Here is a 115,343-nt window from a genome sequence, read left to right as displayed (position 1 = left end):
GCCGTTTGGCTACCGAGAACTTATCGGTTGATTTCACCGCTGCTACGAAGTCGCGAAAGACATCACAACGATAGCCATTTTCGCCATTCACTACTGTTTCAGTAAACACACCGAAATTAGTTGTAATAACCGGTGTGCCACATAACAGCGCCTCGGCATGCACCCCGCCAAATGGTTCAATGTAGGTTGTCGGTACGAACACTGCCTTGGCATGACTCATCAATTCGCCGCGCCTTTCGACGCCAACCACGCCAATATGCTCACCGTAACCCGAAAATTCACCCTGACCTGCCAAAATGAGTCTCTTGCCAAGCTTTTCACAGACCTCCTGAGCAATTCGCCAGCCTTTTCGATCAATGAGCCGACCCATAAACAAGTAGTAATCATCGGTATTCTCCGCGAATGGAAACTCTTCGGCATCATAATAATTTGGTACAACGGTATCATAAAAATTGCCATTATCGTCATTCTGGAGACCGTGAACGTAATGCATGTGAGCGTACGATTCGAATACTCGGTACTTTGAAAAGGGGCCCGTATATCCGATACCGTATTCGACCGCAAAATTATTTGGGAAAGCATCAGCAATAATTTTCTGGCACCAGCCGCCAATGATACAGATAAAATCTCGTGGTTGGATACGCTCGGCCATGGCTTTTATCGTATTGGCATTCATATGCACCCACGCTGGATCATACATATCCCAGGTGATATTGAAAAAGTTTTTGGTGTGGTCGTTATTGCCAAATAGTTCTTGTTGTTTTTCCTTGGTTATGACCGTAACGAGTTCTGAAACGCGGGCCTCGTTTTCCTCGCTAGCATACAAAATAACTTTGTGACCGAGATCAGTCATCATATTACAGAATTTACGAACTTTTTGCGTATAGGCACAATGCGTAAACTCGGCCGTCGTCTGCGTATGGGGCAGACTGACTACATGAAACGTAAATTTTTGCATATGACCCATTATATCAAAAAAGCCCGCCGGAGAAGCGTGACGGGATTTTTATTTTTGCTGTTGCGCGCCCACCCTCGGGGCCCTTGTATTTGTTTTGCATTTGCGAACGGGTCATCTGCCTGGACAGGTGCCCCGTGCGCACCAGCATGACGACATTATAGCGCAAGCTTTTTCTGATTGTCAACAAAAATATGTTGTAATTTTAGCATAAGCGTTACAATTTTTCGCTTGCGCTTTCGCACCCGATCTGCTACAATGCTACGCAACAGAGATGATTTCGAAGCGCGGTAATCCCGTCATCAGAGATGGTCGACTCTCTGGTAACGAAGGAAACGTATTGAATGAAAAAACTATTTGTAGGCAGCCTAGCTTGGGCGACAACAGATGACAGCTTGCGCGAGTTCTTTAGCCAATTCGGCGAAGTAACCAAAGCTGAAGTTGTCAAAGAGCGCGACAATCCAAACCGTTCACGCGGTTTTGCATTTGTTGAGTTCGAAGACGATGCAGCTGCCGACGCAGCGGTCGCCAAAGGCAATGAAGCCGAACTTGACGGTCGCAAAATCACTGTCAGCGAAGCTCGCAGCCGTGATGATAACGGCGGCGGTGCTCCACGTCGCGACAACAACCGCGGCGGCGGCTCGTTCCGTCAGCGTAGCTGGTAATAACAGCTCGCTAAACTAAACGCTCCGGATTTCTGGGGCGTTTTTTATTGCTTTTTCGCGAATCGATCTTTGTCACGACCCAGCATTTTGTCTATGGCATGTTCCATGGCTTCATCGAGATCAACATTGTGCGAATTAGCGAGACAAATTACCCCATATAGAACATCCGCTAACTCATCTGGCAATTCTTGTTTAGCTTCGCCTGGTTTTTTCGGTTTATCGCCGTACATGTGGTTTAGTAATCGACCGACTTCGCCGGTTTCCTCCGCCAGCCGTGCAAATTGACTGAGTGGATGCCAATACGGCTTTTCGTAGGTTTGCAAGATGTCATCAATCCTCTGCTGATATTGTTTTAAACTCACCTCTCCTCCTTTTCAAACCTTAATACTTCTTGCCCATCTATTGTCACTTTTTCAACAAACATATCGTACGGCCGAGCGAATAGCTCATATTTTGCATCATAAAGCGGTCGATATATCACCAGCTGCTCATTCGTCTCGGTATGAAGTGCGACGCCAATCACTTCGTACATCTTGCCGGATTTTGTATGGCGGTATGTACCTTTTGGTATCGTCTTTGGCTCTGGGTCATTCATAACTCGTCCTCCGTTACTTCTGGATATTTATCCGGATCTTGGCGACAATATTGCGCCCACTTATCTTCCTCGTTCGGGATAGTGACTGTTTCGATATACGCTCCCGTCCTAAATCCACCTTTTCTGTCCGCCTTGGCTAATCGCGCCGTTTCAACCTCACTCGGCAGAATGCCTTCTTCGGCGCAAAGATCATGCAAAATCTGCTCAACGTCGGCAATTTCCTCTGTTAATTCCTGTTTCGATAGAGCGGCATCGACTTCGTCGGCCTCTTCGTGTAGCTTCTCGCACAAAGCCGCTCGCAAATCTCGGCCAGTCAACGTCCGACCCTTGACCGTGTGTCCATTTTCGCGGTGCCAGCCAGGTATATTATCTCTCACTAGTTTCTTGTATTGAAATGTTGGCATGATTACTCCTCTAGTTACTGATTAAGTATTTCTATAAATTTTGGTTCGTTAATCACCACCGTGCCGTAGCTTTCGGCTTTTTTCAGTTTACTGGCGCCGACCTTGCCGCCAGCGACTAGGTAGGTCGTATCTCGCGCGACAGCCGACTGGAAGGTGCCACCTAGGGCGCGTATCTTTTCGGCAGCTTCGTCGCGGCTCATGCTATCGAGCGTTCCGGTAACAGCAAAACTTTTGCCAGCGAGTTTGCCGGACTTTTGCTCATAACGCGGCTCGACACCTAGACTAGCGAATTTATCGACTAGTGCCAGATTATCCTCGTCGGCAAACCAGGCGACAATACTCTCGGCAACGACTTTGCCAATACCATCAACCTCTTCAAGTTGTTCTATAGTTGCGTTTTTGAATATCTCAAACGACTGAAACTTATCCGCGAGATCAATCGCCGTCTGGGCGCCGACGTGACGAATCCCGAGACCTAGAATAAATTTTTCGAGCGGTGGATTCTTTTTGGCCGCGATCGCACTAACTAATTTTTCAGCAGAGATCTTGCCAAATCGCTCTAACCCTACCAGATCATCGACTGTCAACGTGTAGATATCAGCAATATCGCCTACTAGCCCAGCATCAACCAAGGCTACGACATTTTTTTCTCCCAGCGTGTCGATATTGAGCGCTGGCCGCGATGCGTAATATTCGACTGATCGTTTCAAGATCAGATCGCTACTAGCACCTTTTAGACGGTACACGACATCATCACCTGGACGTTCAAACTCTAGCTCCGGGTATTGTTCGGCTAGAGCTTTGGTGTAATCGAAAACTGCGGTATTGTCAGGTCTCAGTTCCAACACTACCGATTGCACCTGCGGAATGATATCACCAGCCTTGAAAATGATAACGGTGTCGCCAATCCGAATGTCTTTTCTAGCGATCTCATCAGCATTATGCAGACTCGCATGTTGCACCGTTGTACCGGCAATCTGCACCGGGTCAAAGACCGCCACTGGCGTCGCCGCACCAGTCCGACCAATCGAAATCACGATGTCTTTGACGACCGTCGTCGCCTCCTCGGCCGCAAATTTGTAGGCAACTGCAGCGCGTGGCGTTTTGCCAACGATACCGAGGCTCGCAAACTTGAATCGATCATTCAATTTAATCACTGCACCGTCGGTATTAAAACGAAAGCCGGACCGCGCCGTATCGAGGTGGTTGATGTAATCCATGATTTCGGATAGACCGTGCACAACTCTAGTTTGGTGACTCGTTGTCATGCCTAGTTCGGCCATCGCCTTGTAGCCAAAAGCAATCGTCGGGATGTCATCGGCGTCATTACGCAATATGTCGTATCCTACGAAATGCAGTGGTCGCTCGGCCACGAGTTGCGGATTGAGCTGGCGAATTGTGCCAGCCGCGAGATTACGCGGATTCTTGAACAATGGTTCACCGGCTTTTTCGCGAGAGGCATTGAGCGCCGCAAAGTCGTCCTTGTACATAACAATTTCGCCGCGAATCTCGGTTCGACCGCGCGAAAAGCGAGCAAATTCCTGGTTATCACGTAGTTTCAGCGGAACATTTTCGATGGTGCGCACATTCATCGTCACATCCTCGCCTACCAATCCGTCGCCGCGTGTCACCGCCTGAACTAGCACGCCGTCCTGATAGATTAACGAACAGGCCAGACCATCCATTTTGATATCGCATAAAAACTCTTCCTTTATAGACGAATCAACCTTGCGCATACGTTCGATCCAAGCCGCTACCTCTTCGCTGTTAAATACATCGGCTAGGCTAATCATGCGAGTTTGGTGGGTAACTTTGGTGAATTTATCGAGCGCCGCACCAGCCACGCGCTGGGTCGGGCTGTCTGGAGTGATGAGTTCGGGATATTGCTCCTCTAGTTGCGCCAGTTCATGTTTCAAGCTATCGGCAGCCGCTTCGCTCATGAGCGACTCGTCGAGCACATGATAATGATAACGATAATCGTCTATCACCGTGCGCAATCTCTCGATACGCTCCTCGGCTTGGCTTTTTGTCGGTATACTCATTACCTACTATTATACCACTGATAGGCTGTCTAATATCGACCTTGGCTAGATCGTCAAATACGCCATCGTGTCGCCATGTTTTGACTCGTGCAACGAACGTAATGTCTCTAGATCTTCAGATTTGAGCTCGATCGTCATAGCTGCCTTGATTTGTTTCCAATGTTCGGTACTACTAGCCTTGATCGTAAAGTGTATGTCGTCATAACTATTGATATAGGCTAGAGCCAACTGATATGCCGTCACATCATACCGAGGCGCGATAGATTCGAGCATTTCCATGACCTCTTTGTTATATTTTAGCCTGGCGAAAACGCGATATGCCTGGATCGGAATATTATGTCTTACACAAAAATCATAAGTGCCTGTTCGTAGAATGTCGCTGTCTACCATCGAAAAACTCACCTGATTGAGACTAATTGGCATATCCGAAGTATCCAGTGCAACCTGTAATGACTTTGGACCAAAATTGCTAACTCCAACATGACGGATCAGACCGTCCTTGTGCAATTGATTAGCCGCTAGGAAAAAATCACGAGTATCAAAGTCTGCATTAGGCGCATGACACACAAAATAATCTATGTAATCGACTCCTAATCGTAGCAAGCTAGCCCGAGCGCCATTTAGTACGTTATTGTAGCTCAATTTACTAGCTTTTTGTTTCGTCAAAATCTGATAACTATCCCGTGGCCGGTCCCTAATAGCACGCCCAACCAACTCCTCACACCGACCATCTGCATACATTTGTGCCGTGTCAATGAGCGATACGCCGTTATCGAGCGCTAACTTTATGGCCGAAATATCTCCGTCTTCGTCATTGTTCGGGCTTCTATTGTCGCCCATCATCCATGTGCCGAGGGCTAACTTTGGTAAAGTATCGTCGTTAATCATTCTCAATTGCTTTTCCTAATCATTGATATAAAAGATATCCTAACATTCTAGCATTTTAATTGTCAAAATACGTATTTCTAGTTCCCCATATTTTTATGTTAAAATCTACCTATGAGTAAACTGGTAATTCTAATCGGTGGTGCGCCAACTGTCGGAAAATCTACTATTGCTACACTACTCGCTGATCATTTACATCTACCATGGCTATCGACTGATCAGACTCGCGATATAATGCTAGCGATAACGAGTAAAAAAGATTATCCTGACCTACATTCAGACGATGATTACGATGCTGTTTCGTTTCTCAATACCTTTGACACGCAGGAGATTGTTGATAGAGAATGGAAACAAGGTATCGAGGCCTGGCCTGGTAACAAAAAACTGATCGAGGATGACTATACCTAGCAACAAGGATTCATTTTTGAAGGTGTGGGTATATTGCCAGAACTTTTACCGACACTCCATACGAATGTCGATATTCGGCCTATTTTTCTAATAGATAATGATGAAAGTCGTATTCGAGACGTAGTATTTAGGCGCGGACTCTGGGATATTGCCGATTCGTATCCGCATGATGTAAAAGAAAAAGAAGTCGCATGGGCCAAATTATTTGGTGAAAAACTCGAGAAAAGTGCGGTCGAATACGGCTATCCGGTTGTGCACGTCAAAAAAAATAGTGTCAAGGATCTAGATTTAGTGTTAAACGCGTTGAACTTACACTAATGTTACAAAAAACAGTTATTGTTTGCTCGATTTTGGCTTTTTGACTGATTTAGCCGCATTCTGTGGTTTTACCGACTTTTTTAGTTTGGTTGGTTTCTTTAATATTCGCGCCGAAACTGGTGGTGTTGGATCGTCAACAATCTGACGATACAGCATATAAATATAGGTTGCTATCCACATCATTGTCAAAATACCGAGCAAGAACACTACTAGTGGCACGAGTGGGAACCACGTCAGTTTGAGCCAACTATCCACAAAGATAGCCGGCATCAGAATCAATAACCATAGTAGGGCCACTGGCAGCATCATGAATAGCAATCTCAACGTCAGTTTGAGCCGCCGTCCAACCATCAAATCGCCAGCGGCGCGAATCGCCACGAACGGATACGTTCCTGGCAAAGTTACGATAATGAGCGCAATCAGGGAGCTAGATATCCAATAGATAGTCAAAATCGCCGCAACCGCTAGCGCACACCACGCGGCCATATTCTCGATCGCAACGCCAGTGTTTATCCAGCCAACTGCTGTAATTGAGGTATAGGCGATAGTCACTAAACCGAGTGGCAACAGCTGCAAAACGACAACAACCGCTACGGCTAGAGTAGAGAGGATTGGCGAGCCAGATGAATACAATCCGTCTCGCAGTTTGATCTTTTCGTCATCACCTCGCATGATCGCCCGTAGCAACCATATGATAGTTAGCCAGCCATACAAGAAGAGAATAGCTGACAGAATCTGCTGCGAAGCATCGAGAGTCGAACTGCCGCCACTAGCGATTGCGTTAGAAAATAGCGATACCCATTTCGTTATACCCTCGTAGCCGTCGGAATTGTTAATCGCATCGCGAAAAGCCACAAAGTTTTCCTGGCTAGCTAGTCCAACTATACAAAACGCTACTATGCCATAAAAAATAAAGTATTTGATGAATAAACCACGATTTTTTATCATCATGCGCCAGACGCGCATAGTAAATCCACCGTAGCTGTCGATTTTTAAACCTCTACGCGCATCTTGGCGCGCAGTCAGATAAAAACTACGATGCGGACGGCGGGCTAATAAACCTCGGACACGCCCACTGATTTTGCGTCCGATACCTCTAAGGAAACGACCAACCGCAAATAATGGGCGGAAGAGCGGATAACTAGTCTTTTGAGCCGATTTAGCCTTGGCGGCTGGTTTGGTTCTGTGATCAGTTTTCTTGTCTGTCATTACATTTTTGTCGCATTCTGTCGTAGTCTAGCAATACGATCATCGAGTGGTGGATGGGTGCTAAACAGCTTTGATAAAAAGCCCGGCTTTAGAGGATTTGCAAAGAATAAATGAGCGGTCGAGCTATTTTGGTTACGCATCGGTTTGCTACTATCCTTCAGCTTCTCTAGCGCCATGGCGAGACCCTCTGGGTCGCGCGTCGTCAACGCTCCACTGGCATCAGCCAAATATTCACGCTGCCTGGAAACTGCTAGTTGCACCATGAGAGCCACGATCGGCGCTAAAATCGCAGCAATGATGCCAAAGATCATCAGCCTCGCGTCACGGTCTTTACTATCACCCCAAAAGCAACTCTCATAATCATATCGCAGATCATGCCGATAGCGCTGACTAATCCAAATACAATCATGTTAACTAGGATATCGTAATTCTTGACATGTCCCATCTCGTGCGCCAACACCGCGGCTAATTCACGCTTGTCCATAATCTGCAGCAAGCCCGTCGTAACAGCCACCGAGGCGTTATCAGGGTTGCGACCAGTCGCAAAGGCATTAGGTGCCGGATCATCCATGATGTAAACTTTTGGCATAGGTAAACCATCAGTGATCGCAAGATTCTCGACAATCCGGTATAATTCCGGGGCATCGCGCTTTTCAATCTGGTGAGCGCCATTAACTGCTAGAGCCAGCCTGCTGGCTGCAAAATACTGGATCAAAGCATAAACACTAGCGACAGCGATCACAATCCAAGTTATCCCAACGTTATTATAAGCAGCGCCAGCCAGCCAGCCAAGTCCCGCGATAATCACTAGAAACACTGCCATGATAATGACAGTGTTTCGTTTGTTGGCGCTAATAGCACTATACATTGCTGGTCCCTGCTATAAACTAGATTAGAAACTGACTTTTGGAGCTTCTTCGACAGCAGCGCGATCTTCGACCTCAAAGAACTCGCGCTCTTTGAAACCAAACATGCCAGCGAGAACGTTGGTTGGGAACGTCTGGATCTTGGTGTTTAGATCACGAACACCACCGTTGTAAAAGCGCCGTGAAGCCTGGACCTTGTCCTCAGTATCGGTGATCTCAGCCTGCAACTGCAAAAAGTTCTCATTAGCACGTAGCTGTGGATACGCTTCGGCAACAGCAAATAGAGATTTTAGGGCGCCTTCGAACTGATTCTCAGCGGCGGCGGCAGCTTTTGGACCCTGCTGAGCGGCGCTCATAATAGCCGAGCGAGCTTCGGTGACTCTTTCGAAAACTTCTTTTTCATGAGTAGCATAGCCTTTGACTGATTCAACCAGATTTGGAATCAAATCAGCACGACGTTTCAATTGAACAGTAATATCACTCCACGCCTCATCAACACGAACGCGCAAACGAACCAGGGCGTTATATATGCCAATAACTGCGATCACTAGGACCACAACTACAGCCAAAACTATCCATAACCAAATCATATTCAATCCTCCTTATATTACCCTATCTATGTTACAGGGCTAAAGCTTGTTTATCAATATTGACATTCACCAGTTTTATCATAAAAGAGGCTTGTGCAAGTACGTGTCACTATTGACTATAGCAGTATCGTAATGTTATAGTACACGTTATGAGTGCAACATTACGTCAACACAACTACTGGCATCACGCGTGTGCGGGAGATGTTTGTTGGCGATAGCGTGCTAATGACGCCGAGAAACCATAAATCTCCCGCAAATACGGGAGTTTTTATTATGCAAGAACAATTAATAAAGGAGAAAAGTTATGGAAACCACAATGAATAAAAAGAAGTTGATTATTGATACCGATCCAGGCCACGATGATGCGCTGGCTATACTACTAATGTGTGCCGCGCCGAATATAGAGATCTCTGCGGTAACGACAGTGGCTGGTAATTCGACAATTCAGAATGTAACGAATAATGCCAAACATATTTTGACACTAGCTGGTCAACCGACTATCCCACTATTTTCTGGTGCCGATAAACCATTGTTACGCGAACAGGTGCTCGCAAATGTGCATGGGGCTAGCGGCCTAGACGGCGCAACAATTACCGAACAGGTCCCGTTAGACGGTCAGGCGGTCGATAAAATACTGCGTATTGTCGATGAAAATCCTGGTGAAATTACCCTGCTAATTTTGGGTCCACAGACCAACATTGCCCAGGCGATTCAGCGCGACGCCAAAACCATGCAACAGATAAAGGAACTCGTGATAATGGGTGGTGCTTTCGATGTGCCAGGCAACAAAAATCGGGTAGCTGAATTCAACATTTGCGTCGATCCTGATGCCGCAGCAATTGTTGCCGAATTTCCGGTAAAAAAGACGTATATACCGCTCGATGTATGCAACGATATCCAAGTCCCGATCGAGGAGTTTGCGCGAATCAAAAATGATGCCGTACGTTCGGAGCTGCAGTCCGCACTCGCCCCCTACATCCAAAACATCCAGCGCAGCGAATTATCAACCCGCGGTGCATTAATGTACGATGCATTGGCCGCCTATTTCGTTATGAAACCAAAGGCGTGCGAAGTCCGAGATGAGGCCGTCGTCGTAGAGACAAAAGGTGAATTCACCTACGGTATGACCCTCATCGATAAACGCCCGTTTAGTAAAAAAGAGTCTGCCAATGCGCAAATTGTGACGTTCATCTCCGAACAGCAGTTCATAGATGACTACTTCGAAACGCTGAATACTCAATAAATCTAGAACTATTTATTCTTTGATATTCTCTTGTTTATTTTCGAGAGTAGCTTTAGATTGCTCTTTGGGTAAGATCAATCTATATAGAAATCCAATACATGCGCCCAATACACCGCCGCCAAAGATCGCTACCATCAGCCACTCGACAATCCCTCCCAAAACGTCACCCGTGAACACCATGCTGACATTAGTCCAATAATATGGTTCGCTGATGTGCCCTATATACAATTCGGGACGGCTAACTGTCCCGAAAAATACCAGCACACAAAACATGTAAACATAGTAGGACACTATGGCCGTACTCCAGGTCAGAATGCTAGCTAGGATCGTCCCAGTGATCCTGCGCGAAGCCCATGACTCATATAACGCTACGGGTAGGAGCGGTATGATCCAGACCCCAAAAATAGCTATAATCGAAACAGGCTGGTTTTGTTGTAATAACGCTTGCAGATAATAATCTACAATACCAAAAATAACACCGATGGTCACATAAATATACCAGCGTTTTTTACGCAGCCATCGCAGTTTGTCGTGATTCATTTTCATAATAATACCAAAATTTTGGTGCGATTTTACACCGAAATCCGAACCCATTTCCGAGAAAATCTGTAAAGCTCAGCCCCGACGGCAAAACCGCCGCGCTCCGCGCCCTCAACCTGAAACTCTAGCACCATGTCTTGTTGACCTATCTAAATCAAAAGTACGAGGAATACGCTATATGCGGCGTACCCGCGCCATATATAGCGTAACCTTTCTCTATTCTGTTTGGTTTTCCTCCGGCTGCGTGATCTTGCCGAGCATTGGCAGAATCTGGCGAATAGCGAGTATAGCGATGACGAGCGAGCCTATGACAATACCGAGATATAGCGGTGTCAATGTTGGTTTCATACTACTAGATAGCGCAGAGGTAAAAGCCCACCCCACCCATATGCCAAGGCCACAAGCCAGCAGCGACACGCTGATAAGTGGAATGAGCGACTCTATCATAACCGTGCGTTTCATTTGCGTCACGGTCATGCCGCCAAGGCGGAGTGTGACGAACGAGCGCCTACGTTCCAGCAAGCCGCCAGTCGTTGCAATAATTAAGCTGGCGATTGCCACGAACAGCGTGAGGCCCATACCTGCATAGGCAAGATTTGCCAGTTCAGAGACGATAGGGCTGACGATTGGCATTTGTGCATATGTGCCACTGAATACCCACGTCGCCGAATCGACACCCGATTTACTTGCGACGAAACTACGGAGTTGGTCTAGATGGCTGTTGTCGTCAAGGCGAACTAAAAATGATGGGTTCGATTTCGCAGCAGAAGCAGGGTTGGCATCTTCTTTCTTAATCAATTGTTGACGAATACCATCAGGTGACATGTCAAACCACTTGCTACCTTCAGCAGGACTTTTATCAAAATTAACGCCAACATAGGTAACATCTGCCGGACATGTAATGGTCGTGTAGATATGAGCGGTTTTGCAGGGCAGAATAAAGACTGCACCTGCTACGTTGCCCTGTATTTCATTAGTATCTTTGACATACGGTAGCTCTTTTAGCTGCGATGCAAACTGAGATGACAGAACGTCACTTGATATAAGCACCGTTCCGTCTTTAAGTTGAGAGTAGCCATTGTTTGCAACCGCGTTTGCGCTCAGTTCAGCTATGCCACTTATGCCAGTCAGGTAAACGCTACCTGCGAATAGTGCCAATACCACGCCACTGACGCTACGGAAAATTCGGCCAGATTGCATAGCAATACGCTTTGAGGCAAGTAGTGTAACAGCGCTGTTTGTGCGGCGCGCGACAAGTCTCGAGATACTGCTCGTCAGCCATGGGCCAGCTAGTAGTATCCCGAACATAACACTCATACCCCCCGCGATCAGTAATAGCATCGGCGTAGGACTATCTGTATTGTCACGCACCCAGTGTGCACCGCTTGGTAGTAATAGCCAAATAAACACCACCAAACCTGGGACAAGTAGTATAAGACGCCATACACGTGGGCGCTTACTTACCTTACCTGAACGCATCACACCAAGTGGCGAAACCTGTACGTGACGCATGCCCCGCCAATTAGCAAAGAGGCAGAATAGTAATGTAACAATGACGGCTAGGAGATAGTATTGTGGTAGCACAGTGAGGTCGCTTTGCCAAAATCGCATACCACCAAACGTGGACTGGCTCAAGAGCGGTAGTATCGCAACGTATGCCAGTGAACCAGTGATGACGCCAGCCAGTGCAGCGCTGAGTGATTCGACAGCAATAATACGCGTCACTTGCTCGCGGGTTGCGCCGACCAATCGGAGTGCAGCATATCGCTTTTCGCGTTGCGCTGAGCCAAGTTGGGCTGCAATAGAGATAAATGTAACGATGGGAATAAGCAACATACTTGCGCCAAAAAGTAGCACAGTCCCCACTAAGCCATTATATCGAGATGCAGCCTCTACATCATTTGAAAGTTTGTAGACGCTCACAGCGCGCTCGTTACGCGCTTCCTGCTCGCTCATGCCGCGGATAACATCAAGTGCATTTGGCGAGACCGAAAAGGACTCTGGTATGATGCCGATTTGCTTCGTTCCGAATCGCTCGCCAATAGCATCTTCTGGGTGGTCGTGGATGATTTTATATAGGCCTTTTGAGACGTAATATTCACCATATTTTGGTGTGGGCAACTCATTAAACTGGGGAGAGGTTGCATCGCTTGCGTGTAACGATATGGTTGTAATATTTTCGTTCTGCCATTTTGTCAAGTTACCGTCACCAATCCCTACTATTGCTTTCAGTGGAGCAATGCCCTCAATCGGTTTTTGGTTGTTTTTGCTCGCGAATAAAGCAAGCCGCCATGAGCTATGTTGCGGTTGTGCTTGTATGGCATTGATGCCGGCCATAAACACCAAAATCATCAGCATACCAAGCGCCACGGCCGCAGCAGTCAGGCCAAGACGATTTCGGTTACTTTTGCCTGAGCGCGTAAGAAATAGCCAAGCCAGCCGCATACTATTTCGCTCCTACAATCTGGCCGTCGCGCACCACGATTTCGCGGTCAGCATAGGCAGCAATACTTGGCTCGTGTGTCACCATGATAACAGTTGTGCCGTGGTCTTTGGCGGTCTTGATAAACAGTTCCATGACATGCTCGGAATTGAGGCTATCATTGGTTCGTCCGCAAACAAGATTTTTGGCTGGACAACCATAGCACGAGCAATAGCGACGCGCTGGGCTTGGCCGCCAGAGATTTCACCGGGCGTGCTTTCGTATTTATCAGTTAGCCCGACTCCACCTAGCCACTTTTTGGCCTCTTTATATGCTTCGTTACGATTTACCCCATTAAGTAGGAGCGGCAGCGCGACATTATCTATAACAGTAAGTTCTGGCACGAGCTGGCTAAATTGGAACACAAAACCAAATACCGTGCGGCGCAAGATACTGCGCTTATTGTCGCTAAGCTTTCCGATATTGCGGCCGTCAAGGATAATTTCACCGCTATCGACTGAAATAATTGCAGCGAGGCTATGCAGCAAGGTTGATTTGCCCGAGCCGCTCGGCCCCATGATTGCCAGCACTTCACCTTGTTTTACATCGAGTGACACACCGTGCAAGATTTCCGTTTTGCCGTATGACTTTTTGATATTCTTGGCACTAATAATAGTACTTACAGGCATAATTCCTCCTTTAGTTTTGTGAGTCGCGAGCTTGTCAGGTCAATCCAGCGCAGATCGGCTTCAATGTGAAATATCGCGTGGTCAATCAGTAGCTTGGTCGCCAGCGGTGCTTTGCGGCGCTGGGTAGTCAGCTCGCGCATACGCTCGATGTGCGCGTGGCGCTGGTTGTCGAGGAATGGCGCAGCATCACCGTTTTCCATAATGGCAAGCACGGTTTTCATGTAGAGCGTGGCTTGTAGTTGTGACGACGGTGCTTCGGGCGTTTCAAGCCATAGGCGCAAGGCCTTTTCTCCTTGCGAGGTGATGGCGTATTTTACGCGCTCCGGCCCGCCGCTTGCTTCGGTATCAGCAACTTCTTCTACCTTTTCATCTCGCTTGAGACGCGAGAGGGTCGAGTAAATCTGGCCAGGCAAAATTGCTTTGTCGCTGCCAAAAAGTTTGTCATAAATCTTCTTGAGTTCATACCCATAGTTTGGGCTTTTGTTCAAGATACCAAGTAGTGCGTATTGTGCATTCATGCTTTTACTATACACCGAGTGTATAGTTTTTGTAAAGAGTCCTGTAAGCGCCAAATGTCGCTAAAGTGACACGCCACCACCAGAGAACACCCCTTTCAGTTTCAAAAAAGAAATTCGGCGGGGGAAATAAAAAAATAGGCAAAGGGTTTTTCTGGTGGGGCGAGCAGGCGTTAAACGCCCGCAGGCGTCGGGGCTGAGCTTTAGCCATTTTCTCGGAAATCGGTTCGGATTTCGGTGTAAAATCGCACCAAAACAGTATTTTCTGAGAGATTTTCGCCCGCATGGGCGATTTTTTCTCTGGCGGCGCATAGCGCCTGCCAGCAGTTCGGAGGGGGGAGAGCGGAAATGGGGCGCGGGCGGAGCCGCGCTTTTTTGTTACCACCGCAAGCGGTGGTGTTCATGGTAAAATCTCCTGAGATTTTACTTCCTCACTCGGAAAACAAGAAGTAAACTTCTGTTTTCTCTCGTTTCGTCGTAAAATAGAAGAGCAACCAACCAGTGAAGAACTATTTTTATTTGTCGTGGACTTTAATGGCCGTCTTGGACAATCTAGTTCTTCTAGGTTGGTTGCACCAGGACGGTCATTTAAGTTGAGGGGGCAAGTATGCAAGAGCTAATCGTAAATATGCAACTGGTGTACTACATTTATGTACGCAAAAGCACCGATGTAGAAGATAAGCAGATACTGTCTGTCGAGGCGCAGATAGTTGAGCTGCGTAAATACGCAGCCGACAATAATATGCAGATCGCGGGCGTTATTATTGAAAAGCAATCCGCCAAGACCCCAGGGCGCAAAAAGTTTAATGCTATGATGAAAGATATAAAGGCGGGCAAAGCCAACGGGATTATATCGTGGCACCCCGACCGCCTCGCTCGTAATTCGGTAGATGGCGGACACATCATATACTTGCTCGACCAGTCGCGTCTTGTGGCGCTAAAGTTCCCGACCTTTTGGTTCGAGAATACCAGCCAAGGCAAGTTTATGCTATCTATGGCATTTAGCCAGTCAAAATACTATGTAGACAACTTGAGTGAAAACACCAAGCGAGGTTTACGCCAAAAAGTGCGGCGCGGCGAGTTCCCCAGCAAAGCACCTGTTGGGTATATAAACGATGTGCGGACTAAAAGTATTGCTATAGATAAACGGCGTGCGCCGTTTATCATCGAGGCATTTGAGATGTACGCGCGTGGCGGTAGCCGATTAGTAGATATTGCCGATTTTTTAGCCAGTAAGGGCATAAAAACTGGCGGCAACAAGCCACTATCGAAAGACCAAGTAAAACATATGCTGAAAAATCCGTTTTACTATGGGCATTTCTACTATGGAGGCGAAGTCCATGAGGGCAAGCACAAAGCTATCATAGACAAAAAGCTGTTTGATCGCGTCCAAGTGGTGCTTGCGCGGCGCGGCTATACTCCGCACAAGACGAGGAATGAGCCGCAAGCCTTGTGTGGTTTGCTGGCATGCGGTGTATGTAATATGTCTATAACTGCTGAAAAGAAAGTAAAGCATCAGAAAAACGGTAATATACATGAATATGTGTACTATCGGTGTACGCGTAAAAGTAAGACTATTGCATGCAAAGAGTCGCCAATTACCGAGCCTGTATTGCTGGTGCAACTGACAGACATATTACAGGGCTACGCCCTGCCGAAGTCGTGGGCTGACGCCCTCATGACAATGCTAGAGGAAGATGAAAAGCAGGCCGAGCAAAGCTCTGGCGTGCTTATCGCTGACGCGCAGAGCAAGGTTGGTAACTTGCAGGGCAAGTTACAGCGACTGCTTGACGGCTATCTTGACCAAGATATTGACCAGCCGACATATAAAGCCAAGCAAGCCGAGCTGATGAGCGATAAGAAGTCGCTAGAGGAACAAATTGGCAAGCTAACGCTTGCCGCCAATGCGTGGGTTGAACCTATGCGCCAATGGCTAAAACAAGCCCATGACTTCAATAGAATTGCAAAAAGTGCCGAGCCAAGCGCCATTAAACAGGCGTTTGCTGAAATCGACGGATTGAACCTGTTTTTAGAAAACAAAAAAGCGCGGCTCCGCCCGCGCCCCATTTCCGCTCTCCCCCCTCCGAACTGCTGGCAGGCGCTATGCGCCGCCAGAGAAAAAATCGCCCATGCGGGCGAAAATCTCTCAGAAAATACTGTTTTGGTGGGCGAGGAGGGACTTGAACCCTCAAGGTTGTTTAGACCAGCGGATTTTAAGTCCGCCGCGTATACCAATTCCGCCACTCGCCCGTACAATATTTGGAGGCACCTGCGGGAGTTGCACCCGCCTACGCGGTTTTGCAGACCGCTGCGTAACTGCTCCGCCAAGGCGCCATGAGCATATTCTAGGAACAAAAATCCTCGCTATTAGCAGCGAGGTATTATTCTATATGGTGCGGGTTAAGAGACTCTAACTCTCGACCTCTTCCTTGGCAAGGAAGCGCTCTAAACAACTGAGCTAAACCCGCATAAAAATTAACATGCCTGTCATATTCCGGTTGTTTAGAGCGCCATGCGAACTATTTTCGGCTCGCTTCGCTCGACAACAACTGAGCTAAACCCGCATATTACTATCCTATTGTACCCTGCTAGGCTACTTTTCGCAAACTGTTTGGTACTCTCTCGGTGCGGCTGGTGGCTCCTCCCAGACTTGAACTGGGGACACAAGGCTCTTCAGGCCTCTGCTCTACCAACTGAGCTAAAGAGCCGCGAGTCGCACCGCGAGCGATACTATTGTAACAAATCAGAGAAATTTCGCAAAATCAATCTGTCTATTAGATTAGAGAGCCAATCGTACTAGCTCCGACACCAGCTCGCCGTACGATAGTCCAGCCTGTTGCCATAGTTTTGGATACATGCTGATATTGGTAAACCCCGGCATGGTATTGATCTCGTTTATATAAATCACATCGCTCGCATCCAGAAAGAAATCGACGCGCGACAAACCAGCTCCACCGATGGCGTCAAAGGCTCGTTTGGCGTAATCCTGAATTGTTTTGGTTTGTTCCGATGACAAATTCTGGGCTGGAATATCTAGTTTTGAGGCAGTTGTACTAACATATTTGGAATTGTAATCGTAAAAGCCATCTGTCGTCGTGATCTCTCCGACCTCAGTCACGCGCGTATCAGGACTATTGCCGAGCACGGCACATTCTAGCTCGCGACCTGAGATGGCTTTTTCAACAAGGATTTTGTCATCATAGCGAAAAGCCTGTTCGCAAGCTGCTAAAAACTCTTGCTCGTTCGTTGCTCGGCTCACGCCTATCGAGGAGCCTTCGCGAGCTGGCTTGACAAAAAGAATCTCTGATTCCAGCTTTTTGCTAGCAGAATCATATGACAACGCATCACCCTCACGAAGAGTTATCCACGGCACTACCGGTAGGCCATGTTCACTCAGTACCTGCTTGCAGCGGTCCTTGTCCCAAGCAATCATCGAAGCTTCTGGGCCACACCCAACTACCGGAATGCCCCCGGTCTTTCCCATAGCGGCAATCATGCCGTCTTCTCCACCTTTGCCGTGAATCAATGGAAAGATCACATCGATATTGAGCTGATGCAATGAGATCGTTTTGCCAGTTGGGTTATCTCTATTATCAACCTCTTTGGCCGCGAGCCAGCTACCCGTCCTATCAATGTAGGCAAGCGTTATATCGTAGTTGGCCTCTCGCAGCGCCTCAGCCACATTGCGAGCCGACATCACTGATACATCATGCTCACTGCCTTCACCGCCAAATACTAATAGGACATGAGTCATTATTGACCCCGAGTCTTGCCGCGCAGTGCATCGAGAACTTCGACTGGAAATAATACCATTGTTTTCTGTGACGGTTCCGCACTAATACGCTCCAGGGTGTTCAGGGTTCGTAGATTAATTGCGCCCGGTGAATTGCTGAGCGTTTCAGCCGCCTCAGCCAGTGTCTGCGCAGCGGTTTTTTCACCATCAGCATTAATGATAGTAGCGCGACGCTGTCGATCGGCCTCGGCTTCTTTGGCCATAGCACGTTTCATGTCAGACGGTAGTTCGATATTTTGAACCTTGACGTTTTCGACGTCGATACCCCATGGCTCAGTTTGTTTATCGACAATCGCTTTGATCTGATTAGAGATTTCATCACGCTTGCTCAGCAGATCATCGAGGCTCACGTTGCCCGTCACGTCACGCAGTGCCGCCTGAGCAAACTGTGAGGTTGCATAGATATAGTTAGTAGTCTCGAGTACGGCTTTTTCAGGTACTACTGCACGGAAATAGACAACGGCATCAACGCCAACGGTCACATTATCCTTGGTGATGACTTCTTGTTTTGGCACGTCGATTGGCGTCGAGCGAACATCGACACGCGTCATCTGCTGGAACCATGGCCACACTACTCGCCAACCAGGCTGGCGTGTCCCAGTGAATCGACCGAGGGTTAATACAATACCTCGCTCGTACTGTTTGATAACCTTTAGACTACCCAAGAAATATAGTACGAGTAACGTTACTGCTATTACCACGAATTCCATAGATCCTCCTTGCTTTATACAGATATTGTACAATAGATGTATGGAAGAGAGCAAACGAGTACCGCTAGCCGAGCGCATGCGACCAAAGACGTTAGATGAGGTGATTGGTCAGGAAAAGCTGGTCGGCACGAACGGTACGCTGCGCAAGATCGTTGAGGCCCGAGAACCGGTCAGTTTGATATTGTGGGGTCCACCAGGAACCGGTAAAACCACCTTGGCACGGATCATCGCGAGCGAAATGACGGCAGATTTTATCGAGATCTCAGCCGTCAGCGCCAAAAAAGCCGATGTTGAAACCGTGATCGAGCGCGCCAGACAAAACTGGAATCTCAAAATTCGCACGATTTTGTTCGTTGATGAAATCCATCGCTTCAACAAAGCCCAGCAGGACGCCTTTTTACCCCATGTCGAGAGCGGACTGATCAGCCTGATCGGTGCTACGACGGAAAATCCTAGTTTCGAGGTGATCGCGCCGCTGATTTCGCGCTCGCGAGTTATCGTCCTAGAGCAACTAGATCACGCCGCTATCGCCAAAATTATTGAACGGGCAATCAAGCTAGAAAAACTGGAAAAGAAAATCACCGAGGATGCTATCGAGACGTTAACGAGACTCGCGAATGGTGACGCTCGAACCGCACTCGGCGCCCTAGAGGTGGCTGCGGGACTGATCAAAAACCGTCAAAAGATCACCTCTGATACAGTCGAACAAGCCGCTGGGCGTAAACTACCGCGTTACGACAAAAAAGGCGATGGGCACTACGATACGATCTCAGCATTTATTAAATCAATGCGTGCCGGCGACGACCAGGCAGCTCTCTATTATTTAGCACGTATGGTAGCTGCCGGTGAAGATCCGAAATTTATTGCTCGCCGGATGGTGATTTTTGCCAGTGAAGATGTCGGTCTCGCCGGCAATGGAGCTTTGAACCTAGCGACGAGTGCTTTTATAGCGATCGAACGCGTTGGCATGCCAGAGGGCGGAATTATTCTGAGCCATGTTGTCGTCGCACTATCCCGAGCCAAGAAATCGCGCGAAAGTTATGACCTGTGGGGTCGAGCCCAGCAGCTGGCTGAACAATTCCCTGACGCACCAATACCCCTCCATGTACGGAATGCGCCAACGAAACTGATGCAAGACCTCGGATACGGCAAGGATTACAAATGGCAAGCTGGTTTCGAACATGAGAAGGGCTATTTACCCGACGAAGTGCCGCGTGATTAACTAATATCGGATTGTTCAGAATCAGTTGGATCGGCCACAAAAGCTTGCTCTACGGTTTTAGCTTTTGAGGCTTTTTGCCTGCGACGGATCTGTCGATACGACGAATATAACCCAGCGGCTGCCACCGATAGCATACCGTAGTGAGCCGCCGTTTCCCAGTCAATTTCAGTAGCGAGTGGTTGAACGTTAGTATATGCCGCCACGTAGAGACCGGCAACGACCCAACGGGCTGCTTCGACGGTTTTATCGATTTTATCGGTGTAAACAGTGAGACCTTCGCGCTCCGCCTGCCAAACATTGACGCCATTAATAGCTTTTGGCCCATAAATTCCGAGCATCGAACCACCAGGAATAATACCGCCGACCACTGCCCCTATTCCAATAGCGGCTGCGGCGGCACCGTCAGCTAGCACATCGTTACGAGCACCAGAAACCGGGTCATCCGTGCCAGTCAATCGGGCCGGTTTGCCTTCGGCATCAGTCAGAGCGGCTGCAGCCAGCGTCGCCACGCCAGCCTCATGTTGGCCAGTCGCGAGCAAGGTGATGCCAGCCGCTGCCAGTGGCGGTCGCAGGGCGCTCATGCCGTTAGCAATCGTCGCCCAACCGAGTTTTTTCTGGATTTTCTGCAACCTAGATAATGGCAAATTAGCGTCTTCGTCGCGTAGGTAACCAGGTCGCAGATCTAACGGATCAGTTCGCACCACGTGACCAAAACGATTCAAGCGAACATCGTTCGGCAATTGTTGCAACTCACTCTCGGTCCTCTTCATGAGAGCTGATTATACCCTATAACTTGACAAAATGAAAGCATTAGTTCATTAATGTAGCTATCCTTGCAAAATTATCTGTTTACTTGTACGATATCTACTGTTCCGAGTGCGCGGAAAGCACCTAATCTAATCCGCTCGCTCTTCTATTTCTATCAGCGCTTCGGCGCGGAAAGGGGCAGAAATGTCCATGATGTATCCTCTGCCAGCGCCGGCGCGTCGACCCGAAGAGGGTTGGTTGTATCAGTGGTTTTACGACCACGGCATCCGGCCCAACCATATCAGCCTGGCGCGACTCGGCCCAGTTCCGATCGTGATCCTGCTGATCAGCCTGTCGACAGATGTCTGGTTCGCCATCCTCGCAGCCGTCGTCTTTCTGATCGCCGCGCTGACCGATCGCTGGGACGGCGAACTGGCGCGACGCTCTGGCCAGATCAGTGAGTCCGGGAAGTTCCTGGACACCCTGATCGACAAGAGTTTGATCATCGGAACTCTGGCCGCCATCGCCTATTTTCACTATCCTGGTGATTTCAGGTGGTGGCTGGCTGTCGGTCTGGTTGCCGTGCCCGAGATCATCTCGGTGTTGCTGCGGTCCTGGATCAAGTGGCATCGCCCTACTGTCGACCTCGCCGCTCAGTGGTGGGGCAAGGTCAAGATGGTGGCTCAGATCGTCTTGGTCGCCAGCTTGATCGTGATCAACCCTAGCGATATCGGCGTATTCATTCTGTGGACCACAGTTGTAACCACTGTAGTGGCCGACGTTGCAACCATCAGTAGGCTCATCCAGGAGTACAGGAAGGGCTAGAGCGGATCAAAAAGCCCGGACGAGCAACCACACTCGTCCGGGTAGATCTCGAAATTATTGATTTAGAACGGTTTGGCAAGCTTCATATCTGGTTCAGCCTCAGCAATGCGCAGGAGTTCGTTGTATTTTGCAATACGATCAGTACGACTGAGCGAACCGGTTTTGATTTGACCACAGTTGAGGCCGACTGCTAGATGCGCAATCGTCGTATCCTCGGTCTCGCCTGAACGATGGCTCATAACTGTGCGGAAGCCATTGTCTTGGGCCAATTTGACCGCCGCGATCGTCTCGGTCAAACTACCGATCTGGTTTGGTTTGATTAAAATCGCGTTGGCGGCTTTTTCATCTATAGCTTTTTGGAGTAGTTTCGTGTTAGTGACGAGTAGATCATCACCGACAAGTTGAATCTTGTCGCCGAGTGTCTCGGTCAACTTTGTCCAACCTGCCCAATCTGACTCAGACAAAGCATCTTCAACTGATACGAACGGATATTTGTCGACCATCTCGCGCCAAAAATCGATCATCTGGTCAGTCGAGAGGGTTTCATTGTTGGCTTTCAGTTGATATTCGCCGTCCTGATAAAACTCGCTACTAGCTGGATCCGAGGCAAAGGCGATATCCTCGCCCAAACGATAGCCGGCCGCTTCGACAGCGCGCGAAATCAGCTGGAGTGGCTCTTCGTTACCGTGCTGAACGCGCGGTGCGTAACCGCCCTCATCACCTACCGTTGTCGGATATTTTTCCTCTTTCAGAATTTTAGCTAGCGCATGAAAGACTTCGGTACCATAACGAATGGCTTCGGCAAAAGTCGGCGCGCCGACTGGCATGATCATGTATTCCTGGATATCCGTTGCCCAGCCCGCATGCGCGCCACCATTCATGACGTTCATCATCGGCATAGGTAACGACATCTCGGTCGTACCAGTCATTTCAGCAATGTAGCGATAAAACGGCAGATCCTGAGATACGGCCTCGGCTTTGGCGACCGCCAAACTGACTGCCAAAATTGCGTTAGCGCCGAGATTTGATTTATTGTCGGTACCGTCAAGGTCAAACATCACCTGATCAATATGATTCTGATTACCGGCATCTTGACCGACCAGCGCCGAGGCGATCTGGTTATTTACATTGGCGACAGCTTTGGTGACACCTTTGCCACCCCACTCCGAACCGCCGTCGCGCAGCTCCAAGACTTCACCTGAGCCGGTCGATGCACCAGACGGAACGGCCGCTCGGCCATACGAGCCGTCCTCTAATTGGACCACAGCTTCCACCGTTGGATTGCCGCGGCTGTCTAAAATTTGTCGTGCTTTGATTGATGTAATTTTACTCATAACGTGATCTATTCTAGCAGAGCCTTGCTATTTACGAAAGTGACCCGGTTATGGTAAAATCATGTCAAATAATATTACTAGTAGAAAGGGTGGAAAGTGGCACAAACGGCAATCAAAATATCGGTGATCGGCGCTGGGTTTGTCGGGTCAACCGTAGCCTACACATTAGTTATGAAGGGTGTAGCGAGTGAAATCGTCCTCGTCGACGTCAACCTAGAACGAGCCGAGGGCGAAGCTATGGACATCAGTCACGGCGCACCTTTTGCCAAATCATCGGTTATTCGCACTGGCAGCTACGAAGACACCAAAGGTTCCGACGTCGTCATCATCACGGCCGGCACTAACCAAAAGCCGGGCGAGACGCGTATCGACCTGATTACCCGTAACGCTGCTATTATGCGCGACGTCGCTGGCAGAGTCGGCGAGCAATCACCAAACGCCGTCATTTTAGTCATCAGCAATCCAGTTGACGTGATGACCTACGTCGCTCGCCAGGTAACTGGCTTTCCGAAAAATCGCGTCATCGGATCGGGTACAGTGCTCGACAGTTCACGTTTTCGCTATCTGCTGGCTAACCGTTTCGATATCGATCCGCGCAATGTCCACGGTTACATCATGGGCGAACATGGCGATAGTGAATTTCCAGCCTGGAGTCTCGTCAATATTGCCGGCATGAGTCTCGACGAAGCCTCTGATCTGTTTAACAAGGAGATCAACGACGAAGTTCGTCAGTCAATTGCTGATTCGACTCGTAACGCCGCCTATGAAATTATCAATCGTAAAGGTGCGACCTATTACGGTATCGGTATGAGCGCCACTCGTATCGTCGAAGCCATTGTGCGCGATGAACGCTCGATCATGACTGTGTCGTCGCTATTGCACGGCGAATATGACATTGATGATCTCTACCTGTCAGTTCCGGCTATTTTGGGCGAACATGGTATCGAAAAAGTCCTCACGCCACGTCTCAGCGACCTAGAGCTCGCTAATCTCCACCATTCAGCCGAGGTTTTACGCGACGCCCGAAATCAGATACAATAGGTCTATATTAATGAAAGGAATTAACATGAGTTCAGGTAAATTAGTTTTGGCGCGCCACGGCGAGAGTGAATGGAATTTGGCTGGCAAATGGACTGGTTGGACCGATGTTTCGATCACCGACAAAGGTGCCGCCGATGCTAGAAAAATGGGTGAACTACTGACCGATTTCAAATTTGACGAGGTGTTCGTCAGCAAACTAAAACGAACGATCGAAACTGCCGAAAATATCCTGTCAACCCAAGGTCAACCCGACCTAGAGCTCCAGGCTGTAGAGCCTCTCAACGAACGTGATTACGGTGACTACACCGGTCTCAATAAATGGGATGTCAAGGAAAAGGTCGGCGAAGACACATTTAATGCCATCCGCCGCAATTACGATGAGCCGATCCCAAATGGCGAGACACTACACGACGTTTACGACCGTGTAGTGCCATGGTATCAGGCGGAAATTTTACCAAAATTACTCGCGGGTGAAAATATTTTGTTTGTGGCTCACGGCAATTCGATCCGCGCGCTCGTCAAATATATAGAGAGCATTAGCGACAAAGATATTGCCAAATTTGAAATGGTTTTTGGTACAATTTTGATTTACCAAGTCAATAGCGACGGCAAAGAGAGCGACAAACAGGAACTCCACACCACCATCGAACAAACGCACGCCTAGAAAGATTTTAAAACTCACACCTCGGGTGACGTGAGGCGGGGCAGCTCCCAAAATTGTTTTCGGTGGTGATTGACCGAAAAAATTTTAGGGGCGGACCGAGCGGCAGGACCCGAGGGAGTTTTGAAATCTTTTGTGCGGGAGATTAAATAGCAGGACCTGGGGGGGGGGGGGAGATATTAATTTTTCGCGGCGCGTTTACGCTGGTTGGCGTCGAGGTAGCGTTTGCGGAGACGTAGGCTCTTTGGCGTCACTTCGAGTAGCTCATCATCCTCGATAAAGTCGATACATTGCTCTAGGCTCAGATCGGTAAACGGCGTCAGCTGCACCACTCCGTCACTACTACTAGAACGCATGTTGGTTAACTGCTTGGCTTTGCAAACGTTGATTTCCATATCCTCGCCGCGGCGATTGAGACCGATGATCATACCGGCATACACAGCGGTACCGGCACCAACATATAACTCACCGCGGGCTTCGGCTGCTTGCAGAGCATACGGCGTTGTCGTGCCAGCCTCAAAGGCAATCAGGGCGCCATTGCGAGTGCGCGGCATCTTACCAGCTAGCGGTTGATAGCCGTGCGGCAAGCTGTTCATAATCACCGTACCTTTGGTGGCGGTTAATAGTAGGTTACGTAGCCCGATCAATGCACGAGTTGGTAAAATATAATCCATCCGCGCTGTGCCGCTACCAGTCTGCTCCTGACCGCGCATCTCGGCACGACGCGCACCGAGCTCTTGGCTAACAGCGCCGATAAATTCTGGCGCAACCTCAACATAGAGTTCCTCGACCGGCTCTTTTTCAACACCGTCTTCGGTAATAGTAACCACTTGCGGACGACCAACCTCAAATTCATAGCCTTCGCGGCGCATCGCCTCGATTAACACACTGAGGTGCAATTCACCACGACCTGAAATCGTAAAACCGATACCATTGTCCTCAACGCGCAAGCTGACGTTGGTTTCGAGTTCCTTTTTCAATCGATCGCCGATCTGGCGACTAGTAGTAAACTCGCCTTCTTTGCCCTTCATCGGGCTGGTGTTCGGGCCGAGATACATACTGATCGTCGGAGCTTCGATTTCGATAGTCGGCAGTGCCTCTGGGGTGTCCTTGTCGGCAATCGTCTCACCGATATGAGCATCGCCGACGCCGACGAGAGCGACAATATCGCCAGTCTGACCGACTTCGATCTCCTCACGAGTGAGACCACGGTAGCCAAAGACTTTCTCGATTTTAGTAGCCATCACAGTGCCGTCACGTTTGATGAGCACGACTGGTCCACGCTTGGCTTGACCTCTCGTGACACGACCGATGGCATATTTACCGAGGAATGAATCGTATTGCAAGCTCGTCACAAGCAGCTGCAACGGGCCATCGCTATTGACAGTTGGCGCTGGAATATCGTTGATAATCGCATCGAAAATCGGCGTCAAGTCGGCATGCTCGCTCGGATTGTTTGGCACCGCAGTCCAGGCTTTGCCCTCGCGACCAATCGCGTAATAGACTGGGTAATGCAATTGACTATCATCAGTCGCTAGTTCTAGGAATAGGTCAGCCAACTCGTCCTCGACTTCGTCAATCCGACGGGCGGGCTTATCAATCTTGTTGATAATGACTACTGGTTTGAGACCGAGTTCGAGTGCTTTGCCGAGGACAAATTTCGTCTGCGGCATCGGGCCTTCTTGGGCGTCGACGATCAATAACACGCCGTCGGCCATATTGAGTGTGCGCTCGACTTCGCCCGAAAAATCAGCGTGACCTGGCGTGTCGATAATGTTAATTTTGTAATCGCCGTGATAAATGCTAGTCTGTTTGGCCGTAATCGTGATGCCGCGCTCGTGTTCCTGGTCGCCACTATCCATGATCAATTCTTGATTCATTTCGGCTTGGTTGTCGCGAAAGGTATTTGATTGTTTCAATAGACCGTCCACCATCGTCGTTTTACCGTGGTCGACGTGGGCGATAATCGCAATGTTTCGGATGTAATCAGATTTCATTTCAATAAAAATAGCCCTTTATCGAGCCTTCCTTTGTTTAGTATCATAGCACAAATAGGGAAAAAGCGCTAGTAGTCGATACCTTTGGTCGCCAGAAAGCCATCGTCATAATGATGCTTTATTTTTCTCATCTCTGTCGCGATGTCGACAATACCTAGTAGCTCCTCGGGGAAATTACGACCGGTTAAGCAGAGGCTAGTGCTGGGCGCACGTCGCTCGATCAGCCTCTTTAGATCGTCAATCGTCAGCAGCCCGTCATGAACAGCATTGTTGATCTCGTCGCAAATCACCAGATCATAATCACCCGAGCTCGCCGCGCCGAGAGCTAAATTGTAGGTGTCGCGCGCGGCAGCTAGGTGCTCATCATCGGTCACATTTTCGGCCGATTGATCACCAGCGTGGAAAAACCCACGGCCGCCTTTATGAAACGTAAAAGTGTCTTTATATACCGGCATGATGGCGTCAAAAAAATGATGTTCACTCACTGTCCAGGCTTTGATGAATTGGACGAAAGCTACCTTTTTACCGGCGCCGAGGGCACGACCGAGCAGTCCTACCGAGGCGCTCGTTTTGCCTTTACCTTCGCCAGTATAAACTAGCACCATTGATTCTTTATCGGCCATAGTATCTCGTTCTCTGAGTAGATTTAGGCTGTGGCCTTCAGAGCAGCGTCGATCTTGGCACGGTCAAAACCTAGCACGATAGTACCGGCGATGTCGATGACCGGTACGCCGCGGAAATTACCGCCGATTTTGTCCATCAACTCTTTGTGAGCTTCGGGATCTTCCTCGATATTTTTCTCGTCAACGACGACGTTTTTGCCGCCTAGATACTGTTTTGCCATTTTACAATAGGCACACCAGTTGGTGCTATACACGATAACTTTCTTGTCATCATTAGAATCTGTGCTGTCGCTCATTTTATTTCCCCCTTTGGATGATTAATGTTACTCTATTGTACCTCACCGAAAGTGCTCATGTCAATAGGTTTAGCGTTGCGGTTTTTACTACGAGCGCTAGATATGGTGTTTTGTTCGTATTGTATGTGGTTTTAGTAAAAATGGCGCTATGTCCATGAATAGTGTAAAATAGATGTACTAAATAGGAGGTAGACATGTACAAATTACCAGATCTCGACTACGATTACGATGCGCTCGGCACATATATTAGCGGCGATATTATGCATCTACATCATGATAATCACCATCAAACCTACGTCAATAAGCTAAATGAAGCCCTAGAACAAGTCCCGGAGCTACAAACACGCGAATTAACCAATCTACTAGCCAATCTAGAATCGGTGCCCGAATCCGTCCGTAACGCTATTCGCAATCATGGTGGCGGTCACTATAACCATTCGCGATTTTGGAAATGGCTAACGCCTAACGGCAACGGCGAACCGACTGGTCAATTAAAAGAAGCTCTGGTCGAAAAATATGGCTCTTTTCAAGCTTTTGTCGATGAATTTTCAGCCAAGAGTCTGGCCGTTTTTGGTAGCGGTTGGTGCTGGCTGCTCCCTGACCTATCGATCGTAACGACACCAAATCAAGATGTCCCGCTAGAAATCGGCGAGCCGATCCTGGGGCTAGATGTTTGGGAGCATGCTTATTATCTAGACTATAAATATAATCGCGGTGATTATGTGAAATCGTGGTGGAACGTGGTCAATTGGCCCGAGGTTCAAAATCGCTATTTGAGTAGTGTCCGCTGATATGCTACAATAATCCAGTCGGGTCTGTAGCTCAGTTGGCTAGAGCGCACGATTCACATTCGTGAGGTCGCAGGTTCGAGACCTGCTAGACCCACCAGTACCAAATAATCAGGGTTGTTAGCTCAGTTGGCTAGAGCATCTCGTTTACACCGAGAGGGTCGGGGGTTCGAATCCCTCACAACCCACCATATTTGTTTTTTAATTTTATGGGGTATTAGCTCATTTGGTAGAGCGCTTCGCTGGCAGCGAAGAGGTGGCCGGTTCAAATCCGGCATACTCCACCATGGTTATGCGCGCGTGCTGGAATTGGTAGACAGGCTAGCTTGAGGTGCTAGTGTCAGCAATGACGTGGAGGTTCAAGTCCTCTCGCGCGCACCAGACATTTTTATGAGTTTATTGCCCCCAGAAAACTGGGGCGATTTTTTTATTTATGCAAATAAGCTTGAAATTATACTATGGGGTGTTTTTGACTTGTCCGAACTTGACGGTCCAGGACGAGACATCGGATAACCTAGATGTAGGATCGACCATTTGGAGATTGTCATTGATCGAACGAGAATCGGTAGTTTTTAGATAATAAAAGTTCGGTTGATAGAGCGCGATGGCTGGTGCGTCGGCTATCCATCGTTTCGCAAAATCGATATAGCGAGCGTCGCGCTTGGTTTGATCCATCTGGGAACGCGCATTGGTCATAGCAAGGTCGCTAATGGTAGATTTGTAATCGGCAAGATTCAATCCATAGGCGTTCGCCTGCGACGATCCCCAATAGGCATAGACATCTGGATCGGCGCCCAGATGTATCTGGTAGACCAAAACATCGTAACTACGCGTCACAAAGAAATTCTGCTGCGCACTGCTCGGATCGGCCGATGTCAGATTAACCTCGATACCTAGTTTCCGCCATGCGTCGGCTATGCTCTTGGCGGCTGGTTCATAATCAGCACCTTTGATCGTGACAATTTCGAGCGACATCACCGTGCCATCTTTTTCGCGTTTCTTATCTGCATTTAATTTCCATCCGGCCGCATCCAGTTTTTCCGCGGCAGCTTTGATGTCATAGCCTGGCTGCTTCAAGGCATCGAGCCCCTTGACCGATTGGCTAATCATCGGAGTTTCCAGGGCGTTAGGTGTAGCCAGTTTTTCCGTAGTATCGTCGTCCGATAAGACTACGAGTTTACGTAACGCATCGCGATCAATCGCTAGTCTCAGGGCCTCGCGTACCGTTTGATCACCAGTGATAGGTCGACTGTTATTAAACAAAGCAAACACACCGTCAGCCAATGGACTCTGGACGAGCTGATTGTTTTTGGTCGCTAGCGACTTTGCCGCCGACGAAATGCTGAGACCAGCGACCGCATTGACCTCTTTGGTCTCGAAGCCCTCTAATAATTTGTCTGAATTTTCAAAGGTTTGGATATTCAAAACTGCTAAACGCGGTTTTCCTCGAAAATAATTCTCGTTGGCACTAAAATGAATCACTCTGTATCCGTTGGCTAATGCCTCGCTAGAACTGTATGTAAACGGCCCGGTACCGACGATCTTATCGATATCCTCTACCGAAAAACTGCGCACTGTGGCTGGGGCGACTTCTTTCATGATATGGTTTGGCAACACCCCAAAGGTCAACGCAAACGGAAATGATGCTAGTGGACTCTTTAGCGTAAAGGCGACAGTCTGATCGTTAACCTTTTTGGCCTCGACGCTCTTCCAGCTACTATTTAACACCGAATCAACAATGGCATTCTTCATCAAGTTGACGGTGGCTAGGACATCATCAGCCCCAAAAGCCGTGCCGTCCGACCAGCGAACATTGGGACGTAGTTTAACGGTATAAACTTTGCCGTCATCCGAAATCGAGTATGAGCTAGCTAGTTCCGGACGTAAATTGCCGAGTTGATCATACTCGAACAGCCCAGAATAAACTAGTTTGGAAACGGCTTTTTCCCGGTCGGTCGCTGCATAGAGAGGACTAATGGTGTCGATTTTGCCCACCACACCCTCGGCATAGGTGCCGCCACCAATTGGCGCTGATGTCGAGTTGTTGCGACTATACACCGCGATCTGTATAAAGGCAAAGATGATCAGGCAAGCCATCACGATCAACCAACCAGCAATTTGCTCGCGGACTACACGCAAATTATCCCAGCGGCTGATAATAAATTTATCCGCATGGCGCAGGAGCTTCTTTTCACTACGATCTAGGTTACGACGCGTTGGTTTCCATTTGGATAGACGTTTTTTGAGAGACAGCTTTTTCTTGACAACAGCAGTGTCATCGCTATCAGTTTGAGGTACGTCGTCTTTTTTGGACACGGTTAGCCTACTATCAAACCAACTACGATACTCAGCACAAAGACGACTGATGTAACGATAGTTGTTTCATATAGATTCTTTTCAAAACCGCGTCTGGTGGTAAACAACTCGCCACTCGAGCCGAAACCTGCACCTAGCGTAGCACCGCGAGATTGTAATAATACTAGTATCACCGTTAGCGCCGCGCTAACGATCGTTATAGCTGAAAGGGTTGAATCCAGTTCCACTAGGCCTCCTTGTTGGTAAACTCGTTAATTTCACTCACCAAATAGTTTACCAAACTCAGGACGATTCCGCTAATTATCGCTGCACCGAATCCCATGTGCAAGTTCGGAGCTATCGCGATTGTCACCCACACCATGAATCCGTTGACGATCAACATAAATAGCCCTAGGGTAACGATTACAAACGGCAGCGACAAGATGGTAATAATCGGCCGCAAAATAGAGTTGACAAACGAAAAGATTAGTCCAGCGAACAAAAAGGTAGCAATCGAAACCCCTACTGATTGATTAACTTCCTCGCCAAATAAGCGTATCGATATCCAGAGCCCCAGCGAACAGAGGGCCCACCTGATAAAAAACAATCCGTACCTTCTCATTACAACAATTTTACCATAATCAATTGCTTTTTGGTAATAATCTATAGCTCACTTGATAAATGGCTGGCTAAATTATCATATCCAGACTCTGTTACCAAGACATTATCTTCTAGTCGAACACCGATATTTTCCTCTGGTATATAGATGCCCGGTTCTACGGCCAATACCATGCCAGATAGGAAAACCTCTGGCTGTCCCAGTGGGTCATGTGCTTCGATGCCGAGACCATGCGAAATAGCGTGCGGAAAATAGCGCCTAAAATCATCTTCGTTATGATAGAGGTCTAACGATTTCAGGGCTTCGCCCATAATTTCGTCTGAGCTCTCGAGATATTCCCGCACCGATGCACCCGGTTTGATTAAATCAATAATCCTATCTTTTGCCTGTTTAACGGCCAAATGTACCGCACGTTGACGTTTGGTCGGTTCGCCGAAAGCATACGTCCTCGTAATGTCGGCGCTATATCCGCCGTAACGAGCGCCGACATCCATCAATACTAGCTCTCCTTGTTTTAGCCCTGCTCGATTTGAAACATAGTGCATCGTTATGGCGTTAGCGCCACCGGCGATCACAGGATCATAGGCATGGACTGCCCCAGCTCGTTCGAACTCGAAACTAAATCTAGCTTGTGCCTGATATTCGAATGCATAGTTTGGCAATTCATTTTTTACCGTTTCAAATGCCGCACGAGTCAGGTTAATAGCACGTCGCATCATCATGATTTCCGATTTTTGTTTGATAGCCCGCATTTTATGAAGCATCGGTCGCGCGTCCTGCACCTTTTTGAAAAGCTTTCTCAATTTACTAGCCAGCACTGCTTGCGCTGGATTCAAGCAAAATTCGTGGTCGATTTGATTTTTCGGTAAAACCGTATAAATCTGGCTGTGTTTCTCGGCTAAATCAGCTAAATACTTGACTCCTTCATCATGAGATATTATTTTATCGACACCACTGATAGCTTGCGCCATCTCCATTGAAATATGTTCATTAAAGATTTGCGAGACCATTGATATGTCTGGTGCTATCAAGATAGATTGATCCCCATCGATCATTAATTGCCAATCGGCTTCTTCGATACCGCATAGATACCAGAAATTTGCCTCTTGCTCGAAACGCCACGATTCGTCACTGCATCGCTGCATTTCGGTATAGGCCGTAAAAATTGCTGGTGCTCCCTGTAATTGTTCACCTAGTCGTTCCCGATTGTTTTTGAAAAAATTTGATTCCATGACTCTAATTATATCAAAATCTCCTCGGGTCCTGTCGCTCGGTCCGCCCCAAAAATTTTTTACCGAAGCACAGGTAAAAACACTTCTGGGTGCTGCCCCGCCTCACGCCACCCGAGGTGTGGATTTTGAGCATCAAAATAGCGCACGTTTGACCAACCGAGCTTTGGCGGCGCCGATGAGTGTGGCGATTTCTGTCTCATCCGCAGCTTTCACGCCAGCAACCGAACCAAATTTGCGCAGTAATTTTTTACGGGTCGCGGGACCGATGCCCGGGATTTCCTCGATTGCATTTTTGGTTTGACCTTTGCCTCGCACTGTTTGATGATAACTGATGGCGAATCGATGAGCTTCGTCGTCAAGTCGCGCCACCAATTTCGCGATGTGATCGTCACTGGCGAGCGGTTTTGTCTCGTACGAATCGCCACGCGGGATTACCAAGGTTACGCTCGCATTACGCGTGTGATCACCGCTCTTGTTACGGCCAATAAACGGAATGTTTGCCCCGCCGAGTGGATCTTTGACCGCTCCGAGTTGCCCAGCGCCACCATCAAGGACGATCAAGTCTGGCCTTCCCCACCCTTTCAAGTGTTTGAGGCGACGCTCGATGGTTTCGCGCATATGAGCCACGTCGTCGTTACCCGGGCTACGCAGTTTGAACTTGCGATATTCGCGTTTGTCAGCTAGCCCATTGGTCGCCACCACCATCGAAGCCACGTTGTCATGACCGCTGATATGACTGACATCGTAGGCTTCGATGCGACGCGGAACTTTTTCGAGACCCAGCAGCTCCGCGAGTCCGAGCAGCGCCTTGTCTTTGCTGATATCGAGGAATTCCTCGCGACTAAACACAATTTGGCGTTGCAATTCAGCCAAATGATAAAGTTGATTACGTAATCGCGCCGCTCGTTCAAAATCGAGTTGCTCAGCCGCGGTTTTCATGGCTTTTTCCATATCTTTTTGCACGGCTTTGCGATTGCCTTTGATATAACTAATCAACTGACGCAGGGTTTTTTTGTATTCGGTTGGTGTCATCACACCAACCTCGATGCCAGGCGACAGACCTAATTGAAAATCCAAACCAGATTTAATTGGAATGGTGGGTTTCGTATAGTGAGGAAAAACTTTTCGCAATAATCGCAACGCATTTTTGATCGATGAGCCGTTATAAAACGGACCATAATAATCGGCGCCATCATCAACCGGCTGACGCGTGAAACTGACAAACGGTATTTCGTCCTGCATATTGATGCGCACAAACGTCTGCGATTTGTCGTCACGCAGCAAAATATTATAGCGTGGCATATAGCGTTTAACCATTTCTGATTCTAAAAATAGCGCATCGATTTCGCTCTCGGTTTCGATCCACTCGGTATCGGCGATTTCGTTGACGAGCGCCAGCGTCTTGGCTTCCATATCCTTTTTACTCTGGAAATATTGTCTGACCCGGTTTTTTAATACCGCCGCTTTGCCAACATAAATAATCTCGCCATCGCCAGATTTATGAAAATAGACACCAGCACTGAGTGGTAAGGTTTTGAGCTTGTCTCGTAATTGCTGATTCATACTAGCCTAATAAATTATGTTTTATTCTCGCGTTTTCGTTCGAGTTCGGCTAGACGTTTTGTCACCATTTTCTTTGAGACTAACCTCGCAAACGGCTCGCAGTGTTTCAATATACATACCGCAACCTTCCAGCGAAAAGTTGGCACGATGTGAGACTTACCTCTAGACGAGGCGGACAAAGCACTTTTCACCACGGTTTTTGCTGATACCCATAGCCAACGAGGAACATCGGGGCGATCGACTCCGGCGCTCCTATGGAAATTCGTTTTCACCCAGCTCGGACAAACCACAGTTGCAGCCACGCCGGTGCCACGTAGCTCCAAAGCTAGGCTCTCGGTATAGACCACCACCCAACGTTTCAAAGCCGAATAATTGCCAGCAAATAACCAAGCAGATGTCGAGGCAACATTGATGATTCGACCCTCTCCTCGCGCTATCATCGTGCGAGCGGCCGCGCCGGATAATTTCAAGATCGCTTCGGCCATCACCGCAAAAGCCGCCATTTGCCGAGAAGTATCTTCAGTTAATAGCGAATCATGGACAGCAAATCCAGCGTCATTGACGAGCATCTCAACCGGACGATTCTCATCACAAATCCTAGCGATGAGGCGTTCAACGTCCTTGGCGTTAGCGAGATCAACACTAATGGTTTCAACCTCTACCTGATATTCTTGACGTAGTTGCCTGGCCGCGACCGCTAGTTTATCTTCGTCACGCGAGGCTAAAATTACATTGTAGTGATCAGCCGCTAGTTGACGCGAAAACTCCAGGCCAATTCCCGATGATCCGCCCGTGACAAGTGCCCAGCTATTAACCTTATTCATGTTTACATTCTACCACAGAGTAGGTATACTAGACTACAGAGGAAAAATATGGTGAATAAAAAGAACACGATCGCCCGACGAACGCTGCATTATTACTGGCAGGAAACCAAGCGCCAATGGCGCTATCTTTTACCGATTCTCATCATTATGCCAGCAGCGGTTTTTTTGAATACCTACGCGACGGCGTGGATCATGTCAGATGTCATCAATCGACTGACCGAAAATCCGCCGGCGGCCGATCAAGTGTTCGCTGTATTTGGTCCGCACTTGTTACTCTATGCCGGAGCAATGGTGCTCGGCGAGCTGGTTTGTTGGCGACTCGTGCTGTTTCTGTGTTGGAAAGGTGAAGTTTTCGCTATGTTTAATTTGCGCAAACAATGTTTCGATCATCTGTCGGAACAATCGATGCATTTTCATAATAATAAATTCGGCGGTAGTTTAGTCACCCAGGTCAAACGCTTTGACGGTGCTTTTGAGCGCCTGGCTGATACCACGATCTGGCAAATCATTCCTTTTGTTTCATCATTAACCTTTGCACTATTGATACTAGGATTCAAATTGCCATTATTTGCCCTCGTTCTCGGCGGACTATCAGCGGTCTTTATGACAGTAGCCTGGGTCAGTTTCAAAAAGATCCGAGTCTTGAACGAGCGCGAAGCGGCAGCTGGCAGCAAATTAACCGGGCAATTAGCCGATTCGATCACCAACATTTCAACTGTCAAAAGCTTTGCGCAAGAAAAGCACGAAAATATGCTGCTCGCTAGGCGTAGCCAGTCACTACAAACTGCTTCACTCGATTTGATGCGATCGATCTTGCTCCGCGATTTCGGTTTTGGAACTATCCTGGTTATCCTAGCTGTCGCCATGTTTGTGTTTTTGATCGGTGGTAACGCCTGGCTCGGTGTACCGATTGGTACTCTCTTCCTGGCCGTTAGTTACACGTCAAATATCTGGGGGCAACTATGGCAATTCAATCGGATTTTGCGCGACGTGAATCGTGCCTTTGGCGATGCGCATGAAATGACTGAGATTCTCGACGAGGCCGTCATCGTCAAAGATAAATCTAATGCGCATAACCTATCAGTCAAAGATGGTACTGTCGAGTTCCGCAACGTGACCTTTTGGCATCGTGACGCCAAAGAATCAGACAAGACATTCGAAAATCTAAACCTCACTATCCCGAGTAGTCAACGTGTCGGTCTAGTCGGTCATTCTGGGTCGGGCAAGACCACCTTGACCAGATTATTGCTCCGATTCGCCGACGTCCAACGCGGTGAGATTCTGATTGATGATCAGAATATTTCCGATATAACGCAGTCTAGTTTACGCCGTTCGATTGCTTACGTTCCGCAGGAGCCGATGCTGTTTCACCGTTCGATTCGCGAGAATATTGCCTATGGGCAACCAAACGCCACCGAAGACGAGATCCGTGAAGCCGCCGCCAAAGCTAACGCATTAGAGTTTATTGAGTCTTTGCCCGAAGGCTTTGATACGCTAACCGGCGAGCGCGGCGTGAAACTGTCGGGTGGCCAACGTCAACGCATCGCCATCGCCCGCGCTATTTTAAAAGACGCACCGATTCTCGTGCTCGACGAAGCAACCTCGGCGCTCGATACCGAGAGCGAACGGTTGATCCAGGAGGCTTTGAAACACCTCATGGCTGATCGCACGACTATCGTTATCGCTCACAGATTATCAACGGTGGCTGGACTCGATCGCATCATCGTACTAGAAAACGGCGAGATCGTCGAAGACGATACTCACGCTAATTTGATCAAACGTGACGGCAAATACGCTCGGCTTTGGAATAGACAAACTAATCTGTTAGAAGAATAAAAAACCGGCCTCATCAATAGGCCGGTTTCGTTATTGTCGCAAAACTATTTAGTTTCTTCGGCGGTCTCAGCTTGGTCACTCGGAACGTTCTCGGCGGCATTGTCGCCTTCGGCGCGCTCTTCGTCAGCAGCAGCATCAGCGGCAGCGTTCTTGGCCTCGAGGGCGGCTGGCTCGTAGACGCTAGCTACCACGATATCGAGATCGTCCTCAGTCAGCTCAACGCCGCTCGGTAATTCGATATTTGCGAGTGTCAACTTGTCACCATGCTCGGCTAATCCAGCTGCATTGACTGCTAATTTTTCTGGCAGGTCAGCAGTTTTAGCACGAACTTCAACGTCTTCGATTGTCGGTAGGATAATCAGTCCAGCTCTCGATGCTACAGACTCGTCAGCGCCAACCAATACCAAAGGAACCTCGGTTGTCACCACTTCGTCAGCTCGCACCGCCTGGAAACTGACGTGCGTAATGTCGCTACGAGCTGGTATGTAATCGACTGATTTGATGAGCGCCATAGTCTTTTTAGCACCAATCTTTAGTTCTACCGGTGTATGTCGACCAGCGCGCGCCACGACACCACGAGCCTCTTGCTGTGATAGTTGGATATTAGTCGCATCAAATTTATTGCCGTATACCACACCTGGCACGAGGCCTTCACGACGCAATTTGGCGGCCTGTTTGCCAGTCGCCTCACGTTTTTCTACATTCAAAGTAATCTTGTCTCCCATGTCTCTCCTTCTTGTTCGCGACCTATTTTAACAGTTACGGCACAGTTTCGCAAATCTAGAATCTTTCTGCTATAATGGGTACTATGCTACCCGGAATTAGTTTGAGTGAATTTTTGCACCAAATCGGACCAGCGGTCTATTTTTTGTTACCACTAATAATATTTGCTGAGACTGGTTTGATGATTGGTTTCTTTTTACCGGGCGATTCACTACTATTTACAGCTGGCGCTCTAGCAGGTCTAGGCGTTATCGATGTCAATATATTTTTGCTAGTTGCCTTATTGTTTGTAGCTGCCGTCGCTGGTAACTCGACTGGCTATCTCATTGGCAAAAAGGCTGGTCGTCGGTTATTTAGAAAACCAGATAGCAAAGTATTTAAAAAGGAATATCTCGAGCAAGCCGAGCGATTCTATGAAAAGCATGGTGGAACAGCTGTCATTCTGGCACAGTTTATCCCGATCATTCGCACGTTCAACCCAATTGTGACGGGCATATCAAAAATGCACTATATAAAATTTATTACTTTTAACATGATCGGCGCATTCCTATGGACAGTCGGTATCACACTGCTCGGATTTTTCTCATTCAAGGCGTTTGGTCAGATGATTGATCCAGAAAAGATTGATATGTACTTGCTGCCGATCATTGTGCTCATCGTGCTAATTTCGATTGCACCAGCAATTATTCACGTGTTACGCGATCCGAAAAAACGTGCTGCTGTTTCTAGCAAAATCAAATCCCTATTCACGCCCAAAGACACGTCTAGCGAAAAATAAGACTTTTTATAAAACGGTCTTCAAATAGCGGCCCGTGTGTGATTTTGGCTCCCTAGCAATTTCCTCGGGCGTGCCACTCGCAATGACATAGCCGCCATTCAATCCGCCGTCAGGACCGAGGTCAATAACATGATCGGCAGATTTGATCACATCCAAATTATGTTCGATGATAATCATACTATTGCCAGTGCTAACTAGTTTCTGCAAAACGCCAAGCAAACGATTGACGTCGTCCGAATGGAGACCAGTTGTTGGCTCATCCAAAATATAAAGTGTTTTGCCAGTAGCACGTCGCGATAATTCAGTTGCCAGCTTGATACGCTGCGCTTCGCCGCCCGAAAAAGTCGTCGCGGGTTGACCTAGTTTGATATAACCCAAACCAACCTCAACTAGTGTGTCCATTTTGCGAGCAATCGCTGGCACATTTTTAAAGAATTCAGCTGCTTCGCTAACTGTCATTTCCAGTACATCGCTGACACTCTGGCCTTTATATTTAATCTCGAGCGCCTCACGATTGTAACGTTTGCCATGACATTCCTCGCATGGCACATAAACATCTGGTAAAAAGTGCATTTCAATTTTGATCACGCCGTCGCCCTGGCAGTTTTCGCAGCGACCACCACGCACGTTGAAACTAAATCGACCAGCTTTGTAGCCACGAATATTTGCCTCCGGTGTCGCCGCGAAGAGCTCACGAATTGGCGTAAATACCCCTGTATAGGTCGCTGGATTTGAACGTGGCGTCCGACCAATTGGCGACTGATCAATCACGATAACTTTATCGAGATGATTGATGCCTTCGATAGTTTTGTGCGCACCAGCCACCTCGTGAGCACGGTGCAATCGAGCCGATAGTTCCTTTGCTAAAATGTCGTTAACTAGCGTCGATTTACCAGAGCCGCTAACGCCGCTCACTACATTTAAAATGCCGAGTGGAAATACGACATCAATATTCTTGAGGTTATGTTCACGCGCGCCTTTGACGATAAGCTGGCGTTTCGGATCGAGAGGACGACGTTTTTTCGGTACGGCAATCTTTTTCTCACCAGACAAATACTGCCCGGTGATGCTGTCAGAATTTTTTGCTACTTCGTCTGGTTTGCCGATAGCCACAATTTGACCGCCATGTTCACCGGCACCTGGGCCAACATCGATCAAATAATCACTCTCGCGAATCGTATCTTCGTCGTGTTCAACAACTAAAACCGTATTCCCCAAATCACGCAAATGTTTCAATGTTGCAATCAAACGATCGTTGTCGCGTTGATGCAAACCGATCGATGGCTCATCTAGGACATACAGCACGCCTTGCAAGCCCGAACCAATTTGCGTGGCGAGACGGATACGCTGCGCTTCACCGCCGGATAAGGTATTAGCAGCACGTCCCAGCTCTAGATAATCGAGTCCGACGTCGCTCATAAACCCAAGTCGCGCGATGATTTCCTTGAAAATCTGTTTAGCAATAACTTGTTCCTGATCAGTTAATTCTATCTTGTTACGAAATAGATCGAGGGCGTCATCAACGCCTAGGTTACAAATATCGACAATGCTGAGACCTTTGAATGTCACCGCCTGGACCACTGGTTTCAACCTAGCACCATGACACGTCATACACTCGCGCTCGCGCATAAAACGCTCAATATCACGGCGCATAAAATCACTATCGGTTTCTTTCCAGCGACGCTCCAGGTTTGGAATAACACCCTCATATGTCGTATCAAAATAGCGTCCGTTGCCTAGTTGAACGGTATATTTTTGCGAACCTGTGCCATACAAAATCTGCTGTGTCACATCTTCGGATAAGTCGCGAACTGGTGTACGCAGGTCAAAACCTTGCTTTTCGGCGACGGCTTCGAGCTTTTTCATCCACCAGGCATCACTGTTAACGCGGTTAAACGGGCGAATTGCCCCCTCGGCAATCGTTAAATTGTCGTTGAGTACTAAATCAGGATCAACCTCAAGACGCGAGCCGAGCCCTGTACAGGTCGGGCAAGCACCAAATGGAGCATTAAAACTAAATAGTCGTGGTTCTAACTCTGGAATTGGTTCCTCTGGATGGTCAACACAGGCATAGCGCTCGGAAAAAACATGGACTTCGTCATTATCGACGTCAAAGATTTCAACTGTGCCGCCACCGATTTCTAATGCCTGCTCGGCGCTCTGTGTAATACGACTGACGGCATCTGCTGCAATCACCAAACGATCGACGATCAGCTCGATGTCGTGCTTGTATTGCTTGTCCAGCTCTGGCCACTCGTCGAGAGAATAGACCACTCCATCAACGCGCGCTCTCGCAAAGCCTTTGGTCCGATATTGTTCCGGTATATGGGCAAATTCACCTTTTTTTTGCTTGGCTAGGGGCGCTCCGATATAGACTCGTTTGCCATCAAGTCGCATAATTTCATCAATGATAGCCTGGGCGGTGCGGCGATGGACTTCTTTGCCACACACTGGACAGTGCGGAATGCCAACTCGTGCAAATAATAGACGCAAATAATCATAAATTTCCGTCACTGTGGCTACGGTGGAACGTGGGTTACGACTAGCAGATTTTTGATCAATCGAGATAGCTGGACTGAGACCATCGATTTGATCAACGTCAGGCTTTTCCATTAGTCCCAAAAATTGCCGTGCATAAGAGCTGAGTGATTCAACATAGCGGCGCTGGCCCTCGGCATAAATCGTATCAAATGCTAGTGAAGACTTGCCCGATCCCGATAAACCAGTAATGACTACTAATTTATCACGTGGAATTTCAACGCTGATATCTTTTAGATTATGTTCGCGGGCACCAGTTACCCTAATCACATTGTCGCTCATAGCCGAGCTATTATACGCTGTTTAGGCCAAAAAGTCCAGCTATGTTATCCGCCGTGCATCACTAGCCATCAGTGTTGACTCGGTTGCCCTCGTTGAGTTATTTATATTCATAAGTATTATAACTTTTTTTGGAAGAAAGGGAAAAGCTAACTATCATGACGCGTCTACCAACACCAGGCTCCGATGCAGGCGAATGGGGTACTATCCTCAATGACTACCTATCTCAAGCTCATAACACTGATGGCACCCTAAAACCCGCTATTATCACCTCGTCTAACCTTGCTCCGGGTGCTGTGACCTCAACCAACCTCTCCCAAGACATCCAAGACCAGTTAGCGGTTATAGCTGGCCAACAAGGTGCCACGGGTCCGACTGGTCCTCAAGGCCCCACTGGCGCAACAGGACCTAGTGGCGCAACCGGTCCTAGTGGTCCCGCAGGTCAAGTCGGAGCTACCGGTGTTCAAGGTAATCCTGGAGCAACAGGCTCGACTGGTGCTAGTGGAACAAATGGCGCTACCGGAGCAACAGGCTCGACTGGACCTGCGGGACCACTCCTTGCCACCACACCTCAAACGGTTATCGTATCAAACGGTTCTAAACCGCGCCCGGGTACGAGTGACGTCGTCATCTGGGTGAGTCCTGATGGATTTTGGCCTGATAACGCCATTGCTACCGACATCGTCTACCTTCCCGACGGCGTCACGCCGCCTGATATAGCAGCGCCATCCACGCCAACCGGCCTGAGCGCCACACCGTCAAATGACCAGTTCAGCGTGAGCTGGACTGCCTCGACGGACAACGTCGCCGTGACCGGATACCGCGTTCGCCTCGACGGTGGCACAGCAGTAACCGCGACGGGCACGTCCCATTCGTTCTCAGGCCTCACCGCAGAAACCAGCTACCTATTTGAGGTCCAAGCCTTTGATGCCGCCAATAATGCTTCCGCATGGGCAAGCCTCAACGTTACTACTACGGCAACACCTACAAGTATTTGGGAAGATCAGTTTAATCGTGCCGACGGTGCGGTTGGCAACAACTGGACGTTCCTGGCCGGCCTCTCTGGAGCAAACATTATCAGTGGCCAGGCAGTGCCTTATGGCGGGGGTAACTTCCGCATGATGGTTAATAACGGTGGAGGAGTTATCCCCGATAACTGCCGTGTCCGTGTGGGATTAACAGCCGCTCGCCGCACAAATAATTATTTTGGTATCATTGCCCGCGCGGACGCAGATGGAAGCCAGGGAGTCAAGGCATTCTGGGGCGGATCAGCCTCCTATGTCAATGAAGTCTACTCTGGTGATTCAAATACTTACATGGCAAGCAATGACATTGGTAGTCATACGGCCGGTCCCGATGAAGCCGCTGCTCAAGCCTTGTGGGCAGGGGGCGACACTATCGAATTACGTGCCGATTTTGATAGTTCTACTATTAGACTTTACATCAACAACCTTCATTTTCGCACTATCCCCACTGCTATTCGCACCAGCGGCGGCACCGGCCGTTACGTCGGATTCAGCGGTGAACTCGAAGAAGCCGCCTGGGACTACATCATCGTGGAGGCATTGTGACCAAACCGTGGTTTGGCAATGGCACCCAGCCCTCAATATGGTATGGTGACAGTCGACTGATCTACGACCCGACACCACCAGATGCCGGGCTCGTGGTATTTACCACTTCTGGTGGCACATTTGCACCGACGATTCAACTCGCCAGCGGCTCAACCGCCACGGTCGAATGGCTCGACGCTACCGGTAATCTCCTCGCTAGCGGGCTCACGCCCTCTATCACTGGGGAAACAGTGATCCATATGCGATGTAGCAATTACGACGATATAGCAACAGTCAATCTCGGCTTCAACAGCAATGACGACGCCGGGAGGTACAACATCGGAGCCAGCTACAACAAAGCCGCCACTGATGTCACAGGAGTGTCCGGCCTGTCATATCTCCCAAACCTCGTACGATTTATGGCGGCCAGCACACAGCTGACTGGGCATGTTGATTTTAGCGGTCTGGCGCACCTAGAATATATCGAGTGCTTCGTGTCACGCGTGCAAAGTGTCGATTTGACAGGCTGCACAAGTTTGATTCGCCTATGCCTAGAGCAAACCTGGTGTAGCAGCCTCGACCTAAACCCCGTGCGTCACACGCTGCGCGATCTGCGCGCCGCTAACCAGACACATAATGGTGGCAGCCTAACGTTTGTGCCGCTTGATGGTCCAATGGATGTGCTATACCACTACTGTATCCGCGATCAAACTACCGTCGGGCAATATTCACTCGGGCAATTACCCCTCATAGAAGAATATTGGGCATGGGGTAACGGTCAAAGCGCCATGGCGACAGGCGCTGTGAGTCCCGTCATTCGCTCAGTGCCACTGCATGGCAATGCGTACGACCAAGCATCGGTCGATCGGATTATTTCTTCGATTCGCAGTGTCGCCACAAGTGGCGGCCAACTTGATCTAAGCGGCAGCGCGACGCCGAGTAGCGCCGTCATCAGCGATATCGCCTGGCTACGCGCCCATGGCTGGACAGTCACACTGAGTAGCGAACCGGTTACGCCAACTTTGCCCGAGCCGGTCGCGGCCTATGCGTTCGATGAAGGCGTAGGTTCGACAGCGCTTGATTCATCTGGAAACGGGCACACACTGGCTGTCGCAAGTACTGCTTGGACAGCTGGCGGCATGACGGGAAATTTTGTCACATCTACCAATGCAATTTATAGCTCACAGCCCGTGGCCGGGACGATTATGTGTACCGCTCGATTCGCGTCACCTCCGATAGATGAAGCGCTGATTGGCACTGCGAGCGCAAACTATACTGACGGAGCGTTTCAAGGTGCAGATTGGCAGGCCTCGGGCGGAAAGATTTCTTGGAACATATACGATGGTGGCAGTTCAGGTAACTTTGTCGGTGGAGAGACGTCCGTTAACTCGACTGATACAACCGATCATCACTACGCATTTACCTGGTCAACAAACGGTGTGGTTGTTTACTGCGATGGAATAGTGGTTGATTCTCGCCCTTCCCTAACGAGTCTGTGGCCTATGACAACGGTGATGCTTGGCGGAATGCCACATCCCTACGCTGGCGGAGGACCAATGCGTGTTCTAAATGGAATTGTGGACAATGTTCGGTTTTTCGATGTTGCGCTCACTTCAGATCAGGTTGCCGAATACATGAACACACCGGTCGAGGGCGCAAGCGCACAGCCGGTACTGCTCGGATCATGGCCGCTCACCGATTCACTCGTAGACGTCTCGGGTAATGAGCACGATGCAGTCGCGCTGATGCCAGACGATCAGCCGTGGACGCCGACCTATGTCGATGGTCCGCTCGCCGGATCGCGCGCCGTCGCGTTTCCTGCAAGCGGCTATAGTATCCAATATGGGCGCACCGGCCTCGAACCAACAACCCAAGGCTTTACGTCGATGGTGTGGGCGCGCTCCGACGTGGCGGGCTCACCGTTTGGCGCTTTCACAAAATCACGCGCCGGCAATAGTACGCGTAGCGGCATCTCCTGCGGAGGGGGCACGAACAATGGGGCTTCAAATATATTTCGCGTTGCCCGCTGGAAAGATCATCTGAATTATAACGATGAGCCCGGGGTGCTGCCCGTTGGCGTCTGGACGCATTTTGCCCTGTATGACGGTGATGATGGCTGGGCATTTTATGTCAACGGCGAACTGTATTCATCAGAGGTGAACGATCGTTCTTCGGGTGGGGTCGCGTGGGAAGACTACCCATGGGCATCAGGCAGAATCCCGGATCTTAATGGTGGTGCTGCTGCTACCTACGTATCAATGCCAAAATTATTTCACGGCAAGCTTACCGGGAGCCAGATCAAAAACGAAATGAACCGCGTTGACAACACGGCAACGCTACTGGATACGCCCGAGAATTCCATCATGGTCCTACAAGAATCCGACGCGTACACACTAGGAACGGAATTTAATGTAGTAGATAACTGTGAGTTACTCGCGATTCGCTGGTGGCAAGGCACCGGCACGCCGGACCTATCGACGCGCACCGCCAATGTCTGGAAACAAGATGGCGGTAACTGGACGCCACAGCTTGTTGCGCCAGTCGAGATACCAGGCAGTAGCACCGCCAATACTTGGCTGTACGGCAATCTGTCGGCGCCCATCCTACTAACACCGGGCGTCTACCGCGTGGGTATCTTCCATCCGCAGGGACATTTCTCGGCAACGGGTAGCTATTTTGCCGGCAATGCACTCGTTACGCGCGGACCACTGACGCTGCCATATCAAGATATCGCCACCAACAACCAACAAGGCAACTACTCTGCCGAAGCTACTATCCACGCCCCCGATCAGCCGCCGTACCAAAGCCGCAACTATTGGTCTGACGTTGTGGTGCGACCATTGTAGTTACAGGTCAACAGGCATAATTGATTCGACCCATAATTGCAGTTCTTCGAGTACGAACTGTTTGTTCGAATCGGTTGTATCGGCAGCTATTTTCGCTAATCGTGCCATGTAATCAGGCAATTCGCGTTGGAATTTTTCAGCTTTGAACTGTTCCCAGGCCATGCGTTCGTCTGCTGATAAACTGCTCGGGAATTGCCTGGCTTTGTATCGAAACAACAGTTCAGATAGTCTATCATCTACAAAATTTGGATGAAAATCTGCCAGCGTCTCGGCTGTCGCATTACGAATTGCGTTTATTTTTGGTTTATCGACATCTGGAGTAAAACTATCATAGAGTTGACCCTCGACATCAGCATTTTTTGGAAAATCTGGTCGATTTTGCCAGGCGGCCGCAATCTTATCGACCAGATCACGATGCCCTAGTAATTGATCACGATGTTTAGTAATTGTCTCAACATCAAGGTCGAGGCGTTGCTGCGAACTCTGGTCGAGAGCGCTGATTTTCGCGACAGCTGGACAGCGATTATACATCAGCTCTTTGACCGGAATTGGCACAAAATCGTCCGCTCGCCGCTCCTCGTAACTAGCACTGAGGCGTTTTATAATGTCTTCAGCACTGAGATCTACGTAATCATTCGGCGAAAACCGTAAATTATAGACGAGGACCGAACCGGGTTTTTTACCCGGGGCAATCGGAAATGCTACGGTTGTTTTTTCATATTTTCCATCATAACGACCACTAGCATAGATAAAAGGTTCGGGGTTTTCCAAATTAACCAGTTCAGCAACCGCCTTTTTATCGCGCATCGCGAGTAAGTAATCAAACATTTTCGGTTGGTTGGATTTCAACAATTTGGCGACACCGATCAGAGCTTCGACATCAGACAGAGCATCGTGTGCGTGTGTATGCTCCAAATTATTAACCTTTGATAACAGCTCTAGTCGATTCACCGATCGACCTTCACTATCAACTGGCCATTCAATACCACTGGGGCGCAAGGCTCGAAATAGTCGGACAACATCGAGCAAATCCCAACGCGATCGCCCCTCTGCCCACGACCATTCATATGGATCATAAAAATTACGCCACAAGGTATGGCGCATAAATTCATCGTCAAACCGTACGCTGTTGTAGCCAACCATGATAGTGTTTGGTATAGCGATTTCATCGGTAAACATCCGAGCAAACTCCGCCTCACTATAGCCGTCAGCGAGCGTCTGCTGCGGAGTAATACCTGTCACGAGCAATGCTTCGGGTGATGGTAAACTATCATCAGATAGCCGCACCATAACATTAACCGGATCACCGATTGACTGGAGATCCATACTAGTCCTCTGCCCAGCAAATTGCATAATCCGATCATCGCGGGCTGATAATCCGCTCGTTTCGAGATCGTAAAAGAAAAAGGTGCCAGCCATCTATTGCTCCAACAGGGTCAGTTCTTTGCCATCAATCTTGACTCGGCTACTAGATGCAGCGCCTTGACGCTGCAATTCGTGCATTATACCCATTTTGCGCATAATATCACGCAAACGATTAACGCCGTGAATGTTGCCAAAATCAGTCCGGGCGGCAAACTTTTCAATCTTTGCACCGGTGACCAGGAAATAGTCATCTATCTTTTCAACTGCCCAGGCTTCGTCGATCTGCGATTGGCTGAGGCTAATCGTCGGGATAGAATCATTATCCTCGTCTAGCTCCAGCTCGGCCAGTCGCGCCGCTTTTTCAGACTGAACGACTTGTACCAATCGTCGTAAAACCTCTGTGAGATTGCGGTGAGCACTAGAGCTAATTGCCATGACTGGACTATCGGTTACCTCGGATAGTGTCTCGGTTTGCATAGCAATAATTTCATCATCGACCGCATCAGTTTTAGTGAGCGCCACGATTTCCGGTTTCGCCGCCAGAGTAGCGCTATAGTTTTCGAGTTCTCGTCGGATCTTTTTGTAGGCGTCCGCTACGTCGTCAGTTAATACGTCAATTAAGTGTAAAATCACCGAGGTGCGTTCGACGTGACGTAAAAAGGCATCTCCCAGGCCCTTACCTTCGCTCGCGCCTTCGATCAGTCCAGGAATGTCAGCAATGAGAATTGTCTGATCATCGACATCAGCCACTCCGAGATTTGGCGTCAACGTCGTAAAGGCGTAATCAGCGATTTCCGGCTTCGCATTGCTCACCACGCTGAGGAATGTCGATTTGCCAGCATTTGGAAAACCAACGAGCCCAACATCGGCGAGAATCTTTAGTTCTAATGTTGCCTCGAACTTTTCGCCTTTTTCACCAATTTCAGCTATGCGCGGCGCCTGTCGGGTTGATGATTTGAAATGTGCATTGCCGAATCCGCCACTACCACCACGGGCAATCACCACTTCGTTGCCAGGCTCGACTAGGTCAGCCAAGATCTCATCGTCACGTTTCACCACAGTGCCGAGTGGAACTTTGACAATCAGATCATCGCCGCTGCGACCGTGTTTATCACGTTTAGAACCATCGCTGCCACCAGCAGCCTTGAGCTCAGGTTTATAGCGGAAATCGACTAGCGTATTTAAGTTAGGGTCAGCCACAAATACGACATTGCCGCCCTGCCCGCCATCACCGCCATCAGGGCCGCCCTTGTCGATGTACTTTTCGTGGCGAAAGCTAACAGCACCCCGACCACCGTCACCGGCTGAGACAAATACTTTGGCCATATCTACGAACATACCCTCTATCATAACAGAAAAGCGCCGCAAGAGCGACGCCATACATCATGATGCTACATTTTAGTGAATATATTTGTAGTTGCCTGGATTGGTAATCGTACGAGTGCTGATCTTGCCCCAACCGGTACCTGGCCCACCGTGATAGTTCATTTCTGATACCAAAATGCTGCCGTCTGGATTCACGCGCTCGACGACACCAACGTGTCCAGCATAGCCAGAATCAGTTTGGAATACCGCTCCAGCAGCCGGTGTACGGTTAACTAGATAACCAGCCGCAGCGGCTCGATCATCCCAGGTATTAGCATTGCCGAGGTTACTAGGGATCGGTCGTCCGATTTGGACGCGACGATTATAAGCATACCAGGTGCAGTAGCCATAGGCATAGCGGTTGCCGGCCGAATACGGTACGTACGTTGTACTAGGTCGTGCTACGCCACTAGATCTAGAAACTGTTGACTTATAGCCGGGTCGCTCATTTTCGGGCAAAACGCCGCCTGGAATCAAAATTCTAGTTCCGGCTGTTATACTTGACCCGTCGAGCCCATTAGCGGCCATAATACTATCGACACTAGATCCATATTTGCTAGCTAGATCACTGAGCGCTATGTCTGTACTGGCAGTATAGATAGCACCATCTGTCGCTGGAATCACTACCGTTGCACCAGCCACAACTGTATCATTAGTTAAATTATTCGCCCAACGAATAGTCTGGCTAGAAACACCAAACTTGGCGGCAATACTAGGAACGGTATCGCCTTCGACCGCTAAATACGATGTAATAGCATCGACTTTGGCGGTCGGATCGGTAATCTGAGGCTTGTTGATGGCGACCGTTTCATGCTGTTCCAATTCCGCACTAGTACTCACAGAGATTGATTGCTCCGAAACACTGTCTGACACTGATAAATCAGCCGATGAAGCCACACTCGCGGCCAAATTGGCGGCCTGCACAGCGTCAACAGTTGCCGTTGTCACATTGCTAGCCGCAGAGACGGCAGTTGAACTAGTCAAACTACTCGTTTGACTCTTGTCAGCCTTGACACTAGGCGATTTATAACCAGAATATGCTAAAAATAATAATACCAATAGCGCACCCGCATAAACAGCTATACTCGTTTTGCTCTTCGACGAAGTGCGTTTAGCCTTTTTCGAATTCGCAAATTGTGGAAGTTTATTAATAACTTTCTCCTCGCTCTGGCGTTACCGCCGAGCCGCCGCCAACTGATTCTGATGCCATTTGCATCTGTGTTGAATCGACCTTCTCGCTTGTTATCTTATCATAACGAATCAACTGGTGGGCCACCAGCACAATCAGACCATCTGTTGACTGCACCTTCGGCTCTATAATTATAGCAAATGATTAGATTATGGTCAAGCTAACTACTGTTAATTACAGCTCTCTGTGCAATAATTGCGAGTATTAGCATTGTGCTCTTCGAGCGTCTTCGCAAAGAAAGTTTTTCCAGCATATGCACCGTCGCCAGCCACGAAATAATAGTAATCGGTTTCAGCCGGGTTTGCCGCCGCCTGCAAGGCCGATAGAGTTGGATTAGCGATCGGTCCAGGTGGCAAACCCGAGTAGAGCCGTGTATTATATGTGGAGTCGCAAAGCGGGCCATTGACGTTACAGAGCCCCTGCTTGTAGGCATAATGGAATGTCACATCCGAGCCTAGACTAATGCCACTCGCGAGCCGATTATAGAACACTCCGGCCACGAATTTTTGATCCTCCGAACCAGTAACCTCTTTGGTGACAATAGATGCTAACGTAACTCCCTGGTAAAAAGTTAGGTTATGTGCAGCAAAGCTAGCCTGCAAATCATTTTGAGCTGCTACTAGCTCGAACTGATCAATGGCCTTTTGAATGATGGTTTCTAGCGTCGCATTGGAATAAACTCGGTACGTTTCGGGATAAATGTAGCCCTCTAGGCTCGCACCCTCTGGTCGCGTAGCCAGAATATTGCCGGTGTAGGTGGCGGCATAGGCCTTATCGATATCGGCGTCCGTATAGCCGTACTTTTTCCAGGTTGATCGAAGCCCCTTGAGCGTTAATCCAGGTGGCACCTGAATATCGATCTCGCTAATGTCGGCTGTTTTTAATTTCTCAGCGATTTCAGACATCGAATAACTAGAGCTCAGGCTATGTGAGCCAGCCTGGATCGTGACATTGTTGAGACGGACGTAGATTCGATAGGCCAGCGCATTTCTGATGAACTTGGCTTTTTGGAGTGCGTTCGCTACCTCTTCGGTCGAAGCGCCTTTATCAACGACAAAGGTGCGCACACTGGTGTCTTTGCTATCGACTGGCGACAACGAGGTAATCCACCAAGCACCTGCCGCGATCACGCAGAGTCCGATCAAAGCCATACCTGAAACAATAGCCCGGCGCAAGCGATGTTTCTCGCGAGTGGCGCGACGTTCCTGTTTACGCTCTTTTTTCTGGGCTTTTTTCGCCTCTTTTGGCGTCAGCTCTGGGCCTAACAACACGGCAAAGTTCATTTCGATAAAGTTCCTGGCTATATCAAACGAAGGGCGACGCTTGATTTTCCGCACCGGTTTTTTCGGGGCTGGTTTTTTTACGACCGGTTTCTCTATGACTAGCTTGTTTGGAGCTGGCTTTTTAATAGGTCCCATGGCTCGCCTCTTCCAAATAATCCGTTAATATCAGTGTAGCCGCCTCGCTATCGAGCGTCCCATCGCGTAGCATGCTTTCGCGGAAATCTTTACGTCCACGCAAGCGCCGTTCCGCCTCAACTGAGGTCACACTCTCGTCCTGCAATACGACCTCAGCCGCAACAGTGCGTTTCAACTGATCGGCAAATTGACGCGAGATTTCAGACTGGGCAGTTTCCTCACCGCGAGAATTGCGCGGCAGGCCGACCACAATAGTTTGGGTATTTTCCTGACTAATTATCTTTTTTAGCTGCTCAAACGTCTCGTCATCGTTGCCGATAGCAGCTAGTGGCGTCGCGATACCAACCGCCAGATCACCACGGGCCACCCCAATACGACGTGTGCCGATATCTAAACCGATCACCACCCCTTGCGCCCTATTCATCTACGGTGAATTCAACCTTTAATTTGCTCTGGTCAGAAACACTACCAACCCAGAATGGTGAGAATTTCACCTGAACATTACTCACGCCCGAGATCGACTCAATATCCGACACAATCTCACCCGATCGCTTGCCGACGGCCCGTTCCTTGATCTCTGCTACATCGATAACCGGACCAATTTTAGCATTTGAATTCACAATCACCGTATAGGCAGAATCTGTCGCAGCAAAACCCGTGAATTTCAAATTCTTTAGACCATTATCGTAGACTTTTTGACTCGATTCATCCTCGACGAGAGCACCCGCTTGGCTGTCGGCTAGGGCTTCTAGATCGCTAGTCGTGATGCCAATCATGGTGTAGGTAATCTCCATAGTCGCTGTCGCACTGCCGGACGAGGCCGGTTCACCTACCGCTGGTTTGCTCGTAGCATCAGCATAACTAGCCGTAAAGCTATCGTCTATCACCGTTACGTTGCTACCCATTTGGCTCTCTAGATCAGATTTAACACTCTCGGAATCAGCCTGATCCCTTAGAGTATCAACGACCGCGTCGAGATCAGATTGCTGGACGACTTTGACCGTTTCTTTGGTGCCGCCGGTGAAATCACCTTTGGCCTCAGCTTTGACTTTTGAATTTTGTCCCGAGACAGAGAATTTCGTACCAGATTCAACATTGTAGTTCTCGCCAATATTTGAGGCTACCGCCGTCACGGGATTACTCGTACCTGTCTGCGGATTGTACAAAGTGCCCGTTACAGAAGGTACAACCACAGACGACGACAATGTGTACTGCAAGCCACTGCTGGTTGCTATGACAGTACCTGCCGGCAAGGTGAAACTAGATAGCGAATAGTCATTATGAATAACCACTTTTCCAGTGGCTTTATCACCTATGTCTTTTGTGCCAGTCGCCGTAAAACTAACTGTCTCAGTCTTTTTGGTCTGTTTGACGACCGGCTGGATGATTGCCTTATCGACAGTGGTGGAGCTATTTGGATCTAGGTTAACAGAGACTTTGTAGGCCTTTGAACTGGTTTTCGCGCTAATGGTGATCGTACCGCCAGGCGCAAACCAAATTGCCCAGACGAGGAAAATGATAAAAGCCAGTCCCAGACCACCAAAAATCATCAGTTTTTTACGGAAAGTATCGAAATTAGGGATAACGCGAGATTTTTTCTCCTTTGATTTTGGCTGCGGTTTGCTATCTGGCTCGCCATCGGCATCCAAATCATCGTTGATTTTGTCATCAGTCTCAATCGCCTTGACTGCGGCGGAAATCTCTTTGTCTTCGCCAGTGTTAGCGCGGCTCGTTTTGCCCATTTTCGCGAGATCACCGACAGCAATGTCTTTGCCGTCAATGAAATTGTCCTCTTCGATCTCGGGTTCCTCGACCTCTAATAATTTCGGTTGACTAGTCAAATTGCGCGCGATCGGGATACTGAGCGCCGACGCCATCGACGACAGGACATTGTCAGTCGTTATCAGAGCGACCTTTTTGCGATTGTTTTTGGCAGCCTGTTGCAATAATTTCAGATTAACGACGCTCTGCAGGGCGCCAGTGCGCTTGGGCGGGACTAGAGCGATAACTGTATTTTCAGATGATTTGATCTTGCCGATAATTGAGGTCACGTCATCATCAATGTCAATATAAATCGTGTCGCGACCCTGTAATTGATCGGTTGCGGCGATCTTGGACGCACTAACGCTAGGCGCGCTAGGTTTAGGCGGATTGCCTTTTGGCGACGGCTTGGAAACGACCTTCACATTTACCTTGGTTGATTTATCTAATTTACTACTCATATTCGTAGGACCTTGTTAAATTTATCTCTTAATCCTTCCTTGGCATCGCTACTGCTATCGACATTTATTGTATCATATCCAACGCGCAAGAGACCCATGGCGGTAATCATGGTGTGATCGGTCACATCACCAGTGGTATCGATCACGCCGACGACATCAGTTGGCTTAATATGTTGAACGATTGGTTTCCTCGTGAAAGGCAATTCTTTGTACCAGCTAGATTGTTGCAATAGTTTCGGCAGACTCTCGAGCGAAGAGCCACCACCACAGAGCAGTATTTTATTTGGCAGATGATCGATAGCATCAAATTCCCCGAGCGCTAGCTGGACGCCGCTCAACCAAACCTCGAGTGTCTTGTCGACGGCCTCGTCGATAACCTCGCGCACCGTTGGTTTAATCTTTGGATCATCAATATTCAGTTTTAATTTCTCTGCTGCCTCATAACCAACGCCGAGGTCATTGGCGATGGTTTTTGTGAACGATCGACCAGCCACGCCAAACATCCTAGTGCCTTCGACACCACCGTCGTTGATAACGGCAATATCTGTCGAGCCACCGCCGATGTCGCAGAGGATGGCCGTAAATGTCGAATTAGCATCATTACCAAGTACGGCCCGAGCCACTGCAAACGGCTCGGCGGCAACCGCCACTAACTCTAGATCGAGCTCGCTCGCTGTACGTTCCAGAGCGCCAATATGAACCATTGGTGCAAAAGCAGTATAGATTTGGATTGAGACGTCTTTACCTTGAAAACCAATTGGGTTTGAAACCTTGTAGCCATCGATATGAATGCTGACGATAGCGCTGTTGACCAATTTCACCTCAACCTCTGGATTGCCAGTCTCAAAAGCAATCTGTTTCTGGGCCTTGACAGCAGCGCGCTCCTGGACTTTATTAATAATGAGTTCCATCTCGGCTGTGTCGAGCTCGCGCTCTGGCTGAGGCCGTTTGTAGTGGATCGTCGAGGTCAGACCTTTGACAAATTCACCGGCGATACCGATGATAACTTTTCGCGCCTGGACACCAGCCTGCTCCTCAGCTTGGACTAGCGCGGCCTCACAGTTTTTGACTACTCCGGTAATATCAGCGATAGCGCCGCCAAACATATTGCCGACCTCTTGTCTAGCGCGGCCAACACCGATAATCTCTAGGTCATCGCCGTTCAGCTTGGCAATGAGGGCTTTGGAATATTCTGTACCAATATCTAACGATACTATGTATTGGTTGTCATCACTTGGTTTTTGAAACAATTTCATACGTTAGCATTATACCAGTTTATACTCAAAGTGAAAACGTTGTTCTATCCTAAAAATATGGTGTGGTACTATTATTCTAAACTGAGACGAGAGCAGCTTTGATGCGACGGATGCCAGCGCTACTAGATTCTTCTTTGGTGATTTTGAAGCGTTTGCCACCTTCAGCTAATTGGCCAGTGTGATTAACATGCGGGCCGCCACAGATTTCGAGGCTGGCGATATGATCACCCTCGCCCATTTGGTAGACTTTGACTTCGTCACCGTAACGCTCGCCGAAGGGGCCGATGGCACCCATGTCGAGCGCAACACGCGTCGGGTACATTTTGTAACTAACCGGTAGATCCTCGGCAATCCAGCCGTTCACTAATTCCTCGGCCCTAGCGATATCCTCGGCCGACATTTTACCGTCGTGGTTAAAGTCAAAACGCAGACGATCGGCAGTGATATTGCTACCATGCTGACGCAGCTCTGGGCCATATAGTTCGCGTAATGCCGACTGTAATAGATGAGTCGCGGTATGATATTTCAGGTGGATATCATCGTGTCCCTCGAGGCCGCCTTTGAACGTGCCTTTGGCAGCGGTTTGGCTGCGCGTGCGTTGCTCGACCATTTTGGCATCAAATTGCTCGCGCCAGTCATCTGGCACACGAATCTCTTGTTTGAACGCTTCTTCTATAGATAATTCAACCGGAAAACCGTACGTATCGTACAGAGTAAATAGAGCTTGACCAGTGATTTGCTTGTCTCTGTTCTGTACGCCCAACATTACACCAGGCGCCGAGGTCGGCGTAACTCGTCCGCGAGTACCATCGACCGTTTCGGCTAGTCGTGGTAACATCTGGATACCCTTGCGCAGTGTCTGACGAAAAGCCTTTTCTTCCTTCACTAGCACAGCAATAATGGTCTCGCGCTGTTCCTTGACTTCTGGGAAATCATTAATGTAGAGATCGGCGATGACTGGCACGACTCCCTCGAGAAAATTCTGTTCGATACCGAGGTCGAAGCTATAGCGAATGGCACGGCGTAGCAAACGGCGCATGACGTAGCCTTGCTCTTTGTTACTCGGTACGCAGCCGTCAACCGCCAAAAAAGTTGCGGCACGCAGGTGGTCGGCAATAACACGCATGCTTTCGGTATGAGATTCGTATTTCTTACCGCTGAGGGTTTCGAGCTTCTCGATAATTGGCCAGATCAAGCTAATTTTGAACACGTCAGGACTGTCGATAGCCGCCGCCGCAATACGTTCGAGACCGGAGCCGTGATCAACGTTCTTTTGTTCCAGCTCCTCGAACTTACCCTCCGCAACTTTTTTATAGGCCATAAAAACGTTGTTGCCGATTTCCATGAAACGGCCGCAGTCGCAGTTCGGATGGCAATGTTCGCCAAATTCTGGGTTGTGTATAGTACCGAAATCGTAAAACATTTCGCTGTCTGGCCCGCACGGATCACCGATAGGTGTGGTTTCCGGCGAACCGTTGCGACTCCACCAGTTTTTGCTACCGTCGTAATAAAAGATCCGCTCACCGTCCTTCATGCCACGTGCATAGCCGGCTTCTTCTGAGCCGATATCCGCCTGACCAGCCGATAACTCTTTGCTTTCGTATAGTTTCGCCCAAACCTCAGCGGCTTCGGTGTCTCTGGGTATACCGTAACGTTCGTCACCGATATAGCACGTCACATAGACACGACTCATATCGAGTCCGACAACGTCGGATAAAAACTCAAACATCCAGGCAATCTGCTCGGCCTTGAAATAATCACCGAAGCTCCAGTTGCCCAGCATCTCAAAAAACGTCGTATGGCGATTATCGCCGACATCCTCGATATCTTGCGCACGCAAACAAGTCTGCGAATCAACAATTCGCTTGCCTTTCGGGTGCGGTTCGCCGAGCAAATACGGAATAATCGGCTGCATACCGCTACCGGTAAATAATGTCGTCGGATCACCCTGTAACACCAATGGCGCGCGCGAAATGACAGCGTGCTGTTTGTCAGCGAAAAATTTGATGTAGGAATTACGAATATCTTGAGCATTCATATCTGGTAATTATACCAGAATAACCTGGAAAGAGAAACTAACCGCGCACAATACCACCACCCAGCACCATGTCGCCGTCATAAAAAACGATCGACTGTCCGGCCGCGATGGCTCGTTCTGGTTTGGCAATTTTTACCGTATTAGCGTCGATCAATTCAGCATCGACCAGTGGTGCGCGATGTCGCACTCGAATCTGATAGGTTTTGCCAATGTCTGGCTGGTGATTGATCCAGTGGATGTCGGTTAGGGCGATTTCATGAATCCAAAAATGGCTGTCGTTAAGGTTGGTGCTGACGTAGACTTCGTTTTTATCCATATCTTTGCCGACAACATAGTACGGTAAGCCTCCACCGATATTGAGGCCGTGGCGCTGACCGAAAGTGTAGAAAATCGCCCCATCGTGTTGACCGAGAACCTTGCCAGTTTCTCGCTCGATAATCGAACCGGGCTCTGTCTCAACAAATTGAGATAAGAACTCGCGGATACCGACTGACCCCACAAAACAAATGCCCTGGCTATCGCGTTTGGCGGCCGTCGTCAATTGAAGCTTTTCTGCAGCAGCCCGAACTTCAGCTTTGCTAGCAAAATCCCCGATCGGAAATAACGTTTTTTGCAGTGCCGATTCACTAACTCTGTACAAAAAATACGTCTGATCTTTATTTTTATCTTTTGCCTGCAGGAGACGAGTGCTCCGCACGAGCTTTAGGGGGTGGGGCGAAAGTTCTGAATTCATTTCAGAACCGAGCGGATGGGTGAGCCCCTCCTGAACATGAGCCCTAGCATAGTGTCCAGTCGCGATCATATCTGCACCGTCAGCCAACGCCGCATCGAGGAATAGCTTGAACTTGACCTCTTGATTACACATAATATCCGGATTAGGCGTGCGACCGAGCGAATACTCGCGGATCATATAATCGACCACCAGATGTTTATATTCGTCCTGGAAATCGAAAACTTTGAATGGGATATTGAGTCGAACCGCCACGCGTTTGGCATCAGCTAGGTCTTCTGCCCAGGGACATTGCATTCCAGGTAGATCTCTCGTCCAGTTTTTCATATAAACGCCCGTAACATCGTAACCTTGCTCTACCAAAAGCGCCGCCGCCAGCGACGAGTCAACGCCGCCACTCATACCGACGTAAACTTTCATACCACACCCCGTACCACGAGAACACTAATGCCGATTAGCTCGCTAAACGCGCGCCACCAACCAGTCGGTTTTAGGTACCACAAGTCCCACGTATGGTCCTCAGCTGGTTTCGTTCGAAAATCTATATGTGGAGCCGCTCGCTTGAACTCCCAGAGAGCTCGACGCTCATGGTAAGGACTGGTTGTAATAATCGCAGTTTTGATATTGTATTTAGCTAATAAAATTCTCGTCTTTTCGGCATTTTCTTTGGTCGTATTAGATTCTCCTTCGATCAAAATTGCCGACTCTGGAACATGATCCTTTATTGCTATTTGTTTCATCACCGCAGCATTAGACGGCGAATTCGGATCAGCCGCAGCTCCGCTAAAGATTATCAGTTTAGCCCAACCTTTTTTGTATAAATCGATAGCCGATTTCGCGCGAGCTGCCGTATCGCCGCCGCTCACGGCTATGATAGCATCTGCCGCCGCGCAACGATCAACGCCGCTAGGTACAGAATCACACTGCGCCAGGTCATTAGGACTCAGGAAACTCGAAATCGCCATAATAAATAGAACGAAAACTAACACTCCACCGATAACCCATTTAAGCATGTATCGCTCCGAATTTTAATTGAGCGCGGATAGTTTCGGCTAGGATCGGTTTTAGTTCGGCTATTTCAGACTCGGTCGTCAGTCGCCCCATGCTAATTCGCAAACTGCCGTCGGCCACCTCGGGCGCTAAACTAATCGCCGTCAGCACATGACTGCGCGTACCTTTGTTGGCAGCACAAGCCGATCCGGTCGCGACCATCACACCAGCCTGATCCAGTGCAAAAACTGCTCGCTCGCCATCGAGCTCTGGAATCGAAAAATTTAATATATTAGGCAATCGATGTTTTTTATGACCGTTAATAACCGCGTCCTCGAACTCATTCATAATAAAGTTTTCTAGATCATCGCGCAGCTCCAATAATCTGATTGTCTCAGCTTTTCGCTTTTTCTCGGCTAGTTCCAGGGCGCGTGCAAAACCAATCGCTCCGGCCACATTTTCCGTACCAGACCGTAATCCCATCTCCTGACCTCCGCCATAAACAAGTGGTTTGAGCTGGATACCAGCCTTCACGTATAGCAGCCCAACTTGTTTCGGACCATAGCATTTGCCAGCGTTCAGAGTCATCAGATCAACGCCGAGACGTGCGGTATTGATATCCAAATAGCCTGCCGCTTGACTAGCATCAGTATGTAACAATAATGATCTATTATTGCCAGTAGACTTGCGACGTTCCCGAATACGAGCGACTATACTCGCAATTTCTTTGATTGATTGGACTGTGCCAATCTCACTATTAGCGTAGCCGATCGAGATCAGTTCAATCTCGTCAGTAATAGATGATTCCAGTAAGCTGAGATTGATCCGACCTTTGGCATCGACCGGAATAATTACGCCGTTTCTAGCCTTTGCCAGCGACAATACAGCCGCATGCTCAATTTCAGTTGTCAAAATTTTGCCACTCACTCCATTCAAGGCCAAATTGATCGACTCTGTTGCGCCCGCCGTTATAACTACCTCAGCAGGTCTAGCGCCAATAATCTGCGCTAGGCTATGACGTGCCGCCTCGTAATCGGCTCTGACCTGCTGTGCAGCAAGGTAACTGGCGCTAGGATTGAAGAACTGGTCCGTAAAATACGGCTCCTGAGCCTTCAGAACACGTGGATCCAGCGGCGTTGCCGCAGCATAGTCGAGATATATCACCTGTCTATTATATACCAAATAGCCTTTCCGCTGCGGCAGTAGTTTTCGAGGCGACTTCGTCAAATTCAGATTTATGCAAATCGGCTAAAAACTCAGCGATTTCCTTTACGAAGGATGGCTGATTCGGCTGACCGCGATGTGGAGCGGGAGATAGAAATGGAGCATCGGTTTCTAAAACCATTCGATCGAGCGGAATAGACTGATACATTTTGTGCTGACCTGGATCTTTGTTAAACGTCGCGATACCATTCACCCCGATCATAAAATCCCGGTTCAAGGCTTGCTCTAGATTCTGAATACTGTCAGTAAAACTATGGACCACCCCGCGCGCCCGCCCAGCGAAATTATCAATTATCGGCCAAAAATCGTCAAACGCTTCGCGGACGTGAAAGCTAATCGGCAAATCATATTTCAACGCCAGTTCAAGCTGTTGATTAAGCATTTCGATTTGTGTCTCGCGCGGACTGTGGTTATAAAAGTAATCGAGACCGATCTCGCCAACCCCAACGACCTTTGGTTTGATTAGGAGACTCTCTAGTCCGTCGATACCAAATTTAGCTTCGTGCGGATGAACACCTAGTATCGACCAAACATTGTCATGCGTCGCTGCAAACTCAACCGCCGCCAGTGAGCTTTTCATGTCGGTGCCAACTACCAAAATTTTATCAACACCACTAGCTCGCGCTACATCGAGGACAGCCTCTCGGTCGAGCGGATAGTTGTCTTCATGAATATGACAATGCGTATCAATCAGCATTATTTTCGACTCGGCTCTTCGGAATGTAAATACTTTTTAGGAAACAGAATTGGAATATTGTCGGGTATAGTATCACCACCAAAAATTTCATTAATTTTGGTGGAAGTCTCAGGTAGAAACGGCAATAGTTCTCTGGCGATCGCTCGGATATCAGACACTAGTTTCGACATAACAACAGCTAGTTGTTCAGTTTCGCCCATTTTAGCCAATTGCCACGGCTTTTGGTCATCAACAAACTTGTTGGCTTGTTGGATCTGTAGCCAAACATTATCGATCGCGGCAGCCAGTTGCAAATTGTCTAGATTCTCAGAAGTAGTATGTGTCGAGTCAGCATTTGTAATACCCGAAAGGTCGCCATTCATATATTTTTTTGCCATATTAGCTACACGGCTAACCAGGTTGCCGAGGTCGTTCGCTAGTTCGCCGTTATAGGCTGACTCGAATTTTTCCCAGGTGAAATCGCCGTCTTCGAATGTCGGAATGTGACGTGCAAAATAATAGCGAAAAGCATCTACGCCATACTCGTCGATAATCTCTAGCGGGCTCACAACGTTACCGATACTTTTGCTCATCTTTGCGCCGCCAACGTTGACGAAGCCATGAATCATCAATTTGCTCGGTAGTTCTAATCCTAAACCGAGTAGCATCGCTGGCCAAATAATGGCATGAAACCGCGCGATATCTTTGCCGACAATCTCAATATCAGCTGGCCAAAAATCCTGATATTCATCGTTTTCAGGATAGCCGATAACCGTTAGGTAATTCGACAAAGCATCAATCCAAACATACATGACTTGAGATTCATCACCCGGCACCGGAATACCCCACTCTAGCTTGTCAACTGGGCGACTAATTGAAACGTCCTTGGCGCCATCTTTGACCAGATCGAGCAGCTCACGACCACGAAATTCTGGCACAACTGCCGTTTTGATAAAGTCCCGAATCTGACCGGTATATTTTGACACCGCCAAATAATAGTTATCTTCGCTCAGTTTTTCGAGCGGTTTCTGATGATCATCGCAGATGAAATTCATAGCGCGAGCTTCGTTGTCTGGGATAAATCTCTCGCAGCCAACGCAGTACCAGCCCTCGTAAGTATTTTTATAAATCAATCCCGCCGCGTCTAGCCGTCGCCAAATATCCTGAACCCTCCTGACATGCTGTTCGTCAGTCGTCCTAACATTTCGAATATGCGAAAAATCAAGATTTAGTTTCTGGCGCATCGTTTCAAAATGTGGCTGTAACTCGTCAACAAATTCCTGCGGAGTTTGTCCATTATCCGCAGCTTTTTTGGCAACCTTTGTGCCATGTTCGTCAGTCCCAACTGATAATAACGCATCGTTACCCTGCATAGTTTGGTGACGTAATAAAATATCACCGTAGAGATAATCCATAGCAGTACCAATGTGCGGTTTGGCATTGGCATAGGGGATGGCGGTCGTTATATAAAACTTTTTCACTCTGATATTATACTGTTTTTCGCTAAATTCTGCCAGTCGGCGAGCGACAAATCCTGAGCGCGGAGATTTGGGTCGATATTGGATTTCGCTAACAACTCCTCGGCGGCAGGTTTCGACACGCCTAAGCCACCGGCAATGCTGGAGCGTAATTTCTTGCGGCGAGCCGAAAAACCTGCCTTTACCGCTCGAAAGAACGCTCGCTCGTCAAATTCCGCAAACCTAGGTTTTGATAAAGTTTTCAGAATCACAACTTGTGAATCCACTTTGGGCGGCGGCGTAAAGAACGCAGCGGGTACAGCATCGCCCAAACTAACCTCGGCGTAGACTTGCGCGCTCACGGCTAAGATCGACATGTCGCCAGGTTCAGCCGCCAAACGCTCGGCAACTTCTTTTTGTACGAGCAACACCGCGACAGCCGGCTTGTTGCCGGCAGTCAATAATTTCTGGACGATTTTAGCGGTAATGTAATAGGGGATGTTGGCCACGACTTTGTAGCCCATCGGCAACTGGTTTAGATCGAACTGCAAAAAATCTTCGTTCAAGACCGTGAGGTTTGAAATTTGTTTTTTAGTCAGATCCTGAGCCAGATGACGATCAAACTCGACTGCAATCACCGATTTCGCCTGTTCACATAAAACATTTGTCAGGGTACCCAGTCCTGGACCAATCTCTAGCACAACGTCCTGATTCGATATGTGCGCCGGCTCGGCGATCCGAGATAAAATCGTCGGATCGGTTAGCCAATGTTGACCGAGAGATTTGTTGGTAATGTCGAGTCTAGATGCCATTTCGGTTGCTCCAATCTGTTGCGATATCATATTGTTCCGGGCTGTTGACAGCAAAACCGCCAGTGTCATACACTTTGCCACGACCGACGCTGGTATCGACCTCGCTACACCGCGGATATCGACTCAGATTAGCCGCAACAATCACGTAGCCATCACGGTCGACCTTGACACCATCCGATCGAACTTCGTAATAACCTTTTTGACCGCAAGCTTGCATCGCGCCGCTCATCGGCAAGTCATAATACGTTTCCTTGCGCGTGATCGATCCAACTTGGTAAATCTGCGCGCCGCGACTAGCGCTCAGTGCTGGGACGTTTAGGTCAGATTTCATGCCGACGATTTCAACTTGCTCGATCGGAGCGACGTTAACGATCTGGCTAATGATTGATCGGCTAATTTCCTGACCGTCTTTGATTTCAATCTGATAAATGACCGTTCTCTGTCCGTTCTGGCCAGTAGTTTGGGTTTCGCGGTAGCCGTATTTTAGCGCTTGATCCTTGATAACTTTGGTTGTGTAGTTGATTTGCTCGGTAGTGGTGATCGTTTGGATACCATCGCGCCAGATGCGAATCGTCATTTGATCAGTAATTGGATCATCCTGATCAACATTAATACTATCACCATCAGCCATCACGATAGCTTTTTCCTTTAGAAATTCACCGACTGTTTGAGCCAGTGTCCGAATCGTCATCGTTTGACCATAAAGTTCGAGGTTGACCGTCCTAGCCCGCGCGATCTGCATAGTCAAGCTAGCACCACCAGCTGACAGTATGTCGTCACCGGGAGCGATCGAAGCGGTGTCTTCGGCATATATGGTCACACCGGCGGCTTTGGCGATGTCAGTCACCGACTGTGTCGCCGTAACAATTTTGACCTCACGCTGTCCATCGACCACTATGATGGGGCGAGCGCGATGTATCACTACGATCTGTGAGGCATTTTCGATTTTGTTATCTACAGATGGAGCAATCGAATCGTAATCACCGACAGATATCTCGGCATCCTTTAACGCGTCTGAGATGGTTGATGATCTGGTTATAACGGTTTTTTCCACACCGTCATCATAAATAGTTACGACACGCTCCGATCCAGTAGCCTGATCTCCATTAATGAAACTAGAAATCATCGCGCTGACGCCAGCAATCGTTACGATCAATGCGCTGACGATCATTAGCCAGTGAGTAAAATTTGATGGGGTATGTCTTGACTTATCCACGATTTGTTATTCTATTATAACAAATTTATGGGTTAATTACCACCAGTGCTTCTGGATCCAGAAATCATAGGCTTTGGCCCAAGATCCGTAGCGTCCGACGGCATACCCATTACACCATTTGAGCTGCGTGATCGGGTTTGTCGCCCAGTCGCTACCAGCTGAAGCCATTTTGCTACCGGGCAAAGCTTGACATAACCCGTAGGCACCAGAACCAGAGTAGTTTGATTTTGTGACGCCCCAGCCTGATTCATGCGATATGATGTATTCCACGTAGCCATAATCTGACTCGGCGATTCCAGCTGCCGCCATCCAGTCAGTGTGTGATCCAGGTGGTAGCTCAACTTTGGTACCAATCACCTCGACCTGCTGTACGACGCCAACATTTATAACTTCGCTAATTTTGGTTCGATTCACCTCTTGATTGTCGCGCATTTCAACCTGGTAAATAACTGTTTTTTCGCCGTCTTGGCCCTGAGTTTGCACCTGGCGATAGCCAAGTTTCATAGTTGGATCACGCACAGTTTTCGTATCAAAAGGAATTGTCTCAGTCGTGGTAATCGTCTGGATGCCATTGCGCCAAATCTGCAGCTCCATTTGATTCGTAATCGGCGTCGTGTCGGCTACATTCATGCCGTCATCTTTGCCTAGTCTGATATTCTTTTCCTCTAGAAAGTCAGCGACGGTTTTGCTCTGGGTACGAATCTGCATATCCTGACCATAGAGACGCAAATTGATCACTTTGGCGCGCGTAATCTTTAGGATCAGGCCAGCACCACCCGATGCCAATATGTCATCGACTGGCTCTAGACTAGTTTGATCCTCAGCATACATTTTGAGACCAGCGGCAGCGGTAATTTCTGCGCTAGTTTGGGCAGCGGTAATAACGCGAATATCCCTCGTCCCATCCCGCACCACAATCGTCCGAGCACGACGGATTGTAATCACGTTCGAGCCATTAACTATTTCACTATCACGTCCAGGATCCACCGAATCATATTGACTAAGCGTGATATCGGCGTCGTTCAAGGCTTCGGACACCGTACTGGCTGGTGAAATAATCGTCTTTTCGCGTGCCTCATCGTAAATCGTTATGACGTGATTGTTGCGATTAATGGTAGCATCTGCAAAAACATTGCGATTTACTATCACCACGACAGCTACTATCAACATTAAAAGTAAAAAGCCCAGTCCAGCTCGATAATAGTATGCGTGGTGGACTCTAGGAGAGAAAGTGCCGTTGATTATACCCACAATTAACTATTTTATTATAGCAAAAAGGTCGCCCATCAGCAAATAGTGGCTGCACGTTTAATTATATTTTTTCCAGAGGCGCAAATGCTACGTTGAGCTTTTTCGGTTGACCGGTGCCAAAATTGACTGTGACGATACTACCTTCGATATCAATGACTGTGCCAACACCAAAAATTTTGTGTTTGACCTCATCGCCAACGGCGACTTCAATCTCGTCTGGTATAAAGGCTGGTTCGTCATCGACATACGGATTGCTCGTGCCACTGTTATAGCCTTCAATACCTCCCGCCCGAGCTGTAAATTGATCATCAATATCAGACAGGAACCGCGATGGCTGATTATATTGGCGCGAACCATAGAGCAATCGACTACTCGCGAAAGTCAGGAGCAGTTCCGAGCGTGCCCTCGTCATACCGACGTAACAAAGTCGACGTTCCTCCTCCATGGCCGATGGATCAAATTCGGCGCGAGACCCCGGAAAAATGCCCTCCTCCATACCAACCATAAAGACCACTGGGAATTCCAGTCCTTTCGCCGCGTGCAGCGTCATGAGCGTGACCGCCTGATCGCTCGTTGCGTCGGCGCTACTGACCAGGGCGACTTCCTCCAGGAAACCAGCCAGCCCTAACTCGGCATACGTTTTGGCAACGCCGACCAGTTCCGCCACGTTTTCTAGACGCGACTCGGCAGACGGGCTACCGTCATTCAAATAATCGTCATAGTCAAACGTCTCAATCGCTCGAGACAGCAAAACATCGGGCTGTGCTGTTTCGGACAAGGCCGTCAAATCTCGTAACCGATTACCTAATTTCAAAAAAGCAGCTTTGGCTCGCGGCGTCAGCCCATCGCAACCTTCCACATTTAATAACCCATCCACGATCGATAAACCGCGCGCCGTCTGCCAAGCCAAAAATCTCTGGACCGACACATCGCCGAGGCCCCGCTTTGGTACATTGACGATTCGCTCGAAACTAGCCCTGTCAAACGGTTGGTAGATCAACCGCGCATAGGCTAGTAGGTCTTTGACCTCGGCGCGATCATAAAATCTAGTGCCACCCACAATTTTATAATTCAACCCAAATCGTAAAAAGATTTCCTCGATGATACGCGACTGTGCGTTCGTCCGATAAAGCACGGCAAAGTCATCAGCCGACCGTTCGCCAACTCGGAGATCCATGGCAATTTTTTGCGCAATAACTTCGGCTTCGTGCGTTTCGCTACTAGTAGCTACAATTTCAACCGGCGCTCCACCCTTTTGCGCCGTCCAAAGCTGTTTGTCGGTGCGCTGGGAATTCTTAACTATCACATTGTGAGCCGCATTCAAAATTGCAGCCGTACTGCGATAATTTTGTTCTAATTTAATGATCTTGGCACCAGGAAAATCACGCTCAAAGTTCAATATATTGGTAAAATCCGCGCCGCGCCAGCTATAGATCGACTGCCAGTCGTCGCCGACCGCACAAATATTCTGATCCTTGCCGGTTAACAATCGAATAATCTGATACTGAGATTTGTTGGTATCCTGATACTCATCAATCAAAACGTATTTGAAACGAGCGACTAATTGGTCGCGCACGGCCGAAACCTTGTGCAACAACCTAACCGTCTCGAGCAACAAATCATCAAAATCTAATGATTTGGTATCACGACGCAATTTTTCGTAACGCGGATACACCTCGGCGGCTATTTGCTGCAACGGCATGCGAGCGATTTTGTAATATTCGTCGGGCGGCAGCATGTCGTTCTTTGCGGTCGAAATCAAACTAGCAATCGTTCTGGGGTTGAACTGTTTATCGACAATGTTTAGTTCACGCATCACAGTTTTAACTAACGATAGCCGATCGGTTTCGTCTAAAATGACAAAGTTGCGGGGCAGGCCGTTTTGCTCGCCATAATACCGCAAAATTCGCACTGCAATCGAGTGAAATGTCCCCATCCATGGCATAAAAGATCGATTTTCCGACGCTACGCCAAGCAAACTAGCCAGTCGCTCTCGCATCTCGCCAGCCGCTTTGTTAGTGAACGTTACGGCTAAAATTTCACCAGTCGAAGCTTTGTTTTGATCAATCAAATAGGCTATCCGATGTGTCAAAGTTTTGGTTTTGCCAGACCCAGCGCCAGCTAAAATTAATAAGGGGCCTTTGTCATGTTCCACGGCCGCCAACTGGTGCGGATTTAGGCCTTTTAAAATGTCTATGTCTGGTTTATTCACCCGACTATTGTATCACGCAGCATCGCAACTAACCCAGCCAGCCCGACAGATAGACTAGAGCGCCCACGGCAGCGCCAACTAAAATTAGTAACAAATAAATAACTATCCAAGCCCAAGCTGGAATATGTTTTTTAGGTTTCGCGTTCACAGTAGCACCATCATGACTGGCATAAGCATACGGGGAGCTGGGCCGAGCAATGTTATTATCACTGCTAGGTTTATATTGCGGCTGAATCATAGTATTTTCGAGCGCCGCTCGGGTATCTAGCGACTGGCTATTCGATACTTCGACAACTCTTGATTGAGCCATTTCTGATTCAGGTTCAGACTCTAACTCAGGCTCGTTTACAGCTGCGGGTTCAGCTGGCACTTCGGCCGGTAGCTCCGGTTCCATCGTGCCCTTTCCGCCATCATCAGCCGGCAATTCTAGCTCACTCAGTTCATCTAGCCCACGTTGTAACCATTCTGGTAAAGTGTCTGGCTCAGCGGCTCCAAGCGGGCGTTTATCCACTTTAACGCCAGGCAAAAATGGTGAATTAAGTGGCTCGCTCGTCTCCTCTGTTTGATCAGATTCTGCTGTTGGATTCGTATCGACAGCTTTAGGCTCGGTCGAATCAGTTGACTCGGTAAAGGCAACTGGCTCGAAAATGCTATCCGACTCTTCGGCTGATTCCGCCGCGACATTCGTTTGTCGATCTGATGCATAGTTAGCTTTGTCTGACACCTGCACATCGGAAGAAGGATGAACCATGTCCATGAAACGCCCACGGAATGGTCGGACGCTGCGTTCTGGGGATTGATCGTTATCGCTCATTTAATCCTTTTTATCGGCTCGCTCCTCGCGAGCACATTCGTTAGCAATCGATACCATACCGGCAAATTCTGGCGCCACCAAACTGGCGCCACCAACCAGCAATCCGTCAACGTTATCAATCGACATGATAGCTTTTGCATTGTTGAGCTTGACGCTGCCACCATAGAGGATTGGAACCGAGGTGGCGGCTTTCTTGCCAAACATGTGACCTATCTGCGCTCGAATAAGGCTCATGGCTTGTTCGATGTCTACAGCTTCAGCAGTATTACCGTTGCCAATCGCCCAAACTGGTTCATACGCCACGATCACCTCACTAATCTGATCGCTATCAACATTCAACAGGCCGCTCACAACCTGATCGCTCAAAACGTGTTTGGTGGCACCTTCTTCGCGTTCAAACTGTGTTTCGCCAACACAAAGCACCGGCCGCAGACCATTGCGGAGAGCTGCCTGAACCTTGAAACGAATCTCGCGATCATCTTCACCAAAAATGTTTCGGCGCTCCGAGTGCCCGACTAGAATAAATTGAGCTAAACCACGTAGCTGATTGGCAGAGACCTCACCAGTAAATGCACCGTCATCGCGCCAATAACAATCTTGGGCACCGAGCTTCAATTGACGATGATTGACCTGGAGCGACAATGGCTGTAAAGCCAGAAACGAGGGGCAAATAACTGTTTCCACCTCACGATGAACTGGCACGTCTTGTGCTAGTTTAGCAACATACAACGAAGACTCGTGAACATTTAGATTCATCTTCCAATTGCCGATAATATACTTTTTCATGGCCCTCCCTAATTATTGATTATTGTAGCACAAGCGGATACAAATCGCAAAGATTATCGTACTAAAATAAAGCTGTTTTTGCCCTTTTTGACGAGGCTAGTTTCTCGAACCGTTTGGTCAGCGTCGATTTTTTGGCCATTGACCGACACGGCGCCCTGTTTAATCAGGCGAAGCGCCTCGCCATTGCTGGAGGCAACCTGGCTCGACACCAACACAGCAACAATTGACTGATCGATTCCGACTACTGGAATTTCATGCGCCAAAATATCGAGCTTATCAGTGTCGCCTAGCAGCTCATAAATGTTAGAATCACCGCCGCCAAACAGCGTTGTTGTGATATCGACGATGCGATCGGTTGTCTCCACACCGTGCACCAGTTTGGTAACTTCGTAGGCTAATTTCTTTTGTGCCATGCGCACACTTGGATTGGCAAAATGCTCTTCGGCCAGAGTATTAATTTCCTCGGGTGTCATGAAAGTATAGATCTTTATGTAATCAATCACACCATCATCATCAGCATTGAGCCAGAACTGATAGAACTGATATGGGCTCGTTCTCTCCGAGGCGAGCCAAACCGCACCGCCTTCGCTCTTGCCAAATTTTTTGCCCGTTGATTTATTAATAACGAGCGGCATGCCGAACACATCGGCCCGAGCACCCTCTAATTTTCGAATCATCTGCATACCGCTGACCGAGTTACCGAACTGATCAACTGCACAGAGCTGTAGCGTCGCGCCGTGTTCGCGATATAGGTGCAAAAAGTCATAACCCTGGATCAGAGAATAGGAAAATTCGGCATAATTAATACCTTTGCCACCCTCGCCGATACGACTCTGCACAAAATCCCGATCCAGTAGCTGTGTCATTGAAAAATGCCAACCGACATCACGCAGGAAATCGATATAATTAATGTTTTTAAACCAGTCGTAGTTATTGACGACCCGGATATCCTCGCCAGCAAAAATAATCTTGAACTGATTCTCAATGGCCGCCACGTTGTGCTCGATAGTGTCGAGAGAGAGTTTAGCCCTCGTTTCGTCTTTGCCATCCGGATCGCCACCAGCCATGCCAGTTGCACCGCCAGCCAGTAAGATAGCCTTGTGGCCAGCTCTGACGAACCGTAGCGCCAAAATCATTGCGGCTAGATTACCGATCTGCATACTATCAGCACTCGGGTCAACTCCGAGGTAAAAAGTAATCCCTGGTTGATCAATTTGCTTTAGATCCTCGTAGGTCGTCTGACCTACGAAGCCACGCCAAGCTAGTTCTTCGCTAAATGTCATACTGTTATTGTACAATTTTAGCTCTGTTTTCGCAAATCTTGTCCGGCTCGCCACGCGCAGTAATACCACGACAACAACACCGCATGGATAATTTCTGGCATTAAACGATTTTTAACGCGGCGTGCCAGTTTGGTTGTCCAGCTAGTACGTAAAAATTCATCGTAGAGGCCCATTTTGTAAATCTTGTTCACTGAACGCTGGTATAGTGGTACTATGCCGCCAACTTTGCGTACTTTTTGACGATCATGGCGAGTTAACACAACATCCGGAAAACGACGTGGTGCAGCAATAGTCGCCACGCCGAATTCAAAGAATCCATGCGCCGTCAATAATCCATTCGGCTTCCAATACTCCCAGTTATTGACTAGTTTTTCGCGCATATTTTTGCCCGGCATAATGACTTTTTTAGCCAGACTAGTTCGCGTCGTTAGATCCTCGCCACGCAGCTCTTCTAGTTTTTCCTCGTACGGATAATGATGCGCTGGCGTCAAACCATCGGTGATCGCGTGCGCTAACCACGCTGCCTCGAACGCCGCACGTTCTCGGTTATTTTCCACGAGCGCCGCAATTAAATTGTTTTCGTGACCCTGAATCAGATCCAAAATCTGTCGATCATCCGGATCAGTTGGATCGATATAATGCCACGGCTCATCCTTTGCGGGAGATTTCTTCTTGATACCGTCTGGACCGTTGAGACCTTCAAAATTCACGATTTCCCGAGACTTTGGAAAATGGATTCCGGACGGGATATAACGTTGTAAACGGCGACGAGCCACGCGATCAATCTTTTGATGCGTACCCATTAATTTTCCGCTGCCACGCCTGATGGTTGTTCCTGAATACATAATTAATTGAGAGTAGTTAGCCGTTGGTATTTATTGACTTCGTGAGCTAACGCTTCATATTGTAGCAGAATATCTGGATTTTTAGCAGTCATTGCTGCAAAGCGTGTGGCTGCCGTCGCGGCCCGCGCAATCATTTTCGTATCTCCTAGATTGGCGATCTTTAGATTCAATTGACCATGCTGTGCCGTGCCGTAAATCTCGCCTGCACCGCGTAGCTGCAAATCGATTTCCGACAAATAAAATCCGTCATTGCTACGCTCTAACTCTCGCAACCGTCTCGTCGGCGCACTGCTATCTGACTGCACCAAATAGCAATGCGACTGCCACTGCCCACGACCGACCCGCCCGCGCAGCTGGTGCAATTGGCTGAGTCCAAACTGATCGGCATTTTCTATGACAATGATAGTTGAGTTAGGCACGTCAACACCGACCTCGACCACCGTTGTAGCGACAAGGATATCTATTTCATGAGCCAGGAATCGTCGCATGACTGCGTCTTTTGATTCACCGTTCATTTTGCCGTGCAGGATCTCTACCCGATAACCTTTGAAATCCGTCATGACTTTTTTGGCCAAGCTAGTGACTGATTGCTGATCGGTCAAACTCGAATCCTCGACGAGTGGCGCTATGAAATAGGCTTGCCTACCAGATTCTAGCTCGGCACGAATCTTATCGTTCATTTGAGCCCGACTATTCGGCGAAACTATCTCGGTCGTAATCGGTTTGCGACCTTTTGGCAATTGATTAATGATTGATATATCGAGGTCGCCAAACAGCGTCAGTTGCAATGAGCGCGGAATCGGTGTTGCGGTCATCGATAGGAGATGTGGCATCGTATGATGATCGGAACCTTTTGCCAATAGCTCCTGGCGCTGCTTGACACCGAAACGATGCTGTTCGTCAATAACCGCAAAGCCAAGTTTATGAAAAATAACATTCGGCTGGAATAATGCATGCGTACCAACCAGGATATCGACTGAGCCTTCGGCAACCCGAGCTAGCAATTCTGTTCTGGCCTTGCCTTTAACCGAACCCGTCAGCAGGGCAACCGATAGCCCATGCGGGGACAATAATGTAGTGAGAGTTTCGGCATGTTGAGTTGCTAGAATCTCCGTCGGTGCCATAAATGCTGTCTGAAAACCAGCTAGGCTAGCTTGATATACTGCCGCACCAGCCACGACAGTTTTACCAGACCCAACATCGCCCTGGAGCAGGCGATTCATCGGCACCCCTGCCTCAAAATTCTGCAAAATGTCCCACAATGCTCTCTTTTGCGCGGCTGTTAAATCGAATGGTAAACTCGTCACAAATTGTTTAATCTTTAGCTGATTAAACGTAATTTTGTAGCCGTCTAGTTTGCTATTTTCAGCCTTGTTTAGCTTAGCAGCTAGGATCAAACCAAATAGCTCCTCGAACTCTAGCCTCTCGCGAGCCGAGGCGATTGCTCCGGGCGACTCGGGAAAGTGTATCCCAGTCAAAGCCTCGGAGCGACTAGCTAAACGTTCGCTAGTTACTATTTCCGGCGGCAACGTTTCCGGTAGCATCATGATGAGCGGCCGGAGTTCAGATAAAATCTTTCTAAATAATGTCGTTTTGATACCTCGCGGTTGCGAATAGACCGGTAACACTCTACCGGTTTGAACAGGAAGGTCTTTGACTAGTTCAACTGATGGCGCAGTCAGCTGATACCGCCCGCGCTGCAAGCCAAACTCACCGCTGACATAAAATTCGCCGGCGCCTGATAACTGTTTTTCGCGGTATGGTTGGTTGAACCACACCGCCTGAACCTTGCCGGTAGTATCAGTTAGAACTGCCGTCGTCACCCGCATACCACGTCGCACAAACTTTGTCTGGACTGATTCGCAGCGAACTTTGATGGTCACTTTGCCAGGCCTGAGATCCGCAATTGAGACAACTTCTGAAAAGTCTTCGTGTCGCCGAGGCAAAAAATTCAACAGGTCATCGACGGTAACGAGCCCAGCCGCCTCTAGCTGCTCTGCTGTTTTCGGTCCAACACCACGAATAGCTGATAATTTCGTCGCCAGATTCATAGCTACTATTCTAGCACTGATCGCCCTAGTATTGACAAATACCTCATATTAATATAAAATTAACTATTAGCAAGACTAGCTATGTATCACTACGCCCGCTTGCCGCATTTTGACAAGACAAGCAAGTATGCCAGCTAGGTTACAACTACCCCGAGGAGGGTTCATGTCCGATTCAACCACCACCAAGTCGATCCGAGGCATCGGCCTGTATCTGAATGACGAGGGCAATCTGGTCGCTTCCGCCAGTGGTGCGGACAGCCTCAAGCTGACCGCGCACTTGACGGCACAGGTCACCGCCGGTCGGTACTACCGGCATGCAACGGCCGACATCACCAAGCTCGGTGATGACACCTACCAGGTCACGTTCCGACTGACGCCCAAGACGAGCCTCGAACAATTCGAGAAGTTCGTCCTCAGCACCGTGGCACTGTGGTACGGCGCCAACCGCATGTCGCTCGACTGAAGAAGAGGAATACATGAGTGTCAGCTACTCCCAGTATGAGTACAAGGCCGATGACAACGGGCGATTTTTGCTCGTCACAGTCGTCGGTCCGAAGGCCGAGGAATGCGGTGGGCACCTGTTCGAGGTACTGTCCGGGGAGTCGCTCAGCGTGCTCGACGACAACACAGCAAGGGTCGTACTGCGGCCTTCGGCCGGAACTAACCTCCACGCTCTGGAGGCCGTCGCATTCAACGAGGTGGCTCGCTGGAGCGCAGCGAACACCTGAACAGCCGACCAGCCAGGCTGGGCGAGACAAACGGAGACCATCGTCGGTTTCCTAGAACATCTCACCCAGCCTCGGCTTCGGCCGCTTCTCCTCCCCCTAGCTATACCTATAACGACGTTGAGCTTTCGCTCCGTCACGACTGTCATGCTTGCTTGTCTACAGATCTACTGACCTTATTTCGGCAACAGTGCCGCGATACCAGGCAAGGTATCACCAGACATCAATTCGAGACTAGCGCCACCGCCCGTTGAGACATGGGTAAATGAGCCACCTTTTAGAGCATCCCAGCTACGGACAAAATCAGCTGTATCGCCGCCACCGATAATACTCACGATGTGAGGGTGCGTGGCGAGTGCTAGCGCTAAACGAGCCGAGCCATGCGCGAAATTTGCCCGCTCAGCCACGCCAAGTGTTCCATTCCAAATCACTGTACCTGATTCGACTGCTGCGAGACTGATTCGGTCAATGGTTTTTGCGCCTATATCAAGAATCTTCATGTCGCCATGTACAGCATCAACAGGCATCTCTAGCCTAGGTTCATTTTCATCACCATGTTCCGCCACTGCTACATCAATTGGCAAAATAAATCGTTGATGAAATTCAGCCCCAAACTTACTATGCGCAGCATCTAGAATATCTTTTACTACATTGTCGACATCCGGCTCGACCAAACTATCAGCCACGTTATAACCGAGATATTTCAAAAAATTGCTCGCCATAGCACCGCCCACGACAATGGTATCAGCAATCTCGACGAATTTTTTAACGAGCGGGATCTTGTCGCTAATTTTCGCGCCACCCAAAACTGCAGTCAAGGGGCGATTCGGATCCTTGATGGCTTTCTCGATTTCCAGATATTCCCTTTCGAGCAACAGCCCAGAAACACTCGGCAAAAACTCCGTAATCGCAGCGGTCGAAGCATGCGCCCGATGCACGACACCAAAGCCATCCTGAACGAACAAGCTCGCATGCGAACTCTTCGCTAGATCTGCGGCAAAAGTACGATCGTTGGTCTCTTCCTCAGCATGAAAGCGGAGGTTTTCGAGTAACACTACGTCGCCAGCTGCCATGTTTTTCGTCGCAACGCTCGCCACATCACCGACACAATCAGACACAAATTTAACTGGTCGATCTAATTGATGAGACAAATTAGCGGCTACCGACTCCAGACTGAACTCCGGTTTTACCTGACCATCCGGACGACCTAGATGCGACATCAAAACTAACCTGGCACCCCGTTTCAACAGATAGCGAATCGTCGGCAGACTCGCGGTAATACGAAAATCATCAGCTATCGAGCCATCTTTGCCGAGTGGCACATTATAGTCAACACGCATCAGGATTTGTTTGCCCTGAACATCGACGTCACGCACCGTTTTATAAGGAAATGTTATTCCCACCTATACCTTTCCGAATTATATGTTTATTGTATCAGTTTATGGTAATTTTAGCTATTTATTGAGCACCTAAAACCTGTAGCTGTATCGTGTTAGCGATTGATGACTGAGCAGTCTCTGGCGAACGCCTAACAACAATAATGGTTGCAGGGTCTTTACCAAAGAATCCTTCGTCAAATAATCTCTGCGCCACCGCGACACCCTCGCCAGCTTGGCCATAAAAACCATGCGTCGCATAGAGTAATGAGGTCTGGTTAGCGACACGATCACTCGGAGCAACTGCCAAAATCGGACATTTTGGACGATGAATAGCGATATTTCTAGCCATTTTGCCAGACGAAGTCTCAACAACGATCGCGTCAGCCTCGGTTCGCTGGGCCATCATAACTGCCGATTCAGCGATTGAATCACGATACACGTCACTACCTTCGCGAACATACAGTGGATTGACCGGTAGATGTTCCTGGGCGTAGAGAATCGTCTTCTTCATAGCCTGGACTGCCTCGATTGGGTAATGACCCATAGCAGTTTCCTCTGATAACATGACGACATCAGCACCCTCGATCGCAGCCGTCGCAACATCGCTCACCTCGGCACGGGTTGGCTCTGGATTATCCACCATGCTAGCCATCATCTGGGTCGCAACAATACTGAGCTTGCAGTGTTTTTGGCACAAGGCAATAATCTTGCGCTGGACAACCGGAACAACCTCTAGACCGGCTTCGGTCGATAGATCACCGCGAGCCACCATAACGCCATCAGATTTCTTTACGATGTCTTCTAGATTATCTGGATCAGCACCCATTTTAGTCTCGAGTTTCGTAATCAACGGACGATCGATACCACGATCAGCCATTATTTGACGGATATAATCGAGATCAGAGGCTTTGTGGATAAAGCTCACTGCTAGGTAATCAAAATCTTTGTCAGCACCCCATTCGAGGTCGGCAATGTCTTTTTCGGTTAAAATCTGACCCTGATCGAAATTGGTATCGGGCAAATTAATAGATTTTCGGCTAATCACGTAGCCGCTATTTTCAGCTCTGACCCAGACCGTTGCACCTTCGATGCGTTCAACAATGGTTTTGATTCTACCATCAAACAAATAAATCCTCTCGCCAGGTTTGGCGCCTTGGCTCAGATCGAACTGTGAAGGCAGATTATTGCCGCCGTCATGTTCGATACCATAGGTCAAACCGATTTCATCACCAGCCTCGATATCAAATTGCATATCGTCCTTTAATTGACCGATGCGAATCTTTGGCCCTTGCAAATCCTGCAGAATCGCGACGTGCTTGCCAACTTTGGCAGAATATTCACGAATCCATTGGAACTGCATATTGCGCTCTTCGGGGTTGCCGTGGCTAAAGTTCATACGGCAGCCATTGACACCGGCATCGATCAGAGCTGCGATTTTTTCCTGGCTATCAACAGCCGGCCCAATGGTAGCCAAGATCTTGGTATTTTTCATAGTTAGTTTGTTTGACATGAGAGCCTTTCCTTAAAAAATAAATTTTTCTATAAACTCTGGTGATCTCACGGGGAATCGAACCCCGATTGCCAGGATGAAAACCTGGTGTCCTAACCGTTAGACGATGAGACCGCGGAGAGTCCGTCCGATATTATACCATACACTCGGTTTGTGGTAAAATAGTTTTATGGGAAAAACGTCAAAGAAACGTAACAAAAAGTATTCGGGCGCCGCAAAGACCGATAATACGGTCAGAGTCCACAAAGTTGAAGCTGTCGTTCGCAGTGATTTTGGCCAATGGATCCATGATCATAAAAAGTTTTTGCGAACTGTTTCAATCACGACATTGATCGTTGCGGCGGTCTTGTTCCTCGTCATTCAAGGCATCATCGCTATAACTAAATAATTAGATCTGGTATACTAATGGGCATGAGCACTATAACAAGGATTGCCATTGTCGAAGACGATTTGATGATAGCCCAAATGTACCGCATGAAACTCGAGTCCGAAGGGTTCGACGTTAACGTCGCAGCCAACGGCAAGGACGGCGTTCCTATGGTCGCAGCCCACCAGCCTGACATTATTCTATTAGACATTCAACTGCCCGAAATGGACGGCGCTACTGCCCTGCGCAATATTAGGGCATTACCAGGTGGACAAGATATTCCGGTTATTATCCTAACGAATATAGGCCAACAAGAAGCCCCGCGTGAACTGGATGCCCTAGGTGTTGAACACTATATCGTCAAAGCCGACCTGACGCCACGCCAAGTCGTCGAGCAAATCAAAAACATCCTCGGGATTGCCCCAACTGCCGATTAGTCTTTGACCGTCGATCTAGCCGCACGAATTACATTATCAAATAGTGCCGTGATGGTGAGCGGCCCAACGCCGCCCTTTTCGGGCGTAATCGTAATATCTGACCTGTCGCGCAACTCAGGATCGACGTCACCGACAATTTTCCCCTGTTCGGAGGCGGTGCCAGCGTCTATGACGACCGCGCCTGTTTTGACATCATCACTTTTGATTAAACCAGGCACACCAGTTGCCGCCACGATCACATCAGCGTCCTTGATTTGTTCCGGATCGTTGCTACTAGAATCGAGTACTGTAACTGCTAAATTACTATTACGCCACATGCGCGCCAGCGGCGCTCCAACGAGACGACCGTTGCCAACAATGACAATGTTTTTACCGCGTAATTCTACATTATACCCAGCCAGCAACCAATTGATCGCCATCGGCGTCGCTGGATCTAGGATCGCACCCGCGCCCAGACCATCGACATCTTTGGCTGGATCGACCGCATCAACGATCTGACTCGTTTCCTCTGGGTTTTCTAGTGGTAATTGAATAATGATGCCATGCACTGTGTCGTCTTGGTTGAGCCGCGCCACTAACGCTATCGCCTCGGACTGAGGGATTTTATGCACATCGACATCAATCAAAATATCCGCGCCGTAGGCCTTTTTCAGTCGAACATAGGTATCAATCACGGGATTATCGATCGTTTGAATAATGGCTAGTTTAGGACGAACATGGTCATGCTGAATCAACCCGCGCACCTGGTGGGCTTGACGCTCCTTTATGAAATCAGCTAAATCACGGCCATTTAATATCTTTGTCATTGGGGAAATACCTATCTGAAATAATTTCTGGTACACCCGGCAGGATTCGAACCTGCGACCACTTGGTTCGAAGCCAAGTACTCTAATCCGCTGAGCTACGGGTGCGCAACATATCTATTGTAACAGATTGATCCGACAGCGCAACAGAGATTGAAATTACACCCAGTCTAGTGTATAATCTAGGCTGGTTACGGGCCTATAGCTCAGTTGGTTAGAGCACGAGCCTCTTAAGCTTGGTGTCCCGGGTTCAAGTCCCGGTGGGCCCTCCAAAATCTGAATTAAATAGAAAAACTGCCTTTTGAGGGCAGTTCTTTATTTATGAATTTACAGTTTCACCCGATTGAGCAGTAACGAGCTCGAGACGACCGATACCGAACTAAATGCCATGGCTAGGCCAGCCAGCTCTGGACTGAGTTTGAGCCCTACCCAAACGAACACCCCGGCAGCGATCGGTATACCGATAACATTGTAGATAAACGCCCAGAACAGGTTGAGTTTGATGCGATTAAATGTCTTTTGACTGAGAGCGAGTGCCGTCACGATGTCTCGCAGGTCATTTTTGACTAGCACGATACCGCCGGATTCAATCGCTATATCCGTACCGGAACCCATAGCAATGCCGAGATCTGCCGCCGCTAGGGCCGGTGCATCGTTGATACCGTCACCCACGAATGCCACTTTGCCGCGGGATTGTAGCGACGCTACATGGTCAGCTTTGTCGCTCGGCAGAACCTCGGCAACTACTTCGTTGATACCAACCTGGTCGGCGATAGCTCGCGCCACGCGTTCATTGTCGCCCGTGATCATAATGGTGTGATATCCTCGTTTTTTGAGCGTAGCGATCGCTGCAGTCGACGTATCTTTTGGCGTGTCCTGGATGGCGATCAGACCAGTGGCTTTGTTTTTGCTGCCAACAATGACGACGGTTTTTGCCTCATCCTGTAGACGCTGCATTTCCTTTTCTAATGTGGTGTCAAGTTTGCCTGGGAGCAATGTCCCATTGCCGATAAAGGTCAGCGCGCCGTCTATCTCCGCACTCACACCTCGGCCCTCGAGCGCTCGGAATTTAGTCACCTTTTTAGGTTCGATACCTAGCTCGCTAGCTTTATCCAAAATCGCTGCTGCCAGTGGATGCTCCGATGCGTGCTCTAGGCTGGCCGCTAGCTGCAAAACTGCTTTTTCATCACCAACAACATCAGTTACAACTGGTTTACCAAGGGTAATTGTGCCAGTTTTATCAAATATAACGGTCTGGATGTCATGAGCGGCCTCGAGAACCTCGCCATTTTTAATGATAATGCCCATTTTTGCCCCGCGACCCGTCCCGACCATCAGCGCCGTTGGTGTCGCCAAGCCTAATGCGCACGGGCAGGCAATAATAATGACCGCGACCGCATACAGCATAGCAGTCGCAATATCCGCATCCAACAATACGTGCCAAACGACAAACGTGAGGATAGCGATAATGAGAACGGTAGGCACAAAAATATTCGAGATGGTATCGACCGTTTTCTGGATTGGCGCGCGGCTGACCTGAGCCTTTTTCACCAGCTCAACAATCTGAGCTAGCAAGGTGTCATGACCAACCTTGGTTGCCTGGAACATGAACATGCCAGTTTTGTTGATGGTCGAACCGATCACGGTATCACCTACTTTTTTGCTAACTGGCAGACTCTCTCCGGTCACCATTGCCTCGTCGATCGTCGATGAGCCCTCGACGATGACGCCGTCCACCGCGATCTTTTGTCCGGGCTTGACCTGCACAATGTCACCAACTACAATCTCCGTGAGCGGAATCTGAACTAACTTGCCACCACGCAACACTTCGGCATCTTTGGCTTGCAAGACCAGTAATTTTTCGATCGCACTATTAGCGCGACCTTTGGTCATCTCCTCGAACAGTTGGCCTAATAAAATAAAAGTGATCACGAACGCTGCCACTTCAAAAAACACCGGTTGGTGATTCAGCATGGCGTACATGCTATAGATATAGGCAGTTGACGTGCCGATGGCAATCAGCGTATCCATGTTGGCATGGTGATTGCGAAAGGCCGCCATCGCTGTACGAATAAATGGCCACGCACCGATTATCATGACGACTGTCGTCAAGGCAAACATCGTATAGGTATGACCCGGCAGCTCCCAGCCAAACAGCGGACGCGCCATCATCTCGAACGCCATCGGCAGAGAGCATAGTAGCGAAATAACAAAGCGACTTTTAACGCTCATTTATTTGATCACCACCTTGCCGTGGAACATGTTCATGCCGCAGGCGTACTGGTATTCGCCTGGTTTGCTCGTATCGATCTCGATCGGGTAGGACTCATTAACTGGCAATGTTTCATGGATGCCAAAATCTGGAAATACCACCTCATTAAAACAGCCTGACGGGTCTTTGCGGTCAAAGACAATCTTGGCCGGCACACCTTGTTTTAGCACGACCGTATTTGGCGTATAGCCGCCCTTTACCGTCACGGTTACTTCTTGGCTATGATCTGACATATTTGCCTCCGTTTCAGTTGTTTTGCGTTTTCCAAAGAACCACCATAGAATAAAGCTGGTTACAATAACGGCGCCGACAACAATGATGATTTTGTCCATATTCCCCCTCGTTTTATCCTTTCATGATACTCGCGAGGAGGTGTTCCCGTCAAGCCGCTGCTCTGTTATTTCCGTATCGTTATTATGCTATACTATTAGGTATGGATATTCTGCTGATATCGCTAACTGGACTCGTTCTAGTTTGCTTGCTAGCGTTCCGATTTCAGGCAGGACAGTCGCGTTTTGAAATCAATAACTTGGCTGAACACAATAAAAAATACCGCCAATTAGCACGTTTTTTGGATCTCTATCCAGGATTATCGATTCTCGTTCATGCGTTGGCGCTAGTCGTCGCAATCTTATTAACTGGTCTGTCGGTCAACGCCTGGGGATTATGGGGTGGTGGGGCTATTGCATTTGGCGCAATCCTCCTGTCATGGCTCCTGGGGCGCATGCTCCACGGCGTTGCGGCGTCACTCATCGGTAGTCATCTCGACTTTTTCAATCGCTATTTTGCCTGGACCGGCATCCTGAGCAAGCTCGTTATCGCCAGCGACGAGCCGCATATTGGTTCCGAGGCCGAGCTGATGCACCTTATCCATAATGGTGATTTTCTCGACGACGACACCAAAGACCTGATTAAAAATACGATCGATTTCAAAGATAAAGCGGTCAAATCGGTCATGACGCCGCGCGCCAATATCGGTTTTATCCATAGTCGCGATCATTTGACTCCGAAACTGCTCGACGAACTGTTTTCGTCTGGCTACAAGATCTTCCCGGTTATCAATAACAGCATCGATCACACTGTAGGATTTCTCTATCTCGATGACGTCTTGCCGATCGACCAACATGAAAAAGTGCTCGCCGACGTCATCCGCAAAGCGCCGCCGCCGGTCGATCAAACCGCACCGCTCGAGGCGGCTCTCAAACAAATGGCAGAATACCACAGTTCAGTACTGTTGGTTGAAAAAGACGGCAAAGTTGTCGGACTCGTCACTATGACAGATATTGTTCGATCACTGTTTGGCTCACACGATTTATAAGATATAAAAATTAATAAAATATTGACAAATTAGATATAATTTGCTATAATAATACCTATAAACTATGCGTGGTTTAGGGGAGGTTCGACATGACCCGAGAGATTTCACTATCGTATCGTCGCGAGACGACTGGAATCGACGGCCAAACGATTGTCGCAGGATGGCTAGAGTTAGCCTCTACCGATCCAAGGCAAATTATTCCCGAAACTACGCACCCTATCGAATCTATGGCGGAAAAGTTCCTGCCGATGCCGGATACCCTGGCCCTGAACACCATCGACCAGATCACCGAGGGAGTTCACGCTACTACCGAAATTATCGATGGAATCGGTACCGGCGATATCGAAAGCACTGCAAAATCCACTGCAGATCTGATAAAACCCGCCTTAAAATCAGGCAATGAGGCCGAGACTCAGATTTCCAACGAACAGCAAATCATTTTGGACGAAATAGAAAAAATCTTTGCGGGGGAATAATGATCCGACACTGCGAATATCTGATGTCACATTAGCTGCGTAATATTACAGAGTAGTATATGTGCTAAAATAGTACCAAGAATTTTAGAGAAAGGACTACTAAAATGAGAACGCTAGTTTCGGATGCAGCTACAAAAATAGGCGAGCATGTAACGGTCAAAGGCTGGGTACATTCGCGCCGTGATCACGGCGGGTTATTATTCGTCGACGTGCGTGACCATACCGGTCTAGCACAGATCGTGTTTCATCCAGACAACCAGGCAGTCTTTGCCGAGGCTGAAAGCCTGCGCGATGAATACGTTATCAGTGTTACTGGTCAGGTCGTCGAGCGTGAGGAATCGCTCAAAAATGCCAAGATTGTCTCTGGTGATATCGAAATCACTGCCGAGGAATTAACGGTCCTCAACCGCGCTGAAACATTGCCGATCCAACCATTTAGCGATCAACAATCTGGCGAAGAACTCCGTCTCAAATATCGCTATCTCGATTTACGTCGTCCAAAAATGCAGACCATGCTAGCCCGTCGCGCCGAAATGTACAAACGGTTACGCGCCTACATGGAATCCAACGATTTCATCGAAGTCGCCACGCCAATTCTCGCAAACAGCAGCCCAGAAGGCGCTCGCGACTTTTTGATTCCGTCGCGCCTCCAACAGGGTCAGTTCTACGCCCTACCCCAGGCACCGCAACAGTTCAAACAGCTCCTGATGGTCGGTGGCGTGCCGCGCTATTACCAATTCGCTGCCTGTTTCCGCGACGAAGACCCCCGATCCGATCGATTGTACGGTGAATTTTACCAGCTCGATCTCGAGATGGCCTTTGTCGAAAACGGCGAAGAAGTCCGAACGCTCATGGATCCAGCGATCAAAGATCTAGTCACGAATTTTGCCGGTAAAATATTACTATCCGAGGATATTCCACGCATTCCATATCGAGAAGCCATGGAAACCTACGGCTCCGACAAGCCGGACCTCCGTTTTGATATGAAGCTCGTCGACCTAACCGAAGTGTTCGTCGACTCCGGGTTCGGTGTATTTAAAAATGCCGCCTCTAGCGGTGGTGCGGTCAAAGCTATCTGTGTCAAAAACGGCGCCAGCCTGAGCCGCAGCCAAATTGACACCTTTACCGAAATCGCAAAGGGTGAGGGTGCGGGCGGACTAGCCTACCTGACCTACAAAGACGGCGCGGTGCAATCGCCAATTGCTAAATTCATGAGCGAAACTGAGCTCGCTGCCGTCAAAAGTCAGACTGGCGCAGAGGATGGTGATGCCGTATTCTTTGGCGCCGACATACGCGGCAAAGTCAACGCTGTGCTGGGCCGACTGCGTAACGAATTTGCCACGCACTTTGGCTTGAAAGATCCAAACGTTGTCGCGCTAGCCTGGATCGTTGATTTTCCATTTTATGAAATGGATGAAAAGACCGGTACAATGGACTTTGGTCACAACCCGTTCAGCATGCCAAAAGGTGGGCTAAAAACGCTCGAGGAAACCGATAATAAACTCGACATTTTGGCCGATCAATACGACATGGTGATGAACGGCTATGAAATTTGCTCCGGTGGCGTGCGCAACCACAACCCAGAAGTCCTCTACAAAGTGTTTGGCTTGCTCGGCTTTACACCGGAATACGTCGAGGAAAAATTCGGCGCGATGCTAAACGCCTTTAAATACGGTGCGCCGCCACATGCTGGCTGCGCCTACGGCGTCGATCGCATGTTCATGGAGCTCATGGGCGAGAGTAACATCCGTGAGATCGTGGCTTTTCCGAAAAACGGCAGCGGTCAAGACGTCATGATGGCCAGCCCAGCCCACGTTGACAAAGCTCAGCTCAAAGACCTCGGGCTATAATCAGATAGCGCCGTACTTTGCCCCGACCGAATCGGCAGCTTTTCCCAGCCAAGCGTCAGCCAGACTTTGACCTTCTGCCGAGAGCAGAGCATTGTGTGTCGAAAAACAACTCTCGGGTTTGATAGCTGTGATAAAATCCATCGCCTCAGACATTTTCATCCACGGCGCGCTAGCTGGGACAGCTAATGTCTGAGTCTTGTAACCCTCTGGAACGTAGAACGAGTCACCTGGATAATATAGTTCTCCACTATTCACAATAACGCCCAAGTTAGCAGGAACTGGATAATCCGGATGAATAGTCGCATGCGTACCGCCGACGAAATCCAAACTAAACGGACCGCAGTCGATATGTTCTCCGGCCGCCACAGCATGGCCGCGGCTAGGGTCGGTTAGCTGCTCGATAATGCCAGGCGGCGCATAGATCTTGACGTCAGGATTCTCAGCAATGATGTTATCGAGTTGTGCTTGGTCAAAATGGTCGCCATGTTCATGAGTAATAATCACCGCAATAATATTCGGATGCGCCACAAAATCCGTCGACCAACCACCCGGATCGATGACTATAGCCTGATTGTCGATAGTGAGCTCGAGACATGAATGTCGAAATTTCTTTATTTGCATACCACTATTTTACTACAAAAGCTTTAGGGCGCTGGCAATCGCTGTGCCGGGCAGGCGTCAAGGACTCGCGCCATCGCATCATATTCGGCCTGCGTTACCCAGAGTTCGTATTTTAATTTAACAGCGATCTGGCGCGCGACATATTGGCAACGAAAAACTTTATTGCTCGGTAGCCATGTCGCCGCATCGCCATCAGATTTTTGCTGGTTAGCCGCGCCGTCAACCGCCAAAAGTTCGAGATCATCATTAGCGAGCGCCTCGCGTTTGGCAGCATCCCAATTTTGGGCACCCTTTTGCCAAGCATCAGACAGAGCGACGACGTGATCAATCTGAACAGCGCTCGAAGTGCCAGACCCGCGTTTAAAATCCATCACTGTGCCGGTATAAGGATCGTTCAGCTGGCCGCTCAGTACCGTGCAGCCATCTTCACCGAGTTTTACCTCAGTCAAATCGCGCGCCAGTATCCTCTGACGCGTATCGCAGTCCCGCCAAGTCTCCCAGCCGCTACCAAATTTTGCGCGTTCATAGCCCGTTTTGGGCGCCCGACCCTTGACTATCAGCTTCGGCAAACTCTCACGCGCTAGCGGCTGATCAGAACTGGACAAGACCGCTTCGCTAGGAGTCGTTTTGCTATCTGTGCCCAGATTGCTCCAACTTTGATAGGTCAAAAATAACGCTATCACCAGACCGATAATAGTAATGGCTGTGCTGCGTCGTCGTCGATAGATTCGCCTAGACATACCTTCTATTGTAACCCGCGCCGACACTTTTCATAACCACAGTTTCATGATAAAATATGAGATATACAACGAGAGTAAACTAAACAAAGGAGCATCAGTGTCCGGACACAGTAAATGGTCAACCATCAAACGACAAAAAGGCGTCGCCGACGCCAAACGTGGCGCGGTTTTCACAAAAATCGGTAACGCGATCGCCATCGCCGCTCGTGGCGGCATCGATCCAACCATGAACTCAGCGCTAGCCCTAGCTATTGAAAAGGCAAAAAGTGCCAACATGCCGGCCGCCAATATCCAACGTGCCATTGACCGCGTGGCTGATAAATCAGCTGCCGCCCTCGAAGAAGTCGTCTACGAAGGCTACGGCCCGGGCGGCATCGGCATCATCATCGAAACAGCCACCGATAATCGTAATCGCACATTTCCAGAGGTCAAGAGCACTCTGACCAAACATGGCGGTAACGTCGCTGAACCTGGTTCGGTGGCCTTTCAATTTACACGAAAAGGCGTGATCCACATCAGCCTAGACGGCCAGGCAGCTGACGACGTGCTACTGATGGCGCTAGATGCTGGCGCCGAAGATGCCACCGAAGACGACGGCGAAATTGTCGTCTATACCGATATGAAAGACCTTCACAAAGTCCGAGCCGCGCTAGCCGATAATGGATTAAAAGTTACCGACGCTAACCTAGAATACGTCGCCAATACTCCGGTTGAGATCAGCGACCCAACTGTTGCACAGAAAGCACTGAACTTGCTAGACCTGCTGGATGAATTAGACGATATTACCGCCGTCCATACCAACGCGGACATCACCGCCGACGTCTAGTTAGACAGCGGATATATGGTATGGTATAATGACAATCGAGCAAACCTATTTCGGGGTGTGGCGCAGTTGGTAGCGCGCGCGGTTTGGGACCGTGAGGTCGAAGGTTCGAGTCCTTTCACCCCGACCAAGTTTGCTAGAGTTTATTTTCGAAGGCTTGTTTTCGGGGTGTGGCGCAGTTGGTAGCGCGCGGCGTTCGGGACGCCGAGGTCGTCCGTTCAAGTCGGATCACCCCGACCACATTAAGATTGCAGGATTTATCCTGTTATTTTATTTTGTTCTTTAGTGAATGCAATAATATTTCACCCAAAGAAAAGAAAACACCCCGCATCCACAGGGAGTAAACGGGGTCTGCCGCGACTGTCTGTTAAAAAAGACGGTGACGGGGCGCTCTAATCGAGTGATGAAAGATAGAAAAACCTAGAATCAGCCAATGAGCGACTAGTGAGAGAATGAGGAAAGTAAGGAACTGTAGACACTCCCTTCAGCGTGAGGCTAGCTTGGTTGCAACGATGGATTCGTTGTTGTCAGCCAGCCCCACGCTACGAGGGTCAGGGTAGAGGCCGCTGTCAGAGCGGCGTGCCCTTGTTGACTTACGGCGTCGTGGTCGGCGTGGGCTCCGGTGTCGGCGTGCTCGGACTCGGCGTCGGAGTTGCCGTCGGCGTGGGTGTCGGTGACGACACCTTGGCAGTTCGCGCCGACGTCTTGCTGGCGGTGTAGTACCCAGTCGACTTGCCGGTCACCTTCACCGTCAGGCGGTAGCCGACCAGCCCTGTGGAGACAGTGAAGGTCGAGCTTGTCGCGCCGGCGATCCGGTACGACTTGCCCTTGGCGTTCACCTTGTACCACTGGTAGGTGAACGTCGTGGTGTTCGGCTTCCAGGTCCCCGAGGTGGCCGTCAGGACCTCACCGACGACGGCCGTCCCGGTGATGACTGGGGTCACCTTGGTCAGGTAGCCATACCGCACCTTGGCAGTTCGCGCCGACGTCTTGGACTTGGACGTATTGTAGCCGTCTTTGGTGGTCCAGACCTTGACCTTGACCCTCTTGCCCCGATCGCTCGGGGTCAGGGTGTAGGTCCGGCCATTGGCGTCCGTGATCTTTGTGGAGTTCCGGTACCACTGGTAGTGGTACTCGACTCCGGACGACCACTTGGACGTCTTGGCAGTCAGGGTGCGACCGACCCGGCGGGTGCCGGAGACGGAGACCTTGCCCTTGGCTAGCGACCCGGCCTTGACTGTCTTGGTAGCGGACGAGGTCTTGCTGACCGACGTATAACCGGATTTCGATCCGGTCACCTTGACCGAGATGGCCGCGCCGAGATCGGCGGCGACCAACTTGTAGGTCGATTTGGTCGCGCCGGTGATCGGTGAACCGTTCCGCAGCCACTGGTACTTCATCGACGCCTTCGGGCTCCAGGTCTTCACCTTGGCGGTCAGGGCCTTGCCCACCTTGGCCGACCCCGAGATCGTCGGGGTGTAGGTCTTGGTGAAGGAGTGGGGTGTTGCCGGCGGTTCATCCGGTGTGCCTGGCGGGACGATTGCCGGATAGGAACTGGTGTAGGTATCCAGGTAGCCGGTCGTCTGGTTGGTGACCTGGATGGTCACAACTGGTGAACCGTTCTGGATCGTGGCGCTCACGACTGTCACCCGATCGAACTTCGGGGTGACAGCAACCTGATCGCCAGAGACCGAGATGGTGGCGTAGTAGCTAACCACCGTTCTCTGAGCGACTGGCACGGCGTTGATGACGTTCGGCAGGCCGTAGGTCTGCTTCAGCCTCAGGCACTCCCGCTCGTAGCTGGTGTCGTAGCCCATGTCCTCGAGCTTCTTGATGCGTGCTTTCAGACTGTCGATGCCATCCTGGGCAACACCAGGTCGTGCAGCCCATTCAGCAGAAAAGAAGTTGATGGCTTCATCCGTGCCGACACGCTGAGCCGGACCGAATCCCACCTCCGATTCTGTGACTGAAATGGGCTTGTCTGCTCGGTAGTCGTCGCCACACGAGAACAAGCGGCTCTCAACAGCGTTGATGGCCTCCCAGATGTCGTTATTGAAGTAGGCGGCCTGTGCCACAGGGGCATGTGCAGTGAGCAGCAACGCGAGGGTCGCAGAGATGACTGTTAGCCACCTCAAAGGACCTTTCATACTTGCCTCCTTGTTAGGTGCAGTTAGTCAACTTGACTATCCGTAGCTAATTATATATAATAGATATGAAACAGTCAATAACAATTGTCAATAGTTATTTTAGAATTACATAATAGGGAGGGAGTAAAATGGGCGAGAACAAGGATGGTCAGGTTGCGTTAGATAAACCTAAGTCCGCTAAAAAGTTTACTCCTATATTTATTACTATAATACTAGCTACTTTGATAGCTATATTTGTTTTAGGTCTTGCCTCTGGCTTTATTTATATTGGCACCAAAAAGCCCAGTCAAGCTATAGTCATTCAAACTCCAATTTGTAGCTCTGATGCTTCCATAGACAAATTAAATACTTATTTGGATGATGTCACCAATGGCGATCAATCCAAAACCAAGAAAGCAATTGAATCCTAAAAGCTCCGACGACTCTCGACTCGGGTAGCCCAGCCTATTATTATGTATCCGACGGTATTAGCGACAACGGTAGATTCCCATTCACATGGGTAGGTTTCTATTGGAATTCTGCTGGCTCAAAAACAATTTCGTACAATCCTAGAAAATGTAACAATGGTGGCTACGAGGACAATACTGACGGTGACCCGCGAGTTACTATATATAAAGTCAACGCAAGTGGTAGCCCTAGCGGCACAACACTAGTGAGTACAACGCACATAAATGCTTGCCATAATAATGATAGCAATACAAACTTCACGTTCACCCTCGATAGCAGTTCTTATGATAATGATATTGGTATGTATGCCGCTATCGTTAGAGTAGACTCAAGTGGCGATGGCGACTCTAGAGCATGGTTTAATTTGGAGACTGCAGATACTGATGGTGCTCAGTTTGGCGTTATGGGAGGCTATCCCGCAGGATACTCACGCGATTTTAGCTCTAGTAGTGCAGGCGGATATTACAATCTCCAGACTGGATTTGGAAGTTGTGCTTCTACGCAGAAGCCTAATCAGGAAGTAGCTTTTTATGATACGGATAAAGATAAATACCAGGACAGCAGTTGGGATGATAACGCCCTAAGAATACAATTCTATAACACAACAACCGGCACGAACATAGCTAATAATTCAAGCGTAATTGATGATAAGTCAAGAATATCAATAAGATCCGGCACCGCAACATGGCTTAATCTAACAGCAAACTCGGGCCAAAGTGCTAGTTTAACCTTTGATATGGCAGCCAATACTGGATATCAATTAAATATTCAGAAGTTACGAGAAGGCAACGACATAACTGTTGAGGTGCCGACTAACGAGATATACAATAAAAAAGTTTGCCGCAATGAGTGGAATATAACTGCTTCTAGCTCTGTCAGCGCGGCAACCGCTACGGTGGGCAATACAGTCACCTGGACACATACGATTACCAATAGCGGACCGGACGCTACTGATAGAGCTGTTACATATGGTTATAATCATACAAATGGTTGGTCTGGTTCGACCGCAGCAGGAACAGTTAGTGCGGGGCGGGGCACGGGCACTGCGGCAACATATACCGAGTCACGATCCATTACATCCGCTGATGTTGGTAAAACTTTCTGCTCGCAAGCTTATGCTACCCCTTCGAACAATTCTGGCAGCGGCACTGTATACTCTACCAGTCAGTGCGTTACCATCCCCGATTGGACTCTGACGGCGACTACTTATTCTGCAGTCAATCACGCTAATCCGACCAGCAATACAATAGATACTTCTAGTAATGCGCTATACAATAACAATCGTAAGACTGCCTATCCGAGCCATCCGACCTTTGGTGGTCACGCGGCTGGCGCCGAAGACAAGGTGTACTATATGGTTCGAGTTATACGGAGCAGTGACGCCGCTCCAAGCGCAGCAACTTTTAAATATTACCCGAGCTGGGCCTTTGGTTCCGGTCTAATTGCTGCCAATAGCGTTAACAGTGGTCAAACCGATGTTAGTTCACTGTGTCCTACTGGTTTTAGCTACGATACATCTTTCAAGCGCTGCACCAAAGGTAGTTCGTGGACTGACGCCTCGTTAGCTTCTGGAGCAAGCGGCTATTACACATTAACAACAGCCGATCGGCTGTGGAACAATTCACTACCATCCGGTACGACGCTAAACAACCTCAAGGGCATGGATCTGTGCTACATAATGAGCTTTAACCGGCGGTCACTCACTAGTGCGGGCGGCAATGATACGACCGCTGAATATTGGGGCAATCTAGACGGCTCTACCGAAAACCGCTGCTCTGTCACGGTACGTACACCATGGATTCTCGAGCCACGAGTTGCTAATAGTCTAGGTATAGGTACCCAAAACGCGGCAGTCGGAGACACTTATACTATTACACCTAGCGTGGGTAGTTCGCAGAATAATGTTAATGGTACTAGCCACAACGTTTCAATCGTCCAGGTTATAGGCTCGGGCTCTTGGACGCCGACCCAAGGCATAACCGCTAACCTGAACGTGGCGCCAACGGCTGCTAACATTGCGAGCTTTGGCAGTGGGGCAGCCAGTATCGCCACGCTCTCTACCGTCAGTGGTCTCACTGATGCCAACTTTGCCTCTGGGACGTGGAATGGTACGGCGCTTTCTCAGACCTTCCAGGATGCCTGGTATGGCAAGAAGGTCTGCTACTATACGGTCGTCTCTAACGCTGGTGGTTGGGCCTATGACAAGACGACCGAATACCGCTATTCTAACCCAGTTTGTGTCAAGTGGTCAAAATCTCCACAGGTGCAATTACGTGGTGCTGATGCATCGTCGGGTGGTATCTGGGATGGTACGAGTACCGCGTACAATGGTGGGTTCCTCGGTGTGTCGCAATCGGATGCTAGACGTGGTTCCTGGTCACAGTATGGACTACTCGGCTACAAGGGTACGAGCGCCACAACTGGTAACGTGAGCTTCTTTGGCTCAGGTGGCTGGACTGCTAACTACAGCGCCTCTAACCGCGTGAATGCCTGTGCCGTCACCTTTGCGAACGTTATTGGTTCTACCACCTGTAGCACCAGCGCAACCGGCGGTGGTTTATATAACGGCAGCTCACTGACGCAGACGATTAGCCTGCCAACCAATGCCAAGCTCACTACGGCGGCGGTCAATGCGTTGCCGCTAGCTGGCGCCACGCCAATCACTGATGCGATGGTTGATGGCCTCGCGAGTGGCACATACCGCGTGAATGCCGATACGCATATTACTGCCTTGACGCTGACTTCGTCTCGGCAGATCACGCTCGTCTCAGCCGGCAACATCTACCTTGATGGTAACATTACGACGGCGAGCTCGACCTTCTCTGATCTCAACCAAGTACCGATCTTGAACATCATTGCTGGGGGACAGATCATTGTGGGGACAGGTGTGACGCAGCTGTTTGGGACCTACATTAATGCGAGTGCCTCGGCAACCAGCGGTTTCATAACGTGTCCCGTGAGTAGCAGCTCGACCGACATGCGCGATGGCGGTGCTTGTAATAGCCAGCTACGAGTCAATGGGGCAGTCATCTCTAGAACTACACCAGCTCTGCGTCGCACGATTGGTTCAGGGTACAGCTCATCGAGCACGACGACGGTTACCACAAACGGTGAGACCCATCTCGAGTCAATAACGGCGTCTGAGTTGTTTAACTACCAGCCAAACCTGTTCCTCACACCGTATGCCATTAGACAGAGCTCAACCACTGGTAACACCTGGATCGTGACGAAACAGACTGTATTACCGGCGAGGTTTTAGGGGGATACATTTTAGCGAGGGCGCGCGATTGCTACCGCGCGCGCCTTGTCGGCTAAATCATCTAGTAATTGCAGGGCTTTTTTAGCTTCATTGCCACTAGGATGTAGCGCCGTGTCGTGAAAGCGTCGCCTGGCGGCTAGAAGTAAAATTTCATCTGCTAATTTAGGGTTTTTCGGCAACATCGGCCCGTGTAGATAGGATCCGAAGACATTGTGTACCCGCGCGCCTTCTGTATTGTTCTGGCCGTTGTTCCCCGCTCCTTTTACCACCGTAGCCATCCCCGCCTGTCCGTCATTTAAATGCGTCAGCCCGCTATGATTCTCGTAGCCAACCAATTGATAACCTGCCCAGTCTGTCACGATATTGCCAATCAGGCGTTTGTCGCCAGCTACGGTATAGGCATCGAACAATCCTATCCCCGGGATCTTGACGTCATCGGCCGTCTGAAAATAATGCCCGAATAGCTGATAGAGTCCACAAATCACCAGCATCGGTACGCCGTCTTGCGCTAGTTGACGTAGCTTCGGTGCTAGCTGCATCAGATCGTCGGTGATTTTCGTCTGTCCCGAATCCTGACCGCCACCGCCTAAAATAATATCAACATTATCCGGAAAAGTGTCGCCCGGTTCATATGCTACGACACTCACCTTGAAACCGTAGAGCTCAGCCCTGCGCGTCAGAAACTCTAGGTTGCCGTGATCGCCGTAAATATTCATCTCCGCCGGATACAGCATGACGATATTTAGAGCTCGACTCATGCTTGCCTCCGTGCCTTTAGGGCTTTACGAATTTTTAACATCGCGGTATAGGTCGCATAGATTTGCATCGGACGATCTGTCAAAAACTGGTCTACCGCCACGGTTAGATCAGTTTCAACCGCCCCAACATTAATTCCGCTCGTCTCTAGGCGCAACGCCATGTCATACGCTCTGACACCGCTGATCATTGCAACTGACGACAGTTTGGAAAAGTCCACATCCCACAACCAACTCATGTCTCGCCCATCGGCATATTGGTCGTTAATGGCGATCATTGTTGCTGCGTTAGGATCATTCTGGCTAGCTAAACTGATGCGAAAACCACTCGGATTTTTTACCAAAATCAACTCTAGCGGCTGACCGTTAATCGTAAAACTTTCGCCACGACCAAAGGCTGGTTGAACCTGAGATAACGCCGCAAGCGACTCGTCCGCCTCAAATTTATCACCCAGGATTTCCCTGACTAGCGCCAACGCCGCAGCCGCATTGAGCGCATTGTGCGCACCGCGTAGCAATAATTCCGATGATCCGATGTTAAATGTCGCCGTCGATCCATCCAGTTCGTCGAGCTTAACTGTAGCGTCCGGCTGACTAGCCGAGCTACGTTTTTTCGTACTATAGAGCTCATCATCGTTCGGAAATAATGTTGCAACCGATCCGGAATAGCCGAAATAGACTTTCCTGTTCGCCGTAATCGCCGCTACGAGCGGATCTTCGCGGTTCAAGACCACCGTTCCAGTAGTTTGATTGGCTACTTTGGCTAGCAATTTAGCCGTGGTATCGATCTCACCAAATCGGTCGAGCTGATCACGCAAAACGTTCAAAATCAAAGAATATTTGGGTGGAACTTGTCGCACAAAGTGCACCGCATGCGCCTCGTCGAGTTCCACAACGGCGATATCGGCGTCGAGCCGACCACGCCGCATTTCGAGCGCCGCCACACTAGCGATACCTCTGGTAAAATTGCTGCCGCTCGGGTTTGTAAAAACTTTTAGTCCAGCCGCCCGTAGCAACTCCACGACAATTTTCGTCGTCGTTGTCTTGCCGTTAGTGCCGCTAATGACCACTACACCGTACGGTAAATTAGTCAGGGTGTCTCGCAGGAAATGTGGCGATACTTTTTCGACCACCAACCCAGGCAAAGCCGAACCGTGGCCACCTCGTAATCGAGAGGCTTTTGACACGATTTTTCCCAAACTACTAGAGAGAAGGAGTGATTTCATCTGCCTCTATTCTACCACATTGTCCGAGCGGAAATCGTGCCGCGTTTTCAACTTCAGGTATATGATGACGCCAAACATGACCACGTACATCCCAATGATGACTGGCAACGATATCGCAACTTTGCTCTGGGCTAGTGGCAATTCGGACACCCAGTTCGCTACACCAATAACGTAGTTCAGCAGTTGCGTCGCAGGCCACGCGATAACACTGGCAATCGCGGTTGGCAATAGGAAAGCCATGACGCCAGACAGAAAGGTCAGCAACATAACGAGCGGTAAAAGCGGTAACGCCAAGATATTCGCAAGCATACCATAGAGCGAAAACTGCCCCATAAATAGCGCCATTATCGGCGCAGCCACTAACTGCGCGCTCAACGTTTCGATAAAGACCTGTCGCAAGCTCGCCATCGGTGATGTTTTGGTCGGTTCTTTGTTGTCCGCCTGCTTTTCCCCAAAGAAATAGGCTGTCAATAGTGGCGCCAGAATAATCACACCAACGAAACTGAGGAATGACAAATACCAGCCAACATCACCCCAAACGCTCGTGGGATTAATGATGACCGTGATAGCCGCCACAACTGCGAGCAACGCAACTGGATGAAATCTCCGACCGTAATACCAGGCCACGAGCGACAACATGGCAACTAGTGACGCCCTAGTCATACTGGGTGAAAACCCGACTAATGCCGCAAATCCGATGGCTAGCCCACTGGAAAAAATCAAGGCGACTAACCGCGAGACTTTGGCGAACAAACGTCTCGCAAATCGAATCAAAATCGTCAGGTTGTAGCCGCTCGCCACCACGATGTGCGTCAAGCTCGCAATGATAAAGGCTTGAGACAAATCTGCCGGCAAAGCAGTCTTTTGACCAGCTAAAATCCCCATGCCGAGATCCACCGCCGGCGCAGGTATCACCGACCGCAGCCTTTCTCCAAAGCCATCCCTCAGATCGCGTAGTGGATCGGCCTGATCTGAACGTTCAATATGATCCAATTGACCGTAGCTCACTGTTGCTGCAAAACTACCGAAACCACCCTTTAATGTACCGCTTGCCTCGACATGGTCACCGCGTTTAATATTATGAAAACTCATTACTGAACTCAGCCAAATCTGGCCCGGCATAGGCTCAAAATAGCTCGTGATATCCGGTTCGCCCTGCAAGCGGTCGTCATCTGACTGTGTTATGATTTCTACATTTTCGATGCGCAGTTTCACGACGTTACTCGCGTCTACATCCGGATCATCAGCAATCGTCCCGATGATTCTGACTTCTTGCCCGATATATTGCCGGTAAACAGATAAATCGGTGCGAGCCGTCATGCCGCGCCACACTCCAAATAATAGACCAGCCATGAACGCTGCTACGATCATGATGCGGAGTCGGCTGACGATTGCAATCATACATAAAACGAACCCCAAGATCAGCCAAATTGTGCCGTCCTGCCACACGCTAGTCGGCAAAATCGATAAACCAACGCCAGCAACCAGCCCTAAACAACCGGCTGTGATCAGCCAAGAAATGTGAGCTCGCGAGTTGCATGCATAGTGCCACAATCGCCCTAGTAACAATCGAGCTCTCATCTCATCAGTATAGCACAAGCACACATAAGACAACTGCAAACAAAAAACGCCGTGGGAAACGACGTTTTCTATAAATTGCTAATGGTGAGACGGGCGGGGCTCGAACCCGCGACACCAGGCTTAAAAGGCCCGTGCTCTACCAACTGAGCTACCGTCCCAAATTTGGAGACAACCTAAATTCTATCAGAAATCTCCGTTATCTGCAAGGTCTGGCGTTGTCTCTAGGCGCCGACTTTGTCTTTTTTCTGACCGCGCCGCGCATTTTGCTCGACGTATTCAATGATTGGCGTCGCAACGTCTCGCCCAGTTACCTTTTCGATGCCAAACCCTGGACTAGCATTGACCTCTAGCACCAATGGTCCACGATCACTGCGCATGATATCGACACCAGCGAGACTCAGACCCATCGCTTTGGCGGCTTTGATCACAACCTTACGCTCTTCGTCGGTTAGTTTGATCGCTACCCCCTCGCCACCGCGGTGGAGGTTGGAACGAAAATCATCATCGAGAGATTGTCGTTTCATGCTCGCCACCACACGACCGCCCACTACAAAGGCGCGGATGTCTACTCCGGCCGATTCTTCGACAAACTCCTGAATCATGACGTTAGTGCCGTCCTCGTTATAGATATAAAAAGCCTGCAAAGCTGATTTCGCGGCCTTTTTAGTATCAGCTAGAACCACGCCATTGCCGTGTGTTGACTGGCCTAATTTAATGATAACTGGCGCACCGCCGACCTGGTCCAACATACCGTCAATATCGGTAGAATTACGCGAAAAAACCGTTTTCGGGACGTCAACTGCCTTGGCCATGATTTGAGTGGCACGCAGTTTGTCGCGCGAGCGCTGGATAGCAATGGCACTAGCGGTCGTAAAGATACCCTCGCGCTCGAGCTGACGCACGATAGCCGTACCATAACGAGTCATATAGTTAGCAATGCGCGGAATGATCGCGTCGTACTTTTTAATGTCGATTTCCTTCCCTTTGTAGATAACTTTTGGATCTTGGCTATCAACCGACACAAAACAGTTTTTGTATTTGATCACATCAACCGAGTGACCACGAGCTTTGGCTGCCTCGACTAAACGCTTGGTGGAATAGTTAGCGTTGCCGTTGGATAAAATAGCGATTTTCATTTAGCACCTCCTTTATACTTCACGTAGAATTTACGCGGGTTGCTCGATAATTCCTGATTCAATTTTCCAGTTTCTCTACTGTATTTTCTCTGGTGCTCAAAATCACCTGCTTTGACATCGACGAGAAACTTACCGCTAATTGTCCGCCGACCGATCAGGACTGGATACTGGTTATTCGACCGATCCGACAAGTTAAACAGTGCCTTTATTCTACGTCCATTTAGGATAATTGTAAAGTGCGTACGATAGCGAATCTGTTCATGCCCAGATGAGCTACGCACGATAGCAACCTTGTAGTCGGTGCGTTTGAACACTTTGCCGCTATAATACGGCGAACCCTCGCCAAACAAGGCAAATTTGAGCACACCGTCTTTGCTGACTCGGATTTTCGAAGCCCACACCGCCGAGCTATCTGCGCCAGTGTCAATTTTCGCCGGCACGCCAATGGCTCGCCGACCGAAGTCAACTTTGGCATTTTTACCGATGATTGGTCGCTCATTCATAGTATCCATTATATATCCTGCCTCGTTTTATGCCCAACTGGCACTAGTTCTTTGGACCTATTGTGTTTTTTAGATTCGACATAATCGCGATTTGACTGTTTGGTTGGGTTGAACTTGCCAGAGTCAATGTGTTCCATGATCTCATCAATCGTCTTGCCAGCCGCTAGTTCGTCCTCGATATATTGACAGACCTCTGGCAGACCGCCCATATAAACATAATCTTTGGTCATGACGCCGACATGTTCGTCGTCGCCGAGTGTGCCGCGGTATATCCTATTGATATGCGTTTTAACGTCTTTTTCAATAGTCGCATCGGTCGACTGTTTGTCCATCGGGAGTGCCGCATTACGCAACTTTTCCCTAGCCATCGCAAACCGCTGCAAGGCGCGACGTGGCTGACGACCATTATCTGTTAGATCACCGAGGGCAACTGATATATCAATATAGCGATTCACGATCTTTTCTGGCATGATACCGGTTAACGCATATTCTTTTAGAACACCGACGGCTTCTTCCCACGATAAATATTCAGGTAAACCTTTTTGTAGTTCGTAGTCGAGCAAACTGCCGTTTGTAGCTGCCATAGCGTGACGCAAAACCTCGTGGGCAAACAAGGCTTGGAACTCCTCGCGAGTAGCGCTGTTTCGTTTCATGCCAACGGTTATAGTAAAATCTGACCCCTCGACGTTAAACTGTGCCTTTTCCTCGTCGCGTATCACCTGCCATGTACTCCAAACGGGATTGGTCTTTGCCAGCTCAGCAATACCGCGCTCTACCGCATCAGCCATATCAGCAGCTGTCATTTCCCGGTCATTGAATTGATCGAGATCTAGCGCGTCAAACACAGCGCCGTATTTCCTTTTCATGTACTCGCCTACCTGATCCGCAACTTTTTTGAAACGCTCGCGGTAGCTAGGTGCATCAGATTGTTCAACCTCAGTTGGCAAGCCGAGCGCGCTAGCGGCACTTAATAATTCCCGGTATTCATGCGGATGACTATCAGCCAAAGCAGATAGCTCTACCATTTGTTCGCGCAGAAGATCAGTGGCAAATTTTTCATCTGGTTTGCCCCAGATTTCAATCGATTTGTCAGTAAAGGCATCAGTCCAGCCCTGGATCTGCTCGGTAGGAGTTTCTGGGTCATTGATTCTCGCTGCCAGATAGAGTAATTGTCGCGTATCGAGGCGATATTTCGCCAGTTCGTACTCGATAGTGTGGCTTTTGCCTTCGGCTTCTAGGGCGCGCATTGTCTGTTGTAATGTCGATTCATCGATGATTTTCCCCGCCTCGGCGTGCATGGAGTGTTTTATATCACTTTCCTCTGTACATAGGCGAATAGCGATCGCACTGATTGCGTTTTTTCGGGGCTTACCAGTAGTCTGAAACTCCGGTCTATAGTGCAAAGCGTCTACGTTATCCACGCTAGTATCGACCGCTAGGCCACTAACTTCAAATATCTCCGAGGTTCGGCTGTCTGGTGTTTGGTTTTTTTGCATCACGTTCATGTTTTAATTCTATCATATATATGATAATAAGTCAATATTGTGAATCATTTTACACTTGACTTGGCAATGAATAAAAAGCCTGTCACACACTAGCAACTTATTCCACAGTCACACTTTTGGCAAGATTACGCGGTTGATCGACATCATTACCACGAGTCGTGCTATGTAATACGCCAATAGCTGGCTCACAACGTTAAAGACTAGTGGGGTTAGGAGCTGGAGCTTGGTCTTGACGCGCAAAACCGTCTCGCCGGAAATCTTCTTGTCTGTATCAGTGATAACAATCGCATGAGCACCACGTGCATTCATTTCAATCAGGTTACTCTGAGCCTTTTCGTACAGCCAGTTATCTTGCAAATAGCAAACCTCAAAGAACCGATCGTCGATCAAGGCAATAGAGCCGTGTTTCAACTCGCCCGCCGCATAGCCTTCTGAATGTATGTAGCTGACTTCTTTGAGCTTTAGAGCACCCTCGAGCGCGATCGGGTACAACGTATCCCGACCAATATACAATGCGTGTTCGTATTTGGCATAAGTCGATGCTAATTTCTTCACCTTAGCGGCAGATTGGTCTAAAACTGCTTCGATTTCGCCCGGCAAGAGATCAAGCTCGCGAATACAGTCGTTTAGCTCGCGCGGATTTGCACCCTTTGATTGAGCCACCATCAAACCAAACATTACCATCGCCGCCACCTGTGATGTAAAAGCTTTCGTACTTGCAACGCTGATTTCAGCACCGACATGTAAATAGACACCCCCGTCGACTTCGCGAGCTATCGTACTGCCGACCGCATGACCACGCCAAGACATTTAACGCCACGCCTCTTGAGCTCTTGAAGGCATGCTAAGGTATCTGCCGTTTCACCAGATTGCGAGACGATCAATGCCACAGTGTTATCTGGTATCGAGAACGAACGGTAGCGTAGTTCGCTCGCAATCTCAGAGTGCACCACGATGTCATCAGTAAATTGTTCAATTAGATAGCCCGCCATCATACCAGCATAGTACGCCGTCCCACAACCAATCACCATGATATTGCGAATTTGACGCAGCTCGTCATCTGACATATTGAGTCCACCGAGTTTTACCTGGCTATCCGCTACATTAATGCGCCCACTCAGAGTCGAGCGGACACTATCAGGCTGGTCATAAATCTCCTTCAATAAAAAGTGGTCGAATCCCTTTTTCTGAATCGATTGTAAATCCATCTCCAACTTTTCGATGCGCGCTTCGACTTTGTGTGTCTCGATATCGTACAGCTGAATGCCGTCGCGAGTGCAGACACCGATTTCACCATCTTGGAGATAGATGACTTGATCAGTATGTCCAACCAAAGCCGAAGCGTCACTAGCAATGAAAACTTCGCCGTTCGCAACACCAGCAATCAACGGACTACCCTTTCGCGCCACCACAATTTCGTCAGGTTTTTTAGAGCTAAACAGAGCGATACCATATGCACCAACGACCGCTTCGAGCGCGCTTGACACCGCTTCGAGCAAACTCGAAGCATCATGATAAGAATAATCGATCAGAGCCGCTAGAACTTCGCTATCGGTATCACTCTTGAAATCATAATCATGCTTTATTAGCATTGATCGGAGCTCCTGATAATTTTCGATAATACCATTATGAACCAAGTAAATGTCGCCAACGTGATGCGGATGCGCGTTGCGCTTGCTCGGCTCGCCGTGCGTCGCCCACCTAGTGTGACCAATACCGACTGTATCTAGCACTTGATGTGAAGCAACTTTTTCGTCAAGCTCAGCGACTTTGCCTTTTGCTCGAAGCAACGTAACTTTAGCTTTGTCGCTAATAGTTGCAACACCTGCACTATCATAACCACGATACTCTAGGCGCTTTAGTCCGCTCATAAGGATTGGTTGCACTCTCTTATTTCCGATATAACCGACAATTCCGCACATATTCTACCCTTTCTATTGTTTAGCAGTACCTTTTTATTGTACGCTCAATATTATAAAAAGTCTAGTTTTTGCGGAATTGTATAAATTACAACAAAATATTTCAGATGACTATATGCCAAATATGCTTTTTTTGCTACCGTCTCGAAATTCTTTTAGTAGTTCACGCTGTTTTTTCGTCAATTTTGTTGGGGTTTCAACTTTGATGGTGATGATGTGTGCACCTCTGTTATTACCGCGGAGATGCGGGACGCCGTGACCCGAGAGCTTGAAATCTGTGCCAGATTGCGTGCCGGCGGGAATTTTCATCGTCAGTTCGCCATCTATCGTCTCAACATCGAGCTCCGTACCGAGCGCTGCATCGATCATCGATATTGTCTCTTCGCTGAGGATCAGGTCGCCTTCGCGAGTGAATTTTTTGTGTGGAGCCACATGAATCGCCACAAAGAGATCGCCCGATGTGCCGCCCGCAATGGCTTCACCGCGACCAGAGAGCCGAATAGCCGACCCCTCGTCAACGCCAGCCGGAATCTTGACCTTGATATCTTGTTTATCGCGTTTGATACCGCGACCATTACATTCGATACAGTCTTTCTCTGGAACACGACCGCGACCACGACAAGTATGGCAGGTTTGCGCCTGTTGGATCGGACCGAATAGTGAATGAATAACGCGGACTTCTTGGCCAGCGCCGTGACAGGTTGGACATTCTTTGGTGCCGAAACCTGGCTCGGCACCGTCGCCTTTGCAGTAGTCGCAAGTAACATCCAGATTAACAGAGATTGTCCTTTCCGTGCCAAAGATCGCTTCTTTGAATGTCAGACTAATACTCGTTTCAACATCACGCCCACGGCCTGGCCCCGATTGCCCACGCTGACCACCGAAAAATGAGGAAAATATGTCGCCGAGATCGCCAAAACCACCGCCACCAAAGTCAAAATGAACGTTTTGACCACCGCCGTTAAAGCCCTCGAATGGGTTACCGCCGCCGCCTGAGGCGCCGCCGACACCAGCATGGCCAAACTGGTCATAGCGTTGACGCTTTTTTTCGTCCTTTAGGACTTCGTAGGCTTCATTAGCCTCCTTGAACTTCGCTTCATCGCCGCCCTCTTTGTCAGGGTGATATTTGACAGCCAATTTGCGAAAAGCTTTCTTTATCTCGTCATCTGAGGCGTCTTTTTTAACACCTAAAATCTCGTAGTAGTCACGTTTGTTCATAGTATCTAGTATATGAAATTAGCACTCAAATGTAAAGAGTGCTAATTATCTATGTAGCTACTATTAGGGGTTATTTCTTGCCTGAAATGACTTTCCAGACAAAGATAACGATCATAGCGCCTATCACTGCGACTAACAGGCTCCACACATTCAAGCCCGTTACGCCAGCTCCGCCCAGGAGGGAGAATACCCAACCACCGACCACACCACCAAGTACACCAGCAACGATATTGCCGACGAAACCTTGCTGTTCGTCAGTACCAACAAATTTCGAGGCTATCCAACCTGCGAGACCGCCTAACACTATCCAGCCGATTACACTTTCCATACACCCATCCCTCTCTCTATTGAGATTAAGTTTGTATAACCATTATACACTACAGTTGCAATAGTAACAACAAACAAAAGCTCCCGCTGGTGAGAACGGGAGCTTTGCATTGTCGAATTACTCAATTTACTTCTTTTTATCGTCGACCACTTCGCCTTCGACAGCATCGTCTGACTTCTTGTCATCAGATTCGCCGCCCTCAGTTTCACCTTTTGACGCGTCAGCTTGCTGATAGAGTTTGGCGCCAATCGACTGGACGCGCTCGCTCAACGTCTTGGTGGCTTCCTCGAGTTCGTCTTTGTCCTCGGAGGTTAGTTTCTCCTCAGCCTCTTTGACAGCGCCTTCGATGGCCTTCTTGTCTTCATCGGAAATTTTGTCCTTGAATTCATCTGGCATCTTTTTGCTGGTGTAGATCAGCTGTTCGAGTTGGTTACGAGCGTCGATCAACTCGCGCTTTTTCTTGTCATCATCAGCGTGGGCTTCGGCCTCGGCCTGCGCCTTGGCGATGTCTTCCTTGCTGAGGTTACCACTGTTTTGAATAGTGATTGACTGCTCTTTGCCGGTACCTTTGTCTTTGGCGGTGACGTTCAAAATGCCGTTCGCATCTAGGTTAAAGGTGACTTCAATCTGTGGCACGCCGCGCGGTGCCGGAGCAATGCCGTCTAGGACGAATTTTCCGAGTGATTTATTATCGCCCGCAAACTCTCGCTCGCCCTGGAGGACGTGAATCTCAACTTGCGGCTGGTTATCAGCAGCGGTCGAGAACGTTTCAGATTTGCTCGTTGGGATCGTGGTGTTGCGCTCGATCAATTTGGTACTAACGCCACCCATAGTTTCGATACCGAGCGACAGCGGTGTGACATCGAGGAGCAAGACGTCCTTGACGTCGCCAGCCAGCACGCCACCTTGGATGGCGGCGCCAACCGCGACAACTTCGTCAGGATTTACGCCGGCCATTGGCTCACGACCGAAAATCGCTTTTACCTTTTCGATAACCGCTGGCATACGGGTCATACCACCGACTAGAACAACTTCATTGATATCGCCGGCTTTGAGTTTGGCGTCTTTGAGCGCCTTTTCGCACGGATCAGCTAGTCGATTGAGTAGATCACCGACCAATTCCTCTAGTTTAGCCCTAGTTAGTTTGTGCTCGAAATGCTTTGGACCGTCACTGTCGGCGGTAATAAACGGTAAGTTAACTTCGTATTCGTTGGTTGAGCTGAGCTCTTTTTTGGCTTTTTCGGCTTCGTCCTTGAGGCGCTGCATAGCGGCTTTGTCGGATTTCAGGTCAATGCCCGTTTCGCCCTTAAAGGTGTCGAGGAAATAATTCACGATGCGGTTGTCAAAGTCCTCACCACCGAGGTGCGTGTCACCGTTGGTCGATTTGACCTCGAACACGCCGTCGCCGAGTTCGAGGATCGATACGTCAAATGTACCGCCACCGAGGTCAAAGACTGCGATTTTTTCTTCTTTGTGCTTTTCGAGACCGTAGGCGAGCGCGGCTGCAGTTGGCTCGTTAATAATACGCTTGACCTCGAGACCGGCAATTCTACCGGCATCTTTGGTAGCTTGGCGTTGACTATCATCGAAATAAGCCGGCACCGTGATAACCGCCTCGGTGACCGGCTGACCAAGGAAAGCCTCGGCATCAGCCTTCAATTTGCCGAGGATCATCGCGCTGACTTCCTCTGGTGTATAAACTTTGCCGTCGAGTTCAACCGCAGCGTTGCCGTTTTTATCGACGATCTTGTACGGCATGATTTTGATGTCGTCTTGGACCTCTTTGTCGCTAAATTTGCGACCGATCAGACGCTTGATGCCATAAATGGTGTTTTCAGCGTTAACGACACGCTGACGCTGAGCAACCTGCCCGACCAAGCGTTCGCCTTTTTTTAGACCAACCACGCTCGGTGTCGTACGATTGCCTTCTTTGTTAGTGATAACCTCTGGCTTGCCAGCTAGCAGATACGCTATAGCGCTGTTAGTGGTACCGAGGTCGATTCCGATAATAGTTCCCATAATTCTCCTTTCATTATCGATTGCCCATCCAAACAATCACTAGATATGATTGTTGATGAATTATTTACGGGTAACTCGAACCATAGCTTCTCGGAGAACGTGGCCATCTAGCATATAACCAGGCTGCAGCTCATCGGCTACGACCTCTTGATCACCCTCAGAGTCTTCGTCAAATTGTACGGCATGATGGAGATCTGGATTAAACACGGCACCCGGCTCGGCTGCAATTTTTGTGATGCCAATCGATACCAGTGTTTTTTCCAGGTTTTTTTGCAAAGTTACAATACCCTGCGCCCAGGCGTTATCCGCTAGTTCGGCTGGAACATGACCAACTGCGCGCTCGATATTGTCGATCACCGGCAATAATTTAATAACCATTTCCTTTTGCCCATAATCGCGAGCCGATTGCTTTTCCGACTCGACTCGTTTACGATAATTCTCGAAATCGGCTCGGACGCGTTGGATATCAGAGGTTAATTCGACAATTTGTGCGTTGTCTTTTTGGTTTTTTGACATGTTTAGAGGATCCTTTCTAACATTTTACCGGTTTGAGAAACGAGTGACATGACACGGGCATAACTCTGTCTAGTCGGACCGAGCACACCGATATAACTATGGTCAGAATAAGGACTACGGAAACGGCTAATAATGAGGCTGACGCCACTATCGCGGCCAATTGGATTCTCGCTACCAATAAACACATTGAGCGTTTCGTTTGGAGCCGCCTCGCGGAGCCATGGCTCTAGATTATCAAGTAATCGCGCCACATCGCGAACGTGTTCACCATCGTGAAACTCTGGCTGAGAAAACAAGTTACCGATACCCGATAAATACAGCTGGTCGCCAATGGTTGCTAGGCCCAAGTTGTGCGTTAACTCTACGAGAGAATCGACCGCTGTACGAATGGCATGATCAGTGCGACCGTGACCCTCGACTCTCGATTCGATAGCCTTAGCGTGGCGCGCCTCATACATGGGTACTTCGCTACCCTCAACAATACTGTTTACATACAAACGGTAGCCTTTATCAGTCGGAATGCGACCGGCGCTGGTGTGAGGTTGCGTGATGTACCCCATCTCCTCTAGTTTGGCCATTTCCGATCGAATAGTGGCCGAACTAACGCTGAATAATTTGGCGAGTAGGACCGACCCGACAGGTGCGGCTAGTTCAGCATATTGTTCAATAATCGCTGCGAGGAGTTTGGCTTGACGTTCAGTCATCATGCTTCTATTTTAGAGGATTAGCACTGTAACGTCAAGAGTGCCAATTTAGGTATGCTGAATAGCGAACATGACTGCGGTGTTATAGTTGAGTGAATCATACTGACCTCCGGGGCTAGTGATGTCGGCCGTCGTATCGGGAAAATCAGTATGGGCGAAATAACCAATATTTAACGCTGTTCCGTCAGTCACATCGGTTGTCGTATAGCTACTGACCTGTGTCTCCCAGAAAAATTGCCAGTTGGTATTGATAGCATAGCCGAAATTACTGCACTGGCCCATGAAGAGAGAGGTTTTCGTGCCGGGTAGACCAGACAGCGTCGGAAATGATGGGTTTCCATCATAAACCTTGTACACGCCCGAATGATACGTTGAGCCTACAGCAAATTCATATATTGCGTACTCTATCGGGTAATTAGAGCCATTATGGGTTACCTCGAGGCTCGATTCGCCAGAACTAGCCGTTTTCGTAAAGACTGCTATTTCGGTATCCATAAGCGCACTGAGCTGCTTGGTCCAACCAGAGGTCACCATAGTATGCGTCACTGGACCACCGAGTACGGCCACGAGCAGTGAGCCGCTCGATGCTGGTGAAAAAGTGATCGTGTGGCTATTGGTACCATTCCGGCCTGCTGAACCTGTGGTCTTTGCTATCCACGGTTGATGTGGAGCGAGCGCTAATGCTGCCAGAGAATCTATCTTTGCAGTGGTGAGCGATCTATCGAATAGAGCAAAATCGTCGATATAGCCTTCAAATGGATAACCTGCCTGTGCGCTAAATAATGTCAAATCGGCGCTCGTCACATTGACGGCACCGCCTGCGCCAGTGCCAGAGCCGAGCAGCGTACCGTCCTCACCATATACTCGAATGCCCGCCTCGGACGCATTGACATATGCGGCAACAAAAAACCGCTGGTAAGCAGAAGGTGCAACGCCACTATCGATAAATACATTAGTGCCGGCGCTGGTACGATACCAAAACCATAGTGTACCGCCTGCCCCAACACCAATAAACCAAGAGTCTAAACTCAGTGTATCATCGTTCGGATAGCGAGCCGCTAGGATACGAAGGCCGCTGTTGTAGTTATCGTAAAAGGGCATGAGAACTGTTAGCTCAGCTGTATCCATCCACGAGCTATGGGGTACGACAACTCCACCAGAATTGCCATAATCTACGCGTACCGATCGGCCCGTACTACCGGATGTTACAGTATAATTACCGAGTATCGCCGAACCATAGTAATACCCGTCATGGCCATTACCCGAGGCATCCACCGCTACAGTTCCCAAAGTTTCGTTGAACGGCAAATACATTAGTGGAGATTCGGCCAAGACCGCGTTCGCATAGGCAGAATCACCTGATAATGAGGTCTCAACGTATGACGATGCCGTTAAACCAAAACTCATGCCGCTAGCCTGCCAACGAGTAGCCACCAATCCGCACCTAATTTGACCAGCTCGGCACCGCCGTTTTGGACAGCAATCTTGAGACCAGGATCAGCAGATATGGAAACGCCGCCAGCAGCTACGACCGTTACCTGGCCAGCGCCAATTTGGGCCAGCGAAATGCGTGCCCCTCCATACGTTGACAATATTCCTTTTTAACTAAAGCTTATACACTGATAATTGTATCATACTCTCTCCTTTAAATAGTCAAAAATCTAAAAATCGAAAGGTGGGTTGCGGTATAATATCTCTATCCTGTATAATTTATCCATGGAAGATAAGATTTCTCATATAAAAAACTGGCTCGGTAGTGGATCGATCAACATATTTGGCATTCAATTTTCCGGCAAAGACACCGTTGGCAAACGGCTAGCGGATGCAATCGGCGCAGAATTTTTGAGTAGTGGCGACATCGTTAGATCCGCTAGGGACAATTCCAAGGACAGCGAGATAAAGCGCGCCGCCGAGGTGTCTGAAACCGGCGCCTTGACCCCTATGGATGAATTTCTAAAACTCATTGTTCCCTATATGTATGACGAAAAGATAGCCGGAAAGGCCCTGATCCTCAGCTCGGTCGGACGCTGGATCGGCGAAGAGGGCCCGGTGCTAGAGGGCCTAAAACGGGGTGGTCACGACACCAAAGCTGTTCTACTGCTCAACGTTTCCGAAGATGAAGTCTGGCACCGTTGGCGCGAAGCCCAGGGCGACACACGTAACATCGGACGAACGGACGATATGGATGAGGAAAAAGTTGCTAGGCGAATCAGCGAATTCAAAGATAAAACACTGCCTGTCATCGAAGTCTATCGAGAAATGGATATTTTGCTAGAGATCAACGGTCAGCAAGATCGAGACAGCGTGTTTAGCGATGTTATTGACCAACTATACAATTTCGCCAGCTAGCCGTGTAGTCACAATCAAATAGAGATCCTTTTCTGACCCGAGGATCTCTATATGTTCAACGTCTACAGACTATTTACGGCTAGCAACTTTGGCGCCGCCACCATAAGCACTGGCACCATAAGCACTGGCTACCGGTTTTTGCGCAGCAGGCTGAGATTTGCCAATACCTTTTAGCACCGACTGAACGATCATGCCACCACCAGCGACAAATAGCGCCATGGCTGACACGCTTTTTAGGAATTGCTTGCGATCCATTTCTTGCGCTGCAAATTTTTGTACTGCGCTGGGTATTTGAGCTTTCATTTTTCTGTTATCTCCATATAATTATGTTGACTCTTATACCTATTATAGCTAGTTGCATGAATTATGCAATAGCTTTTTCCACAGAAATTTTCATCGGTCATGATAATCGAGCCTCATCGAGCCTGACGACTGGCGACCTATCAACGTTATTGAGCAAAAAGCCATCAACCGACTGGCGTCTAGGTACCTGTATATTTCGATCAGATACGGAATCGCGTTTTGCGCTAGCGAGTTGTGGTACCGACAGATGTATCGATGGATTTTGAGACAGTTGAGGCAATCGCTTCGTCAGCTGCCCCTGAGGCATGATCATGCCATCCATACTGCGGACTGGCTGAATAGGCATAGCTGGCTGCGCTAATGGTTTTGGCGCAACTGGTACCGGTGTTGGGGCTTTTGCAGCAACGGGCGTAACTGATCCGGTATGCGCCACAGCCGCTTTGGCTAGACGATTCTTTTTACGGTTCCTCAGCCAAACAACGATAATGCCAGCTTGGTACATGACCACGATTGGCGCCGCTAGTAATGTCTGGTTCAATGCATCGGGTGTTGGTGAGATAATAGCCGCCACAATAAATGACCCTAAAATTATTTTGTCCTGGTGATGCATGAGTTTCTTTGGCTTTAGCGGCGTAGCGCCGTTAATAATTAGCATCAAGAGCGGAAGCTGAAATAATAACGCTCCAGCTATCATATAGGTCATAACGAACGAAAAGTACGAATCGATCGTCAACATCGGATTAATGTTATACAGGTTAAATCCAGTCAGGAAGTATAGTGCGGCTGGCAGGCTAACGTAATAGGCAAATAGCATACCGCCGACTGCCAGTGTTAGCGATACAACTGTGTATATTATGGCAGTTCGTGCCGTCGTTTTTTTCATAGCTGGCATAATAAATTTATAGATATTATAGATAATCGCTGGTAAAGCAAACACGAGGCCGACATATAAACACACCTGGATAATAAATGAAAAAGCGCCCCCCGGAGTCAAATACACCAACTGGTGATCCTTCCCGAGTGGCGCTAACAAGAAATTAGCTATGTGATCAAAAAACGGATAGGCTGCTGCAGCAAATAATATAAAAATAATGGCCACAGCAAAGAAACGGTTCACTAGCTCACGGACATGATCCATAAATGTAGGCATGCTCTACCTCCGAACCGCTTCCTAGGCTTAGTGGCTAGGCTTTCTTGCCGTTCTGTTTGTCGCTTGCTGATTTTTTGCTTTTGTCTGCGTCTTCGTCTTTCATAGACTTGCGTAGTTCCTTGGCTGAAGTACCGATACTACGAGCCAGCTCTGGCAACTTTTTAGCTCCGAACAACAGTAGTACAATGATAAGAATTACTACTAGCTCTGCTGGGCTTAAACTTGGCATTTCAAACACCTCCCTTGATTATTGTTACTAACTGTAATAGTATATATGGTAATGCCTATAAAGTCAAAGGAGGGCTATGGCGACAAATTACATCAACAATCTAACAGGACTATTTGCAGACACCTATAACTGTGGCGCATACGGAGCTGGTAATTTTAACGAAAATACCTGCTCGACCACTGGCGATTCTTCGATAACAGCCCCATCCACGGGCGTCTTTGGCGTCGAAGCAGTCGGCGGTGCAGGACTGGGTCTCGCCCTTATCATCACAGCCGTTATCATCCTAAAGAGCCGCAAGAAAAAAGCTGCTAAATAATATCAGTCTCTTTTTAGCATTACCGTAAAGGCTTCGGGGGGAAACCCCCCCCCCCCCCCCCCCCCCCCGGGGGGGGGGGCCGGCCCCCCCTTTGAAAACAAAAAAAACCCGGGCCCGCCCCCCCCCCCCAGGGGGGGTTTTCCTTTTTTTTTTCTACCCGGGGGGAAAGGGGGGGGGGGGGGTTTCCCCCCTCCCCAACCCTTTCCGGGGGGGGGGCCCCCCCCCCCCTTTTGAAAAAAAAAAACGGCGGGGCCCCCCCCCCCCCCGAAGGGGTTGTTTTTTTTTTTTTTTAACCCCCGGTAAAGGCTTCGGATGGGATGTCGACTTTGCCAAAACGTTTCATGCGCTTTTTGCCTTTAGCTTGTTTCGCGAGCACCTTCTTCTTGCGCGAAACGTCACCGCCGTATAAACCAGTCGTCACATCTTTACGATACGCGCTCAGGTCTTCGCGAGCGATAAACTTGCCGCCAATTGCTGCCTGGAGCGCCACCTGAAAATTCTGCCGCGGGATGACTTCTTTGAGTTTTTTAACAATAATTCGACCCAGCGAATCAGCCTCCGACCGATGCACCATAACAGATAGCGCATCAACCATTTCGCCAGCTACATAAAAGTCCACTCGCACCAGATCCTCGATCCTATAATCGCTCAACTCGTAGTTAAACGAGCCGTAGCCGCTGGTTACCGATTTTAACTGATCGTAAAAGTCGGTGAGCAAGTTGGCCAGTGGCGCCTCGAAACTAACCAGGGCTCGTTCGTCAATGTAGCTGAGGCTACTCTGGCGACCGCGTTTGGAAATGATCAGCTGAATAACAGCGCCGACAAAGTTCTGCGGCACGACAATTTCGCCTCTGATCCAAGGTTCGGCGATGTCTCTCACCTTTGTCATTTCCGGCAATTCCGACGCTGATTTGATATCTAGCGTCTCTCCGTTGACTAAATTCACATGATAGTCGGTACTGGGGTTGGTAACGACCAGATCGAGATCATACTCACGTTCTAGTCGCTCGCGAATGATGTCCATATGCAGTAGTCCCAGGAAACCAATCCGCACACCAAAACCTAAAACGGGTGAGTTTTCGGGCTCGAACTGCAACGCCGAATCACTCAGGGACAGTTTTTCGATTGCGTCCTTGAGATCCTGATAAAATTCGTTGCTGACAGGGAAGAATCCAGCATAGACAAATGGCTTGACGTCTTTGTAACCAGGCAGCGGCTGGACGGGTTTGCCGTTATGCATGGCCTAGAACCTCCCTCCATCCGCCACCAAGACCGCACTGTTCACAAAACTGGCATCGTCACTCGCGAGGAATGTAATGCATTTGGCGATTTCCTCTGGTAGCGCCATACGCCCAAGTATGAATTTGCTGTTGGCTTCCGCCACCACATCGGCTGGTAGATCTTTGTTCATATCAGTGTTAGCCCAGCCAAGTGCCACAGCATTGACCCTGATATGCGGTGCAAATTTGATAGCGAGGTCGTGCGTCATCGAAGCAATCGCCGATTTACTCCCAGCGTAATCAATATTATCTGGCCAAAAATCAAACATCCCAGAGGTAGATGACATATTTACTATTGCACCACCACCAGCAGTCTCTAAAATAAATTTACCAAATAATTTACTCATAAGATAAGTTCCGTAGACATTTGTTCGGAAAATAGCATCAAAGTCCTCGCGCGTATGCTCAGAAAAATCCTTGTCGATGACAATTCCAGCATTATTTACTAGGATGTCGAGAGTAGAGAACTCTTGTTTGACATGTTCTAGCATGCCCTGCACGGCTGTATCATCTGATACATCGGCTTTATATGCCAATGCCCTAACCTCATATTTCTCAGCTAAATCGTTTGCAAGCGCATTCGCTACCTCGTCGCTCGTATTGCAATAATTGATGATAACGTTGGCACCGTGTTTGGCGAACTCCTCAGCAGTCGCCCGACCAATGCCCCTCGTCGCACCAGTAATTAAAACTGTTTTGGCTGCAAATTTCATCCGTTCTCCTTTTTGAAATACTTTGCTAGTGTCACCGTGTCGCCCACCTTGGCATCGCGGGTGGTTTTGAGGTTGGTGACAATGTAACCGATCTCGCCAGTCTGCATAGTAGATTCAGGTGTCATACCTGGTGCTAGTTTACCAATTTCGAGCGCCAAGCCATGCGCCTTCGTCGCCATCATGTGTATTTGATCGCCTTTGTTCAACCGGCCATCAACCACACGTACGTACAAAATCACGCCACGATAATCATCGTAATAGCTGTCAAAAATCAGCGCCCGTGTTGCACCATCAGTTTCGCCGCGTGGAGCAGGGATACGTTCGATAATTGCGTCGAGCACTTGGTCGACATTCTCCCCTGTCTTGGCGCTGATTTTTATAATATCTGATTCATCACAGCCGAGCAGATTTATTACCTCCTTCGACACACGAGGTACGTCGGCCGCCGGCAAGTCTACCTTGTTGAGTACTGGAATAATCACGAGATCCTGCTCCATAGCGAGATACACATTCGCGAGCGTCTGCGCCTGAATCCCCTGGCTGGCGTCGACTACCAAAATCGCGCCTTCGCAGGCCTGCAAACTGCGTGATACTTCGTAACTAAAATCAACGTGGCCTGGCGTATCGATGAGATTCAGGTCATATCCCTGGTACTGCATTCTAACAGGAGTTAATTTGATTGTAATTCCCTTTTCCCGTTCGAGATCCATCGAATCGAGCAGTTGTGATTTCATGTCACGCTTTTGAACGGTACTAGTCAGCTCCATCATACGATCGGCCAGCGTCGATTTGCCATGATCAATGTGAGCAATGATACAAAAATTACGAATCTTCTCCATATATAGGAACTATTCTACCACAGTTAGCTAGTCGCCAGAGTTGCGGCTCACCCAAGACTTGCCAAAAATCAGTTTCTTCACATGGCGTAGCACGGGATCGGCTTCTTCGAGCTTGAACAATTTTGATAGCCACGTGTACACCACCATGCTAATGATCCCGATAATAGCGAGCTGTGGCAACACCATCAACATGGTCTGATTCGCGAACTCGAGACCGATTAGTTTGACCAAAGCATAGGTTACGATCGACATAATCGCGGTAGCAATCGCCATCCGACCGACACCCGCCCAAAAGTCTCGATCAAATAGAGTAGGGATACGTTTTGCCATAATTAGGAATAGGGCGACAATCTCAAACGCTGCCCAGGCCACCTGCGCCCAGGCAATACCGGCCGGTCCGGCCTGCAGCCCAAAGATCAACCACAGCTGCAATGCGATCGCGAGCGACAAACCAACTAACGAAATAATGAGCGGCGTTTTTGTGTCCTGTTGCGCATAAAAACTGCGCGAAGCAATATGATACACCGACCGAAGCAAGATAACGATACAGAGAATCCCAAACAGATCGACGATCAGCTGATCGCTACCACGCGATATGATACTGACGACATAGCCACGTGCAAAGAATGCTATCGCTGCTACCGGCATCGAAATCCAAACGATGACACGCAGAATCGATCGTAGCTCGCGCGCAAAAAGATCAGGTCGCCCCTGGCCAATACGCTCGGTCATCTGAGGGAAAGCCGCCGTCGATATCGCCACACCGATGAGGTTAATCGGCATCGAATAGAGTGTCGACGCCTGGTTGTAGGCGCGAATCGTTCCCTGTCCCATGCGACTAGCGAGATTGAGATTGACCATCGAGCTAACATAGTCGAGACCTTGGTCGGCCGAACGTGCCGGCAGGAGAGATAGTACTTTGCGAAAACCACGGTTTTTCCAGAAAATCTTGAACTTGTAATCAAAGCCTAGCCCGATCAAACCGAGCGAGCTGATCAGCAGCTGTAACACCGCGCCGAGCACCACGCCGAGAGCCACTCCCATGATGCCGCCAGCAAAAATCTGATGGCCAAATATCGTGATACCATTTGTGAACCAAACGGCACCAATAATGATCCCGATATTATAGATTGCCGGTGCTAGGGCAAAAAACACAAATCGACCAACTGCCTGCTGAATCGATGAAATCACCGCCGAAATAGCGAATAGGAACGGATTGATGGCGATGACCCGCATCATGCTGATGGCGAGCGCTTGACCCGATTCGCTCATACCTGGACCAATAATATATTTCACCAAAATCGGCGCAAAGATGATGATCAGGATTGACGCAACCAGTGTGATCAAAGCCATAAAATTGATAACTGACGACGATAATTGCCAGGCTGATTCGCGGTTGTTTTTCGACAATCTACCGTTAAAGACTGGTATAAATGTTACGCTGAGTGCGCCACTGACGAGTAGCAGAAACATAAAGTCAGGAATTGAAAAGGCTGCTGTGTAGGCGTCGATGCCGACTTTGTAGGTATCGTAGTACATACTATTCAGCAGACGGTCGCGATAGATACCGAGTAGTGCCGAAATCAGTGTCGAGCTCGCTAGTAACACGGCCACAAACCGTACCGGAATCTTGCTATTAGCCCGCGCGATCGCGGCTAGCGCTCGATTGCGACGGCGCGCTTTGCGCTCGTCTTGTTCGTGCTTGGCCTCTTGCTCGGCCGCAGCTTCCGCCAGCTCCACGCGGTTGGTATAGTCAGACAGCAACTCACCGGCGGGCTGTTCGTGTTGAATCAAGCCCTCCGATTCGTACTTGTCGTGATCGTGATCTACCAAAACCGACTCCTAATATAGCTTTGCTGAATCTGGCAATGTAGCGCCCTTAAAGATCTCTTTGACTGCTGTGTCGTCCAACGTTTCTTCGGCCAATAGGGCATCCTTGATCGATTCCAGATATTTGCGGTTTTCGCCGATAACGGCGCGCGCACGATTAGCAGCTTCTTCGATCAGTTCGTTAATCTCGCGGTCAATTTCCTCGGCAGTTTTATCGCTATAAGGTTTCTCGCGAGCGATTCGATCCATCATCAGACCGCCTTCGTCCTCGTGGAAAACCTGATCGCGCAATTTCGTACCCATACCCTGCTCGACAATCATATCGCGCGCTACTGCTGTTGCGCTACGCAGGTCACTACCAGCCCCAGTGGTGATCTTGTCGCGACCGTAAACGACTTCTTCGGCGATACGCCCACCGAGAGCTCGCGCCAGGATATCCTTGAACTCGACAACCGATGTATATGGTCGATCCTCTGGCGGCAATGTCCAGGTGACACCACCTGTGCCGCCGCGTGGAATAATGGTGACTTTGTGTACATCATCGCTGTCGGGCAAGACTTGCGCAACCAAGGCATGGCCGCCTTCGTGGTAGGCCGTCAGTTCACGATCGTGCTCATTCATGACCTTATTTTTACGCTCTGGCCCAATTGCAACCTTTTCAAAGGCTGCCGTCAAGTCATCATTATTGATAATTTTACGATTCTGGCGAGCTGCGCGAATTGCTGCTTCGTTCACTACGTTAGCCAGATCCGCACCGGATGAACCGGTCGTCTTCGCTGCTAACGCATCAAGATTAACGTTTTTATCAACTGGCTTCTTCTCAAAATGTACCTTCAAAATGGCGAGGCGGTCTTTGCGCTCTGGCAAGGTAATGTTAACGCGGCGATCAAAACGACCCGGACGCAGTAGTGCTGGATCGAGGACGTCAGCTCGGTTAGTAGCAGCCAGTACGATGACATTTTGGCCATTTTCGAAACCATCCATCTCAACCAAAATCTGGTTCAAGGTCTGCTCGCGCTCGTCATGGCCGCCACCCATACCGGAACCACGACGTCGACCAACGGCATCAATTTCATCGATAAAG

105 protein-coding genes, 14 tRNA genes and 4 pseudogenes (2 of these 123 only partly in view) are annotated in these 115,343 nt (G+C 49.0%); 33 read left to right on the top strand and 90 right to left on the bottom strand.

Going from position 1 to position 115,343, the window contains the following annotated elements:
* Positions 1-958 carry the 5' portion of a glycosyltransferase gene (locus tag IPL44_02490; GenBank protein QQS17155.1) on the bottom strand. The gene continues 116 nt to the left of window position 1, outside the view, so 958 of the gene's 1,074 nt are visible here — the first part of the coding sequence; it begins with the start codon at positions 956-958; its stop codon lies off the left edge, out of view.
* 341 nt (positions 959-1,299) lie between these two features.
* Between IPL44_02490 and IPL44_02485 the strand changes: the two genes are divergently transcribed.
* Positions 1,300-1,620 (top strand): RNA-binding protein, encoded by a 321-nt coding sequence (locus tag IPL44_02485; GenBank protein QQS17154.1) that lies wholly within the window; start codon positions 1,300-1,302, stop codon positions 1,618-1,620.
* 44 nt (positions 1,621-1,664) lie between these two features.
* On the opposite strand, the gene IPL44_02480 is transcribed toward IPL44_02485, so the two are convergent.
* From IPL44_02480 to IPL44_02460, 5 genes are read right to left on the bottom strand one after another with little or no spacing between them, the layout of a single operon-like run.
* Positions 1,665-1,982 (bottom strand): nucleotide pyrophosphohydrolase, encoded by a 318-nt coding sequence (locus tag IPL44_02480; GenBank protein QQS17153.1) that lies wholly within the window; start codon positions 1,980-1,982, stop codon positions 1,665-1,667.
* Positions 1,979-2,215, bottom strand: a complete 237-nt coding sequence (locus IPL44_02475) for a DUF1653 domain-containing protein (protein QQS17152.1) — start codon at positions 2,213-2,215, stop codon at positions 1,979-1,981. Before IPL44_02475 ends, IPL44_02480 begins: the two co-directional genes overlap by 4 nt.
* The gene (locus IPL44_02470) at positions 2,212-2,619 is read right to left on the bottom strand and encodes a nucleoside triphosphate pyrophosphohydrolase (protein QQS17151.1); all 408 of its coding nucleotides are present in this window, start codon (positions 2,617-2,619) and stop codon (positions 2,212-2,214) included. Before IPL44_02470 ends, IPL44_02475 begins: the two co-directional genes overlap by 4 nt.
* 14 nt (positions 2,620-2,633) lie before the next feature.
* Positions 2,634-4,661, bottom strand: coding sequence for an NAD-dependent DNA ligase LigA (ligA, locus tag IPL44_02465; GenBank protein ID QQS17150.1), 2,028 nt, complete (start codon positions 4,659-4,661; stop codon positions 2,634-2,636).
* A gap of 45 nt (positions 4,662-4,706) precedes the next feature.
* On the bottom strand, positions 4,707-5,549 hold the full coding sequence (locus IPL44_02460) for an aldo/keto reductase (protein ID QQS17149.1): 843 nt from the start codon (positions 5,547-5,549) through the stop codon (positions 4,707-4,709).
* A gap of 111 nt (positions 5,550-5,660) precedes the next feature.
* On the opposite strand from IPL44_02460, the gene IPL44_02455 reads away from it, so the two are divergent.
* Entirely contained in the window at positions 5,661-5,954 is a 294-nt protein-coding gene (locus IPL44_02455; protein QQS17148.1) for a hypothetical protein, read from the top strand.
* Between the two features lie 33 nt (positions 5,955-5,987).
* A complete protein-coding gene (locus IPL44_02450) occupies positions 5,988-6,272 on the top strand; it encodes a hypothetical protein (protein QQS17147.1) in 285 nt (94 codons plus the stop codon).
* 15 nt (positions 6,273-6,287) lie between these two features.
* On the opposite strand, the gene IPL44_02445 is transcribed toward IPL44_02450, so the two are convergent.
* The 3 genes and pseudogenes from IPL44_02445 to IPL44_02435 form a co-directional block, all read right to left on the bottom strand.
* Positions 6,288-7,481 (bottom strand): hypothetical protein, encoded by a 1,194-nt coding sequence (locus IPL44_02445; protein ID QQS17146.1) that lies wholly within the window; start codon positions 7,479-7,481, stop codon positions 6,288-6,290.
* A pseudogene (locus tag IPL44_02440) lies at positions 7,481-8,349 on the bottom strand (M48 family metalloprotease). The gene IPL44_02445 and the pseudogene IPL44_02440 overlap by 1 nt, the downstream one beginning before the upstream one ends.
* Positions 8,350-8,373: 24 nt before the next feature.
* Complete coding sequence (locus IPL44_02435; protein ID QQS17145.1) at positions 8,374-8,937, bottom strand: LemA family protein; 564 nt, start codon at positions 8,935-8,937, stop codon at positions 8,374-8,376.
* Between the two features lie 304 nt (positions 8,938-9,241).
* Between IPL44_02435 and IPL44_02430 the strand changes: the two genes are divergently transcribed.
* Entirely contained in the window at positions 9,242-10,180 is a 939-nt protein-coding gene (locus IPL44_02430; GenBank protein ID QQS17144.1) for a nucleoside hydrolase, read from the top strand.
* 12 nt (positions 10,181-10,192) lie between these two features.
* On the opposite strand, the gene IPL44_02425 is transcribed toward IPL44_02430, so the two are convergent.
* The 6 genes and pseudogenes from IPL44_02425 to IPL44_02400 form a co-directional block, all read right to left on the bottom strand.
* Complete coding sequence (locus IPL44_02425) at positions 10,193-10,720, bottom strand: hypothetical protein (GenBank protein ID QQS17143.1); 528 nt, start codon at positions 10,718-10,720, stop codon at positions 10,193-10,195.
* A 216-nt stretch (positions 10,721-10,936) separates the two neighbouring features.
* Entirely contained in the window at positions 10,937-13,165 is a 2,229-nt protein-coding gene (locus IPL44_02420; GenBank protein QQS17142.1) for an FtsX-like permease family protein, read from the bottom strand.
* Position 13,166: 1 nt separating this feature from the next.
* Positions 13,167-13,831 (bottom strand): annotated as a pseudogene (locus tag IPL44_02415) (ABC transporter ATP-binding protein).
* Entirely contained in the window at positions 13,822-14,349 is a 528-nt protein-coding gene (locus IPL44_02410) for a PadR family transcriptional regulator (GenBank protein ID QQS17141.1), read from the bottom strand. Before IPL44_02410 ends, IPL44_02415 begins: the two are co-directional and overlap by 10 nt.
* A 200-nt stretch (positions 14,350-14,549) precedes the next feature.
* The gene (locus tag IPL44_02405; protein QQS17140.1) at positions 14,550-14,750 is read right to left on the bottom strand and encodes a hypothetical protein; all 201 of its coding nucleotides are present in this window, start codon (positions 14,748-14,750) and stop codon (positions 14,550-14,552) included.
* Positions 14,751-14,962: 212 nt separating this feature from the next.
* Entirely contained in the window at positions 14,963-15,247 is a 285-nt protein-coding gene (locus IPL44_02400) for a hypothetical protein (GenBank protein QQS17139.1), read from the bottom strand.
* An 84-nt stretch (positions 15,248-15,331) separates the two neighbouring features.
* Between IPL44_02400 and IPL44_02395 the strand changes: the two are divergent.
* Positions 15,332-15,754, top strand: a pseudogene (locus IPL44_02395) (recombinase family protein).
* Between the two features lie 754 nt (positions 15,755-16,508).
* Here the strand turns inward: IPL44_02395 and IPL44_02390 are convergent.
* The 6 genes from IPL44_02390 to IPL44_02365 all read right to left on the bottom strand — a co-directional run bounded on the left by IPL44_02390 (position 16,509) and on the right by IPL44_02365 (position 18,849).
* Positions 16,509-16,596: transfer RNA gene (locus IPL44_02390), tRNA-Leu, on the bottom strand.
* A gap of 10 nt (positions 16,597-16,606) precedes the next feature.
* Positions 16,607-16,680, bottom strand: a tRNA-Cys gene (locus tag IPL44_02385).
* A gap of 57 nt (positions 16,681-16,737) precedes the next feature.
* Positions 16,738-16,814 (bottom strand) — tRNA-Gly (locus IPL44_02380).
* A gap of 164 nt (positions 16,815-16,978) precedes the next feature.
* Positions 16,979-17,054 (bottom strand) — tRNA-Phe (locus IPL44_02375).
* A 71-nt stretch (positions 17,055-17,125) separates the two neighbouring features.
* A complete protein-coding gene (locus IPL44_02370) occupies positions 17,126-18,100 on the bottom strand; it encodes a D-alanine--D-alanine ligase (GenBank protein ID QQS17138.1) in 975 nt (324 codons plus the stop codon).
* A complete protein-coding gene (locus tag IPL44_02365) occupies positions 18,100-18,849 on the bottom strand; it encodes a slipin family protein (protein ID QQS17137.1) in 750 nt (249 codons plus the stop codon). The genes IPL44_02370 and IPL44_02365 overlap by 1 nt, the downstream gene beginning before the upstream one ends.
* 40 nt (positions 18,850-18,889) lie before the next feature.
* Between IPL44_02365 and IPL44_02360 the strand changes: the two genes are divergently transcribed.
* Positions 18,890-20,071: a replication-associated recombination protein A gene (locus IPL44_02360; protein QQS17136.1), complete on the top strand. Its 1,182-nt coding sequence runs from the start codon at positions 18,890-18,892 to the stop codon at positions 20,069-20,071.
* Here the strand turns inward: IPL44_02360 and IPL44_02355 are convergent.
* Entirely contained in the window at positions 20,068-20,841 is a 774-nt protein-coding gene (locus IPL44_02355; protein QQS17135.1) for a hypothetical protein, read from the bottom strand. The genes IPL44_02360 and IPL44_02355 overlap by 4 nt on opposite strands.
* Before the next feature lie 181 nt (positions 20,842-21,022).
* Here IPL44_02355 and IPL44_02350 point away from each other — a divergent pair, with 181 nt between their 5' ends.
* Positions 21,023-21,643, top strand: coding sequence for a CDP-alcohol phosphatidyltransferase family protein (locus IPL44_02350; GenBank protein ID QQS17134.1), 621 nt, complete (start codon positions 21,023-21,025; stop codon positions 21,641-21,643).
* A gap of 62 nt (positions 21,644-21,705) precedes the next feature.
* Here the strand turns inward: IPL44_02350 and eno are convergent, their stop codons facing one another.
* Positions 21,706-22,977, bottom strand: coding sequence for a phosphopyruvate hydratase (eno, locus tag IPL44_02345; GenBank protein QQS17133.1), 1,272 nt, complete (start codon positions 22,975-22,977; stop codon positions 21,706-21,708).
* Between the two features lie 96 nt (positions 22,978-23,073).
* On the opposite strand from eno, the gene IPL44_02340 reads away from it, so the two are divergent.
* Both IPL44_02340 and IPL44_02335 read left to right on the top strand, forming a co-directional pair.
* Positions 23,074-24,018 carry an L-lactate dehydrogenase gene (locus IPL44_02340; protein ID QQS17132.1) on the top strand — a complete coding sequence of 315 codons (945 nt, stop codon included), beginning with the start codon at positions 23,074-23,076 and terminating at the stop codon, positions 24,016-24,018.
* A gap of 10 nt (positions 24,019-24,028) precedes the next feature.
* On the top strand, positions 24,029-24,682 hold the full coding sequence (locus IPL44_02335) for a 2,3-diphosphoglycerate-dependent phosphoglycerate mutase (GenBank protein QQS17131.1): 654 nt from the start codon (positions 24,029-24,031) through the stop codon (positions 24,680-24,682).
* A gap of 176 nt (positions 24,683-24,858) precedes the next feature.
* On the opposite strand, the gene typA is transcribed toward IPL44_02335, so the two are convergent.
* The 3 genes from typA to IPL44_02320 form a co-directional block, all read right to left on the bottom strand.
* Positions 24,859-26,676: a translational GTPase TypA gene (gene typA / locus IPL44_02330; protein ID QQS17130.1), complete on the bottom strand. Its 1,818-nt coding sequence runs from the start codon at positions 26,674-26,676 to the stop codon at positions 24,859-24,861.
* 68 nt (positions 26,677-26,744) lie between these two features.
* Positions 26,745-27,299 (bottom strand): cob(I)yrinic acid a,c-diamide adenosyltransferase, encoded by a 555-nt coding sequence (locus tag IPL44_02325; protein QQS17129.1) that lies wholly within the window; start codon positions 27,297-27,299, stop codon positions 26,745-26,747.
* A 23-nt stretch (positions 27,300-27,322) separates the two neighbouring features.
* On the bottom strand, positions 27,323-27,595 hold the full coding sequence (locus IPL44_02320; protein ID QQS17128.1) for an NrdH-redoxin: 273 nt from the start codon (positions 27,593-27,595) through the stop codon (positions 27,323-27,325).
* A gap of 194 nt (positions 27,596-27,789) precedes the next feature.
* Here IPL44_02320 and IPL44_02315 point away from each other — a divergent pair, with 194 nt between their 5' ends.
* The 5 genes from IPL44_02315 to IPL44_02295 all read left to right on the top strand — a co-directional run bounded on the left by IPL44_02315 (position 27,790) and on the right by IPL44_02295 (position 28,764).
* A complete protein-coding gene (locus tag IPL44_02315; GenBank protein ID QQS17127.1) occupies positions 27,790-28,386 on the top strand; it encodes a superoxide dismutase in 597 nt (198 codons plus the stop codon).
* Between the two features lie 20 nt (positions 28,387-28,406).
* Positions 28,407-28,483, top strand: a tRNA-Val gene (locus IPL44_02310).
* 14 nt (positions 28,484-28,497) lie between these two features.
* A tRNA-Val gene (locus IPL44_02305) sits at positions 28,498-28,574 on the top strand.
* 20 nt (positions 28,575-28,594) lie between these two features.
* A tRNA-Ala gene (locus tag IPL44_02300) sits at positions 28,595-28,670 on the top strand.
* Between the two features lie 7 nt (positions 28,671-28,677).
* Positions 28,678-28,764, top strand: a tRNA-Leu gene (locus IPL44_02295).
* Between the two features lie 75 nt (positions 28,765-28,839).
* On the opposite strand, the gene IPL44_02290 is transcribed toward IPL44_02295, so the two are convergent.
* The 6 genes from IPL44_02290 to IPL44_02265 form a co-directional block, all read right to left on the bottom strand.
* Positions 28,840-30,699: a peptide ABC transporter substrate-binding protein gene (locus IPL44_02290; GenBank protein ID QQS17126.1), complete on the bottom strand. Its 1,860-nt coding sequence runs from the start codon at positions 30,697-30,699 to the stop codon at positions 28,840-28,842.
* 2 nt (positions 30,700-30,701) lie between these two features.
* On the bottom strand, positions 30,702-30,920 hold the full coding sequence (gene secG, locus IPL44_02285) for a preprotein translocase subunit SecG (GenBank protein QQS17808.1): 219 nt from the start codon (positions 30,918-30,920) through the stop codon (positions 30,702-30,704).
* Between the two features lie 5 nt (positions 30,921-30,925).
* Complete coding sequence (locus IPL44_02280; GenBank protein QQS17125.1) at positions 30,926-31,300, bottom strand: phage holin family protein; 375 nt, start codon at positions 31,298-31,300, stop codon at positions 30,926-30,928.
* 41 nt (positions 31,301-31,341) lie between these two features.
* The gene (locus IPL44_02275) at positions 31,342-32,529 is read right to left on the bottom strand and encodes an aminopeptidase P N-terminal domain-containing protein (GenBank protein ID QQS17124.1); all 1,188 of its coding nucleotides are present in this window, start codon (positions 32,527-32,529) and stop codon (positions 31,342-31,344) included.
* 132 nt (positions 32,530-32,661) lie between these two features.
* The gene (locus IPL44_02270; GenBank protein QQS17123.1) at positions 32,662-34,092 is read right to left on the bottom strand and encodes an excinuclease ABC subunit UvrC; all 1,431 of its coding nucleotides are present in this window, start codon (positions 34,090-34,092) and stop codon (positions 32,662-32,664) included.
* Positions 34,093-34,106: 14 nt separating this feature from the next.
* Positions 34,107-34,916, bottom strand: a complete 810-nt coding sequence (locus IPL44_02265) for an SDR family NAD(P)-dependent oxidoreductase (protein ID QQS17122.1) — start codon at positions 34,914-34,916, stop codon at positions 34,107-34,109.
* Between the two features lie 48 nt (positions 34,917-34,964).
* Between IPL44_02265 and IPL44_02260 the strand changes: the two genes are divergently transcribed.
* Positions 34,965-36,752 carry an ABC transporter ATP-binding protein gene (locus tag IPL44_02260; protein ID QQS17121.1) on the top strand — a complete coding sequence of 596 codons (1,788 nt, stop codon included), beginning with the start codon at positions 34,965-34,967 and terminating at the stop codon, positions 36,750-36,752.
* A 44-nt stretch (positions 36,753-36,796) separates the two neighbouring features.
* Here the strand turns inward: IPL44_02260 and IPL44_02255 are convergent, their stop codons facing one another.
* Complete coding sequence (locus IPL44_02255) at positions 36,797-37,477, bottom strand: 50S ribosomal protein L25 (protein QQS17120.1); 681 nt, start codon at positions 37,475-37,477, stop codon at positions 36,797-36,799.
* An 83-nt stretch (positions 37,478-37,560) separates the two neighbouring features.
* Between IPL44_02255 and IPL44_02250 the strand changes: the two genes are divergently transcribed.
* The gene (locus tag IPL44_02250) at positions 37,561-38,253 is read left to right on the top strand and encodes a VTT domain-containing protein (GenBank protein ID QQS17807.1); all 693 of its coding nucleotides are present in this window, start codon (positions 37,561-37,563) and stop codon (positions 38,251-38,253) included.
* A gap of 6 nt (positions 38,254-38,259) precedes the next feature.
* Here IPL44_02250 and uvrA read toward each other — a convergent pair whose 3' ends face one another.
* Positions 38,260-41,073 carry an excinuclease ABC subunit UvrA gene (gene uvrA / locus IPL44_02245; protein QQS17119.1) on the bottom strand — a complete coding sequence of 938 codons (2,814 nt, stop codon included), beginning with the start codon at positions 41,071-41,073 and terminating at the stop codon, positions 38,260-38,262.
* Between the two features lie 128 nt (positions 41,074-41,201).
* Here uvrA and IPL44_02240 point away from each other — a divergent pair, with 128 nt between their 5' ends.
* Both IPL44_02240 and IPL44_02235 read left to right on the top strand, forming a co-directional pair.
* Positions 41,202-42,641 carry a fibronectin type III domain-containing protein gene (locus tag IPL44_02240; GenBank protein QQS17118.1) on the top strand — a complete coding sequence of 480 codons (1,440 nt, stop codon included), beginning with the start codon at positions 41,202-41,204 and terminating at the stop codon, positions 42,639-42,641.
* Complete coding sequence (locus IPL44_02235) at positions 42,638-45,466, top strand: DUF4082 domain-containing protein (GenBank protein ID QQS17117.1); 2,829 nt, start codon at positions 42,638-42,640, stop codon at positions 45,464-45,466. The genes IPL44_02240 and IPL44_02235 overlap by 4 nt, the downstream gene beginning before the upstream one ends.
* Here the strand turns inward: IPL44_02235 and sbcB are convergent, their stop codons facing one another.
* The 23 genes from sbcB to recG all read right to left on the bottom strand — a co-directional run bounded on the left by sbcB (position 45,467) and on the right by recG (position 72,666).
* Positions 45,467-46,885, bottom strand: coding sequence for an exodeoxyribonuclease I (gene sbcB, locus IPL44_02230; GenBank protein ID QQS17116.1), 1,419 nt, complete (start codon positions 46,883-46,885; stop codon positions 45,467-45,469).
* A complete protein-coding gene (obgE, locus tag IPL44_02225) occupies positions 46,886-48,169 on the bottom strand; it encodes a GTPase ObgE (GenBank protein ID QQS17115.1) in 1,284 nt (427 codons plus the stop codon).
* 60 nt (positions 48,170-48,229) lie between these two features.
* A complete protein-coding gene (locus IPL44_02220; protein QQS17114.1) occupies positions 48,230-49,255 on the bottom strand; it encodes a LysM peptidoglycan-binding domain-containing protein in 1,026 nt (341 codons plus the stop codon).
* A gap of 88 nt (positions 49,256-49,343) precedes the next feature.
* Positions 49,344-49,502 (bottom strand): hypothetical protein, encoded by a 159-nt coding sequence (locus IPL44_02215; protein ID QQS17113.1) that lies wholly within the window; start codon positions 49,500-49,502, stop codon positions 49,344-49,346.
* A 53-nt stretch (positions 49,503-49,555) separates the two neighbouring features.
* On the bottom strand, positions 49,556-50,803 hold the full coding sequence (mltG, locus tag IPL44_02210; protein QQS17112.1) for an endolytic transglycosylase MltG: 1,248 nt from the start codon (positions 50,801-50,803) through the stop codon (positions 49,556-49,558).
* Positions 50,790-51,227 carry a Holliday junction resolvase RuvX gene (gene ruvX / locus IPL44_02205; GenBank protein ID QQS17111.1) on the bottom strand — a complete coding sequence of 146 codons (438 nt, stop codon included), beginning with the start codon at positions 51,225-51,227 and terminating at the stop codon, positions 50,790-50,792. The genes mltG and ruvX overlap by 14 nt, the downstream gene beginning before the upstream one ends.
* Complete coding sequence (locus IPL44_02200; protein QQS17110.1) at positions 51,220-53,025, bottom strand: hypothetical protein; 1,806 nt, start codon at positions 53,023-53,025, stop codon at positions 51,220-51,222. The genes ruvX and IPL44_02200 overlap by 8 nt, the downstream gene beginning before the upstream one ends.
* Positions 53,022-54,281 carry a rod shape-determining protein gene (locus IPL44_02195; GenBank protein QQS17109.1) on the bottom strand — a complete coding sequence of 420 codons (1,260 nt, stop codon included), beginning with the start codon at positions 54,279-54,281 and terminating at the stop codon, positions 53,022-53,024. Before IPL44_02195 ends, IPL44_02200 begins: the two co-directional genes overlap by 4 nt.
* A 76-nt stretch (positions 54,282-54,357) precedes the next feature.
* The gene (locus IPL44_02190; protein ID QQS17108.1) at positions 54,358-56,319 is read right to left on the bottom strand and encodes an alanine--tRNA ligase; all 1,962 of its coding nucleotides are present in this window, start codon (positions 56,317-56,319) and stop codon (positions 54,358-54,360) included.
* A gap of 37 nt (positions 56,320-56,356) precedes the next feature.
* Entirely contained in the window at positions 56,357-57,469 is a 1,113-nt protein-coding gene (gene mnmA / locus IPL44_02185) for a tRNA 2-thiouridine(34) synthase MnmA (GenBank protein ID QQS17107.1), read from the bottom strand.
* A complete protein-coding gene (locus IPL44_02180; GenBank protein QQS17106.1) occupies positions 57,466-58,062 on the bottom strand; it encodes a YdcF family protein in 597 nt (198 codons plus the stop codon). Before IPL44_02180 ends, mnmA begins: the two co-directional genes overlap by 4 nt.
* Positions 58,055-59,203 (bottom strand): cysteine desulfurase, encoded by a 1,149-nt coding sequence (locus IPL44_02175; protein QQS17105.1) that lies wholly within the window; start codon positions 59,201-59,203, stop codon positions 58,055-58,057. The genes IPL44_02180 and IPL44_02175 overlap by 8 nt, the downstream gene beginning before the upstream one ends.
* A gap of 7 nt (positions 59,204-59,210) precedes the next feature.
* Positions 59,211-59,960 carry a TatD family hydrolase gene (locus tag IPL44_02170; GenBank protein QQS17104.1) on the bottom strand — a complete coding sequence of 250 codons (750 nt, stop codon included), beginning with the start codon at positions 59,958-59,960 and terminating at the stop codon, positions 59,211-59,213.
* A complete protein-coding gene (locus IPL44_02165; protein QQS17103.1) occupies positions 59,960-61,420 on the bottom strand; it encodes a methionine--tRNA ligase in 1,461 nt (486 codons plus the stop codon). The genes IPL44_02170 and IPL44_02165 overlap by 1 nt, the downstream gene beginning before the upstream one ends.
* On the bottom strand, positions 61,417-62,190 hold the full coding sequence (gene rsmA / locus IPL44_02160) for a ribosomal RNA small subunit methyltransferase A (GenBank protein ID QQS17806.1): 774 nt from the start codon (positions 62,188-62,190) through the stop codon (positions 61,417-61,419). Before rsmA ends, IPL44_02165 begins: the two co-directional genes overlap by 4 nt.
* 7 nt (positions 62,191-62,197) lie before the next feature.
* Entirely contained in the window at positions 62,198-63,424 is a 1,227-nt protein-coding gene (locus tag IPL44_02155) for a DUF348 domain-containing protein (GenBank protein ID QQS17102.1), read from the bottom strand.
* Between the two features lie 36 nt (positions 63,425-63,460).
* Positions 63,461-64,594 (bottom strand): DUF348 domain-containing protein, encoded by a 1,134-nt coding sequence (locus IPL44_02150; protein QQS17101.1) that lies wholly within the window; start codon positions 64,592-64,594, stop codon positions 63,461-63,463.
* A 142-nt stretch (positions 64,595-64,736) separates the two neighbouring features.
* Positions 64,737-66,866: a UvrD-helicase domain-containing protein gene (locus tag IPL44_02145; GenBank protein ID QQS17805.1), complete on the bottom strand. Its 2,130-nt coding sequence runs from the start codon at positions 66,864-66,866 to the stop codon at positions 64,737-64,739.
* A 49-nt stretch (positions 66,867-66,915) separates the two neighbouring features.
* A complete protein-coding gene (locus IPL44_02140; protein QQS17100.1) occupies positions 66,916-67,701 on the bottom strand; it encodes a hypothetical protein in 786 nt (261 codons plus the stop codon).
* On the bottom strand, positions 67,702-68,487 hold the full coding sequence (locus IPL44_02135) for a triose-phosphate isomerase (GenBank protein QQS17099.1): 786 nt from the start codon (positions 68,485-68,487) through the stop codon (positions 67,702-67,704).
* 53 nt (positions 68,488-68,540) lie between these two features.
* Positions 68,541-69,770 carry a tyrosine--tRNA ligase gene (locus IPL44_02130; protein ID QQS17098.1) on the bottom strand — a complete coding sequence of 410 codons (1,230 nt, stop codon included), beginning with the start codon at positions 69,768-69,770 and terminating at the stop codon, positions 68,541-68,543.
* Positions 69,771-69,787: 17 nt separating this feature from the next.
* Positions 69,788-70,573: a hypothetical protein gene (locus tag IPL44_02125; GenBank protein ID QQS17097.1), complete on the bottom strand. Its 786-nt coding sequence runs from the start codon at positions 70,571-70,573 to the stop codon at positions 69,788-69,790.
* Between the two features lie 44 nt (positions 70,574-70,617).
* A complete protein-coding gene (recG, locus tag IPL44_02120; protein QQS17096.1) occupies positions 70,618-72,666 on the bottom strand; it encodes an ATP-dependent DNA helicase RecG in 2,049 nt (682 codons plus the stop codon).
* Positions 72,667-72,829: 163 nt separating this feature from the next.
* On the opposite strand from recG, the gene IPL44_02115 reads away from it, so the two are divergent.
* Together IPL44_02115 and IPL44_02110 are read left to right on the top strand one after the other, a co-directional pair.
* On the top strand, positions 72,830-73,129 hold the full coding sequence (locus IPL44_02115) for a hypothetical protein (protein QQS17095.1): 300 nt from the start codon (positions 72,830-72,832) through the stop codon (positions 73,127-73,129).
* A 13-nt stretch (positions 73,130-73,142) separates the two neighbouring features.
* Positions 73,143-73,394, top strand: coding sequence for a hypothetical protein (locus tag IPL44_02110; protein ID QQS17094.1), 252 nt, complete (start codon positions 73,143-73,145; stop codon positions 73,392-73,394).
* 173 nt (positions 73,395-73,567) lie between these two features.
* Here the strand turns inward: IPL44_02110 and IPL44_02105 are convergent, their stop codons facing one another.
* The 3 genes from IPL44_02105 to IPL44_02095 all read right to left on the bottom strand — a co-directional run bounded on the left by IPL44_02105 (position 73,568) and on the right by IPL44_02095 (position 76,394).
* Positions 73,568-74,731 carry a phosphoglycerate kinase gene (locus IPL44_02105; GenBank protein QQS17804.1) on the bottom strand — a complete coding sequence of 388 codons (1,164 nt, stop codon included), beginning with the start codon at positions 74,729-74,731 and terminating at the stop codon, positions 73,568-73,570.
* A gap of 118 nt (positions 74,732-74,849) precedes the next feature.
* Positions 74,850-76,280 carry a pyruvate kinase gene (gene pyk, locus IPL44_02100; protein QQS17093.1) on the bottom strand — a complete coding sequence of 477 codons (1,431 nt, stop codon included), beginning with the start codon at positions 76,278-76,280 and terminating at the stop codon, positions 74,850-74,852.
* 39 nt (positions 76,281-76,319) lie between these two features.
* Positions 76,320-76,394: transfer RNA gene (locus IPL44_02095), tRNA-Glu, on the bottom strand.
* 55 nt (positions 76,395-76,449) lie between these two features.
* Here IPL44_02095 and IPL44_02090 point away from each other — a divergent pair.
* Positions 76,450-76,668 (top strand): hypothetical protein, encoded by a 219-nt coding sequence (locus IPL44_02090; protein QQS17092.1) that lies wholly within the window; start codon positions 76,450-76,452, stop codon positions 76,666-76,668.
* Positions 76,669-76,691: 23 nt separating this feature from the next.
* Positions 76,692-77,084 (top strand): response regulator, encoded by a 393-nt coding sequence (locus IPL44_02085; GenBank protein ID QQS17091.1) that lies wholly within the window; start codon positions 76,692-76,694, stop codon positions 77,082-77,084.
* On the opposite strand, the gene IPL44_02080 is transcribed toward IPL44_02085, so the two are convergent.
* Together IPL44_02080 and IPL44_02075 are read right to left on the bottom strand one after the other, a co-directional pair.
* Positions 77,081-77,890, bottom strand: coding sequence for a bifunctional 5,10-methylenetetrahydrofolate dehydrogenase/5,10-methenyltetrahydrofolate cyclohydrolase (locus tag IPL44_02080; GenBank protein QQS17090.1), 810 nt, complete (start codon positions 77,888-77,890; stop codon positions 77,081-77,083). The two genes, IPL44_02085 and IPL44_02080, sit on opposite strands and share 4 nt — an antisense overlap.
* 28 nt (positions 77,891-77,918) lie before the next feature.
* Positions 77,919-77,995 (bottom strand) — tRNA-Arg (locus IPL44_02075).
* Between the two features lie 87 nt (positions 77,996-78,082).
* On the opposite strand from IPL44_02075, the gene IPL44_02070 reads away from it, so the two are divergent.
* Positions 78,083-78,159: transfer RNA gene (locus IPL44_02070), tRNA-Lys, on the top strand.
* Positions 78,160-78,214: 55 nt separating this feature from the next.
* Here IPL44_02070 and IPL44_02065 read toward each other — a convergent pair.
* Positions 78,215-80,119: a copper-translocating P-type ATPase gene (locus IPL44_02065; protein ID QQS17089.1), complete on the bottom strand. Its 1,905-nt coding sequence runs from the start codon at positions 80,117-80,119 to the stop codon at positions 78,215-78,217.
* Positions 80,120-80,491, bottom strand: coding sequence for a cupredoxin domain-containing protein (locus IPL44_02060; GenBank protein ID QQS17088.1), 372 nt, complete (start codon positions 80,489-80,491; stop codon positions 80,120-80,122).
* A 101-nt stretch (positions 80,492-80,592) separates the two neighbouring features.
* On the opposite strand from IPL44_02060, the gene IPL44_02055 reads away from it, so the two are divergent.
* The 3 genes from IPL44_02055 to aspS all read left to right on the top strand — a co-directional run bounded on the left by IPL44_02055 (position 80,593) and on the right by aspS (position 83,803).
* Entirely contained in the window at positions 80,593-81,477 is an 885-nt protein-coding gene (locus IPL44_02055; GenBank protein QQS17087.1) for a CBS domain-containing protein, read from the top strand.
* A gap of 89 nt (positions 81,478-81,566) precedes the next feature.
* Positions 81,567-81,953, top strand: a complete 387-nt coding sequence (locus tag IPL44_02050; GenBank protein QQS17086.1) for a hypothetical protein — start codon at positions 81,567-81,569, stop codon at positions 81,951-81,953.
* A 104-nt stretch (positions 81,954-82,057) separates the two neighbouring features.
* Positions 82,058-83,803, top strand: a complete 1,746-nt coding sequence (aspS, locus tag IPL44_02045; protein QQS17085.1) for an aspartate--tRNA ligase — start codon at positions 82,058-82,060, stop codon at positions 83,801-83,803.
* Here aspS and IPL44_02040 read toward each other — a convergent pair whose 3' ends face one another.
* Both IPL44_02040 and IPL44_02035 read right to left on the bottom strand, forming a co-directional pair.
* On the bottom strand, positions 83,804-84,424 hold the full coding sequence (locus IPL44_02040) for an MBL fold metallo-hydrolase (GenBank protein ID QQS17084.1): 621 nt from the start codon (positions 84,422-84,424) through the stop codon (positions 83,804-83,806).
* Between the two features lie 23 nt (positions 84,425-84,447).
* Positions 84,448-85,164: an HNH endonuclease gene (locus tag IPL44_02035; protein ID QQS17083.1), complete on the bottom strand. Its 717-nt coding sequence runs from the start codon at positions 85,162-85,164 to the stop codon at positions 84,448-84,450.
* 97 nt (positions 85,165-85,261) lie between these two features.
* Between IPL44_02035 and IPL44_02030 the strand changes: the two genes are divergently transcribed.
* The 3 genes from IPL44_02030 (at position 85,262) to IPL44_02020 (ending at position 86,227) form a co-directional block, all read left to right on the top strand.
* Positions 85,262-85,990 (top strand): YebC/PmpR family DNA-binding transcriptional regulator, encoded by a 729-nt coding sequence (locus tag IPL44_02030; protein QQS17082.1) that lies wholly within the window; start codon positions 85,262-85,264, stop codon positions 85,988-85,990.
* Between the two features lie 51 nt (positions 85,991-86,041).
* Positions 86,042-86,117: transfer RNA gene (locus tag IPL44_02025), tRNA-Pro, on the top strand.
* A 34-nt stretch (positions 86,118-86,151) separates the two neighbouring features.
* A tRNA-Pro gene (locus IPL44_02020) sits at positions 86,152-86,227 on the top strand.
* Positions 86,228-86,580: 353 nt separating this feature from the next.
* Here IPL44_02020 and IPL44_02015 read toward each other — a convergent pair.
* Positions 86,581-88,134, bottom strand: a complete 1,554-nt coding sequence (locus IPL44_02015) for a hypothetical protein (protein QQS17785.1) — start codon at positions 88,132-88,134, stop codon at positions 86,581-86,583.
* A gap of 128 nt (positions 88,135-88,262) precedes the next feature.
* Between IPL44_02015 and IPL44_02010 the strand changes: the two genes are divergently transcribed.
* Positions 88,263-88,544, top strand: a complete 282-nt coding sequence (locus IPL44_02010; GenBank protein QQS17784.1) for a hypothetical protein — start codon at positions 88,263-88,265, stop codon at positions 88,542-88,544.
* Between the two features lie 242 nt (positions 88,545-88,786).
* A complete protein-coding gene (locus tag IPL44_02005) occupies positions 88,787-91,840 on the top strand; it encodes a hypothetical protein (protein QQS17783.1) in 3,054 nt (1,017 codons plus the stop codon).
* 11 nt (positions 91,841-91,851) lie between these two features.
* Here the strand turns inward: IPL44_02005 and IPL44_02000 are convergent, their stop codons facing one another.
* The 15 genes and pseudogenes from IPL44_02000 to IPL44_01930 form a co-directional block, all read right to left on the bottom strand.
* Positions 91,852-92,598 carry a glutamine amidotransferase gene (locus IPL44_02000; GenBank protein QQS17782.1) on the bottom strand — a complete coding sequence of 249 codons (747 nt, stop codon included), beginning with the start codon at positions 92,596-92,598 and terminating at the stop codon, positions 91,852-91,854.
* Positions 92,595-93,821 carry a DUF1727 domain-containing protein gene (locus IPL44_01995; protein QQS17781.1) on the bottom strand — a complete coding sequence of 409 codons (1,227 nt, stop codon included), beginning with the start codon at positions 93,819-93,821 and terminating at the stop codon, positions 92,595-92,597. The genes IPL44_02000 and IPL44_01995 overlap by 4 nt, the downstream gene beginning before the upstream one ends.
* Before the next feature lie 6 nt (positions 93,822-93,827).
* Positions 93,828-95,402, bottom strand: coding sequence for a ComEC/Rec2 family competence protein (locus IPL44_01990; GenBank protein QQS17780.1), 1,575 nt, complete (start codon positions 95,400-95,402; stop codon positions 93,828-93,830).
* A gap of 82 nt (positions 95,403-95,484) precedes the next feature.
* Positions 95,485-95,560: transfer RNA gene (locus IPL44_01985), tRNA-Lys, on the bottom strand.
* 63 nt (positions 95,561-95,623) lie between these two features.
* A complete protein-coding gene (locus tag IPL44_01980; protein ID QQS17779.1) occupies positions 95,624-96,538 on the bottom strand; it encodes a RimK family alpha-L-glutamate ligase in 915 nt (304 codons plus the stop codon).
* Positions 96,535-97,041, bottom strand: a complete 507-nt coding sequence (locus IPL44_01975; GenBank protein ID QQS17778.1) for an ATP-dependent zinc protease — start codon at positions 97,039-97,041, stop codon at positions 96,535-96,537. The genes IPL44_01980 and IPL44_01975 overlap by 4 nt, the downstream gene beginning before the upstream one ends.
* 8 nt (positions 97,042-97,049) lie before the next feature.
* Positions 97,050-98,546 carry a hypothetical protein gene (locus IPL44_01970; GenBank protein QQS17777.1) on the bottom strand — a complete coding sequence of 499 codons (1,497 nt, stop codon included), beginning with the start codon at positions 98,544-98,546 and terminating at the stop codon, positions 97,050-97,052.
* A 97-nt stretch (positions 98,547-98,643) separates the two neighbouring features.
* A pseudogene (glmS, locus tag IPL44_01965) lies at positions 98,644-100,468 on the bottom strand (glutamine--fructose-6-phosphate transaminase (isomerizing)).
* Positions 100,469-100,576: 108 nt separating this feature from the next.
* The gene (gene dnaJ, locus IPL44_01960; protein ID QQS17776.1) at positions 100,577-101,683 is read right to left on the bottom strand and encodes a molecular chaperone DnaJ; all 1,107 of its coding nucleotides are present in this window, start codon (positions 101,681-101,683) and stop codon (positions 100,577-100,579) included.
* A 70-nt stretch (positions 101,684-101,753) separates the two neighbouring features.
* On the bottom strand, positions 101,754-102,011 hold the full coding sequence (locus IPL44_01955) for a GlsB/YeaQ/YmgE family stress response membrane protein (GenBank protein QQS17775.1): 258 nt from the start codon (positions 102,009-102,011) through the stop codon (positions 101,754-101,756).
* A gap of 126 nt (positions 102,012-102,137) precedes the next feature.
* Positions 102,138-104,030, bottom strand: a complete 1,893-nt coding sequence (gene dnaK / locus IPL44_01950; GenBank protein ID QQS17774.1) for a molecular chaperone DnaK — start codon at positions 104,028-104,030, stop codon at positions 102,138-102,140.
* A gap of 60 nt (positions 104,031-104,090) precedes the next feature.
* Positions 104,091-104,546: a nucleotide exchange factor GrpE gene (locus IPL44_01945; protein QQS17773.1), complete on the bottom strand. Its 456-nt coding sequence runs from the start codon at positions 104,544-104,546 to the stop codon at positions 104,091-104,093.
* Between the two features lie 2 nt (positions 104,547-104,548).
* Positions 104,549-105,250, bottom strand: coding sequence for a transcriptional regulator (locus tag IPL44_01940; protein QQS17803.1), 702 nt, complete (start codon positions 105,248-105,250; stop codon positions 104,549-104,551).
* Between the two features lie 48 nt (positions 105,251-105,298).
* Positions 105,299-106,684, bottom strand: coding sequence for a hypothetical protein (locus tag IPL44_01935; GenBank protein QQS17772.1), 1,386 nt, complete (start codon positions 106,682-106,684; stop codon positions 105,299-105,301).
* Positions 106,654-106,842: a hypothetical protein gene (locus tag IPL44_01930; GenBank protein QQS17771.1), complete on the bottom strand. Its 189-nt coding sequence runs from the start codon at positions 106,840-106,842 to the stop codon at positions 106,654-106,656. The genes IPL44_01935 and IPL44_01930 overlap by 31 nt, the downstream gene beginning before the upstream one ends.
* Before the next feature lie 124 nt (positions 106,843-106,966).
* Between IPL44_01930 and IPL44_01925 the strand changes: the two genes are divergently transcribed.
* Positions 106,967-107,599 (top strand): nucleoside monophosphate kinase, encoded by a 633-nt coding sequence (locus tag IPL44_01925; GenBank protein ID QQS17770.1) that lies wholly within the window; start codon positions 106,967-106,969, stop codon positions 107,597-107,599.
* 69 nt (positions 107,600-107,668) lie between these two features.
* Here the strand turns inward: IPL44_01925 and IPL44_01920 are convergent, their stop codons facing one another.
* The 3 genes from IPL44_01920 to IPL44_01910 form a co-directional block, all read right to left on the bottom strand.
* On the bottom strand, positions 107,669-107,902 hold the full coding sequence (locus IPL44_01920; protein QQS17769.1) for a hypothetical protein: 234 nt from the start codon (positions 107,900-107,902) through the stop codon (positions 107,669-107,671).
* 97 nt (positions 107,903-107,999) lie between these two features.
* Positions 108,000-109,052 carry a twin-arginine translocase subunit TatC gene (gene tatC, locus IPL44_01915; protein QQS17768.1) on the bottom strand — a complete coding sequence of 351 codons (1,053 nt, stop codon included), beginning with the start codon at positions 109,050-109,052 and terminating at the stop codon, positions 108,000-108,002.
* A gap of 34 nt (positions 109,053-109,086) precedes the next feature.
* Positions 109,087-109,281, bottom strand: a complete 195-nt coding sequence (locus IPL44_01910) for a twin-arginine translocase TatA/TatE family subunit (protein QQS17767.1) — start codon at positions 109,279-109,281, stop codon at positions 109,087-109,089.
* A 76-nt stretch (positions 109,282-109,357) separates the two neighbouring features.
* On the opposite strand from IPL44_01910, the gene IPL44_01905 reads away from it, so the two are divergent.
* On the top strand, positions 109,358-109,597 hold the full coding sequence (locus IPL44_01905; protein ID QQS17766.1) for a hypothetical protein: 240 nt from the start codon (positions 109,358-109,360) through the stop codon (positions 109,595-109,597).
* Positions 109,598-109,886: 289 nt separating this feature from the next.
* Here the strand turns inward: IPL44_01905 and IPL44_01900 are convergent, their stop codons facing one another.
* The 5 genes from IPL44_01900 to ftsH form a co-directional block, all read right to left on the bottom strand.
* Positions 109,887-110,837: a GTP-binding protein LepA gene (locus IPL44_01900; protein ID QQS17765.1), complete on the bottom strand. Its 951-nt coding sequence runs from the start codon at positions 110,835-110,837 to the stop codon at positions 109,887-109,889.
* Between the two features lie 3 nt (positions 110,838-110,840).
* Complete coding sequence (locus tag IPL44_01895; protein QQS17764.1) at positions 110,841-111,590, bottom strand: SDR family oxidoreductase; 750 nt, start codon at positions 111,588-111,590, stop codon at positions 110,841-110,843.
* The gene (locus tag IPL44_01890; protein ID QQS17763.1) at positions 111,587-112,429 is read right to left on the bottom strand and encodes a GTP-binding protein; all 843 of its coding nucleotides are present in this window, start codon (positions 112,427-112,429) and stop codon (positions 111,587-111,589) included. The genes IPL44_01895 and IPL44_01890 overlap by 4 nt, the downstream gene beginning before the upstream one ends.
* Before the next feature lie 27 nt (positions 112,430-112,456).
* On the bottom strand, positions 112,457-114,079 hold the full coding sequence (locus IPL44_01885; protein ID QQS17802.1) for a polysaccharide biosynthesis C-terminal domain-containing protein: 1,623 nt from the start codon (positions 114,077-114,079) through the stop codon (positions 112,457-112,459).
* A gap of 192 nt (positions 114,080-114,271) precedes the next feature.
* A protein-coding gene (gene ftsH, locus IPL44_01880; protein ID QQS17762.1) for an ATP-dependent zinc metalloprotease FtsH crosses the window boundary here: on the bottom strand, positions 114,272-115,343 show its 3' portion. The gene runs 821 nt beyond the window's last position; 1,072 of the gene's 1,893 nt are visible here — the last part of the coding sequence; its start codon lies beyond the right edge, outside the window — the gene reads right to left on this strand; the stop codon is at positions 114,272-114,274.

It is taken from the genome of Candidatus Saccharibacteria bacterium (genome assembly GCA_016699895.1).
GTDB lineage: Bacteria > Patescibacteriota > Saccharimonadia > Saccharimonadales > Saccharimonadaceae.
This window is presented reverse-complemented; position numbering and strand designations above follow the sequence as displayed.

Excerpts from the sequence above, each read along its gene's own strand:
- IPL44_02255 (QQS17120.1), bottom strand. The coding sequence starts at position 37,477 with ATGGGAGACAAGATTACTTTGAATGTAGAAAAACGTGAGGCGACTGGC.
- IPL44_02470 (QQS17151.1), bottom strand. The coding sequence starts at position 2,619 with ATGCCAACATTTCAATACAAGAAACTAGTGAGAGATAATATACCTGGC.
- IPL44_01890 (QQS17763.1), bottom strand. The coding sequence starts at position 112,429 with ATGGAGAAGATTCGTAATTTTTGTATCATTGCTCACATTGATCATGGC.
- typA (QQS17130.1), bottom strand. The coding sequence starts at position 26,676 with ATGAAATCTGATTACATCCGAAACATTGCGATTATCGCCCACGTCGAC.
- IPL44_02190 (QQS17108.1), bottom strand. The coding sequence starts at position 56,319 with ATGAATGCTCAAGATATTCGTAATTCCTACATCAAATTTTTCGCTGAC.
- IPL44_02130 (QQS17098.1), bottom strand. The coding sequence starts at position 69,770 with ATGACATTTAGCGAAGAACTAGCTTGGCGTGGCTTCGTAGGTCAGACG.
- eno (QQS17133.1), bottom strand. The coding sequence starts at position 22,977 with ATGAGTAAAATTACATCAATCAAAGCACGACAAATTTTAGACAGCCGC.
- dnaJ (QQS17776.1), bottom strand. The coding sequence starts at position 101,683 with ATGAACAAACGTGACTACTACGAGATTTTAGGTGTTAAAAAAGACGCC.
- IPL44_02405 (QQS17140.1), bottom strand. The coding sequence starts at position 14,750 with ATGAACACCACCGCTTGCGGTGGTAACAAAAAAGCGCGGCTCCGCCCG.
- IPL44_02140 (QQS17100.1), bottom strand. The coding sequence starts at position 67,701 with ATGAGCGATAACGATCAATCCCCAGAACGCAGCGTCCGACCATTCCGT.
- IPL44_02000 (QQS17782.1), bottom strand. The coding sequence starts at position 92,598 with ATGAGTCGAGCTCTAAATATCGTCATGCTGTATCCGGCGGAGATGAAT.
- IPL44_02455 (QQS17148.1), top strand. The coding sequence starts at position 5,661 with ATGAGTAAACTGGTAATTCTAATCGGTGGTGCGCCAACTGTCGGAAAA.
- IPL44_02050 (QQS17086.1), top strand. The coding sequence starts at position 81,567 with ATGACCCGAGAGATTTCACTATCGTATCGTCGCGAGACGACTGGAATC.
- IPL44_02315 (QQS17127.1), top strand. The coding sequence starts at position 27,790 with ATGTACAAATTACCAGATCTCGACTACGATTACGATGCGCTCGGCACA.
- IPL44_02260 (QQS17121.1), top strand. The coding sequence starts at position 34,965 with ATGGTGAATAAAAAGAACACGATCGCCCGACGAACGCTGCATTATTAC.
- recG (QQS17096.1), bottom strand. The coding sequence starts at position 72,666 with ATGAATCTGGCGACGAAATTATCAGCTATTCGTGGTGTTGGACCGAAA.
- IPL44_02125 (QQS17097.1), bottom strand. The coding sequence starts at position 70,573 with ATGGGTACGCATCAAAAGATTGATCGCGTGGCTCGTCGCCGTTTACAA.
- aspS (QQS17085.1), top strand. The coding sequence starts at position 82,058 with ATGAGAACGCTAGTTTCGGATGCAGCTACAAAAATAGGCGAGCATGTA.
- IPL44_02170 (QQS17104.1), bottom strand. The coding sequence starts at position 59,960 with ATGCTGATTGATACGCATTGTCATATTCATGAAGACAACTATCCGCTC.
- IPL44_01970 (QQS17777.1), bottom strand. The coding sequence starts at position 98,546 with ATGAACGTGATGCAAAAAAACCAAACACCAGACAGCCGAACCTCGGAG.
- IPL44_02445 (QQS17146.1), bottom strand. The coding sequence starts at position 7,481 with ATGACAGACAAGAAAACTGATCACAGAACCAAACCAGCCGCCAAGGCT.
- IPL44_02485 (QQS17154.1), top strand. The coding sequence starts at position 1,300 with ATGAAAAAACTATTTGTAGGCAGCCTAGCTTGGGCGACAACAGATGAC.
- mltG (QQS17112.1), bottom strand. The coding sequence starts at position 50,803 with ATGGGACCTATTAAAAAGCCAGCTCCAAACAAGCTAGTCATAGAGAAA.
- IPL44_02195 (QQS17109.1), bottom strand. The coding sequence starts at position 54,281 with ATGAAATTGTTTCAAAAACCAAGTGATGACAACCAATACATAGTATCG.
- IPL44_02460 (QQS17149.1), bottom strand. The coding sequence starts at position 5,549 with ATGATTAACGACGATACTTTACCAAAGTTAGCCCTCGGCACATGGATG.
- mnmA (QQS17107.1), bottom strand. The coding sequence starts at position 57,469 with ATGAAAGTTTACGTCGGTATGAGTGGCGGCGTTGACTCGTCGCTGGCG.
- IPL44_02355 (QQS17135.1), bottom strand. The coding sequence starts at position 20,841 with ATGAAGAGGACCGAGAGTGAGTTGCAACAATTGCCGAACGATGTTCGC.
- IPL44_02320 (QQS17128.1), bottom strand. The coding sequence starts at position 27,595 with ATGAGCGACAGCACAGATTCTAATGATGACAAGAAAGTTATCGTGTAT.
- IPL44_02180 (QQS17106.1), bottom strand. The coding sequence starts at position 58,062 with ATGCTTAAATGGGTTATCGGTGGAGTGTTAGTTTTCGTTCTATTTATT.
- IPL44_01895 (QQS17764.1), bottom strand. The coding sequence starts at position 111,590 with ATGAAATTTGCAGCCAAAACAGTTTTAATTACTGGTGCGACGAGGGGC.
- IPL44_02110 (QQS17094.1), top strand. The coding sequence starts at position 73,143 with ATGAGTGTCAGCTACTCCCAGTATGAGTACAAGGCCGATGACAACGGG.
- IPL44_02250 (QQS17807.1), top strand. The coding sequence starts at position 37,561 with ATGCTACCCGGAATTAGTTTGAGTGAATTTTTGCACCAAATCGGACCA.
- uvrA (QQS17119.1), bottom strand. The coding sequence starts at position 41,073 with ATGAGCGACAATGTGATTAGGGTAACTGGTGCCCGCGAACATAATCTA.
- IPL44_01940 (QQS17803.1), bottom strand. The coding sequence starts at position 105,250 with ATGACTGAACGTCAAGCCAAACTCCTCGCAGCGATTATTGAACAATAT.
- IPL44_02325 (QQS17129.1), bottom strand. The coding sequence starts at position 27,299 with ATGGCCGATAAAGAATCAATGGTGCTAGTTTATACTGGCGAAGGTAAA.
- IPL44_02425 (QQS17143.1), bottom strand. The coding sequence starts at position 10,720 with ATGAATCACGACAAACTGCGATGGCTGCGTAAAAAACGCTGGTATATT.
- IPL44_02040 (QQS17084.1), bottom strand. The coding sequence starts at position 84,424 with ATGCAAATAAAGAAATTTCGACATTCATGTCTCGAGCTCACTATCGAC.
- IPL44_01990 (QQS17780.1), bottom strand. The coding sequence starts at position 95,402 with ATGAGAGCTCGATTGTTACTAGGGCGATTGTGGCACTATGCATGCAAC.
- IPL44_01945 (QQS17773.1), bottom strand. The coding sequence starts at position 104,546 with ATGTCAAAAAACCAAAAAGACAACGCACAAATTGTCGAATTAACCTCT.
- ligA (QQS17150.1), bottom strand. The coding sequence starts at position 4,661 with ATGAGTATACCGACAAAAAGCCAAGCCGAGGAGCGTATCGAGAGATTG.
- IPL44_01910 (QQS17767.1), bottom strand. The coding sequence starts at position 109,281 with ATGCCAAGTTTAAGCCCAGCAGAGCTAGTAGTAATTCTTATCATTGTA.
- IPL44_02420 (QQS17142.1), bottom strand. The coding sequence starts at position 13,165 with ATGCGGCTGGCTTGGCTATTTCTTACGCGCTCAGGCAAAAGTAACCGA.
- IPL44_02115 (QQS17095.1), top strand. The coding sequence starts at position 72,830 with ATGTCCGATTCAACCACCACCAAGTCGATCCGAGGCATCGGCCTGTAT.
- IPL44_02105 (QQS17804.1), bottom strand. The coding sequence starts at position 74,731 with ATGCGTGTTGACTATAATGTGCCACTCGGCAAAGATGGCTCGATAGCT.
- IPL44_02055 (QQS17087.1), top strand. The coding sequence starts at position 80,593 with ATGGATATTCTGCTGATATCGCTAACTGGACTCGTTCTAGTTTGCTTG.
- IPL44_02090 (QQS17092.1), top strand. The coding sequence starts at position 76,450 with ATGGGAAAAACGTCAAAGAAACGTAACAAAAAGTATTCGGGCGCCGCA.
- IPL44_02015 (QQS17785.1), bottom strand. The coding sequence starts at position 88,134 with ATGAAAGGTCCTTTGAGGTGGCTAACAGTCATCTCTGCGACCCTCGCG.
- IPL44_02135 (QQS17099.1), bottom strand. The coding sequence starts at position 68,487 with ATGAAAAAGTATATTATCGGCAATTGGAAGATGAATCTAAATGTTCAC.
- IPL44_02065 (QQS17089.1), bottom strand. The coding sequence starts at position 80,119 with ATGAGCGTTAAAAGTCGCTTTGTTATTTCGCTACTATGCTCTCTGCCG.
- obgE (QQS17115.1), bottom strand. The coding sequence starts at position 48,169 with ATGTTCGTAGATATGGCCAAAGTATTTGTCTCAGCCGGTGACGGTGGT.
- IPL44_02475 (QQS17152.1), bottom strand. The coding sequence starts at position 2,215 with ATGAATGACCCAGAGCCAAAGACGATACCAAAAGGTACATACCGCCAT.
- IPL44_02360 (QQS17136.1), top strand. The coding sequence starts at position 18,890 with ATGGAAGAGAGCAAACGAGTACCGCTAGCCGAGCGCATGCGACCAAAG.
- IPL44_02150 (QQS17101.1), bottom strand. The coding sequence starts at position 64,594 with ATGTTGATAGTAGCTGTCGTGGTGATAGTAAATCGCAATGTTTTTGCA.
- IPL44_02435 (QQS17145.1), bottom strand. The coding sequence starts at position 8,937 with ATGATTTGGTTATGGATAGTTTTGGCTGTAGTTGTGGTCCTAGTGATC.
- IPL44_01995 (QQS17781.1), bottom strand. The coding sequence starts at position 93,821 with ATGAAATCACTCCTTCTCTCTAGTAGTTTGGGAAAAATCGTGTCAAAA.
- IPL44_02430 (QQS17144.1), top strand. The coding sequence starts at position 9,242 with ATGGAAACCACAATGAATAAAAAGAAGTTGATTATTGATACCGATCCA.
- IPL44_02080 (QQS17090.1), bottom strand. The coding sequence starts at position 77,890 with ATGACAAAGATATTAAATGGCCGTGATTTAGCTGATTTCATAAAGGAG.
- IPL44_02270 (QQS17123.1), bottom strand. The coding sequence starts at position 34,092 with ATGAATCAGCAATTACGAGACAAGCTCAAAACCTTACCACTCAGTGCT.
- IPL44_01920 (QQS17769.1), bottom strand. The coding sequence starts at position 107,902 with ATGAAAGCTCAAATACCCAGCGCAGTACAAAAATTTGCAGCGCAAGAA.
- IPL44_02265 (QQS17122.1), bottom strand. The coding sequence starts at position 34,916 with ATGAATAAGGTTAATAGCTGGGCACTTGTCACGGGCGGATCATCGGGA.
- IPL44_01955 (QQS17775.1), bottom strand. The coding sequence starts at position 102,011 with ATGGAAAGTGTAATCGGCTGGATAGTGTTAGGCGGTCTCGCAGGTTGG.
- IPL44_01975 (QQS17778.1), bottom strand. The coding sequence starts at position 97,041 with ATGAATGAGCGACCAATCATCGGTAAAAATGCCAAAGTTGACTTCGGT.
- IPL44_02335 (QQS17131.1), top strand. The coding sequence starts at position 24,029 with ATGAAAGGAATTAACATGAGTTCAGGTAAATTAGTTTTGGCGCGCCAC.
- IPL44_02085 (QQS17091.1), top strand. The coding sequence starts at position 76,692 with ATGAGCACTATAACAAGGATTGCCATTGTCGAAGACGATTTGATGATA.
- pyk (QQS17093.1), bottom strand. The coding sequence starts at position 76,280 with ATGTCAAACAAACTAACTATGAAAAATACCAAGATCTTGGCTACCATT.
- IPL44_01900 (QQS17765.1), bottom strand. The coding sequence starts at position 110,837 with ATGCATAACGGCAAACCCGTCCAGCCGCTGCCTGGTTACAAAGACGTC.
- IPL44_02410 (QQS17141.1), bottom strand. The coding sequence starts at position 14,349 with ATGAATGCACAATACGCACTACTTGGTATCTTGAACAAAAGCCCAAAC.
- IPL44_02280 (QQS17125.1), bottom strand. The coding sequence starts at position 31,300 with ATGAGAAGGTACGGATTGTTTTTTATCAGGTGGGCCCTCTGTTCGCTG.
- IPL44_01905 (QQS17766.1), top strand. The coding sequence starts at position 109,358 with ATGGCGACAAATTACATCAACAATCTAACAGGACTATTTGCAGACACC.
- IPL44_02350 (QQS17134.1), top strand. The coding sequence starts at position 21,023 with ATGTCCATGATGTATCCTCTGCCAGCGCCGGCGCGTCGACCCGAAGAG.
- IPL44_02060 (QQS17088.1), bottom strand. The coding sequence starts at position 80,491 with ATGGACAAAATCATCATTGTTGTCGGCGCCGTTATTGTAACCAGCTTT.
- IPL44_01925 (QQS17770.1), top strand. The coding sequence starts at position 106,967 with ATGGAAGATAAGATTTCTCATATAAAAAACTGGCTCGGTAGTGGATCG.
- IPL44_02365 (QQS17137.1), bottom strand. The coding sequence starts at position 18,849 with ATGGAATTCGTGGTAATAGCAGTAACGTTACTCGTACTATATTTCTTG.
- IPL44_02370 (QQS17138.1), bottom strand. The coding sequence starts at position 18,100 with ATGACTCATGTCCTATTAGTATTTGGCGGTGAAGGCAGTGAGCATGAT.
- sbcB (QQS17116.1), bottom strand. The coding sequence starts at position 46,885 with ATGGCTGGCACCTTTTTCTTTTACGATCTCGAAACGAGCGGATTATCA.
- IPL44_02010 (QQS17784.1), top strand. The coding sequence starts at position 88,263 with ATGGGCGAGAACAAGGATGGTCAGGTTGCGTTAGATAAACCTAAGTCC.
- IPL44_01980 (QQS17779.1), bottom strand. The coding sequence starts at position 96,538 with ATGAAAATCGCTATTTTATCCAACGGCAACGCTAACTATTCCACCAAG.
- IPL44_02200 (QQS17110.1), bottom strand. The coding sequence starts at position 53,025 with ATGAGTAGTAAATTAGATAAATCAACCAAGGTAAATGTGAAGGTCGTT.
- IPL44_02275 (QQS17124.1), bottom strand. The coding sequence starts at position 32,529 with ATGGAATCAAATTTTTTCAAAAACAATCGGGAACGACTAGGTGAACAA.
- IPL44_02035 (QQS17083.1), bottom strand. The coding sequence starts at position 85,164 with ATGTCTAGGCGAATCTATCGACGACGACGCAGCACAGCCATTACTATT.
- tatC (QQS17768.1), bottom strand. The coding sequence starts at position 109,052 with ATGCCTACATTTATGGATCATGTCCGTGAGCTAGTGAACCGTTTCTTT.
- ruvX (QQS17111.1), bottom strand. The coding sequence starts at position 51,227 with ATGAATAGGGCGCAAGGGGTGGTGATCGGTTTAGATATCGGCACACGT.
- dnaK (QQS17774.1), bottom strand. The coding sequence starts at position 104,030 with ATGGGAACTATTATCGGAATCGACCTCGGTACCACTAACAGCGCTATA.